The 115,343-nt window shown below is 36.1% G+C and carries 91 protein-coding genes, 1 tRNA gene and 1 pseudogene (2 of these 93 cut by a window edge); 47 read left to right on the plus strand and 46 right to left on the minus strand.

Going from position 1 to position 115,343, the window contains the following annotated elements; genetic code table 11:
• Both V0410_RS11785 and dusB read left to right on the plus strand, forming a co-directional pair.
• A protein-coding gene (locus tag V0410_RS11785) for a hypothetical protein (RefSeq protein WP_330743202.1) crosses the window boundary here: on the plus strand, positions 1 to 637 show its final stretch. Its footprint begins 2,591 nt before the window's first position; only the last 637 of its 3,228 coding nucleotides appear in the window; the start codon falls outside the window, past its left edge; it ends in the stop codon at positions 635 to 637.
• A gap of 146 nt (positions 638 to 783) precedes the next feature.
• Entirely contained in the window at positions 784 to 1,779 is a 996-nt protein-coding gene (gene dusB / locus V0410_RS11790) for a tRNA dihydrouridine synthase DusB (protein WP_110008089.1), read from the plus strand.
• Between the two features lie 52 nt (positions 1,780 to 1,831).
• On the opposite strand, the gene deoC is transcribed toward dusB, so the two are convergent.
• The 5 genes from deoC to V0410_RS11815 form a co-directional block, all read right to left on the minus strand.
• Positions 1,832 to 2,575 (minus strand): deoxyribose-phosphate aldolase, encoded by a 744-nt coding sequence (gene deoC / locus V0410_RS11795; RefSeq protein ID WP_330743206.1) that lies wholly within the window; start codon positions 2,573 to 2,575, stop codon positions 1,832 to 1,834.
• A gap of 4 nt (positions 2,576 to 2,579) precedes the next feature.
• Positions 2,580 to 3,050 carry an Lrp/AsnC ligand binding domain-containing protein gene (locus V0410_RS11800; protein WP_002976659.1) on the minus strand — a complete coding sequence of 157 codons (471 nt, stop codon included), beginning with the start codon at positions 3,048 to 3,050 and terminating at the stop codon, positions 2,580 to 2,582.
• Between the two features lie 27 nt (positions 3,051 to 3,077).
• Positions 3,078 to 3,974, minus strand: a complete 897-nt coding sequence (locus V0410_RS11805) for an endonuclease/exonuclease/phosphatase family protein (RefSeq protein WP_330743222.1) — start codon at positions 3,972 to 3,974, stop codon at positions 3,078 to 3,080.
• Between the two features lie 418 nt (positions 3,975 to 4,392).
• Positions 4,393 to 5,064: a tRNA (guanosine(37)-N1)-methyltransferase TrmD gene (gene trmD, locus V0410_RS11810; protein ID WP_110008092.1), complete on the minus strand. Its 672-nt coding sequence runs from the start codon at positions 5,062 to 5,064 to the stop codon at positions 4,393 to 4,395.
• Positions 5,061 to 6,323 (minus strand): NAD(P)/FAD-dependent oxidoreductase, encoded by a 1,263-nt coding sequence (locus V0410_RS11815; RefSeq protein WP_330743224.1) that lies wholly within the window; start codon positions 6,321 to 6,323, stop codon positions 5,061 to 5,063. The genes trmD and V0410_RS11815 overlap by 4 nt, the downstream gene beginning before the upstream one ends.
• A gap of 66 nt (positions 6,324 to 6,389) precedes the next feature.
• Between V0410_RS11815 and V0410_RS11820 the strand changes: the two genes are divergently transcribed.
• The gene (locus V0410_RS11820; RefSeq protein WP_227942900.1) at positions 6,390 to 7,253 is read left to right on the plus strand and encodes a glycoside hydrolase family 25 protein; all 864 of its coding nucleotides are present in this window, start codon (positions 6,390 to 6,392) and stop codon (positions 7,251 to 7,253) included.
• A gap of 59 nt (positions 7,254 to 7,312) precedes the next feature.
• Here V0410_RS11820 and V0410_RS11825 read toward each other — a convergent pair whose 3' ends face one another.
• Positions 7,313 to 8,170, minus strand: coding sequence for a carboxypeptidase-like regulatory domain-containing protein (locus V0410_RS11825; RefSeq protein ID WP_330743227.1), 858 nt, complete (start codon positions 8,168 to 8,170; stop codon positions 7,313 to 7,315).
• 140 nt (positions 8,171 to 8,310) lie between these two features.
• On the minus strand, positions 8,311 to 8,823 hold the full coding sequence (locus V0410_RS11830) for a 5' nucleotidase, NT5C type (protein ID WP_110008314.1): 513 nt from the start codon (positions 8,821 to 8,823) through the stop codon (positions 8,311 to 8,313).
• A 214-nt stretch (positions 8,824 to 9,037) separates the two neighbouring features.
• Between V0410_RS11830 and V0410_RS11835 the strand changes: the two genes are divergently transcribed.
• Positions 9,038 to 10,930, plus strand: a complete 1,893-nt coding sequence (locus V0410_RS11835; protein ID WP_330743233.1) for an ABC-F family ATP-binding cassette domain-containing protein — start codon at positions 9,038 to 9,040, stop codon at positions 10,928 to 10,930.
• Between the two features lie 166 nt (positions 10,931 to 11,096).
• Here V0410_RS11835 and V0410_RS11840 read toward each other — a convergent pair whose 3' ends face one another.
• Complete coding sequence (locus V0410_RS11840; RefSeq protein ID WP_330743234.1) at positions 11,097 to 12,152, minus strand: Gfo/Idh/MocA family oxidoreductase; 1,056 nt, start codon at positions 12,150 to 12,152, stop codon at positions 11,097 to 11,099.
• Between the two features lie 182 nt (positions 12,153 to 12,334).
• Here V0410_RS11840 and V0410_RS11845 point away from each other — a divergent pair, with 182 nt between their 5' ends.
• The 3 genes from V0410_RS11845 to V0410_RS11855 all read left to right on the plus strand — a co-directional run bounded on the left by V0410_RS11845 (position 12,335) and on the right by V0410_RS11855 (position 16,035).
• Entirely contained in the window at positions 12,335 to 14,572 is a 2,238-nt protein-coding gene (locus tag V0410_RS11845; protein WP_330743235.1) for a TonB-dependent siderophore receptor, read from the plus strand.
• A gap of 94 nt (positions 14,573 to 14,666) precedes the next feature.
• The gene (locus V0410_RS11850) at positions 14,667 to 15,182 is read left to right on the plus strand and encodes a membrane protein (protein ID WP_047435058.1); all 516 of its coding nucleotides are present in this window, start codon (positions 14,667 to 14,669) and stop codon (positions 15,180 to 15,182) included.
• A gap of 262 nt (positions 15,183 to 15,444) precedes the next feature.
• Positions 15,445 to 16,035 (plus strand): hypothetical protein, encoded by a 591-nt coding sequence (locus V0410_RS11855; protein WP_330743240.1) that lies wholly within the window; start codon positions 15,445 to 15,447, stop codon positions 16,033 to 16,035.
• Between the two features lie 78 nt (positions 16,036 to 16,113).
• On the opposite strand, the gene V0410_RS11860 is transcribed toward V0410_RS11855, so the two are convergent.
• Positions 16,114 to 16,767 (minus strand): peroxiredoxin, encoded by a 654-nt coding sequence (locus V0410_RS11860; RefSeq protein ID WP_330743241.1) that lies wholly within the window; start codon positions 16,765 to 16,767, stop codon positions 16,114 to 16,116.
• Positions 16,768 to 16,861: 94 nt separating this feature from the next.
• Here V0410_RS11860 and V0410_RS11865 point away from each other — a divergent pair, with 94 nt between their 5' ends.
• Complete coding sequence (locus tag V0410_RS11865; protein WP_330743244.1) at positions 16,862 to 17,749, plus strand: mechanosensitive ion channel family protein; 888 nt, start codon at positions 16,862 to 16,864, stop codon at positions 17,747 to 17,749.
• Positions 17,750 to 17,959: 210 nt separating this feature from the next.
• On the opposite strand, the gene sucC is transcribed toward V0410_RS11865, so the two are convergent.
• From sucC to V0410_RS11885, 4 genes are all read right to left on the minus strand, one after another.
• Positions 17,960 to 19,150 (minus strand): ADP-forming succinate--CoA ligase subunit beta, encoded by a 1,191-nt coding sequence (gene sucC / locus V0410_RS11870; RefSeq protein WP_062676270.1) that lies wholly within the window; start codon positions 19,148 to 19,150, stop codon positions 17,960 to 17,962.
• 208 nt (positions 19,151 to 19,358) lie between these two features.
• Positions 19,359 to 19,745: a DUF423 domain-containing protein gene (locus V0410_RS11875; RefSeq protein ID WP_202841306.1), complete on the minus strand. Its 387-nt coding sequence runs from the start codon at positions 19,743 to 19,745 to the stop codon at positions 19,359 to 19,361.
• Between the two features lies 1 nt (position 19,746).
• Positions 19,747 to 20,835 carry a hypothetical protein gene (locus tag V0410_RS11880; protein ID WP_330743245.1) on the minus strand — a complete coding sequence of 363 codons (1,089 nt, stop codon included), beginning with the start codon at positions 20,833 to 20,835 and terminating at the stop codon, positions 19,747 to 19,749.
• A gap of 166 nt (positions 20,836 to 21,001) precedes the next feature.
• Positions 21,002 to 22,330, minus strand: coding sequence for a hydroxymethylglutaryl-CoA reductase, degradative (locus V0410_RS11885; protein ID WP_062676276.1), 1,329 nt, complete (start codon positions 22,328 to 22,330; stop codon positions 21,002 to 21,004).
• Positions 22,331 to 22,486: 156 nt separating this feature from the next.
• Between V0410_RS11885 and V0410_RS11890 the strand changes: the two genes are divergently transcribed.
• Together V0410_RS11890 and V0410_RS11895 are read left to right on the plus strand one after the other, a co-directional pair.
• Positions 22,487 to 23,746 (plus strand): putative DNA modification/repair radical SAM protein, encoded by a 1,260-nt coding sequence (locus V0410_RS11890; protein WP_330743246.1) that lies wholly within the window; start codon positions 22,487 to 22,489, stop codon positions 23,744 to 23,746.
• Between the two features lie 194 nt (positions 23,747 to 23,940).
• Positions 23,941 to 24,699 (plus strand): TIGR03915 family putative DNA repair protein, encoded by a 759-nt coding sequence (locus V0410_RS11895; RefSeq protein ID WP_330743248.1) that lies wholly within the window; start codon positions 23,941 to 23,943, stop codon positions 24,697 to 24,699.
• A 323-nt stretch (positions 24,700 to 25,022) separates the two neighbouring features.
• Here V0410_RS11895 and V0410_RS11900 read toward each other — a convergent pair whose 3' ends face one another.
• On the minus strand, positions 25,023 to 25,823 hold the full coding sequence (locus V0410_RS11900; protein ID WP_330743250.1) for a DNA alkylation repair protein: 801 nt from the start codon (positions 25,821 to 25,823) through the stop codon (positions 25,023 to 25,025).
• 94 nt (positions 25,824 to 25,917) lie between these two features.
• Between V0410_RS11900 and V0410_RS11905 the strand changes: the two genes are divergently transcribed.
• The 4 genes from V0410_RS11905 (at position 25,918) to gap (ending at position 29,316) form a co-directional block, all read left to right on the plus strand.
• Positions 25,918 to 26,268, plus strand: a complete 351-nt coding sequence (locus V0410_RS11905) for a winged helix-turn-helix transcriptional regulator (RefSeq protein WP_330743251.1) — start codon at positions 25,918 to 25,920, stop codon at positions 26,266 to 26,268.
• A gap of 62 nt (positions 26,269 to 26,330) precedes the next feature.
• Positions 26,331 to 27,209 (plus strand): DUF4846 domain-containing protein, encoded by an 879-nt coding sequence (locus V0410_RS11910; protein WP_330743254.1) that lies wholly within the window; start codon positions 26,331 to 26,333, stop codon positions 27,207 to 27,209.
• An 83-nt stretch (positions 27,210 to 27,292) separates the two neighbouring features.
• A complete protein-coding gene (gene pfkA / locus V0410_RS11915) occupies positions 27,293 to 28,279 on the plus strand; it encodes a 6-phosphofructokinase (RefSeq protein ID WP_120232866.1) in 987 nt (328 codons plus the stop codon).
• Between the two features lie 32 nt (positions 28,280 to 28,311).
• Positions 28,312 to 29,316, plus strand: coding sequence for a type I glyceraldehyde-3-phosphate dehydrogenase (gap, locus tag V0410_RS11920; protein ID WP_330743256.1), 1,005 nt, complete (start codon positions 28,312 to 28,314; stop codon positions 29,314 to 29,316).
• A gap of 416 nt (positions 29,317 to 29,732) precedes the next feature.
• Here gap and V0410_RS11925 read toward each other — a convergent pair whose 3' ends face one another.
• Positions 29,733 to 31,100, minus strand: coding sequence for a hypothetical protein (locus V0410_RS11925; RefSeq protein ID WP_330743258.1), 1,368 nt, complete (start codon positions 31,098 to 31,100; stop codon positions 29,733 to 29,735).
• A 242-nt stretch (positions 31,101 to 31,342) separates the two neighbouring features.
• Here V0410_RS11925 and V0410_RS11930 point away from each other — a divergent pair, with 242 nt between their 5' ends.
• The 3 genes from V0410_RS11930 (at position 31,343) to recA (ending at position 35,358) form a co-directional block, all read left to right on the plus strand.
• A complete protein-coding gene (locus V0410_RS11930) occupies positions 31,343 to 32,533 on the plus strand; it encodes an oxygenase MpaB family protein (protein ID WP_330743260.1) in 1,191 nt (396 codons plus the stop codon).
• A gap of 454 nt (positions 32,534 to 32,987) precedes the next feature.
• The gene (locus V0410_RS11935; RefSeq protein ID WP_330742961.1) at positions 32,988 to 34,022 is read left to right on the plus strand and encodes an IS110 family transposase; all 1,035 of its coding nucleotides are present in this window, start codon (positions 32,988 to 32,990) and stop codon (positions 34,020 to 34,022) included.
• Between the two features lie 334 nt (positions 34,023 to 34,356).
• Positions 34,357 to 35,358 carry a recombinase RecA gene (recA, locus tag V0410_RS11940; RefSeq protein ID WP_062676286.1) on the plus strand — a complete coding sequence of 334 codons (1,002 nt, stop codon included), beginning with the start codon at positions 34,357 to 34,359 and terminating at the stop codon, positions 35,356 to 35,358.
• Positions 35,359 to 35,626: 268 nt separating this feature from the next.
• Here recA and V0410_RS11945 read toward each other — a convergent pair whose 3' ends face one another.
• Positions 35,627 to 37,060, minus strand: coding sequence for a hypothetical protein (locus V0410_RS11945; RefSeq protein ID WP_330743264.1), 1,434 nt, complete (start codon positions 37,058 to 37,060; stop codon positions 35,627 to 35,629).
• 141 nt (positions 37,061 to 37,201) lie between these two features.
• Positions 37,202 to 40,096, minus strand: coding sequence for an alpha/beta hydrolase family protein (locus V0410_RS11950; RefSeq protein WP_330743265.1), 2,895 nt, complete (start codon positions 40,094 to 40,096; stop codon positions 37,202 to 37,204).
• 152 nt (positions 40,097 to 40,248) lie between these two features.
• On the opposite strand from V0410_RS11950, the gene htpG reads away from it, so the two are divergent.
• Together htpG and V0410_RS11960 are read left to right on the plus strand one after the other, a co-directional pair.
• Positions 40,249 to 42,141 (plus strand): molecular chaperone HtpG, encoded by a 1,893-nt coding sequence (gene htpG / locus V0410_RS11955; protein WP_330747685.1) that lies wholly within the window; start codon positions 40,249 to 40,251, stop codon positions 42,139 to 42,141.
• 292 nt (positions 42,142 to 42,433) lie between these two features.
• Entirely contained in the window at positions 42,434 to 42,826 is a 393-nt protein-coding gene (locus tag V0410_RS11960; RefSeq protein ID WP_330743267.1) for a helix-turn-helix transcriptional regulator, read from the plus strand.
• Between the two features lie 126 nt (positions 42,827 to 42,952).
• Here V0410_RS11960 and V0410_RS11965 read toward each other — a convergent pair whose 3' ends face one another.
• Positions 42,953 to 43,249 carry an MGMT family protein gene (locus V0410_RS11965; RefSeq protein ID WP_110008117.1) on the minus strand — a complete coding sequence of 99 codons (297 nt, stop codon included), beginning with the start codon at positions 43,247 to 43,249 and terminating at the stop codon, positions 42,953 to 42,955.
• Positions 43,250 to 43,338: 89 nt separating this feature from the next.
• Here V0410_RS11965 and V0410_RS11970 point away from each other — a divergent pair, with 89 nt between their 5' ends.
• Positions 43,339 to 43,485: a hypothetical protein gene (locus V0410_RS11970; RefSeq protein ID WP_330743269.1), complete on the plus strand. Its 147-nt coding sequence runs from the start codon at positions 43,339 to 43,341 to the stop codon at positions 43,483 to 43,485.
• 189 nt (positions 43,486 to 43,674) lie between these two features.
• Here the strand turns inward: V0410_RS11970 and V0410_RS11975 are convergent, their stop codons facing one another.
• The 6 genes from V0410_RS11975 to V0410_RS12000 all read right to left on the minus strand — a co-directional run bounded on the left by V0410_RS11975 (position 43,675) and on the right by V0410_RS12000 (position 49,433).
• Complete coding sequence (locus V0410_RS11975) at positions 43,675 to 44,709, minus strand: IS110 family transposase (protein WP_330742961.1); 1,035 nt, start codon at positions 44,707 to 44,709, stop codon at positions 43,675 to 43,677.
• 491 nt (positions 44,710 to 45,200) lie between these two features.
• Positions 45,201 to 46,175 (minus strand): deoxyhypusine synthase family protein, encoded by a 975-nt coding sequence (locus V0410_RS11980; protein WP_002976594.1) that lies wholly within the window; start codon positions 46,173 to 46,175, stop codon positions 45,201 to 45,203.
• A gap of 442 nt (positions 46,176 to 46,617) precedes the next feature.
• Positions 46,618 to 46,998 carry a GreA/GreB family elongation factor gene (locus V0410_RS11985; RefSeq protein ID WP_330743272.1) on the minus strand — a complete coding sequence of 127 codons (381 nt, stop codon included), beginning with the start codon at positions 46,996 to 46,998 and terminating at the stop codon, positions 46,618 to 46,620.
• A gap of 294 nt (positions 46,999 to 47,292) precedes the next feature.
• The gene (locus tag V0410_RS11990) at positions 47,293 to 47,934 is read right to left on the minus strand and encodes a hypothetical protein (RefSeq protein ID WP_330743274.1); all 642 of its coding nucleotides are present in this window, start codon (positions 47,932 to 47,934) and stop codon (positions 47,293 to 47,295) included.
• 48 nt (positions 47,935 to 47,982) lie between these two features.
• A complete protein-coding gene (gene arfB, locus V0410_RS11995; RefSeq protein WP_330743276.1) occupies positions 47,983 to 48,375 on the minus strand; it encodes an alternative ribosome rescue aminoacyl-tRNA hydrolase ArfB in 393 nt (130 codons plus the stop codon).
• Positions 48,376 to 48,404: 29 nt separating this feature from the next.
• Positions 48,405 to 49,433: an AMP-binding protein gene (locus V0410_RS12000; RefSeq protein ID WP_330743278.1), complete on the minus strand. Its 1,029-nt coding sequence runs from the start codon at positions 49,431 to 49,433 to the stop codon at positions 48,405 to 48,407.
• Positions 49,434 to 49,533: 100 nt separating this feature from the next.
• Here V0410_RS12000 and V0410_RS12005 point away from each other — a divergent pair.
• Positions 49,534 to 49,604 (plus strand) — tRNA-Gln (locus V0410_RS12005).
• Between the two features lie 313 nt (positions 49,605 to 49,917).
• On the opposite strand, the gene V0410_RS12010 is transcribed toward V0410_RS12005, so the two are convergent.
• On the minus strand, positions 49,918 to 50,946 hold the full coding sequence (locus tag V0410_RS12010; RefSeq protein WP_330743280.1) for a hypothetical protein: 1,029 nt from the start codon (positions 50,944 to 50,946) through the stop codon (positions 49,918 to 49,920).
• Positions 50,947 to 51,267: 321 nt separating this feature from the next.
• Positions 51,268 to 52,563, minus strand: coding sequence for a hypothetical protein (locus tag V0410_RS12015; RefSeq protein ID WP_330743282.1), 1,296 nt, complete (start codon positions 52,561 to 52,563; stop codon positions 51,268 to 51,270).
• A 586-nt stretch (positions 52,564 to 53,149) separates the two neighbouring features.
• Between V0410_RS12015 and V0410_RS12020 the strand changes: the two genes are divergently transcribed.
• Positions 53,150 to 54,574, plus strand: coding sequence for a tetratricopeptide repeat protein (locus tag V0410_RS12020; protein WP_330743284.1), 1,425 nt, complete (start codon positions 53,150 to 53,152; stop codon positions 54,572 to 54,574).
• 153 nt (positions 54,575 to 54,727) lie between these two features.
• Here the strand turns inward: V0410_RS12020 and V0410_RS12025 are convergent, their stop codons facing one another.
• The 5 genes from V0410_RS12025 to V0410_RS12045 form a co-directional block, all read right to left on the minus strand.
• Positions 54,728 to 56,065 carry an IS1182 family transposase gene (locus V0410_RS12025; protein ID WP_330743286.1) on the minus strand — a complete coding sequence of 446 codons (1,338 nt, stop codon included), beginning with the start codon at positions 56,063 to 56,065 and terminating at the stop codon, positions 54,728 to 54,730.
• A gap of 158 nt (positions 56,066 to 56,223) precedes the next feature.
• Positions 56,224 to 57,561, minus strand: coding sequence for an IS1182 family transposase (locus V0410_RS12030; RefSeq protein WP_330743286.1), 1,338 nt, complete (start codon positions 57,559 to 57,561; stop codon positions 56,224 to 56,226).
• Positions 57,562 to 57,681: 120 nt separating this feature from the next.
• On the minus strand, positions 57,682 to 58,314 hold the full coding sequence (locus V0410_RS12035; RefSeq protein WP_330743288.1) for an HdeD family acid-resistance protein: 633 nt from the start codon (positions 58,312 to 58,314) through the stop codon (positions 57,682 to 57,684).
• 265 nt (positions 58,315 to 58,579) lie between these two features.
• Positions 58,580 to 59,998, minus strand: coding sequence for an amino acid permease (locus tag V0410_RS12040; RefSeq protein WP_110008126.1), 1,419 nt, complete (start codon positions 59,996 to 59,998; stop codon positions 58,580 to 58,582).
• A 268-nt stretch (positions 59,999 to 60,266) separates the two neighbouring features.
• The gene (locus tag V0410_RS12045; protein ID WP_167022761.1) at positions 60,267 to 60,560 is read right to left on the minus strand and encodes a helix-turn-helix domain-containing protein; all 294 of its coding nucleotides are present in this window, start codon (positions 60,558 to 60,560) and stop codon (positions 60,267 to 60,269) included.
• A 184-nt stretch (positions 60,561 to 60,744) separates the two neighbouring features.
• On the opposite strand from V0410_RS12045, the gene ccoN reads away from it, so the two are divergent.
• The 5 genes from ccoN (at position 60,745) to V0410_RS12070 (ending at position 72,519) form a co-directional block, all read left to right on the plus strand.
• On the plus strand, positions 60,745 to 63,024 hold the full coding sequence (gene ccoN, locus V0410_RS12050; RefSeq protein WP_330743295.1) for a cytochrome-c oxidase, cbb3-type subunit I: 2,280 nt from the start codon (positions 60,745 to 60,747) through the stop codon (positions 63,022 to 63,024).
• Between the two features lie 19 nt (positions 63,025 to 63,043).
• Positions 63,044 to 63,931, plus strand: a complete 888-nt coding sequence (locus V0410_RS12055) for a cbb3-type cytochrome c oxidase N-terminal domain-containing protein (protein ID WP_110008128.1) — start codon at positions 63,044 to 63,046, stop codon at positions 63,929 to 63,931.
• A 290-nt stretch (positions 63,932 to 64,221) separates the two neighbouring features.
• Positions 64,222 to 69,249, plus strand: coding sequence for a translocation/assembly module TamB domain-containing protein (locus V0410_RS12060; protein WP_330747687.1), 5,028 nt, complete (start codon positions 64,222 to 64,224; stop codon positions 69,247 to 69,249).
• Positions 69,249 to 71,576, plus strand: coding sequence for a translocation and assembly module lipoprotein TamL (gene tamL, locus V0410_RS12065; protein WP_330743299.1), 2,328 nt, complete (start codon positions 69,249 to 69,251; stop codon positions 71,574 to 71,576). Before V0410_RS12060 ends, tamL begins: the two co-directional genes overlap by 1 nt.
• Position 71,577: 1 nt before the next feature.
• Entirely contained in the window at positions 71,578 to 72,519 is a 942-nt protein-coding gene (locus V0410_RS12070; RefSeq protein WP_330743300.1) for a YihY/virulence factor BrkB family protein, read from the plus strand.
• A gap of 122 nt (positions 72,520 to 72,641) precedes the next feature.
• On the opposite strand, the gene argS is transcribed toward V0410_RS12070, so the two are convergent.
• The 7 genes from argS to V0410_RS12105 all read right to left on the minus strand — a co-directional run bounded on the left by argS (position 72,642) and on the right by V0410_RS12105 (position 84,976).
• Positions 72,642 to 74,402, minus strand: a complete 1,761-nt coding sequence (argS, locus tag V0410_RS12075) for an arginine--tRNA ligase (RefSeq protein ID WP_330743302.1) — start codon at positions 74,400 to 74,402, stop codon at positions 72,642 to 72,644.
• Between the two features lie 157 nt (positions 74,403 to 74,559).
• Positions 74,560 to 74,709, minus strand: coding sequence for a bacteriocin-like protein (locus tag V0410_RS12080; protein WP_330743303.1), 150 nt, complete (start codon positions 74,707 to 74,709; stop codon positions 74,560 to 74,562).
• Between the two features lie 182 nt (positions 74,710 to 74,891).
• On the minus strand, positions 74,892 to 75,344 hold the full coding sequence (locus V0410_RS12085) for a lipocalin family protein (RefSeq protein ID WP_330743306.1): 453 nt from the start codon (positions 75,342 to 75,344) through the stop codon (positions 74,892 to 74,894).
• Positions 75,345 to 75,429: 85 nt separating this feature from the next.
• Positions 75,430 to 76,923 (minus strand): SusD/RagB family nutrient-binding outer membrane lipoprotein, encoded by a 1,494-nt coding sequence (locus V0410_RS12090; RefSeq protein ID WP_330743308.1) that lies wholly within the window; start codon positions 76,921 to 76,923, stop codon positions 75,430 to 75,432.
• Positions 76,924 to 76,930: 7 nt separating this feature from the next.
• The gene (locus tag V0410_RS12095) at positions 76,931 to 79,924 is read right to left on the minus strand and encodes a SusC/RagA family TonB-linked outer membrane protein (protein ID WP_330743310.1); all 2,994 of its coding nucleotides are present in this window, start codon (positions 79,922 to 79,924) and stop codon (positions 76,931 to 76,933) included.
• A 405-nt stretch (positions 79,925 to 80,329) separates the two neighbouring features.
• Positions 80,330 to 81,946, minus strand: a complete 1,617-nt coding sequence (locus tag V0410_RS12100; RefSeq protein WP_330743312.1) for a SusD/RagB family nutrient-binding outer membrane lipoprotein — start codon at positions 81,944 to 81,946, stop codon at positions 80,330 to 80,332.
• 24 nt (positions 81,947 to 81,970) lie between these two features.
• Positions 81,971 to 84,976, minus strand: coding sequence for a SusC/RagA family TonB-linked outer membrane protein (locus tag V0410_RS12105; RefSeq protein WP_330743314.1), 3,006 nt, complete (start codon positions 84,974 to 84,976; stop codon positions 81,971 to 81,973).
• Positions 84,977 to 85,271: 295 nt separating this feature from the next.
• Between V0410_RS12105 and V0410_RS12110 the strand changes: the two genes are divergently transcribed.
• Positions 85,272 to 85,856 carry a ribonuclease HII gene (locus tag V0410_RS12110; RefSeq protein ID WP_227943271.1) on the plus strand — a complete coding sequence of 195 codons (585 nt, stop codon included), beginning with the start codon at positions 85,272 to 85,274 and terminating at the stop codon, positions 85,854 to 85,856.
• Positions 85,857 to 85,987: 131 nt separating this feature from the next.
• On the opposite strand, the gene yidC is transcribed toward V0410_RS12110, so the two are convergent.
• From yidC to V0410_RS12125, 3 genes are all read right to left on the minus strand, one after another.
• Positions 85,988 to 87,787 (minus strand): membrane protein insertase YidC, encoded by a 1,800-nt coding sequence (gene yidC / locus V0410_RS12115; protein ID WP_227943270.1) that lies wholly within the window; start codon positions 87,785 to 87,787, stop codon positions 85,988 to 85,990.
• Between the two features lie 178 nt (positions 87,788 to 87,965).
• Positions 87,966 to 89,573 (minus strand): CTP synthase, encoded by a 1,608-nt coding sequence (locus V0410_RS12120; RefSeq protein WP_110008139.1) that lies wholly within the window; start codon positions 89,571 to 89,573, stop codon positions 87,966 to 87,968.
• Positions 89,574 to 89,799: 226 nt separating this feature from the next.
• A complete protein-coding gene (locus tag V0410_RS12125) occupies positions 89,800 to 90,369 on the minus strand; it encodes a YceI family protein (protein WP_330743321.1) in 570 nt (189 codons plus the stop codon).
• A 140-nt stretch (positions 90,370 to 90,509) separates the two neighbouring features.
• On the opposite strand from V0410_RS12125, the gene radA reads away from it, so the two are divergent.
• Both radA and V0410_RS12135 read left to right on the plus strand, forming a co-directional pair.
• On the plus strand, positions 90,510 to 91,859 hold the full coding sequence (gene radA / locus V0410_RS12130) for a DNA repair protein RadA (RefSeq protein ID WP_110008141.1): 1,350 nt from the start codon (positions 90,510 to 90,512) through the stop codon (positions 91,857 to 91,859).
• A gap of 93 nt (positions 91,860 to 91,952) precedes the next feature.
• Positions 91,953 to 92,546 (plus strand): acyl carrier protein phosphodiesterase, encoded by a 594-nt coding sequence (locus tag V0410_RS12135; protein ID WP_330743325.1) that lies wholly within the window; start codon positions 91,953 to 91,955, stop codon positions 92,544 to 92,546.
• A gap of 5 nt (positions 92,547 to 92,551) precedes the next feature.
• Here V0410_RS12135 and V0410_RS12140 read toward each other — a convergent pair whose 3' ends face one another.
• Positions 92,552 to 93,067, minus strand: a complete 516-nt coding sequence (locus V0410_RS12140) for a DUF6702 family protein (RefSeq protein WP_330743327.1) — start codon at positions 93,065 to 93,067, stop codon at positions 92,552 to 92,554.
• A gap of 77 nt (positions 93,068 to 93,144) precedes the next feature.
• Positions 93,145 to 96,363, minus strand: a complete 3,219-nt coding sequence (locus V0410_RS12145; RefSeq protein ID WP_330743328.1) for a S8/S53 family peptidase — start codon at positions 96,361 to 96,363, stop codon at positions 93,145 to 93,147.
• A 151-nt stretch (positions 96,364 to 96,514) separates the two neighbouring features.
• Between V0410_RS12145 and V0410_RS12150 the strand changes: the two genes are divergently transcribed.
• The 4 genes from V0410_RS12150 (at position 96,515) to V0410_RS12165 (ending at position 100,349) form a co-directional block, all read left to right on the plus strand.
• On the plus strand, positions 96,515 to 97,093 hold the full coding sequence (locus V0410_RS12150; RefSeq protein ID WP_227943265.1) for a HupE/UreJ family protein: 579 nt from the start codon (positions 96,515 to 96,517) through the stop codon (positions 97,091 to 97,093).
• 67 nt (positions 97,094 to 97,160) lie between these two features.
• Complete coding sequence (locus V0410_RS12155; protein WP_330743333.1) at positions 97,161 to 99,548, plus strand: M1 family metallopeptidase; 2,388 nt, start codon at positions 97,161 to 97,163, stop codon at positions 99,546 to 99,548.
• A 280-nt stretch (positions 99,549 to 99,828) separates the two neighbouring features.
• Complete coding sequence (locus tag V0410_RS12160; RefSeq protein WP_330743336.1) at positions 99,829 to 99,966, plus strand: hypothetical protein; 138 nt, start codon at positions 99,829 to 99,831, stop codon at positions 99,964 to 99,966.
• A 248-nt stretch (positions 99,967 to 100,214) separates the two neighbouring features.
• On the plus strand, positions 100,215 to 100,349 hold the full coding sequence (locus V0410_RS12165) for a hypothetical protein (RefSeq protein WP_330743338.1): 135 nt from the start codon (positions 100,215 to 100,217) through the stop codon (positions 100,347 to 100,349).
• Positions 100,350 to 100,506: 157 nt separating this feature from the next.
• Here the strand turns inward: V0410_RS12165 and V0410_RS12170 are convergent, their stop codons facing one another.
• Positions 100,507 to 101,205: a LytR/AlgR family response regulator transcription factor gene (locus V0410_RS12170; protein WP_330743340.1), complete on the minus strand. Its 699-nt coding sequence runs from the start codon at positions 101,203 to 101,205 to the stop codon at positions 100,507 to 100,509.
• Positions 101,198 to 102,166 (minus strand): sensor histidine kinase, encoded by a 969-nt coding sequence (locus tag V0410_RS12175; protein ID WP_330743342.1) that lies wholly within the window; start codon positions 102,164 to 102,166, stop codon positions 101,198 to 101,200. Before V0410_RS12175 ends, V0410_RS12170 begins: the two co-directional genes overlap by 8 nt.
• Positions 102,167 to 102,462: 296 nt before the next feature.
• On the opposite strand from V0410_RS12175, the gene V0410_RS12180 reads away from it, so the two are divergent.
• From V0410_RS12180 to V0410_RS12235, 12 genes and pseudogenes are all read left to right on the plus strand, one after another.
• Complete coding sequence (locus V0410_RS12180; RefSeq protein WP_330743344.1) at positions 102,463 to 103,155, plus strand: DUF2490 domain-containing protein; 693 nt, start codon at positions 102,463 to 102,465, stop codon at positions 103,153 to 103,155.
• A gap of 24 nt (positions 103,156 to 103,179) precedes the next feature.
• Complete coding sequence (locus V0410_RS12185; RefSeq protein ID WP_330743346.1) at positions 103,180 to 104,466, plus strand: CitMHS family transporter; 1,287 nt, start codon at positions 103,180 to 103,182, stop codon at positions 104,464 to 104,466.
• 46 nt (positions 104,467 to 104,512) lie between these two features.
• On the plus strand, positions 104,513 to 105,724 hold the full coding sequence (locus V0410_RS12190; protein WP_330743349.1) for a cation:dicarboxylate symporter family transporter: 1,212 nt from the start codon (positions 104,513 to 104,515) through the stop codon (positions 105,722 to 105,724).
• Complete coding sequence (locus V0410_RS12195; protein ID WP_330743351.1) at positions 105,711 to 106,502, plus strand: TerC family protein; 792 nt, start codon at positions 105,711 to 105,713, stop codon at positions 106,500 to 106,502. Before V0410_RS12190 ends, V0410_RS12195 begins: the two co-directional genes overlap by 14 nt.
• Positions 106,503 to 106,618: 116 nt before the next feature.
• Positions 106,619 to 106,897, plus strand: coding sequence for a co-chaperone GroES (locus V0410_RS12200; RefSeq protein ID WP_002976538.1), 279 nt, complete (start codon positions 106,619 to 106,621; stop codon positions 106,895 to 106,897).
• A gap of 33 nt (positions 106,898 to 106,930) precedes the next feature.
• Positions 106,931 to 107,290, plus strand: coding sequence for a four helix bundle protein (locus V0410_RS12205; RefSeq protein WP_330743363.1), 360 nt, complete (start codon positions 106,931 to 106,933; stop codon positions 107,288 to 107,290).
• Positions 107,291 to 107,345: 55 nt separating this feature from the next.
• On the plus strand, positions 107,346 to 108,971 hold the full coding sequence (gene groL / locus V0410_RS12210) for a chaperonin GroEL (protein ID WP_062675889.1): 1,626 nt from the start codon (positions 107,346 to 107,348) through the stop codon (positions 108,969 to 108,971).
• Positions 108,972 to 109,249: 278 nt separating this feature from the next.
• Positions 109,250 to 111,042, plus strand: a pseudogene (locus tag V0410_RS12215) (ATP-dependent nuclease).
• Between the two features lie 220 nt (positions 111,043 to 111,262).
• Positions 111,263 to 111,670, plus strand: coding sequence for a helix-turn-helix transcriptional regulator (locus tag V0410_RS12220; protein ID WP_110008156.1), 408 nt, complete (start codon positions 111,263 to 111,265; stop codon positions 111,668 to 111,670).
• Between the two features lie 27 nt (positions 111,671 to 111,697).
• Complete coding sequence (locus tag V0410_RS12225; protein ID WP_330743371.1) at positions 111,698 to 112,147, plus strand: hypothetical protein; 450 nt, start codon at positions 111,698 to 111,700, stop codon at positions 112,145 to 112,147.
• 82 nt (positions 112,148 to 112,229) lie between these two features.
• Entirely contained in the window at positions 112,230 to 112,868 is a 639-nt protein-coding gene (locus tag V0410_RS12230) for a hypothetical protein (protein ID WP_330743373.1), read from the plus strand.
• A gap of 101 nt (positions 112,869 to 112,969) precedes the next feature.
• On the plus strand, positions 112,970 to 113,602 hold the full coding sequence (locus V0410_RS12235) for a tetratricopeptide repeat protein (protein ID WP_330743374.1): 633 nt from the start codon (positions 112,970 to 112,972) through the stop codon (positions 113,600 to 113,602).
• Between the two features lie 215 nt (positions 113,603 to 113,817).
• On the opposite strand, the gene V0410_RS12240 is transcribed toward V0410_RS12235, so the two are convergent.
• The gene (locus tag V0410_RS12240) at positions 113,818 to 114,246 is read right to left on the minus strand and encodes a CBS domain-containing protein (protein WP_330743376.1); all 429 of its coding nucleotides are present in this window, start codon (positions 114,244 to 114,246) and stop codon (positions 113,818 to 113,820) included.
• Positions 114,247 to 114,674: 428 nt separating this feature from the next.
• Between V0410_RS12240 and V0410_RS12245 the strand changes: the two genes are divergently transcribed.
• A protein-coding gene (locus V0410_RS12245) for a Kelch repeat-containing protein (RefSeq protein ID WP_330743378.1) crosses the window boundary here: on the plus strand, positions 114,675 to 115,343 show its 5' portion. It continues 507 nt past the right edge of the window; the window shows 669 of its 1,176 coding nt (coding positions 1-669); the start codon lies at positions 114,675 to 114,677; its stop codon lies beyond the right edge, outside the window.

The raw sequence follows: 115,343 nt of genomic DNA on the forward strand, positions 1-115,343 counted from the left end.
AAATCAGAATATTCTGGCTTCCGTACAGTTTAATCCAACCGATAAATCAGGCTGGAACGGAAATTATCGTTTCATCACCAATGACAATCTCATCAATGCCAATTTCAGTAATGAAGAACGTGAGCAGACTTCCCATTTCCTGAACATAGGATATTGGTTCAATAAAGAATTCAGAGTGGATTGGGAAAACTCGGTTCATGATATTCAAAACTCTTCACAGTTATTTAAAACAAGAGATTATCGTCTGAATAATTTTGAAACCAAGCCTAAAGCAACTTACAAATTCACCGATGCTATTCAGGCTGAATTATCTTCTGCTTTCCGTCAGAAACAAAGATTGGATGGCGAAGAACTTCTTAAGGCTTTTGATGTTACAGGAACCATCCAGTGGGAGCGAAGAAAAACGTCTATCCGTGGAAACTTCTCATTTATCAATAACGATTTTACAGGAAACAATTTCAGTATCGTAGGAAACCAGATGCTGGATGGGCTTAAACCCGGAAAAAACCAGGTGTGGAGTGTATTTATCCAGCAGGCTATCAACTCATTCATCCAGCTGAATCTTAATTACGAAGGAAGAAATTCCGGCGACCGTACCATCCATATCGGAAGTATGCAGGTAAAAGCAAGCTTCTAACAATGGAAGACTGGAAGTGGGTAGACAATCAAATCTTTCACCATTTTAATACCTTTTTCTACGCTTCAGATTCTAAACAAAGCAATCATTTATGCTGATAGATAATATCATATTTATGAATGTTCAGAATTTCGTAAATTTGCACCATGATAAAAATAGGCAACATAGAACTGCCGGAATTTCCTCTTTTGCTGGCTCCGATGGAAGACGTAAGTGATCCTCCGTTCAGACGTTTGTGTAAAATGCATGGTGCAGATTTAATGTATTCGGAATTTATTTCTTCCGAAGGGTTGATTCGTGACGCTATCAAGAGTCGTAAAAAGCTGGATATTTTCGATTATGAAAGACCCGTTGGGATACAGATTTTTGGTGGAGACGAAGAAGCTATGGCCATGTCTGCAAGAATTGTTGAAACGGTAAATCCGGATCTGGTAGACATTAATTTCGGATGTCCGGTAAAAAAAGTTGTCTGCAAGGGAGCAGGTGCTGGGGTTTTGAAAGATATCGACCTTATGGTACGTCTTACAAAAGCTGTTGTAAGCTCTACTCATCTTCCAGTTACTGTAAAAACCCGTTTAGGATGGGACAGTACCAGCATTAATATTGATGAAGTAGCAGAACGTCTTCAGGAAACAGGAATTAAAGCCCTTACGATACATGCAAGAACCCGTGCTCAAATGTACAAGGGTGAAGCAGACTGGGAACACATTTCAAGGATTAAACAAAATCCGAATATTGAGATCCCGATTTTTGGAAATGGTGATATAGATTCTGCAGAAAAAGCATTAGAATATAAGCAAAAGTATGCCTGTGACGGTATTATGATCGGGCGTGCTGCTATTGGATATCCATGGATTTTTAATGAGATCAAGCATTTCTTTAAAACAGGAGAGCATTTGCCTGAGCCAACCATTTCAGACCGTTTACTGGCGGTACGTCAGCACGCAGAATGGAGTGCTGAATGGAAAGGAGAAAGACTAGGCCTGGTTGAAATGAGACAGCATTACAGCAACTATTTCAGAGGAATTCCTCATTTCAAGGAGTTCAGAAAAAAATTCCTGGAAGTTTTCACTATGGAAGAAATGGACAGCCTGATCAAAGAAACCCAACAGTTCTACGAAGAATATCAGGCACAGCTATAAAATAAAAACCATCAGCAAAACTGATGGTTTTTTTTATATTAAGAATCTGATATTAATATCCTTCTGATGAAGATTCGTTTTTAATTAATCCCAGAGCTGAAGAAGTGCCAATTCTTTTAACTCCCATTCTGATCATTTTCTCAGCATCTTCGGGAGTTCTTACTCCTCCTGCTGCTTTTACGGGAAGTTTGCCGGCGTTGCTCAGCATAATTGTTATTCCTTCAAAGGTTGCTCCGTTAGGCTTTCCTTCGGCAGTCTGATAAAATCCTGTTGATGATTTGACAAAAATTTTCGGCAACTCATTTTCAGAAAAATTCTCTTCTGCCCAGGTAGAAATCTTTTTAGTAAGATCGGCAATTTGTTCATCAGTTAATGCAGCAATTTCAATAATCCATTTTGCAATTTTATGATGCTCGAGAGACAATGTTGTACATTTTACAAATTCTTGTCTTACCAGTTCTATATTTCCCTGTAGATAAGCGGTATAATTAATAACAAAATCCAGTTCATCTGCTCCGTCTTCTATTGCTTTTGAAGCTTCTGCAAGCTTTTCATCAATGGAATACGTTCCTTCGTGGAAACCTATTACAGTTCCTACTACAACATTTGAATTTCTTTCCTGAATATATTTCTTCACCTCCGATACATAATCCGGACGAATCATCACGGCAAAAATACCATTATCTATTGCTTCCTGAGCAAGTTCTTTATCTTTTTGAAGTGTTTCTTCGTGGGAAATACCTGATTGTTCTGGGGTTTTCAGGTAAGTTGAATCCAAATATTGGGCTATGTTCATGTTGTTATACTTTCAATTGTCTGTAAATACCTTGTTCCAAAGATATAAAAGTTTCTGTTCTGGTTACACCTTTCAGCTTTTGAAGCTTGCTAAGGATCTGCATTAAGTGATCGTTGTCTTTACAAAGAACTTTCAGAAAAATAGTATAATTTCCTGTCGTATAGTGGGCTTCCACTACTTCGTTGATATCATGCAAAGACTTTACCACTTCCGGATAATGGCTTGGCTGATCTAAAAATACACCAATGTAGGAAATTACTTTGTATCCAATTTTCTTAGGATTAAGAAATGATATTGAATTTTCAATAACTCCTGCATGTTCGAGTTTTTTGATTCTTTGATGCACTGCAGTAGTGGAAATTCCTACATTTTTTGAAATGTGGGCTAAAGAAGTTTTAGCATTATCCATCAACATGTAGATGATTTCTTTGTCAATAGAATCTAAATGGTAGCTTGTGTTGCTCGAATTTTTCATTTTCTACTTTTTTATTATTTATGTTTTTTAATGTAAATTTTTAAATTTTACAAAAACCGGAAAGTGATCGCTATATCCTCCTAAATACCGGGTACCGGCATAAGTTCGGAAAGGCCGTCCTTCAAAATTTCTGGTTCTGCTGCGGATTTTTTCAGAATTAAAAATATGGGCATCCTGAAAAGCCAGCATCTTATTATCAAGTAAAGATCTTGACATAATGATCTGATCATACAGCAATCCAGATTTATAATGAAAAGTAGAATAATTTCTTGTAGAAAACAATTGTTGAAAAGGGTTCATTAAGACCTTCTCACGGTCATTGTCATAGAGAATCTGTACTAAATTTTCATCATCCGGGTTTTCGTTAAAATCACCACACAAGATAACATGCTCTTTGTCAGCATTTACAATTTTCATAATCCGTTCCCGGATTTCATTCAATATAAAGGTTCTTTTTGGTTTATTGATATCTTTTTCGCGTTTAGAGGGAAGATGCGCGATAAAGACATTAATAATTTCCCCTTTATATCTGACTTTTGAAAAAAGTACGTCTCTGGTTGTGTCGTAATTTTCTGTGTTTTTATTTACTATTTCAAAAAAGAAAGTAATGGTTTCTGAATCGATTACCTCTACTTTATTTTTATCATATAACATGGCTACATCCACTTTTCTTTCATCCATGGAATTATAATGTACAATTCCATATTCAGAATTAAAGGGTTCCATCCCTACAAGGTCTTCTAAAACTTTCCTTCCGGAAACTTCAGATAATCCTATTAAAAATGGTAATACATCATTTTCCTCCTTCATCAGCTGAAATACGTGTGAGATTTTGAAAAGCTTGTTTCTATATCTCTTTTCATCCCAATTCCTTAATCCTGACCGGGTAGGATCTAATTTGTGGACAGGTTTCGGATCGGGCAAAAATAAATTTTCAACATTATAAAAAGAGAACAGCTCCATCTACACTAATTTCTATACTTTTAATTTATTATGTTCTTTTTACTTTAAGATGTAAATTTATTATTTTTTTTCAATTTTTCGTGATTTACCTCCAAAACAGTAAATCAATTTCCAATAAAAAACAATTCAAATATAGTAAAAAATACTAACGAAATAAATCATTATAAATTAATTTTTCAATTATTTGACAGTTTCAATATATTAACCAAAATTGAGACAATATAAAAAACATGGAATAATAGAAATAAATCTTCAATTTAAAATCACTATCATTAATATTTTTCACACTTTTTTAAATAACAACAAATATTATTCCATTTACCTAAATAAATGGAATTTAAGTGGAAGCAAGAATTATATTCGTTCCTGCAATTTTTGTTTACAGTAAATCGGGACGTTTTTCTTTTGTAATTCTTACAGCTTCATCATGACGCCACTCTTCAATTTTTCCGAAGTTCCCGCTTAACAGGATTTTGGGAACATCCAGACCTTTATAACTTTCTGGCCTTGTATAGATGGGCGGTGAAAGAAGATCATCCTGGAAGCTGTCTGTTAAAGCGCTTTGCTCATCATTCAAAACTCCCGGAAGCAATCTGATAATTGAGTCTGCCAAAACACAGGCAGCGAGTTCTCCTCCTGTAAGGACGTAGTCTCCAATTGAAATTTCTTTTGTAATATGAAGGTCTCTTACTCTTTGGTCTATTCCTTTGTAGTGCCCGCAAAGAAAGATCAGATTTTCTTTGATAGACAATGAATTGGCAATTTTTTGATTCAAAGTAACTCCATCCGGTGTCAGGTAGATCACCTCATCATAATTTCTTTGAGATTTAAGCTCTGAAATGCATTTATCCAGCGGCTCAACCATCATTACCATTCCTGCTCCGCCTCCATAAGGCTCATCATCAATTTGTCTGTGCTTATTGACTGCCCAGTCTCTTAAATGGTGAAAATGTACTTCTACCAGTCCTTTATCCATTGCTCTTTTCAAAATAGAAGTTTTGAAAGGACTTTCCATCAATTCCGGAAGGACGCTTATTATGTCAATTCTCATTGTAATGTTCCGTTTTTCTTAGTAGGTATAATAATTAATCTTAAAGAAGAATCTTTGTTGATATAGCTCCACATCCAGTTGAAGAATATGGCCAGCTTATTACGAACGCTCAAAATTAGCATTAAATGGAGAAACATCCAGAAATACCATGCCAGAAATCCCTGGAATTTTATAAACGGCAGATCAACAACTGCTCTGTGCTTCCCAATGGTCGCTAATGAGCCTTTGTCATCATATTCGTATTCTTTCCATTCTTCCTGACTTTTCTTTAAAAGATTTTTACCTAAATTTTTGGCCTGATTAATGGCTACGTTGGCTACCTGAGGATGTCCCTGCGGATACTTCGGTGTTTCCATATAGGCGATATCCCCGATGGCATAAATATTATCGTAACCCTTTATTTTATTATATCGATCTACAATATATCTGTTTCTTACTAATTTTTCTTCCGGAAACCCTCCTACTACATTTCCTGTAACTCCGGCAGCCCAGATCACATTATTGGATGGTATTTCTTTTCCGCTTCTGAGATGTACTTTGTCCCCATCATAATCTGTTACCACTTCCCCGCTCAAAAAAGTAACACCAAGATCTTTCAGGTATTTCTCAGATTTTTCCTGAGCTTCACTGCTCATGACAGCAAGGGGTTTTTCTGTGGAACTTACCAGAATAATTTTCAGATGGTCGAAATTCATGTAAGGATAATCTCTTGGAAGGATGTCTTTTTTCATTTCAGCAAAAGCTCCGGCCAATTCTACTCCGGTAGGTCCGCTTCCAACGATCACAATATTCCAGTTTCCGTCATCGCTCCTGCTTTTTTCAATAATCAGCTTTTCAAAGGTCATCAGAACATGATTCCTGATACTAATGGCTTCCTGGGTATTTTTCATCCCGAAAGCTTTTCCTTCCAGTTCTTTGTTCCCGAAAAAATTAGTTTTACAGCCCGTTGCTATGATGAGTTTATCATAAGTAAATTCTGCCTCGTCGGTAATGACTTTATGGTTGGCAGGATCTATTTCTTTCACCTCAGTCATACGGAACTGTGTGTTTCTGGATTGCTGAAAAATCTTTCTGAAGGGAAAAGAAATGTTGGAAGGTTCTATCCTTCCCGAGGCTACCTGATAAAAAAGCGGCTGAAACATATGGTGGTTCATCCGGTCGAGAACAATAACCTTTTTGTTCTTGTTATTCAATGTTTTTGCAAGCTGCAGCCCCGCAAATCCTCCTCCAATAATGATGATTTTTTCGCGTGTTTCCATAATACACAAATTTACTGATTTTATTTTAGCATTTCGCAGTGAAAAAAGTTAGTTTTGCAAAACTTTATGACACCAAAAAAGTACACCAAAAAAACTGCCAAAAAAGTCCATAAGTCGAGACGGAAGAAGTATTTTTTCCGAAGATGGGTCATACTGGCAATTTTAATAACGGCATTAGTAGGAACAGGACTTTACTTAAAGCAGTCCGTCAGTTATTACTATGCCTTGTACTTTAATAAATTTAAGCATAAAAAGCTTCATAACAGTGAAAAGGAGGCAGCAAGAATTCAGAGAATATTAGCCAGCAACCTTGATAAAACCTATGGTTTTGATGTTTCCCATTATCAAAACCGGGAAGATATCAGATGGGATAGCCTCAGCATCGGAAATAAAACGATTCCACTGGAATTTGTCGTGATGCGTGCAACGATGGGAAACCGTAGTGCCGACAAGCATTTTGATGAATTTTGGGAAAGTGCCCAAAAACATGAGCTTATCCGTGGCGCCTATCATTTTTACAGAGCCGATGAAGATCCCGTGATCCAGGCCAATAATTTTTTAGACAACGTGAAACTTGAAAGCGGAGATCTTCCTCCGATTCTTGATATTGAAAAAATTCCAAAGCGTAAAACCAACAAAAAACTGGTTGAAGACCTGAAAGTATGGTGTAAAATTGTAGAAGAAGCCTATGGTGAAAAACCTATCATCTACACGTACTACCATTACTATAAAGATTTTCTGAAAGGCGAGTTTGAAGGCTACCCTTTATGGCTTGCCAATTACAACGATGTTCCCTCACCTTCTCCCGATGACGAGTGGGATTTCTGGCAGTTCACAGAAAACGGTATTGTTCACGGCATCAATACAAAAGTGGATCTTGATGTCTACAATGGTAATTCGTGGTCGTTAAAAAGGCTGACACTGGATTAGAACGAAGGGAATGTATGGAACAGTTAATTAATTGTCCAGCTGATCAAACTACATATGTATTAATCATCTTCATTCATATTATTGCTTCCGTTTTTATCCATTTTCACATCAATATTAATGGCTGGTGCGGCAATGGTCATTTTCTGCCAGTCACCATAAAACTCCCTAATAAATCCTGTTCTGAACAAAGCAGCGCTGATTTTAATCCTGCCGTCAAAATCTTTTAAAAACTGTATGCCGATAAAAAATTTTCCCTGCAGCCAGATATTCCGGTCGCTTACATCCAGTGTATACGTTCCGTCTTTGATCATATCTTCAGTGAGCTTTACGGTAATCTCCTCTTCCAGGATATTTTTATCCGGGAAGCCATTTTTTTCACTGTAAATGCTATATCTCATTAAAACCGGCTCGGTAGAAACATAGCTGGCTATATTCAGATTGATATTTTTAAGCTTTGATCTTTTCTTTGCGTTGAATTCTAAAGCTGTTTCTCCAAGAAAACTCTTTTTGTCAAATTCCGGGTTAACAGAATAAATAACACTTTTTGTTTTGGTATTGACCCCCCAGTTTTTATCTACCAGCTTTTTAGGCTTAATTGTAATCTCTTTAATATCTTTAGTTTTCTCCGTTAAAAATATTTTTTGCTGGTCATACTTTTTAAAATCCTGTATTGTTTCCTGATAAAGATCGTATCCCGGGACTCCTATTTTTATTTTCTGCTGGGGATCTGTATTGGAAAGATCAATTGAAAATTTTCCTTTTTCATCTGAAATCGTGCCTGTTGATTTTTTCTCAATCCCGATTTTCACATAAGGAATAGGCTGATGTTCGTTTTTAGAAACAATAGTTCCGGAAACAACCTGCGCATGGAAGGCTGAGGCTGCCACAAGAAAGAATAAAGTAGAATATATTTTCATGTTAAAAGTTTGATGCAAACATATCTAATTTCAATATGCCGGCCTCCCAACATTTTATTAAATTTATTCTCCCTTTAGTTAAATTTATTTAAAAATTTCCGGAATTCTCTGATAGCTCTATCAGGAATTTAAACTCAGGATCAGAGGATATTCATAACCTCTTCCCAGGAATGAACTCTTTCATAGGTATCATTTTCTATCAGTTCATTATGAGGTTGGGTAAAGATCAGTCTTTGTCCTGAAAAATGGTCCAGATTTTTAGGATAATCATCAATCATAACATCTCCGGACACTACTCTTTTACTTCCGCAAAGAACAATCTGTTCCCATGTGATAAAAGGAAAATGTTCTGCCAGCCAGTCATATTTTTCCCGTAGGCTGTTCGGAAATTCCATTCCGGCAGATACAATATAAAGTTCATATTTATTATTAAGGTATTCTATTGCCTCACGGCTTCCTTTCATTACCGGTAAGGTTCTGAAAAAGCCTACTTCATTCACATGCTTTTTTCCGTTGGGAAAAGACTCTATTTCAGGCTTACCAGCCAAATCACTGATTTCAATTTCTCTTCCTGTATCCCTTTTTTCAAATTGCGCCAGCTGATGATATACATCCGCCATTACTCCATCCATGTCGACGATAACTTTTTTCATTACTTCAATCAGATTTTGTATTATGTATTACTTTTACAATTTACATTTCATTGTAGTTGATCAAATTTACTGATTAGTTTTTTCAGATAAGGGGCACAGTTTATTAAAAAATTATAAATATTCATTTTTATAAAAGAGGTTCCGGGAAGTTTTAGGCTACATTTTCGTATTTTTGCGGTTCAATTGAAATTTAAAATCAAACTATTAATTCCCAATGAATTACGTTTCTGCAGAAAATCTTACCAAATCTTACGGCATCAAAGTTTTGTTTAAAAATATTTCTTTCCACATCAATGAAGGAGATAAAATAGCGATTGTTGCCAAAAACGGAAGTGGAAAATCTACACTTCTTAAAATACTAATGGGTAAGGAAATTGCAGACAGCGGAACTGCGATCATCAATAAAGATATCCAGGTGGTATTATTTGATCAGGAGATTGATTATGATCCTAAGCTGAGCATTGAAGAATTTATGATGACCCTGGATTCCGAGCCTATCCTGGCGCTTAAAAACTATCATCGTTCACTTCATTCTACAGATAATGATTTTATTGAGAAAGCACTGGCTGATATGGAAGTTCATAAAGCCTGGGATCTGGAAAATGAAATGAAGCAGATTCTTTCCCAGCTTAAAATTACAGATCTTGAGGCTAAAATGGGCACTCTTTCCGGAGGGCAGATCAAACGTGTCGCGCTGGCTAAACTTTTAACAGAAACAAGAGCCGAGCACAGACATACCCTTCTTATCATGGACGAACCTACCAACCACCTGGATGTGGATATGGTAGAATGGCTTGAAAACTATCTGAACAAAGCAAAAATTACTTTATTGCTTGTCACCCACGACCGATATTTTCTTGACAGTGTTTGTGATATTATCTGGGAAATGGAGGATCAGAATCTGTATGTTCACAATGGTTCGTATGCAACTTACCTTGAGAACAAGATGATTCGTGAGGAGAATCTTAATGCTACGATTGATAAAGCGAATAACCTTTACAAAAAGGAACTGGAATGGATGAGAAGACAGCCAAAAGCCAGAACCACAAAATCTAAAAGCAGAATTGATGCTTTCTACGAAACGGAAAAAGTGGCCAAAACCGACACCAGAAAAGACGGGTTGGAGCTTGATTTTGAAATGAAACGTCTGGGAAATAAAATTCTTGAACTCAAACATATTGATAAAAGCTTTGGATCTAAAGTTTTATTGAAAGATTTCAGCTACCAGTTTCAACGTGGAGAAAAGGTTGGAATCATTGGAAAGAACGGAGCGGGAAAATCTACCCTGCTTAATATTATTCAAGGTTTTGAAAAAGCCGATAAAGGAGAAATTGAAACAGGAGAAACTATTTCTTTCGGTTACTTCTCGCAAAAAGGTCTTACCTATAAGGAGGATGAACGTGTGATTGATTTCATCAAAGAAATTGCAGAATTTTATCCTTTAGCGAATGGTAAAAGTTTATCCGCATCACAGTTCTTAAGATTATTTTTATTTGACGATCAGACACAATATTCTCCTATTTCTAAACTTTCCGGAGGTGAAAAGAGAAGACTTCACCTGATGTACATTTTGTATCAGAATCCTAACTTCCTGATTTTTGATGAACCTACGAATGACTTAGATCTTCCCACGCTAACGGTGCTTGAAAACTTTCTTCAGCAATTCCAGGGATCTTTGATTATCGTTTCCCACGACAGGTATTTCATGGACAGAATTGTAGATCATGTTCTGGCTTTTGAAGGAAACGGAAAAATCAGAGATTTTGTAGGAAATTTCTCAGAATACAGAGAAGCCAGAAGCCGTGAAGAAGCGTTAGAAAAAAATGCTGTGGTAAAACCTGAGCCTGTAAAAGAAATTGTTTCTTCAACAGAAAGTAACCAGTCTTCCAATTCTAAAAGAAAACTCACTTTTAAAGAACAAAGGGAGCTGGAGACGATTGAAAAAGAAATGCCTGAACTGGAGGAACAGCGTGCAAAAATTCTGGATAAGCTCAACAACGAAGCTGATTATGAAAAGATAGCCACTCTTTCTTCCGAGCTGGAAACTGTTTCAGAAAAACTGGAGAACCACGAAATGAGATGGCTTGAGCTTCAGGAGCTACTTTAAAAATTATGAGTTAAAAATTATGAATTATGAATGAGTCGGAGCGTTTGAGTGTTTTAGGGTTTGAGTGTAAATGAGTTGAAAATTTCTAATCACAACTACAATCAACCTGAAACTTTAAACCTTGAACCTGAAATTTTGAATTCATTCATAATTCATAACTCATCATTTATAATTTGATTATTCTTTCTTCTTTTGCACTTTCAATAGAAGCATCAATGATTTTCATATTCTGAATAATTTCTTTTCCCGGAGATGGTAAGGCATATCCAAAAACGATGTGTTCATAAATCTGCTGGTAATAATCCATATAATTTCCGGCTTCGCTGGAGGTAAGAATTCGTTCTGTTTCGGAATGATCATTCAGGAAGTTTAAAATGCCGTCCGGCTCTTTCAAAGGCTGTGTCCATTCTTTACCATATTCAGGAATAGCACCTGCTACCAGTTCATTTTCCTGATTATCGGTTCTTTCCTGCAGGAAAGTTCCTCTGTCTCCATGAATCGTGTAGGCATAATGCCCTTCTTTACTGAATACAGACGATTTCAGTCTTACTCTCAGATTATCTTTATAGAATAAAAGAATTTCAAAGTAATCGTTAGCAAACTCGGCTCCTTTCATAGAAAATACATCAGCAAAAAGTTTTTCGGGGTACCCAAAGTACTGTACCGCCTGATCTACAAGATGTGCTCCCAGATCATGAAGTGATCCTGATCCCTGCTGATCCGGACTTTCTTTATGCTGCTTTCCACTGGCCGTGGTACGGAATCTGTCAAAACGTATTTCAACTTCTTTAATATTCCCTATTTTCTTCTCATTCAGAATTTTTTGAACCTGCAGAAAGTCACGGTCAAATCTTCGGTTTTGGTATACACTCAGAAACAAACCTTTTTCTTCAGCCAATTGCACCAGCTCTTCTGCTTCAGAAACATTTACTGTAAAAGGTTTTTCCACAATAATATTTTTTCCCGCTTCCAGTGCTTTTTTGGCGTACTCATAATGGGTCTGAACCGGAGTATTGATGATCACCAATTCTACATCTGCCTGCTGAAGCATTTCTTCCACGGAACGATAAATTGTTGCCTCGGGATATTTCACCTTCGATTCTTCCTTGCTTCTTTCCACCACAGCAGAGATAAAAAATCCCGGATGCTCCTTTAAAAAGGGAGCATGGAACACTTTCCCACTCATTCCAAAGGCACAAAGCCCTGCTTTAACCAATTGCATATTGTAATTTTTCAACAAATATATTCATAAAAAATTCTCTATCCCTTAGTGTAAAGGAGCTATAGAAATAATCCATCTCATCAGCTGTAAAAATATGATTTAAATCATAAAATTATTTTTATCTATTCTAAACAAATACTTACATTTGCGCCTTATTTAAAACTGTTCTACATAAAAATAAAATGAAAAAACAATTACTTTCTTTAGGTCTTCTATTCATCGCTGTTTCAGCGAGTTCTCAGATGAAAAATGCTGAAGCAGATACCATCAGAACACAGACCATTGAGGATATCAATCTTCATAAAACAGGAAATCCCAACCAGGCAAGACCATTATCAACCAAGTCAAATCTGACGGTAATGGAAACTCCCCAGCCTATTGCTATTGTTACCCACGAAATCATTGAGCAGCAGCAGGCAAAGCAACTGAGTGATGTTCTTCAGAATGTAAACGGATTGTACATCACTTCATCCAGAGGAAATTCTCAGGATAGTTTTGGTGGGCGTGGTTTCATTTTAGGAAATGATAATATTTTTAAAAATGGTTCAAGAGTAAACAGCGGTGTTTTCCCTGAAGTAAGTGGTCTGGAAAGAGTAGAAGTTTTAAAGGGTGCCAATGCCATGCTTTTTGGAAATACAGCAGCTGGTGGTGTTATCAATATGATTACAAAAAAGCCTAAATTCAATTTTGGTGGAAGTATCGGGTTAAACGGCGGAAGCTGGAATTCCTATAAACCAACAGTTGATATTTATGGTCCTTTATCTAAAAATATTGCTTTCAGAGTAAACGGAGCCTATGAGCATGCTGAAAGTTTCAGAGATGTTGTAGAATCGGAGAAATATTACTTCAATCCATCCTTCCTTTTCAATTTAAGTCCAAAATCACAATTGATTGTGGAAGCGGATTACCTTAAAAATAATTTCACTCCTGATTTCGGTCTTGGATCCATCACTAATCCTGATGGAAGTTATAGAATCAATGACATTCTTCCTAAAAATGCTTTCTTAGGTGCTGACTGGCAATATCAAAATGTGGAGCAAGTGTCTACCAACATAACTTTCAATCATCAGTTTACTGACAAATGGTCATTAAATGCTGTTGCTTCTTATCAAAACTATACCAAGGACTACTATTCTACTGAAAGAGTACAGTGGGGATATGAAAAGAACACGAACCGTCTTTTCTGGCTAAGACCTTTAAACAAAACATTTAACGAACAAAATTACACTTCATTACAAGTTAATATTAATGGAGAGTTCAATACAGGAAAAATCAATCACAAGGTTTTAATTGGTACTGATGGAGATTATGGTGTTCAAAATAATTATACCTATACCAATCCAACTGTTTATGGAACTAACGGCAATACTGCAACCATTAATAATAACCTTTATTTAGATGATCCTTCAAGTTGGGCCAGCGGAAAGATGCCTGATGCTTCCTTAAAAGACAGAACAAGAATTCCTACGCAAAGATTTGGTATTTATATTCAAGATTTCATAAGCCTTACCAAGCAACTTAAAGTAATTGCTGGTTTAAGATGGTCTTATTTAGAAACAATGACCAATACTAAAAATACATTTTCAAATGACCTTGGAGATGTTGATCAAAAAAATACAGCAATATCTGACAGAGCATTTTCACCAAAAGCTGGTTTAGTATATATGCCAAACGATAACCTTTCTGTGTTTGCAACCTATACCAACTCTTTTGCTCAAAATACAGGAAAAGATATTTATGAACAAGCATTAAAGCCTACTACTATTGATCAATATGAAGCAGGAGTAAAAAAGAATTATTGGAATAATGCTTTAGCTATAAACCTTACAGTATATCAAATTGTTTATAATAATTATTATCAGACCGCACCTCAATTAGCTAATGGACAGGCGAATTCAGATTCATTTTATAAAGAATTTGCAGGAAAAATGAGAAGTCGCGGAGTTGAGTTGGATATTACTGGAAATCCTACAGAAAATTTATCAATTATTGGTGGATTCTCTTATAACAACTCTGTATACCTTGATACACCAGACGGTTTTGGATATGTTGAGAAACAAAGGTTAGTAAGAACACCAGCTACAACAGCTAACGCTTCTGTATTTTATAAATTTACACGTTATGCGAAAGGACTTAAAGTAGGTGCAGGTGCTTACTTCATCGGTGACAGATTAGCAGGATGGAATGATACAAAAAGTGGTTCTACAGGTTTGGGTGCAAGAAATGGAATCAGCAGATCATTTGCTTTAAAAGATTACACTACAGTAATGGTATCAGTAGGCTACGAGTGGAAAAAATTCTCTATCCAAGGGAAAGTGGGCAACCTGTTCGATGTCGTAAACTACAATGTTCACGAGAATTATTCAGTGAATCCGATTACGCCTAGAAATTACTATTTCACATTGACATACAGACTCTAGAATTCTTTATATAACAATTCTTTCACTAAAAGTGGAAATTGCATTTTTGCAGTTTCCACTTTTGAAATTTTAAACAAAAACAAAAAAATAAGATATGGATAAGATTAAAGACACAAGAAGTTTCATGAGAATTACGCACCGTTACCTGGGATATTTCCTTGCCGGAATTATGGCTGTATATTCATTAAGTGGAATTCTTCTGGTGTACAGAGACACAGATTTCCTGAAAAGTGAAAAGAAATACGAAAAGAATATCGCAGCCAATCTTTCAGAAAAAGAGCTGAAAAAAGAGCTTAAGATGAAAGGCCTGGAAGTGGAAAAAACAGAAGGAAGTGTTCTTTATTTTAAACAGGGAACTTATGACAGTGCAACCGGAAAAGCCAAATATACCAAAAAGGAACTTCCTTTCGTATTGGACAAAATGGTTTCGCTTCACAAATCACAATCGAAAGATGCTATATCTCCTCTAAGCGTATTCTTCGGAGTTTCTCTTTTCTTTTTCGTCATCTCAAGTTTCTGGATGTTTAATCCTAAGACCAAAGCATTCAAACGTGGAATCAAATTTACAATTGCAGGTCTGATCATTTCGGTGATCCTTTTATTTATTTAAATTCCGAACGGGCAAAGAAAAATAAGTGTTTTATATAATTAATGATATAGTATCTAATTTTATCATTTTTTTCTTAAAACAACCATTTTATTTTCTTTATTATCATAACGTATAGAGCCGATAGGTTAAAAAAATAAACTATATCTCATTGAAAATCTTAACGTTTGTTTAGAAAAATTACGTAAAATTAAGAGTCTGGCACATTTATTGTTTTTTCTATAATTCGTGAATAATAAACATTTAATTATTAAAATAATAAATTATGAAAAAACTTATTTTAACAGGAATATTAACCGTAGCAGGCTTAACAGCAACTGCCAACGCTCAGATTCAAAAAGGTAATTGGATGGTAGGAAGTAGCATTGTTGCAAGTAACTTTGGCTTAAATACAGGTGGAGGATATAATATTTCACTACAGCCAAAAGCAGCATATTTTATTCAAGATAATGTAGCAGTTGGGGGGTATGTAGATCTAGGATTCAATAAAGTTACAAATGGATCACCTACCAATTTTGTATATAAAGTGGGTGCACTAGGTAGATATTATGTTTCTCCAGGAGAAAAAGGAGTAGACAACTTATTACACCACGGAAGATGGTTCTTCGAAGGTAATGTAGGTGTTGGAGGTACTTCTACTGAAGGATCTAATTCTACAACTGGTTTAGATTTTGGAGCAGGACCTGGTTATTCATACTTCATTACTCCAAACATTGGTGTTGAAGGGTTAGTAAAATATAATGGTGTTGCAGGATTTGGTAGCGAGGGATTAACTTCTACTTTAACTTTCAATGTAGGATTTAGTATTTATTTACCAACTTCAAAAGGTAAACAAATCATCAACGACGTTAAGTAATCACTGAAATACTTATAAAAAAATGAAAGCGCCCCGGAATTTATTTCCGGGGCGCTTTTCGTACAAATTAAAACTAAACTATAAAAAATCAAATAAATCATGTGTTAGGTTGGGGGTGTATCTCAGATAGGGTTTTATTTCCGTTACCCCTTTCGGGAATAGTTTCCGGGCATCTTCTGTAGAAATTGTTGGAGGGACAATAACATCTTCTCCAACTTCCCAATTCACAGGAGTAGCCACACGGTAATTATCTACCAGCTGTAAAGAATCCAGCACTCTAAGGATCTCGTCAAAATTCCTTCCTGTAGAGGCCGGATAGGTAATAATCAGTCTTACTTTTTTGGAAGGATCAATAATCAGAAGAGAACGTACTGTAGCGGTAGCCGAAGCATTGGGATGAATAAAATCATACAGTTCTGAAACCTTTCTGTCTTTATCGGCAATAATAGGAAACTGCACCCGGGTGTTCTGAGTTTCATTAATATCTTTCACCCAATTTTGATGATCTTCTACCCCATCCACACTCAGGGCAATTACTTTTGTATCTCTGGCATCAAACTCAGACTGCAGTTTTGCAGTATACCCCAATTCTGTAGTGCATACCGGCGTATAATCTGCAGGATGCGAAAACAGAATCCCCCAGGAATCTCCCAGATAATTATAAAAATTGATATCACCTACCGATGATTCTGCCTGAAAGTTGGGTGCTGTATCTCCTAGTTTGATTGACATAATGTTTTTTCTTTATAGTCTACAAATTTAGTAGACTTTTTGGAACTGGCAAATTTTTTGATGAAAATTTATATCTTTAATTAAAATTTTATTCATGGAGAAAACCGGACTCAGGTATGTAGATCTTGTTTACAAGGTATTGGAAAATTGGTATATCACCTTCGCTGAACTTACACCCAAGCTGATTGTTGGAATTTTAGTATTTACCTTTTTCCTGGTTACCAGCAAATATTTAAGCCAGGCAGCGGTAAAATTATTCCATAAATTTTTTCCTAAAAGTCGCAAAGAGAGCTCCTTAGTTACCTTAATCAGTATATTCAGATTTTTGATCATGCTGATGGGAACCTTTATTGCTCTTGAAATAATGGGTTTCAGCGGCTTTCTTTGGAAGTTTATTGGAAGCTTAGGGGTTGCAGGGGTTATTGCCGGGGTTGCTCTAAAAGATCTGGTATCCAGTATTTTCTCAGGAATGCTTATTGGAATTGACAAAGCTTACAAGGTAGGAGATTATATTACCATAGGAGCCCACTCAGGAACAGTACAGGAAATTGGGTTTCTCACTACAAAAATTCTTACTGATGACGGAAAGAAAGCTTATATCCCTAATCAGGTTGTTTTCAATGCTCCGTTTTACAATATTACCGCTTCGCCACAGCGCAGAATTATTTTAAATTTTGAAATTCCGGCTGATGAAGATATTACCAAAGCACAGAAAGGAATTCTTGATGTGGTTAAAAATCTTGATAATGTGGATAAGCTGGACACTCTAGAAGTGATTTTTACAGATTTGAAACAAGGTGCATTTAATCTTCAGGTAAAATTCTGGATAAAAGTGGGGGCTAATCTTGCGCAGGTAAGAAGCCAGGCTTATTTAGGGATTAAAGAACGCTTTGATACGGATAAAATTCAGCTGGTAACGCCAACGAGCATCAGCATTACAAGTGGAGAGACTAACTTGCCGGAAAATCATCAGGATAAGTAAAATTATTTATAAAATAAAAGACCATTTCGAGTATTGAAATGGTCTTTTTTATGATGATTGATAGGAGATATTTAAACCTAACAGGTTTTAGAAACCTGTTAGGTTTACAGTACATTTCCGCTGAAGTTATTACAAAACTGTGCCCTTCACGTTCCAACAAAAAAACCGTTTCAAATGAAACGGTTTCTTTATTTATTCAAAAATTCTAGATTACGCTAAAACTTCTTTTACTTTGTTTGCAGCTTCTTCTAAAGTAATTGCAGAGTGTACCGGAAGACCAGACTCGTCAATTAATTTTTTAGCTTCTACAGCGTTAGTTCCCTGTAATCTTACGATCAATGGAACCGGAAGGCTACCCATAGCTTTGTAAGCATCTACAACCCCCTGAGCAACTCTGTCACATCTTACGATACCCCCGAAGATGTTGATCAAAATAGCTTTTACGTTTGGATCTCTTAAGATGATTCCGAAAGCAGTCTGTACTCTCTGAGCATCTGCAGTACCACCTACGTCAAGGAAGTTTGCAGGGTTACCACCAGATAATTTGATGATATCCATAGTCGCCATTGCAAGACCAGCTCCGTTTACCATACAAGCAACATTACCATCAAGTTTTACGAAGTTAAGACCTGCTTCACCAGCTTCTACATCCATTGGATCTTCTTCTCTTGTATCTCTCAGTTCAGCTAAGTCTTTGTGACGGAACAATGAGTTATCATCTAAAGTTACTTTAGCATCTACAGCGATAATTTTGTTATCGGAAGTTTTTAATACAGGGTTGATTTCGAAAAGAGATGCATCAATACCTGTGTAAGCATTATAAAGAGAACCGATGAATTTTACAAATTCTTTGAAAGCATTTCCTTCAAGACCTAGGTTGAAAGCAATTTTTCTAGCCTGGAATCCCTGAAGACCTAAAGCAGGATCAATGATTTCTTTGTGGATCAAATGAGGAGTTACTTCAGCAACGTGCTCAATATCCATACCACCTTCAGTAGAATATACGATTGTATTTTTACCTTCAGCTCTGTCTAATAGAATAGAAACATAAAATTCTTTAGTTTCTGACTCACCTGGATAATATACATCCTCTGCAACCAAAACAGAATTTACTTTTTTACCTTCAGCAGAAGTTTGTGGAGTAATCAACTGCATTCCGATGATGTTCTGAGCGTTTTCTTTAAGCTTATCCATGTTTGGAGAGAACTTTACACCACCACCTTTACCACGACCACCTGCGTGGATCTGAGCTTTTACTACCCACCCTTGAGCGCCAGTTTCAGCAGTTAGTTTTTCAGCAGCAGCTACAGCTTCATCTACGTTGTTTGCAACGAAACCACGTTGGATAGCTACTCCATACTTTGATAAAATCTCTTTTGATTGATACTCGTGAAGATTCATATTATTTTTATTATTTTATTTTAATATTTAAAGGTTGACAAATTTACTAAAAAGACACGGAAGTCCAAGTTTATTGACTTAAAAATTAAAGTCTGACCGACTTGATTTTTAACATATCTTCCTGTTTTCCCTTATTCTTCCGCTAATTTCTCAGATTGAAGAGGTTGAATGTTCGTATGAGCCGCCTTCTTCTGTTAATTTTTATTCCTTAAATTCTGTTTTTAGCAAAATATAAGATCAGCATTCCCCAGCTTAAGATCATCATCAGACCTCCAAGCGGAGTGATAGGGCCTAAGAATTTAAGATTCATTCCCCAATAATCCTGCATACTTAAGAAATAGATGCTTACAGAGAATAAAAATGTTCCTGCAATCATTAAAATGGAAGTCCATTTTTCAGCGGAAGTTTCAAATTTTAAGATATATCCGATGATCAGCAGGAAAAAAGCTGCATACATCTGGTATCTTACTCCTGTTTCAAAACTTTCCAGTCTTTCCACAGCTAATATTTTCTTTAAAGCGTGTGCTCCAAAAGCACCCAGGATTACAGAAACCATTCCGTAAACTGCTCCAAAAATTAATGTGATTGTTTTCATTTTATAACTCTTCTAATTCTAGGGTTAAATATTTTTTTGTTTTATCATCCTGCCAGGTTCCTGAAATTGTACTTCCTTTCATATCTGCTTCTACAAAAGCTCTTGGAATCCATTTGCCGGCAGCTTCATCATAATGATCATTCTCAGTAATGGAAATATGATTTCCTTTCATTTTACCGTCCCATGGGATTAGTTTTTTATTTTTATCATACCAATACAATGCAGTAAAGGAGCTTGTATCATTTTCACTTTCTGCTTTATATAAACGGCTGATAAAAACTGTAATGGGATATTTCCCATCTATTTTCCCTTTGTACAGCTTATTTCTGAAACTGGTTTTTTCTGTTTTTTCAGAACCTGAAATTAAATTTCTTGCGTAAGGACTCCAGTATTTTTCCAACTCCTTATAAGAAAATTCTATTTCATGACTGTCAAGATCATCCAGAGCTCTCATGGCATGATTGGAACATCTTCCGGCAACAAATGTCAGTTTATCTTTTCCAAAGAAATATCTGATATCTTCCAATGTATGTTCTGTAAAGCAGTCTTCATACATTGCAATCTGATCTTCAGTTTCCTCAGATGGATTTTTTTCTGCTTTCAGCTTGACCAGAAAGTCGGCAATTCTTTTCTTTACTCTTTTCTGAATGATACTTTCAACCATTTTCACGGAATTAGGTTGAAATAAATCTTCAGCATTGATAAAATTTCCTGTTCTCAGATCAAAGTTTTTCCAGATTAAAAAACCTTCCGGATAAGCACCTGAAGCTTCGCCGTCTATGGCAATACTCAGAATATTCTCAGGAGTTTCAATTTTATCCCAACTATAAAAATAAAGATAGTTGGAATAGGAATTGGTTGCTGTAGAAGCCAGTTTAAAAGGATTTCCGCCAGATCCGGGAACATATTCCAGCTGATCCACCTGCAGAAATGTATTGATTTTATTTTCTACCCGTGGATTTTCAGGATAGGAAACAACCGGAAAAACGGTATCTTCAGTTTTAGGCTGCAGATTACTTATTTTCACTTTTTGCTGCTGCGAAAAACTTAATCCGGAAATCAATAAGAAAAATACAATACCCTTTTTCACTATTTTGATTTTAAGTACATTAAAATGAACTTGGCAACCAGTGTAGAAATCCCAAGTATGATAAACATATTGGCGAATTTCTTGGAACTTCTGAAACCTTCATTGTTTGTTTTCTTCAGAAAAAATCCAAAAAGAAGGAATACGATAGGCAAAATGATCTGTAGCATTAGTTTCCTCTCATTCTGTTAAACTCATTGATCACCTCGTGGTGGCTCACCGTCTTATCTTTAAAATACGTTACAAAATGTTGTTTTTCTTCTTCAGTAGCACCCAACTGATTCAGAATATTCAATAAGTGCATTTTCATATGTCCTTTCTGAATTCCTGTAGTTACCAGAGAGCGCAATGCTCCAAAATTCTGAGCAAGACCTGAAACTGCCAGGATGCTCATCAGTTCCTGTGCTGAAGGTTTACCCAGTAGCGCTAAAGAGAATTTTACCAGAGGGTGAAGATTGGTAAGCCCTCCTACTACTCCCACAGAAATAGGAAGATCAATCCAGAATCTGAAAATTCCGTTATCTGTTGTACAGTGAGTCAAAGATCTGTATTGTCCGTCTCTTGCAGCATACGCATGCGCACAGGCTTCTGTAGCTCTGAAATCATTTCCGGTAGCGATTACAACGGCATCTACTCCATTCATTACTCCTTTATTATGAGTAGTCGCACGGTAAGGTTCTATTTCTGCAATGGTAACGGCCTGTTTGAATTTAGAAGCAAATTCTTCAGGAGAAATTCCACTGTCATCTTTTAAATCTTCCATTTTGCACGAAACCTCAGCTCTCACGATACAGTCAGGAGTAAAGTTGGAAAGAATATTCATCACAATCTGTAGTGAATTCTTTTCTTCCTGAGTAAAATCTTCGCTGGTAGCAACTTCCTGTCTCAATGTTTTTCCAAACTGCTCAAGACATGAGTTGATAAAGTTCGCTCCCATTGAATCCACAGTATCAAAGCTTGCTTTCAACTGGTAGTAATTCGGCATTTCTGCTGTTTTATCCACCAGGCTGATATTTAAAATACCTCCGCCGCGTTTTCTCATATTCGCCGTGATATCTTCTGTAGCTTCAAATAATTTTTTCTTCAGGCTGAAATTAAAGAAATGTAATAATTTGTGAGGTTCTACATTAAAAATAAAGTGGGTATGCCCCAGTTTTTCTGTATTGATAATCGTTGTTTTAAAACCTCCTTTATCGATCCAGAATTTGGCAGCCTTGGAAGCAGCCGCCACTACTGAACTTTCTTCAACTGCCATTGGAAGCGCCAACAGTTTTCCGTCGATTAAAAAGTTCGGAGCGATTCCGTACGGCATATAGAAATTGGAGATGGTATTTTCAGAAAATTCTTCGTGAAGCTTCTGAAGATCTGCATCATCATTCCAATATTGTTTTAATATATTTTGATATTCCTGGTTTCCTTCAAGATATTCGTTTACGAGCCATTCGATTTTCCCCTGCTTTGGAAGCTTGGAAAAACCTTCGATTGGTTTATGATTCATGATATAAACTTTAATGAGCCGTAAATATAATGATTTTGAGACTCTTTTTTGTTGATAACTTCTATGAAAAAAGGTTGACTTTTATCAATTTTGGAACTAAATTTGAACAATATTAAATTACAATTCAGATACAAAACATATCAAAGTATTTTAAACATGAATTTTGACCGTCTTAAAGAAAAGCTTGAAATCCTTGCTGACGCAGCGAAATATGATGTTTCCTGTTCATCAAGCGGAGGTACAAGAAAAAATAAAAAAGGAGCATTGGGAGATAGTTCTGCAAGCGGGATCTGTCATACCTATACAGAAGACGGAAGATGTGTTTCTCTGCTTAAAGTTCTGTTGACCAACCACTGTATTTATGATTGTGCTTACTGCGTTTCCAGAAGTTCCAATGATATCAAAAGAGCTGCTTTTACGGTAGAAGAAGTGGTAGATCTTACCATCAATTTTTACCGCAGGAATTATATTGAAGGTTTGTTTCTAAGCTCAGGAATTTTTAAAAATGCTGATACCACAATGGAAAGGCTTGTAAGAGTGGCCAAAAAGCTGCGTCTGGAAGAAAATTTTAACGGATATATTCATTTGAAATCTATTCCGGGAGCAAGTGATGATCTGATGCAGGAAGCTGCGTTGTATGCAGACCGGTTATCGGTAAATATTGAAATTCCTACAGAAAGCGGATTAAAATTGCTGGCCCCTGAAAAAAACAGGCAGGATATGATCAGCCCGATGCGGTATATCCAAAAAGGCATCATTCAATATAAAGATGAAAAGAAAATTCTTAAAAAGGTTCCGAAGTTTGCTCCGGCCGGACAGTCTACACAAATGATTGTGGGAGCAACCAATGAAAACGATTTACAAATCATTAAAGTGGCCGATCATTTTTATAAAAACTTTAATCTGAAAAGAGTTTATTATTCCGGGTATGTTCCGGTTTTGGAAGATCGGAGGCTGCCTTCTTTAACAACGGAAGTTCCTATGCTTCGGGAAAACCGTTTGTATCAGTCGGACTGGCTGATGAGATTTTATGGTTTTAAAGCGGAAGAAATTTTAGATCCCAATATGCCTTTCCTTGACCTGGAAATGGATCCGAAATTAAGCTGGGCATTACGGAATCTGGATCAGTTTCCGGTGAATCTCCAGACTGCCGAATACCGGACGATTTTAAGAATTCCTGGAATTGGTGTTAAAACAGCTCAGAAAATTGTAAGTGCAAGACGTTTTCAGATTTTAACGATGGATCATTTGAAAAAACTGGGTGCGGCTGTCAACCGGGCAAAATACTTTATCGATTTTAATGCTGGGAATGCCTACCTGAAATACTTAACGGATAAAAATTTCAGGAAATTGCTGATAGGCGGAAGTTCATCCAAATTCCATAACCAGTTTTCGCAACAGCTGACTTTGTTTTGATTTTAAATACAAATGACACCAATATTTTCACAAATGGACACTAATTTATAATACAACACGACTGTCATTCTGACGAAGGAAGAATCTCTCCTTTAAAACAGATTCTTCACTTCATTTATGAACTTCGTTCGCAGACTTTCAGTCTGTGTTCAGAATGACACCCCAACTAAACTATAAATTATTAAACTCAACCCATGACAACCCTACTCTACGATGGAAGTTTTGATGGTCTTTTCACAGCAGTATTTGAAGTTTTCGAATATCGTTATAAAGATGTGGAAATCACAAGCAGGGAAAGGTTTCATCAGGAAAATATTTTTGCAGAAATTCATGAAGTTATTACTCAGACAGAAAAGTCTGAGCGGGTTCTCAACAAATTGGAGCAGAATATTGGGAAACAGGGAGTTTACAAACTTTTGAAAGTTTTTTTATCTGAGGATCCGGAGCTGGAAAGCCTTATTTTATCTGCGGTAAAACAGTCGGTAAAGAATCCAGAAAATAATATTCTTGAAAACTTTGCCGATAATGATGTTTTAAAAATTTCAAAAATCTGTAAATCAGTAGACCGGGAAAGACACAGAATGACGGCTTTTGTCCGATTCGAAAAAATGCAGGATGGTGTTTTTTTCTCCAAAATAGATCCCGATTTTAATGTTCTTCCTTTAATCAGAAAACATTTTCACGATCGATACCAGGATCAGAAATGGATGATCTACGATCTCCGGAGAAACTATGGACTTCTGTATGATCTGAACGATTGTGAGTTTTTCTATCCTGATGAAAAAATTAATCTCCATAATTATCAGCAGAAATTTCATGATGAAGAAAAAAGTTATCAGATACTCTGGCAGCGTTATTTCACAAAAACCAATATCGTGGAAAGAAAAAACATGAAACTCCATATTCAGCATGTTCCCAAAAGATACTGGAAATATCTGACTGAAAAATGGTAGCCGGAATTTCATATTGTGGATAACTTTTTAATTGGACGATAAAAGCTGCGATTTCAAATTCTTTTTTGACCCATATTTTTTAATCTGTTCATTTTACGGGAGATAGAATCCACATTAATAGAAAATCCATATTGTGGATAACTTTTTTGAGTTAACATACCGTTAACATTGAAAATAGTTCAACATCAATTTTCTTATAAAAATGGAGTAAATAAAGCCAGTTCCAGGAAGTAAAGGAATATAAAAATATATTATAAACCCATGTAAATCTGTAACCTACAGATTCAAAAACTAAATCAACATTTCCAGTCTGTGGATAACTCTCACTTTCTGATGGTCCGTAACGCTTTTTTTACAATATACTGCGTTTCTTTTGTCGGACTTTCCCGAAGCCATTCATCACAGATTTCCACTACAAATTCGGGTTGTGATTTGCTGGCATCATTCAGCCAGTTGCCTACGCTGTCCTGTACATATCTGGAGAAATCTGATCGTAAAGGTTCCAGAATTTCCAGTCCGAGTCCCGGATTTTGTTTTAAAGCATCGATATGTTCACACCAGACACCTCTCGGTCTTGTAGATTCACTGGCAAAACGTCTTACGTTCTCATTGTCATGTATGGTCCACGTTGATAATATGGATACACTTTCTTCCAGGTTTCTGGAAATATCCGGACGCACTGTCATCCAGCAGATTTCCCTTACCCCAAAATGAGAGTCAGCAGCGAAAGGCTGAATTTTTTCTAATTTTTCTCTGAGTTTTAAATCGTTGTTTCTTCCAATCGTATAAGCTGCCCAGCACCGTACCAAATCTGCGGGATGAACTGACAATTTAAAAAGAAATTCGTCATCCTTATTTTTCAAAGCCAGATTAAGAAGCCCAACACCAATTGTTTCATTAATGGTATTGACAGTCTGCTTTTTCAGCTGATTTACATTTTCTAAAACAGGTATAAGATATCCTGTACGATCATTCTGTAAAAGCAGGTTTTCCAGCAGCAGCCTTTGATCTACGGCCAGCCATTCTGTAAGGTTGGCGGTTTCAATTTCTCCTCTGTTCAGCTGATCCAAAATATCCGGTGGAATCTCTTTGATGGAACGGGCTCCTTTTCTTTTTTCTGTCATACTATTTAATGATTACCTTTACAAAAGTCTGAAAGTGGGCGGAGAAAAACAATACCGCACATTTTTCACCCATAGGGATAAAAAAGTCAATTTTATGGAAACAAAGGGAAGAACTGAAGAAAATAAAATATGTCCGTTGGAAGTTGCTGTCAATACCATCAGTGGAAAATGGAAAATTCCTATTGTCTGGCAGATCAATGAAGGGAAAAAACGTCCCAGTGAGTTTTTACGCGGGATTGCAAAAGTGGACCGCAGGGTTCTCAATCAGCAGCTGAGTGAAATGGTGGAAGACGGTATTTTAACGAAACAGTCTTTCAATGAACTTCCTCCAAGAGTAGAATATACTTTGACAGAACTTGGGGAAAAACTGGTGGAAATCCTCTGGCAGCTGAATGATTGGGGAAAATTATTGATTCCTGAAAAAGAGGAGTCGTTGAACCACTAAATTTTCAAATAAGATATTGGCAGATAGGTGAAAAAAAATGATATTTGTGTTCACTAAAACGCATGAAAAAAGTTATCACAGGAATCATTGTTATTCTCATTTACACCGGCTGTACAAAAGAAAAAATATCAGACCGTTTATTACCTGAACCGGATCAAAATGAGCGTTTAATTGCTGAAAATGCTTTAAAAATCAATAAAGGTAAAAATACTATCAGGGAAAGATTTTCTCCTCCGGAAGGATATGATTGGATAGAAGAAAAACCTGGTTCTTTCGGATATTTTATTGAAAACTTCAAACTCAAACCTTACGGCAGCCAGATTGTAAAATATGACGGAAAACCCATTTCTACCCAGCATCTTCATGAAGCGGTTTTTGATATTGATACCGGAAATAAGGACCTTCAGCAATGTGCTGATGCAGTCATCAGAATGAGAGCTGAATATCTTTATAAGGCTAAAAAATTTAACGAAATTAAATTTCATTTTACAAGCGGTGATCTTTTCAGCTGGAATGATTATAAAAACGGAACAAGAGCTTTTGTCAGCGGAAATTCTGTCAACTTCAGAAAAGCTGCGTCTTTTGATGATTCTTATCAGAGTTTCAGAAATTATCTGGATGTCATTTTTAATTATGCAGGAACGATTTCATTAAATAAAGAAACAAAACCGGTCAATAAAAATTCAGATCTGAAAACCGGAGATATCCTGATCACACCGGGAAGTCCCGGACACATTGTTTTTATTTCCGGTGTCTGCCGGAATAAGGAAGGAAAAAGATTATTCTTATTAAGTGAAGGATTCACCCCGGCGCAATCGGTTCATGTACTTTCAAATCCGTTTAATCCCTATTTTACGCCCTGGTACGACCTTGACATCCATGCTGAGGAGACGAAAACTGCACGGTATTTTTTTAAACCTACAAACTTCAGAAGCTTTTAATAATTTATATTCAAAACTATTGGAAACTTACTACGATAATCTGAACTTGTTTTTGTAAATTTGTTTTCGAAATTTTTTACTTGATGAAAGAGAGTGCTGTAAAAAAAATTGCAGTTCTTACTTCAGGAGGTGACTCTCCGGGTATGAATGCGGCGTTAAGAGCGGTAGTAAGAACCGCCAATTACTATAATATCGAATGCTACGGAGTGAGGGAAGGTTACAACGGCCTTATCAATAATGATTTCCTGAAAATGGGAGCCCGTTCCGTAAAAAATATAATCAACCAGGGCGGAACCATTCTAAAATCTGCCAGATCTGCTGAGTTCAGAACTAAAGAAGGCCGTCAGAAAGCTTACGACAACTGTATAAAGCTGGGAATTGACGGATTGGTATGTATCGGAGGTGACGGAACATTTACCGGTGCCAAAATCTTTAATGAAGAGTTCGGAATCAGGGTAATCGGTATCCCGGGAACGATCGACAACGATATTTTCGGAACTGATAATACGATCGGATACGACACTGCATTGAATACGGCAATGGATGCCATTGACAAAATCCGTGACACGGCAACTTCCCACAACAGGGTTTTCTTTGTGGAAGTAATGGGTCGTGATGCTGGTTTTATTGCTTTAAACAGCGGATTGGCAACTGGAGCTCTGGATATTTTAATTCCTGAGAAAAAAGACAGTATTGATGAGCTTTTCACGAAATTCAGAGATGCGGAAAAAACCGGAAAGGCATCAAGTATTGTGGTTGTTGCAGAGGGTGAAAAACTAGCCAATGTGTACGAACTTGCAGAAAAAACCAAACAGACCTTCCCTGATTATGACATTCGTGTAGCGATTTTGGGACATATGCAGAGAGGTGGTTCTCCAAGCTGTGCAGACAGAGTTTTGGCAAGCCGACTGGGCTATGGAGCCGTAACCGGATTAATGGAAGGACAAACCAATGTAATGGCAGGGATGCGTTCCAACGATCTGACGTATACGCCAATTGAAGAAGCCATTAAAAAACATAATGAAATCAATAAAGATCTTTTACTGATTTCAGAAATTTTAGCAATCTAATTATTTTTATAATCTAATAAAAACAAACTATTATGTCAACAATTAAAGTAGGTATCAACGGTTTTGGTAGAATTGGACGTCTTGTTTTCAGAGCAATGACTGAAAGAGACAACATTGAAGTTGTAGGAATCAATGACCTAATCAATGCAGAATACATGGCTTACATGTTAAAATATGACTCTGTACACGGTATTTTCCCAGGTGAGGTTTCTGTAGAAGGAAATGATCTTGTAGTAAACGGGAAAAAAATCAGAGTAACTGCTGAAAAAGATCCAAGTAACCTAAAATGGAACGAAATCGGTGCAGATTACGTAGTAGAATCTACCGGTTTATTCCTTGATAAAGACAGCGCTGCAAAACACCTTGCTGCAGGTGCTAAGAAAGTAATCCTTTCTGCTCCTTCTAAAGATGACACTCCAATGTTCGTAATGGGAGTAAACCACAAGGAGCTTACTGATGATATCAAAATCTTATCAAATGCTTCTTGTACTACAAACTGTTTAGCTCCTTTAGCTAAAGTAATCCACGATAACTTCGGAATCGTAGAAGGTTTGATGACTACTGTACACGCTACAACAGCTACTCAGAAAACTGTTGACGGTCCTTCAATGAAAGACTGGAGAGGTGGTAGAGCTGCTCTGAATAACATCATCCCTTCTTCTACAGGTGCTGCTAAAGCAGTAGGAAAAGTAATCCCTTCACTAAACGGAAAATTAACAGGTATGTCTTTCAGAGTACCAACTGTTGACGTTTCTGTAGTAGACTTAACAGTGAGAATTGAAAAAGCGGCTTCTTATGAAGAAATCTGTTCAGTTATCAAAGCTGCTTCTGAAGGTGAATTGAAAGGTATCTTAGGATATACTGAAGAGGCTGTAGTATCTCAGGACTTCGTAGGAGATAAGAGAACTTCTATCTTCGACAAAGATGCTGGTATCATGCTTTCTCCTAACTTCGTGAAACTTGTTTCTTGGTATGACAACGAAATGGGTTACTCTAACAAGTTAGTAGATATGCTTGTACACGCGGCTTCTTTATAATCAATAATGAGCGATAAGCAATAAGTAATATAAAACCTTCCCGATGGGAAGGTTTTTTGTTTTGGCTTTGTATTTTTATTTTAAATATAGAATTTCCTCTTTTATTGTATCCTTATCATTTTCTATTTTAGCCTCTTACAAACGTAGAAAGAAAAAATCAGTTAAAACTGATTTTTAATATTTCAAATCATACAATGCTATCAAAATTAGTTATTTCAAATAGGAATGTTGTATAACTTCGATTTCTACGTTATGATTTTCGTTATTAGGTTCACTTTTGTGATGATCCCTATCTTCCTCCGCTTGTATGCGTGTCGTTTTTTTCCCTACATACTTGCGACAATCAAGACAGTCAGCACGATAAAGGATTCTGTCTTTCCGTTTGTTTTTTGTCGTTTTTGCCATAATAAAATATTTTAAAAATTAAGAAATGCTACTGGAATTGATAACCTTAGCCCAATTTCGTTTCGCTTTAAAAAAGCTAACTCTGAATCGTTGGAATTAGTTAGATCAATAAGATTGAAATAAAGTTCTACATGCAGCTTAGATTTATCTTTTTTCAAATCCTTAAATGAGTATAGTAACCCTATTCCTGCATCATATTGTGGTTTACTTTCTTCTTTAAATGTACTTTGTGGATAAATGTGTAATGCCATTGTATTTTCTAAAATAAACCTGTAATAATCAATATACAACTTGCTATATGATAGATTTGTTTTGTATGTTCCTTGATAAGCATTAAATTTTTTGGTTGAGGTTCTTTGTCCTGATGAAGTTTCCCCATAATTGTAAGATTCATTAATTTCAGTTTTAGACAAATCAGAAAAATTATCATCAATCCCTCCTGAAAAGCCTATCAACAAATAATGAGTTGGTTTGCTGTACTGATTCCATTCATAATAATTGTATTCAATTGAACCTTTCCAACCCACATAATTCTTTTTAGTTATTTGATTTTCGTAAGATAAAGATGGGGTAAAATAGTTGAAATTATTATTCTGAAATCCTGCTCCTAAGCTTATCCAATGAAAGAAGATACCAGTATAATTAAAGTTATCAATGGCATTAGCTACACCGTCTTTTTCCTTAGATATACTTAAGGTTTCTATTTCTTTTAAAGACGGAAGTGACTCTTTCTTTAATAAAAGAGAATCGGTCTGCATATTTTTCAAAGCTATTTGATACTCATACCTTGCCTTTGCAGTAGGATCTAAATTGGCTGCTTTCAGTCTTTCCTGAATGTCAGAGATTTCTGACCTTAATAGCTTCAATTTTGAAAATAGTAATATTGAATCTTTTATGTATAATGATTTTGTGACATTAGCTTGTGATGTAGCAATAGATTTTTTCTTAGATAAATTTTTGATTTCTCTTTCATGAAATAAAATAGAAGATGATTTTAATCTCATATTGTATTTGAAATTGACACCGACATTGCTATTTATTTTTGATTGATTAAATATTGCAAAAAAACCATCTGTAACACTTCCACTTGCATTTACTGAAAGCATATCTCCATTTTTAAAATTCTTTGTTGCATTAAAAACCAAACGCCCATCGTTGATATCTGCCGCAGCATAATTCCCAATTGTAGTTTTACCACTACTATTCATAACAGAATTAAATTCTTTATTAACAATTTTTTTAAATTCATCCTTAGATAATAAAGTCTCAATTTCAGGTATTGTCAATTGAGTTGTAATTGAGTCTATTTTGTCTTTTTTTTGTCCAAACGCCATCCCCGCCCAACCGAGCAGAAACAGTAATACAATTTTTGTTTTCATGATTTTTATTTTTGTGGCTAAGTTTTTTTGAATTTGAGAATTAGTTAATCATTGTAGAGAAACGAAATGTTTTTATAATTGAGTTTTCATGGTTATTAGTTTTGTTTTACACAAAGTTTCAAATTATATAAACACAAGTAAATTACCCGTTTGTGGTATTTTTCATAAAAGTTTTTCCTGGATAGCTGACAAATCTCACCAGAATATTTCAGCATAAAACTTGTACTTTTATAGGTAAAGGAATGAACATGATACAACCCCGTTTTAAAGACGCTCCCCATTTCAGGAACTTTTGGGAACATGGCAACGGAAAACAGCTTATTGAATTTTCCGGAGCTGAAGTGAGTTTTAAAAACTTTGAAAAATTTGCTCCCTATTTCCATCATACGGATGAGATCGGTGACGAGGTGGTAAAAGATGTTTATTTCACTAAAAAATTCCATGAAGCTTCCAGGGAAATTGAACATTACATCAGAAACGGAGTTTCAGAAACTGATGATGTTCCTGAAAGTGTAAAAAAAATGTTCAGCCAAACTCAAAAAGTTCCGGACTGGCTGGATTATAATCTGCTCAAAAGCGGTGCTGAACTCTGCATGAGAAGCAATCTTGATTCATTAATTTCATTAAGGGATTACTGTCTGATTGGCGGTTATGATTATGCCTACCTCAACAAACCTTTAATCGTTACAGAAGCTTTGAAGAAAGGAGCTGTAAAAAGGCTTTCGGAAACATTGGATTTCTGGGTAAATGCTACCCGATACAACGCATTGGAAATTCATGCAAAAGGATATGAATTTGCCATAAAAACCCGTTTGATCCACTCCTATGCAAGACTTTCCATTAAAAAACATTATAAAGACTGGGATACCGAAAACTGGGGAGAACCCATCAATTCATGGGATATGATGGCCACGTATATCGGGTTCAGTCTGGTATTTCTCCATAGCCTTAAAAAGCTGGGAAATCGTTTTTCTGTTGAAGAAGAACAGGGAATTTTCCATCTTTGGAAATACGTGGGTTACCTTTTGGGAATTCCGGAGCAGCTTCTTCCTGATGATAAGAAACAGGCAACGGAATATTTTTATTTATGGACTTCCGTTCAGCCCCCTTCGGATAAAGATTCTGTTCTTCTGGCTCATTCTCTTTTGGATGAATCATTGGAAAATCCTATTTTAAAATTTGAATTTCAGAGAAAAAATTTAAAATATCTACACGTCTGCTGTACGTGGTTTCTTCTGGATGACGAAGTGTGTAAAAGATTACAAATTCCGGAAGTTCCTTTCAGAAATCTGTTCCCAAAATCGAAAATATTTTTCAACACAATTTATGACAGCCTTGTAAGCCGCAATGCCAGAATAAAAAGAGGAAACAAAGATCAGATGAAAGTACTGGAAGATTATCTTGCCATTACCAAAGGTTCAAATTTTCATTAAAGTCTTATTGGGTTGTAAAGCGCAAAGGCGCAAGAACATTTCGACTCGCTCAATATTAGATTTTCAGGAAGAATGGAGCCTCATTTTTATTAAAATATTCCCACAGATCACACGAATTGCACAGATTTTTATGATCGGTGCTATCTGTAAAATCAGCGCGAGGTAAAAAATACATGCACTACTCAATATTATCGGAGATAAAATCTCCTATGTTTGTATAAGTTATAATTTTCCTTATCTCAATTATTATCTTAGCAATAAAGTGAATAAGGATGAGAGTTGAATAAAAATCCAATAGTTCAAAGAAACATATTCGGCGCAAGAAATCACCTCATCCTTTTTTATCTTTTAGAGTCAGAACAGAATGTAAGGAATTAAAAACAACTTTTAATATCCAGAATATCCAATTAGGAGAAAAGACGAAGGAAGATTCCTCACTTAAACAGAATAAAATATGAGAGTATTAAAACAAGTGGCAGGTATAGATGTAGCTCAACAAGAATTAGTAGTTACTTTAGGTTTTCTATATGAAGATCAGACTATAAAATTTATAGCTTATAAGGTATTTACAAATACAGATACAGGAATCCAATTATTGATTAATTGGGTTGAAAAACAAATTGTTGAAGGGCTGGAAATTCACTATATTATGGAAGCCACAGGGATTTATCATCAAAAATTTGCTTATTATCTGGCTGACAATAACAAAAATGTCTATATCGTTTTGCCTAATAAAATAAGCAGTTATATAAGAACTCTTGATATTAAAACGATAACTGATAAGAGTTGTTCTCAGGCTATTACTCAGTTCGGTCTTGAAAGAAAATTAAGTGTCTGGAAAAAGCCTGATCAGACTTATAATGAGCTGCAACAGCTGACCAGAGAGCGAGATCAAATTGTTCAGGAGCGGAGTGTAATAAAAAATCAACTCCATGCGGAAACTGTTCAAGCTCGTCCTCATTTAAAAAGTATAGAAAGAATGCAAGCTCGCCTGAATTTACTCAACGCTCAAGAAAAAGAAATAAAGAAAGATATCGATACTATTATCAATACTAATGCTGTAGTAAAACAATCGATAGAACGACTTACAACGATACCTGGAGTTGGTGTTTTAACTGCCGCTACTGTTTTGGGAGAGACCAATGGTTTTGAACTGATTAGAAATAAGTCTCAATTATCAAGTTATGCGGGTTTAGACGTTAGGGAAAAGCAATCTGGAACATCAGTAAAAGGTAAATCACGAATATCCAAAAAAGGAAATAGAAGCTTAAGAAAATGTTTGTTTTTACCTGCTCTAACAATTGTGAAGTGGGATGATAATTTTAAAGAAATTTACATAAGGCTGACCTCAAAACATGGAATAAAAATGAAGGCTCTAGTAGCGATCCAAAGAAAAATATTAGAATTGATCTATATTCTTTTTAAAAATGAAACGGTCTATGACAGTAAGTATAAATCAAAAAATAGCGTGAAAACTGAGATAGTATAGCACGCTACAGAGTCTAGCTCTGGGCCGACTTAAGAAACAAATTTACAAAAAAATAAATTTTATTTGCAGGTTAACACAGAATCTTGCGCCTTAAACCATAATCTATATTAAAAGAATGGCGCCTTTGCGATTTCAAACAAAAAAACAACTCATCTTACTAAAGTAAAAAACATTAAAAAATACTTTAGATACCACATTCCGCATGTGCTTCGTAATGAATGAGATCAGCTGTAAAATTTTATCATTTTTTAACTTTAAAAATAGCTTTCAGAGACAAATAATATTAGCTTTTGATCTATAAATTATGTATTTTTGAGAAATTATTTTAATAGAGATGAGTAACATTGATGATAAGAAAAAAGCACTCGCTTTAGTGCTTGACAAGCTAGATAAAACATATGGAAAGGGAACGGTAATGACTTTAGGTGATGAATCTATAGACAATACCATAGAAGTAATTCCTTCCGGTTCTTTAGGTTTGGATATTGCCCTAGGTATAGGCGGATATCCAAAAGGAAGAATCATTGAAATATATGGTCCTGAATCTTCAGGTAAAACAACATTGACCCTTCACGCTATCGCTGAAGCTCAAAAAGCAGGTGGTATTGCAGCATTCATTGATGCAGAGCACGCTTTCGACAGAACGTATGCTGCTAAATTAGGAATTGATCTTGAAAACCTGATCATTTCTCAGCCGGACAACGGTGAGCAGGCTTTAGAAATTGCAGATAATTTGATCCGTTCAGGAGCAATTGATATCGTAGTAATTGACTCTGTAGCGGCTCTTACACCAAAAGCAGAAATCGAAGGTGAAATGGGAGATTCCAAAATGGGTCTTCATGCAAGATTAATGTCTCAAGCATTAAGAAAGCTTACCGCTACGATATCAAGAACAAAATGTACCGTGATTTTCATCAACCAGTTGAGAGAAAAGATCGGTGTCATGTTCGGGAATCCTGAAACCACTACCGGAGGTAATGCACTGAAGTTTTACGCTTCTGTAAGAATTGATATCAGAAAAGCAAGTGCTCCTATCAAACAAGGTGATGAAGCAATCGGTAGCCGTGTGAAAGTGAAGATTGTGAAAAACAAAGTAGCACCTCCATTCAAGCAGGCAGAATTTGATATCATGTATGGTGAAGGTGTTTCTAAAGTAGGAGAAATTCTTGATACTGCTGTAGATATGGGAATTGTGAAGAAAAGTGGTTCTTGGTTCAGCTACGAAGAGACTAAATTGGGTCAGGGGCGTGATGCTGTAAAAGATGTTTTAAGAGATAACCCGGATCTTGCTGAAGAATTGGAAGCTAAGATTAAGGAAGAAATGAAAAACAAATAATTTTTCAGAAAATATAGAAAAGGCAGTCTTCGGATTGCCTTTTTCTGTTTTTAAAATAAAGATTTTTCTAACGCAAAGGTTTCATCTGTATGCTGTAATATTTTTAAGGGAGCAGAGAGCTGAATCAATTCCATTGATTCTTACTAAGCAAATGCATCATTTACCACAAAGCTTCATCAACGATGCGTTTAAATAAATGAAGGATCAGAAAATAAAAAAGAGGTCATTCCGTAGAACAACCTCTTTGAGATTTTATATTTTTTTAAAATTATTCAGCAATTTTACCCTGCAGCTGAAGTGCTCCGGTCACTTTCATTCCTTTTGTAAGTGTTTCCATTCTCATATTCTCTTTGTTCACAAAAGCATCAATGGTAAAGAAATCTTCATTCTCTTCATTCGTGATCAATTTCAGTTTCAGAATATACCCTTTAACACTTCCGTCTTCAAGTAATTCTGTTTCTTTAAAGTCGACTACCTGACCAATAAAATCGAAACATGCATAATTAGGCAGGTCCTGACTTGGTGCATAGGTAGTGAAATCCTCACTCATTTTGGTTCCATCCGGTAAATCAGTATTGGTTTGAACATCAAGGATGAAAACAATTCCACTGACATTCACCTTCAGATGAGGCTGAGTCATGTAGGTATTTCTGTTTTCAGCATAATCTGTTGCAAAAAACCAAACACCAAAAGTATCTCTGGCAGGTCCTGCTACAATTGCCTGTAAATTCAATGCATTTTCCCATTCCCTGATTGATCTTGTTTCAAAGTCCAGGGTATAATTCGTTTTTACTTCCGGAATTATGGTACTCAACTCATCTGTAACAATGGTTTTGAATCTCACATCTTCAAATTCGGTTTTATTTCTGGCCTCTCCTGTCGGATCAGAAACGGTGGACTGCATTAAAACTGTGCTAAGATACTGCCCGTAATCTTTAGTCTGAAAGTTCTGATGTCCAAAAACGCCACTCCATGTATTCACAAGGTTATGAACATTGGATTTTCTGATAATTATCCCAGCTTCATTAGTGGTTTCAGGAGCCGTGATTCCTACTGTATTCTGGAAATAATTTTGTCCCTCAATCAACTGATGATTCATAATCGCATTATTTTCTTCATGAGAAAACTCTGCAAAACCTTTATACGTAATATTCTGGTTTTCGAAAATATAAGGCAATCCTGTTTTCTTCTTTTCGTCACCGGCAAAGTGATAAGCAAGTGAAATTCCCTTAAATTCCCCTTCCTGAATAGCCGGAGTGTGATTACCGTTATGATCAAACTGAGAATGATATAGTATCATATAAGATTTAATCTTACCTTCCTGAAGCTCACTTTCAAACTTTTCTTCCATCTGTGCAATCGCCTGTTGTGGAGAAAGCGCATAAGCATCTTCAGTAACCATATACGCAAAACCCTCTACCTCACCATTTTCTTTTTCAAAAGCAGAAAGCGGTGTATACTCACCTCTTAGCTGAAGGGCTATAGAATACACGATATAATCATTATAAATCCTGATTTTTTCATATTCTTCATTTACTTTCGGCTCTTCTGCCGGCTGCGAAGGAACTTCCGGTATTGTTTCCACAACTTCTTCCACCACTTCCTCTACTATTTTTTCCTCTGGCATTTCCATTTCCTGAACCGGAGTACTTACATTTTCCTGACTGTTATTTTTCTTCTTAAAAAAATCAAAGATTCCCATACTGTTATTTATAATTGGCGGTAAATATAATAAAAGTGCTCAACAGACCCATCATAAAAAAAATGCCATTGTGTCAGTGTGCTCTTTATTGCTTTTATAATAAAAAATTCCGGCGGAGCCTTTGGCTCCGCCGGAATTCTGTTAATTAGGTTTATCATCTGTCAGTTCAAATCCCCAATCCTTTCCTTTTTGGGTTGCCGGGATTCCTTTTGTCATCCAGACCGGAGCTTTAGCACCTTTAAGATAATAATCAAAAAACTGCTGTTCGCGGATTTGAATATCTTTTCTGTTCTGACGTTTCATAAGGTTATGGTCATCACCATTATAATTCAGAAGCCATACCGGTTTCCCGAGACGGCGTAGTGCGGTAAACATTTCAATCCCCTGATACCATGGCACAGCTCCATCTTTATCATTACTCATAATAACTACCGGAGTCTGTACTTTATCAATGGTAAAAAGCGGTGAATTTTTAATATAAAGATCCGGTGCTTCCCACAAGTTTTTGCCCAATCTGCTTTGTGATTTTTCATACTGGAACTGTCTGTTCATTCCTGAAGTCCATCGAATTCCTCCATAGGCAGAGGTCATGTTGACAACAGGAGCTCCACTCCATGCAGCTGCATACATGTTGGTATGAGCGATAAGATAAGCAACCTGATAACCGCCCCAGCTTTGTCCCTGAATTCCTATCTTAGTACCGTCTACCCATGCATTTTGCTTTAACTTTTCAACTCCGGAATTAATATATTCCATGGCAGATTCTCCCGGGAAACCATCTGTATAAGAAATATCAGGAGTGAAAACAAGATATCCGTTGCTCACAAAATAAGAAATATTTAATCTTGAAGGTGTTGGAGCTGGTGCAACATACCGGTTTAAATTATCCGAAAGTTTTTCGTAGAAATAAACAATCATCGGATATTTTTTATTCGAATCGAAGTTTTCCGGCTTGTATAACACTCCTGTAGAAGTATTTCCTTTTGGTGTCGTCCAGTTTACCAATTCGTTTGTTCCCCAGTTATATTGATTTTGCTGCGGATTGGTATTGCTCAGTTTTTGTTGTTCTGAAAAATCTGATGTTGCAAAAATATTGGGAGAATCCTTGTATGATTCTTTTATCAGAATATACTGTTCAGCATTTTTTGCTTTTTGAAGGGTTCTGTATCCCCATACATTTTCCATCTGAATTTTTACCGGATCAGCGTTTGACTGCACAGATGTTTTAAAAATTCCGTTGGCTTTGGATGTATTGTCAAATGCGGATAAATAAATAGTTGATTTTCTGTTTAAGCTTTTAATATCCTTATCCAGATCATAGGTATCAAATGTTATTTTATGCTTACGTCCATATCCATTGGTTATATTTCTTGGCTTTTTTGAACTGTTCAGGAAAAATTCCCAAAGATCGTAACGGTCTCTGATAATTACAGATTCATCATTATCTGTCCAGGATGCAATACCATAAGAATTTGGAAAATCCGGCATATCAAATTCTTCATCAACGAAGGAAACAGCTAAGCCTGTATTCAATGGCAGGGTTTGTTTTGTTTTCACATTATAGCTCAGCCACTTTCCTTTTTCTCTGTCAAAGATCACAACAAATTTTCCCAGCGGAGATACAGCCGCTGCTCCATTGAGGTTTTTAATAATTTCGGTTCTCTCTCCCGTTTTATTGTCAATCAGAAAATAGGTTTTCTTTGTTGCCCCTTCCCATTGTGAAGAAATACGGTTATTGATACTGGTAATTCCCAGCGCAAATCCTGCATTTCCTTCATTCACCAGTCGTAAAGTATCCAAATCTTCTCCGTCAATATTGGTGAAGAAATCCGGTTTTTCCGTTTGCATAACTACAGCGTAGGATTTTTTCAGATCATTTTTCAACTCTTTTAGCTGTACCGTTTGCAGATAATCGTCCTTATAATTCCAGATATCCACAACGGCATGATCATTTGCAATCATGGCAGTATCTTTTGCAATTGGCTTCGGAGCAACACCGAAATACAACTGTTTCCCATTTTTACTGAACAGCGGCAACCGGTTTTCGGAAATTACCCAGTTTCTCTTCATCTGTGCATTCTCATTGGTAACAATTGCTTTTTTGTTTCCTTTAAAATTAAAGTAATATAGCTGATACAATTTCACCAGATCATTCTGTGCAGAAGAAGTTCCTACATAAGCCAGCTGATTTCCTTCTTCGTCAAAAGACAATTGTGAAAAGTCTCCTTCCATTTCAGAAATTGTATTGACGGTTCCTTTTTGCAGATCAACTACCTGCACGGTTTGAAATGCATATTTCTTAGGTTTTGACTTGTCTGTATCTTTTTTATCCGAAGATTTTTCATCTGTTGAATCCTTTCCTTCTTTTTTATCTTTCTTTTCATCCGGCTTCTTGGTTACAAAAACAAGCTGCTTCCCGTTTTTACTGAACTCGTAGCGTATGACATTATCATATGTTGTACTTTTTCCATCCAAAAGGTTTTTCACCACCAGCTGTAATGGTTTTACATTTTTTTCTTCCTCTTTATTTTCTTCCCCGTCTTCTTTGTCGGAAGCATCATCAGAAGATTTATCTTTTATATTTTCCAGAAGATAAGCAACGTAAGAACCTGCTTTTTCGGGAATTTTAAACGATTTTACATTCGGAATTTTCTCTGTTTTATCATTAAAAAAATCAACAATGGCAAGACTGTCTTTTGTTAATTTATTTTTCTTCAGTTTTTTATCTTTTACCGCTTTTATATCTTTATATTGCGGGCGGATTTGAAAAACAGCAAACCTGGAATCATTGGTAAAATCCACTTTTGCCGCTCTTGCAAACTTCTTTGTTGTCTTATTTTTAACGGAATATAAAGAAAGGTCAGAATTTCCTTCCTGAGCATCTACCGAATAGGCAATCCACTTTCCATCATTTGAAATTTTTCTTGATCCTATATTTTGCCAGCTGTCGTAAACAGAATGGTCTAAAGGCTTCCTCTGCCCATATACCCAGAAGGTCATGATGAGCAGCATAAAAACTGTACATTTCAACTTCATTTTTAAAAATATTTTAAGATTTAAAAGTAAGGCATTTCTTTGACAAATCCATATAACAAGACCTTTTCAATTTGAAAAAATGACATTCTGTCACTTTCTCCTGCATGGTATTTTTTTTGAGAAAGAATTTTAAATTAAAAATCTAAAATATGATGACTAAAGGAAATATTAATGTATCTGTGGAAAACATTTTCCCGCTTATTAAAAAATTTCTTTACAGTGACCACGAAATATTCCTGAGAGAATTGATCTCCAATGCAACGGATGCTACTTTAAAATTAAAACACCTGACAAGCATTGGTGAGGCAAAAGTGGAATATGGAAATCCCAAACTTGAAGTTAAAATTGATAAGGACCAGAAAACGTTACGCATCATCGACCAGGGAATTGGTATGACCGGTGAAGAAGTTGAAAAATATATCAACCAGGTAGCTTTTTCAGGTGCTGAAGAGTTTTTGGAAAAATACAAGGATTCTGCAAAAGATTCCGGCATTATCGGACATTTCGGTCTTGGATTCTACTCTGCTTTCATGGTGGCTGAAAAGGTGGAAATCCTTACAAAATCTTATAAAGATGAGCCGGCAGTACGTTGGATCTGTGACGGCAGCCCGGAATTCACCCTTGAAGAAACTACTGATAAAACAGACAGAGGAACGGAAATCATCCTTCATATTGCTGAAGATTCTGTAGAATTTTTAGAAGAAGCAAAAATCCGTGAACTGCTATTAAAGTATAACAAATTTATGCCTGTTCCGATCAAATTCGGAACGAAAACCCATACACTTCCTTTACCGGAAGACGCTCCTGAAGATGCTGTGGCTGAAACAGAAGAAGTAGACAATATTATCAATAATCCGGTCCCGGCATGGACGATTGCTCCAAGCGAACTGACCAATGAGGATTATATGAAGTTCTATCATGAACTGTACCCAATGCAGTTTGAAGAACCGTTATTCAACATCCACCTGAATGTTGATTATCCTTTCAACCTTACCGGAATTTTATTTTTCCCGAAATTGAGCAATAATCTGAATATCGACAAAGATAAAATTCAGTTATATCAAAACCAGGTATTTGTAACGGATGAAGTAAAAGGGATTGTTCCTGACTTCCTGATGTTGCTAAGAGGGGTAATTGATTCTCCGGATATTCCATTGAACGTGTCCCGTTCTTATCTTCAGGCAGACGGTGCTGTAAAGAAAATTTCATCGTATATCACGAAAAAAGTTGCCGACAAAATGGCTTCTTTAATTAACGAAAACCGTGAAGATTATGAGAAAAAGTGGAACGATATCAAGGTTGTAATCGAATACGGAATTATTACAGAAGAAAAATTTGCTGAAAAAGCAGACAAATTCACTTTATATCCTACAACAGACGGTAAATATTTCCTTTGGGATGAATTGGTAGAGAAAGTCAAGCCAATACAAACTGATAAAGACAACAAACTGGTTATCCTGTATGCTACCAATGCTGATGAGCAGCACAGTTACATCCAGTCTGCCAAAGATAAAGGATATGAAGTTCTGTTATTGGATTCTCCTATCATTTCACACGTGATCCAGAAACTGGAAACTTCAAAAGAAAATATTTCATTTGCGAGAGTAGATGCCGATCATGTTAATAACCTTATCAAAAAAGATGAACCGGTAATTTCAAAACTGAATGAAACCGAAAAAGAATCTTTGAAAAAGAATGTAGAAGAGGCGATAAAGGATTCTAAATTTACAGTACAGCTTGAAGATCTTGACAGCAATGACGCTCCGTTCACGATTACCCAGCCTGAATTCATGAGAAGAATGAAGGAAATGCAGGCTACAGGCGGAGGCGGTATGTTCGGAATGGGAGGTTTCCCGGAGATGTATAATCTTGTGGTGAACTCCAACAGTGAGCTTTCCAGTCAGATCTTAAAGACTGAGAATACTGAAGAAAAAGAAAGCTTAATCAAATATGCGCTTGATCTTGCCAAGCTTTCACAAAACTTACTGAAAGGAAAAGACCTGACAGATTTTATACAGAGAAGCTATAAGCAGCTTGAAAAGTAATTTACAAGAGACTGTTTCAATTTTGAAGCAGTCTTTTTTTTGTTTAAAAAAGTATAAAAATTGTAAATAGCTCATCTAAACTTTATAGGTTTTAGAAACCTGTAAGGTTTAAATCTTTTCTCTTATCAGAAATTATTCTGAAAGAAAATTTTCAACAATTAAATCAGATAATACTTCTGTTTTTAAAGTTTAGATTCATTTTATCTTTAATCTTATTCTTTAGCACCTACTTTTTTCTACTTTTTATTGTATAGCTTCTCCTTTTTTGCCATTTTTGTATAAAATGTCGGTCATGCAAAAAGAAAAATTACGCGTCATCAGAAAGCAAAAAGGCTATACCCAACAACAGGTAGCTGACTTTATCGCGACGGATGTATCCAATTACAGCAGAAAAGAAAGCGGTGATGTAAGGATCGTAAAAGATGAGTGGGATAAACTTGCCCGTTTTCTCGACGTGCCGGTAGAGGACATTTATGAAGAAGATGAAGCCACAGTAGTTATTAATAATGATCATCCTGTATTTAATGACAGATCTTCTTCTGCGGGAGTCATTACCAACCAGAATAATTATGATAATATTCCGGGAGCTATTATTGAAAATCTTCAAGGTTATATTGCTCTATTAAAAGAGGAAAACGAAAGGCTGAAAGAAGAACTGAAAGGTCTCCCAAGAGGAAGAAAATAATACGGTTTGAAACTGTAAAAAATATTGATGTCGCTTCATATTAATGTATGGAGTGACTTTTTTTTTACGGAGGTCTTTGAGGTGAGCGCTTTTTTAACGTTCTATGTTAAAAGAATTCTTTGAAATTTACAATTCCTCCAACGGATCCCAGAACAGTTTTTTGAAATTCTTTATTCTGAGGTTTTCAACAATGATTCCTTCTGCTTCCAGCTTTGGCTGAAATTCGGGGACAGATAATACTCCAGAGCTTGAAATCACGCGGTGCGCAGGAACATCTTTCGGACATCCTCCCATCGCTTTTCCTACATGTCTGGAATGATTTGGATAACCAACAGCTTTTGCTATGGCGCCGTACGTTGATACCCTCCCTTTAGGAATAAGTCTTGCCACTTCGTATACCTGTTGTTTGAAAATTTCGTCCATATCAAAATGATTATTTTAAGTCGGTCCTCTTTTTTGCATCATTTTTGAACTCTTCTCATCTCAATGATGTTTCATTAAAAGATAAAGATATGAAAAAATCATTTTTCAGGCTGTTGAATGCCGTTAATAAAAAAGTTCTTCCGAAATTGAGTAAGAAAGATCCTAATCGTCTTACTAAGATAGAAAAGGGAATTCTGGCCTACAGATACTTTGTGCTGGTGAATTCTTTGGATTGATTTTATTTTCCCACAGATCGCGCAGATTTTCACAAATGTTTATGTGTATTTTTGGGAAAACGCAAAGGCGCAGGATTATTTTAATACTATGTGTGGTAAGGCGCAAGATTCTGTGTTAACCTGCAAATAAAATTTATTTTTTTGTAAATTTGTTTCTTAAGTCGGCCCAGAGCTAGACTCTGTAGCGTGCTATACTATCTCAGTTTTCACGCTATTTTTTGATTTATACTTACTGTCATAGACCGTTTCATTTTTAAAAAGAATATAGATCAATTCTAATATTTTTCTTTGGATCGCTACTAGAGCCTTCATTTTTATTCCATGTTTTGAGGTCAGCCTTATGTAAATTTCTTTAAAATTATCATCCCACTTCACAATTGTTAGAGCAGGTAAAAACAAACATTTTCTTAAGCTTCTATTTCCTTTTTTGGATATTCGTGATTTACCTTTTACTGATGTTCCAGATTGCTTTTCCCTAACGTCTAAACCCGCATAACTTGATAATTGAGACTTATTTCTAATCAGTTCAAAACCATTGGTCTCTCCCAAAACAGTAGCGGCAGTTAAAACACCAACTCCAGGTATCGTTGTAAGTCGTTCTATCGATTGTTTTACTACAGCATTAGTATTGATAATAGTATCGATATCTTTCTTTATTTCTTTTTCTTGAGCGTTGAGTAAATTCAGGCGAGCTTGCATTCTTTCTATACTTTTTAAATGAGGACGAGCTTGAACAGTTTCCGCATGGAGTTGATTTTTTATTACACTCCGCTCCTGAACAATTTGATCTCGCTCTCTGGTCAGCTGTTGCAGCTCATTATAAGTCTGATCAGGCTTTTTCCAGACACTTAATTTTCTTTCAAGACCGAACTGAGTAATAGCCTGAGAACAACTCTTATCAGTTATCGTTTTAATATCAAGAGTTCTTATATAACTGCTTATTTTATTAGGCAAAACGATATAGACATTTTTGTTATTGTCAGCCAGATAATAAGCAAATTTTTGATGATAAATCCCTGTGGCTTCCATAATATAGTGAATTTCCAGCCCTTCAACAATTTGTTTTTCAACCCAATTAATCAATAATTGGATTCCTGTATCTGTATTTGTAAATACCTTATAAGCTATAAATTTTATAGTCTGATCTTCATATAGAAAACCTAAAGTAACTACTAATTCTTGTTGAGCTACATCTATACCTGCCACTTGTTTTAATACTCTCATATTTTATTCTGTTTAAGTGAGGAATCTTCCTTCGTCTTTTCTCCTAATTGGATATTCTGGATATTAAAAGTTGTTTTTAATTCCTTACATTCTGTTCTGACTCTAAAAGATAAAAAAGGATGAGGTGATTTCTTGCGCCGAATATGTTTCTTTGAACTATTGGATTTTTATTCAACTCTCATCCTTATTCACTTTATTGCTAAGATAATAATTGAGATAAGGAAAATTATAACTTATACAAACATAGGAGAGTTTTATCTCCGATAAAATTTCATACGACATAGCTTATTTTTTCTCTCGCTGATGATGCAAATTACGCAGATCGTAAAAATCTGTGCAATTCGTGTGATCTGTGGGAATAATGTATACCACTTTAAATCGTTAAGAAAATAAAAGTAAAGCCTACCACAAATCTATTTAAAATCTTATAATAAAAAAGCGCTCCAAATGAATTGAAGCGCTAATATTTTAATCTCCGATGAGATGTTTTCTTAAGCGTTTTCTAAGATATAAGAGAACATCAATGGCGCACAGATCGTCGCATCACTTTCAACGATAAATTTCGGTGTAGTGATATCCAGTTTACCCCAAGTGATCTTCTCATTTGGAACTGCTCCCGAATATGACCCGTAAGATGTAGTAGAGTCAGAAATCTGGCAGAAATAAGACCAGAAAGGAATGTCATGCATTTCCATATCCTGATATAACATTGGTACTACACAAATAGGGAAATCTCCTGCGATACCGCCACCAATCTGGAAGAACCCAACTCCTTTTCCTCCTGAGTTTTTAGTATACCAGTCAGCAAGGTAAGTCATATATTCGATTCCAGATTTCATTGTAGTAGGCTTAAGCTCTCCTTTGATGCAGTAAGAAGCGAAGATGTTACCCATTGTAGAATCTTCCCATCCCGGAACTACGATTGGTAGGTTAGCTTCTGCAGCAGCAATCATCCAGGAATTTTCTCTAGGAATTTCATAATACTGTTCCAATACTCCTGAAAGGATCATTTTGTACATGAATTCGTGAGGGAAATATCTTTCTCCTTTAGCTTCTGCGTCTTTCCAGATCTCTACGATATGTTTTTGTAATCTTCTGAAAGCTTCTTCTTCAGGGATACAAGTATCTGTAACTCTGTTCAGACCTCTTTCCAAAAGATCCCACTCATCCTGAGCCGTTAAATCTCTATAATGAGGAACTCTTTCATAGTGAGAGTGTGCTACAAGGTTCATTAAATCTTCTTCAAGGTTAGCCCCTGTACAAGAGATAAAATCTACTTTTCCCTGACGGATCATTTCAGCAAGAATCTTCCCTAATTCAGCAGTAGACATTGCTCCCGCCAAAGTAATCATCATTTTTCCGCCATCTTTAAGATGTGCAACATATCCTTTAGAAGCATCCACCAATGCAGCTGCGTTGAAGTGCAGGTAATACTTTTCTATGAATTCAGTTATCGGTTTGCTCATTTTTTTAATTTTTGCAAAGATAAAACTTAAAAACGGAATGCAGCGAAAGCACTTGAAGAAAGTATAAGAGAGGCGTCTTTTTTTATCATTTGTTAAATAGAAGCGTCTCAGTTGTTGAAAACGCAAGGGTACAAAAGATTTTAAAGCTTTATGAATATTTTAAGGCGCAAGAAAATCGAAGATTTTCAGCAAGGGAAAGCATCATTTTTGCACAAATTGCACAGATTTTTATTTTATATTATCCGAAAAATCAGCATGTGATAAAAAATAAATTGTACAGTAAAAATTTTATCGAAGATAAAACCCTTATGCCTTAAAGTAGGAGCCATGTCAAAAAATTTGCGGCTTTGCATTTTCCAACATTAAAAGTTTATAAAAAAGCGCGACCCAAAATGAGCCACGCTTTCATTAACAATCAACTTAAATAATATTTAGCAGAAATTTATCCTTCCCAGGCTTCCACTTTCAGGATTTCTATTTTTCTTTCTCCGTCTCTGAAAGGCCAGCTGATAACATCTCCTACCTTATACCCTACTACTGCAAGAGCAATATCAGACAGAATGGAGTGTTTGTTCTTTGTAAGCTTTTGTTTCGTGGAGGGTACGAAAATGTATTCATGTTCAAAATCCAGGGTATGGTCTTTTAATGTTACTTTTCTATCAACTGTAACAACATCAGCAGGCAGATCTCTTCTCAGGACCTGTTTTGCTTTTCTGAGTTCTTCGGTCAATCTTTTTTCTTCTTCGATGCTCACTTTTTTTCTTCTCAGTGTATCTTTTATAGCATCATAAATTCCGGTGGTTACAATAATATGATTAGACATTTTCTTCAATTTTTTAATTTAAAATACAGTTGTTCTCTGACGATCCAATGTAGAAGCCAGGCGTACAACAGCCTTCTTCTATAGAAAACTGCAAAAAACAATATATAAAATCCGAAATGAGTCCCTGCCTTGGATCCTGACAGGGCTTAGATAATGAAGTCCTTGGAACTTTTCAGAAAAGAATCTGTATGAAGATAAAGTAAAGACAGCAGCAATCCTGGCCGGCGGTGTTCTGCAGATAAAAAGATTGTTGCTGTCATTATCAATTATTATTAATTCAAACAAAGATACGGCTTAAAAACGGAATGTAGCGGCTGCACTTAAAGAAACTCTGTGCAAACCTTCTTTTTGATCATCATCAAATTTATAAGTCACTCCGTTATACTTCATTTTATTCAGGGTTCCGCCACTTAATCCTACTTTTGGCCCTATCATAAAATTCTTGCTTACCTGATATTGATATCCAAGATCAACTTCTGCCCCAAAAGTACTTCCAGTACCTTTTACAGATCCTGTTTTTGTAGTATAAGACAGTACTCCCAACGCCACGTCTGCAAATACCTTATGTCTCGTATCCAGATGATTATTTGAAATAAGTCCGGAGAAACCGAAAAATGTAATATGATCCTTTGTCGTTACAGGAACAGATACTGGCATTCCATCTACATAACCAAGCAGAAATCCGTCGCTTGATGCACTGTAGTTAGAATATTTTACTCCGAATCCAAGCCCGTTTTTTACTTCATAATGGGCTGCAATATCAAAGTTCAGTCCATTTTTCAGGTCTTTTACATATTCTTTTTCTTCTTTGCTAAGTCCGGGAATTGTCTTTGCAGTTCTCCATGCATATCCTATGGAAGGTCTGATAGAAAATTTCTGAGCGAAAGACATGATGGAGATTGAGAACACTCCAGCTAAAATTAATTTTTTTATCATCGTTTTAAAGTTTCCGGCATAAATAAAATTTTCTACCGGAGAAACCAATTAAAACCTGAAACGTCTGCTTTCTTTTTTATCCGAAAGCTTTTTCTTATTATCCAGTCTTTTTTGTTTCTGACCTTTTGAAGGCTTGGTTGCTGTTCTTTTTTTCGGAACAATGAGTGCTTTGTTTACCATTTCAAGTATTTTTTCAATGGCTTTATTTTTATTCATCAGTTGTGTTCTGCTTTCAGAAACTGAGAGGAATAAAAAACCGTCTGCATTGATCCTGTTTTTCAGTTTAAGCTGAATCAATACTTTTTCGTCTTCATTAAAAAACTCTGATGTATCTACTTTCCAAAGTACAGTGACTGCAGTCTCCACTTTATTGACATTTTGTCCTCCTGCACCGCTGCTGCGGGAAGTTTTAAAGCTGAGTTCTTTTGAAAAGTCTTTCATTTTTTAAGATTTTGAGATACCGGAATCAACTAGAGATCTCCAGTTAAATTTTTATACAATTCCAATCTGTTTACCTTCCCGTTGGGAGTTCTCGGAATTTCTCTGATGAAAACAATGTCTTTCGGCCTGTGGAAATTTTTCTCAAATAGTATTTCTGAAACTTTCCTTTTTACCTCATCAGATTCATTTCCTTCTATAATCAATATCAATTTCTGGCCCAAACTTTCATCCGGCAACCCCGCAAATATGGCCTCATTTGGGAGTTCTTTTTTTACCAGGGCTTCCAGGGCTTCCGGAAAAATTTTTGCACCTCCGGAATTAATCACATTATCAATTCTTCCGAGAAATTTAAACTGTTTTTTATTCTTAATCTCAACTAAATCATTAGTTTGCAATTCTGAAGCATTTACATTGGGAGCAAAGATCTTCAGACAACCTCTGTCATCTAAAGAGATCGCTACATTTTCAAAAACGGTGAAATACTCTTCCTGTTCCGGCATTAATTGTTTTAATCCGATATGGGAAAGGGTTTCAGACATTCCATAGGTTTCAAAAATCCGGTTGGAAGGACTAAGGTTCATATGCCGGATTTTATTTTTCAGGCTTTCTGAAACAGCAGCACCACCAATGATCAGGTTTTTAATCAGATGAAGTTTTTCCAGTGAGTTTTCTACCTGGAGAGGTGTCATCGCACAAAAATCTATTTCTTCATTCAGATTTTCAAGAGGCTTTAAAGAAGGATCAGTAACTTTTAATTGTAATTTTCTTTCTAGAGAACGGACAATCATCATTTTACCGGAAATGTATTCTACAGGCAGGCAAAGCAATGCCGTATCACCTCCTTTTAATCCTAAAAAATTACAGGTCATTACTGCTGAATTGACCATTTTCTTTTTTTCAATTTCAAAAATTTTCGGCACTCCGGTAGAACCTGAAGTCTGGACATTTACTCCTGTTTTTTGTGAAAACCATTCTTCCAGAAAATCTTTTACTTTCTTTTCAAATTCTGTAGAGAATGATAATTGATTAATAGTGAGATTATTGAAGTCTATCAGCATGTTTTCCGTGAATAAATTCTACAGTAAATTTAAAAAAAATTTCAAAAAGTTCTTGTATATAAAGAAAAAAGCTGTAAATTTGCACCACTAAAACAAACAGAGACTCATGGTGTAGCGGTAACACTACTGATTTTGGTTCAGTCATCTGGGGTTCGAATCCCTGTGAGTCTACAAACCATCCTTTTTTAAGGGTGGTTTTTGTTTTTTTATTCTTATTCAATCTAATTTCCTATTTGCAATACAATAAATAGCCACTGTAAATTACAATGGTCATTATTCATAAAATATAATTTCTTACAGTTTACCTTGCATTTAAAAGATTTATTTTCAAACTCTTTTTTTTACAAATAATGTTTTTTTGAGACTAATCATCTTCGCTATAGCAAGCTAATTGATACATATATTTGTCAAAATCTTCATTGAAATCATTTTCAACAAAAGGTTTTAATTTAAAAAACTGTTCTTTTGTTATGTTCTGTAACAACTAAAAAAGTCTTGTAAGTATCACTTTATACTGTAAGCTTGCATCTCCATTGTTAGTAAGATCTATTGTTCCGGCTGTGGGCATTGTTAATGTATAATTAAATGCAATATTAGTACCTCCTGCAGCACAATTTGGAATGCCTGACCAAACAACTGATGTTGTATATCTGTTTACTTCAGTAAAAGCAGGCGCTTTATCGGTGGTGTCTGTGTTTAAAATTCCATCCATTCCTTTAATAGAGAAAGAATTGTTAATAGCATTATTAGTGACGTAATACTCTGCAATACCAATACGCCCACAACTATTACTGACATTGACCACAGCTTTATATACCGCATTATTGGCAAGTCCAGCAATCAAAGTATTTGTAGCACCTGGTGTTATGGTAACAGTGTTATTAATAACCGTTCCATAAATGTTATCAACAGCTTTATTCAAAACCCCATTTGCATCTGAATATACCGGCGTAATAAGGGTAGCGCCTGCTGCTACATCCATGGTTCTTACTCTGGTACTACCGGCAACATCCAAGGTATTGGTAGGAGTATTGGTAGCGACACCTATATTACCAAGGGTTAGATCCATTGCCCAATCACTTCCACCAGGAATACGGGAAATAATAAATACCCCGTTATTCCCGTTGAAATTAGGATTTATACCCATTACTGCCTGTTTCACTCCCGTAGTTCCCGTAGTTCTTAAGATCGATAATATGGAGTTATTGGTAATAGGATTTTCTATCAGTAATCCCGTATTGGTAGCTTCACCTCCTCCAATACCTGTGGCTGTTCCCCTATTTTTTATATGGAGATTCGATAATGGTGTTAGGTTACCGATACCTACATTTCCTTCAGAAGTTACTGTGAAGTCATTGGCTTGCTGGACGTCAGTTGGAACACCGGTTGCAGGATTGTCTTTTGCCCCATCTACATGGAGCATACCTTGAGGGTTTGATGTATTTATCCCTACCTGTGAAAACGCAATGATAGAAAACAATATCATTGCCAAAGAGATTAAATTTTTTTTCATTTTTTAAGATTTAAAATGGTGTAATTTGAGTATTTAATTCAATACATTTATTTATGATTGTTATTCAAATAAACATATATAAAAATCAAATTTACACTTTTAAAACGATCACAATATTAAATTAACATAAATAACTCATAATAAAAATAATATTCTCAACACAATAATTGTAATTTTTATTATATACCACGCCCTCTCAGGAAATAGTAAGATAAAAAAAGTACTTTTTTCAAAAACATCTTGAAAAAAGTGGTCTTAAGGAATTAATTGACTCTATTTCATCTGATAAATATTACAATCCTGAACCTGATGACTTTTTTATTAATTTACTGCAACCGCATAAATCGCATTTTCAGACCATACTCCTCCCACTTTACCCAATCCGGCGCCTGTCACAGTACCACTAGCCTGAGTATTCCCTACAATATATCGATACGTTTTGGTTGTCCCGGATGTATTATTAATTTGTACTGTACCCGTAGCAACACTATATTTTTGTCCACCATTAAACGGTCCTTCCAATTGAAAACTCATTAAAGTAGGTCTTATGACATCTGCTGACTGAGTGCCGGTTTGTCCAATGGTTGTAAGATTTGCATCTGAAAAAGTACTTCTTACAAACATCCAGTCACTTGCTGTAATTGTTCCCTGCGGTATTAATAGTAATGAAATGGTAACCATCCATCTTCCCGGAGGTAAAGTAATGGAAGAACCAGTATATCTAAAATCAGAAAATTGGGAAAATGGGACATCATATCCTCCGCCCAATGTTCCTACAGCAACATTTGACGCGGCTCTCTGCCATGTTGCCACGCCATTGGCATCAGAAGTTAATATCTTATTGGCCCCTTGTGTACCATCTACAATTTTTAATGCGCCATTCGTTGAGGAACGTACATCCAATACATTTGTGGGCGCCGTTGTGCCAATACCTACTCTGCCATTTTTATTCAGAGTCATTAAGGGGTCTCCTGCAGCCGGAGCTCCTGCAAACAATTGTAGTACATTGGCAGCGTTTCCCAATCCATAAAAATCATCTCCTGCAGCACTGTTCCATAATGCCAGTTTTTTTCCGTTACCGCTTCCCAAATCCAACATATTCTTAGGAGTTGTTGTTCCTATACCCACTCTGTTGGTAACTGCATCTACCGAAAATGTACTTCCATCCACTGAAAAGTGACTGGTTCCTGCGGTAGCAGTACTTGTAAAGGCTAAAGAACCGGTTCCCTGAGCTACTGTACGGGATCCTGTAAGTGTTCCGTTTGAATTGTAAATATTAGTATTTGCAGGAAGGTCCTTCCATGTTGCAACACCATTCGCGTCTGATGTTAAAACTTTGGCATTTCCCTGTGTTCCATCGACAATTTTTAGAGCTCCATTGGCTGTAGAGCGGATATCCAGTTTATTGGTAGGGTTTACTGTTCCTACTCCGACATTTCCGTTATTAAGCACTGTAAAATCATTAGACTGTTGAGCTGTAGTTGGAACTCCTGTTGAAACATTATCTTTGGCACCATCCACATGAAAAGAGCCTTGAGGATTTGGAGTATTTATCCCTACCTGAGAGAAGAATAAATTTGAGAAAAGCATTCCTGATGAAATGATTATTTTTTTCATTTGTTTAGGTTTAAAAAATGTTTGATGTTTATTTTTTTTCTTGTGTGTATTTAGAATCGTACTGAAAAACATGACCGGTCTGAAATTTCTCTGTGTCCGAATTAGATGATGCAAACTTATTGACTCTAAATAAAAAAAAATCTACATCAAAGACACTTCAAAAAATAAAACATTGATAAACAATCAATTAAAACCAAAAAGAAGTAACTTTGAAGTAAGTGAAAAAAGTGAATTATTGGCTCTCCATAAGCAAAATTCTGTGATAAAGATGGAAATTATAAAGCTCTGCAACTTCAAAAGCTTTATCATTAAAAAAGGCAGGGACGTTACTATCCCCGCCCATAAACACAAACACTTAAGAATGAAAAAAATTTTCGTAGTAAATGTATCAATATTATGCAGCCTGGCTACTACTTTAAAAATACTTCACTTAATAATGAATTAAAAGACAATATTTTATATATTCGAGGGTGTATTTTTGAAGTGTATTTTTTATGATATATTTATGTAAAAGTTTCTACTATTACTTAATTTTTTAAAACATATTCATAAAAAAGTTATTTTTGTTTTAATAATTTTAAAAAATATGTTCCCCAATTTTAGAATTAAAACATTATACCTGATTTTCTTTTCTTTCTCTGCATTTTTTGATGCTCAAGACTTTTCTTTTCAGCCCGAACCCATAAAAACCACATTAGAATACAGAAAGAAATTAGATGCCAAAGGAGCTTTGCAGTTTAATATTAGTGCTCTTAAAAAGTATGAAGAAAATAATAATACTAAAGGTATAATTATGGCCTATACCAATATAGGAAGTCTATTAAACGGACTTGGCAGAAACAAGGAAAGTTTGCAGTATCTTGACAAGGCTAAAAAAGAATTGTTTCATAGTAATGATCCTTTTCTAAAGGCTAATTTGTATAATGAATACGGAAGAACCTATACAAGTCTTGGGCTTTACGAGCAATCCAATGCAGCCTTTGACCAAGCAAAATCTTTTATAAAGAAAATTCCTGACCTTAAACAGAGAGAATTTGCTGAGGCCTACAACTATTCGTGGAAACAGCAAAACTTACCAAAGGATAAAAACCTTGACTCTTTACAGACCCTAAAAAAGAAAATAATGGGTGTAAAGCCTACTATAACTTCTTATACCAGAACAGCAGATCAATTTATTGCTAAAAAAAATCATTTGGATTCTGCTGAATATTATATGAATAAAGCCATCGCTCTTTCAGGAAATGCATCTGATATTGAAAAAGCAACGGCCTGGTTCAGCTATGGAGATCTCTTTAATGTGAAAGGAGATAAAGAAAAGGCACTTCAATATTATCTGAAATCACTCGATATATTTCAAAAAACGGAAAATACTCCAACCTCCCTGCTGACGGTTTATGATACGCTTTCGAGTGTTTATAAGTCTTTAAATGAAATTGATAAATCCAATGAATATCTGAGAAAATATACTGTTCTTAATGATGAGATCAACAAAAATGAAAAAGAAGCCATCAATCTTGCTGTTAATAAACTCATTGAATTAAAGCATGAGGAGAAGGAAAAAGAAAGAAAAACATTTTATGCAATAGCGCTGGTTATTATCGTTATATTTTTAATAGTATTCTATTTTATCCGAAAAATCTATATTCAAAAGGAACTTAAGAAAGATAAAATTATTGAAAAGAAGATTCTTGAAACGGATGTTCTAAAATTAAAAGTAAATGATTCATTTGACGAAATTATCCAGCTGATGGAGAGTAGAAGTCCCTTATTTCTCACGCGTTTTAAAGAAGTATATCCTGAATTTTACGAAAAATTAATTACCCATACCCCCGAACTTACAGAACATGATGTAAAATTCAGTGCATATATCAGATTAAATCTTACGAATAAAGAAATCTGCCAATATGAAAACATTAGTTTGCGGGGAATAGAGACAAAAAGATACAGACTTAAGAAAAAACTGAAGCTGCCATCAAGCACTGAACTTCAGAAGTGGATTCTGGAGCTTTAAGATATTTTGCTTGATTTAAAAAAAGAGGCTGTCTCAAAAGGACAGCCTTTTTTATGGTCGTATTTTTTTGTAACTTATATTTTTCAATGAATTTATTTTTTTTAGATCATATTTTTGAGTTATTATGGTAGAATAAAACAAAGGAAGGTTTTTTTACCCTGCCAGAGCCAATTTTCTAAGATTATGCGCAATAGCAATCAAGCCGGTTTCTATTTCGACTTTATTTTGTCCTCTGAGAAAAAATCTTTTAAATCCTTTGTTATGTTTGATTTGAGCAAACACAGGTTCTACATCGTGACACCTTTGTTTTCTAAGCATTATGCCCCGTTTTGTATTGAGAAGCTTATGAACCTTATGCCGGAGCTTTGAAAGTTTTGGGTTAGAGGGCGAAGATGTTATAATTTTGGTTTTCTGATCTTTATCAAAATAATTATACTTGATATAGGCTTTGACTTTTCTCTTTTGGAGAAAAATATAGTTCTCTTCTGAGCCATATCCTGCATCAGCCACTATTTCGTTGGGAGGTTTATGATAAAGGTGTTCAAAATTCTTAATATGAGCAAGAAGGGTTTTAGTGTCACCAGGATTAGGATGCAGAGTATAATTAATGATAAACTGATTCTCGGTACTCAACTGAAGATTGTAAGCCGCTTTGAGCTGCCCATTACGCATATGATCCTCTTTCATGCGCATAAAAGTAGCATCAGGGTCTGTTTTTGAATAGCTGTTCCTATTCCCAAGAATAGCCTCTTGGTTCTCATATTTTTCAAGATTTTCAGGCCAGTTCTTTTTTGCGTAATTAATCTTCTGACGAACTTTAGAGCAAATTTTCTTCTTTTTTAAAGTAGAATCTATCGTTTCTATAACAGATTTTATTTTTTCTTTGTCCATAGACTTAAAGGTTACCTCCGAAGTATCTTTCATTTCTTCCCTGGCTATTTCCTGAGTGTAGTTCCACAAATCCTCAAGTTGGGACTCTATACGTTCTTTATTCTTTTTGATAGCCTTTCCCCATACAAATGTGTAACGATTGGCATTGGCTTCTATTTTAGTCCCATCTGTAAAGATGGTTTGCAGGCTTACCAGACCTTCTTTCTCCAGATATAATACAATTTGTGCGAAGATCTCTTTGAGTTCTCCTTTTAACCTCTCACTTCTGAAACGGTTCAAAGTATTATGATCGGGACGGTTCATGGCGCTTAGCCACATAAAATGAACATTCTCTTTGAGTGCCTGCTCCAGCTTTCTACTCGAATAAATATTACACAAATAGCCATAAACCAATACTTTCAAAAGCATTTTGGGATGATACGCCGATGTGCCGCCGGGTTTATAATTACGGAGTAAATTAGTGATGTCCAGACCATCTATAACAGCTGAAACAGTTCGTACAGGATGATTATTTTCTATCAGCTCCGACAAATCAGGAGGAAAAAGAAAATTTTGCTTGGGATTATAATCTTTAAAGACTACCTTTGATTTACTTAACACACAGCAAATTAATCAATTTGCAACTATTAGAGGCTGTCTCAAAAGGACAGCCTTTTTTATGGTCGTATTTTTTTGTAACTTATATTTTTCAATGAATTTATTTTTTTTAGATCATATTTTTGAGTTATTATGGTAGAATAAAACAAAGGAAGGTTTTTTTACCCTGCCAGAGCCAATTTTCTAAGATTATGCGCAATAGCAATCAAGCCGGTTTCTATTTCGACTTTATTTTGTCCTCTGAGAAAAAATCTTTTAAATCCTTTGTTATGTTTGATTTGAGCAAACACAGGTTCTACATCGTGACACCTTTGTTTTCTAAGCATTATGCCCCGTTTTGTATTGAGAAGCTTATGAACCTTATGCCGGAGCTTTGAAAGTTTTGGGTTAGAGGGCGAAGATGTTATAATTTTGGTTTTCTGATCTTTATCAAAATAATTATACTTGATATAGGCTTTGACTTTTCTCTTTTGGAGAAAAATATAGTTCTCTTCTGAGCCATATCCTGCATCAGCCACTATTTCGTTGGGAGGTTTATGATAAAGGTGTTCAAAATTCTTAATATGAGCAAGAAGGGTTTTAGTGTCACCAGGATTAGGATGCAGAGTATAATTAATGATAAACTGATTCTCGGTACTCAACTGAAGATTGTAAGCCGCTTTGAGCTGCCCATTACGCATATGATCCTCTTTCATGCGCATAAAAGTAGCATCAGGGTCTGTTTTTGAATAGCTGTTCCTATTCCCAAGAATAGCCTCTTGGTTCTCATATTTTTCAAGATTTTCAGGCCAGTTCTTTTTTGCGTAATTAATCTTCTGACGAACTTTAGAGCAAATTTTCTTCTTTTTTAAAGTAGAATCTATCGTTTCTATAACAGATTTTATTTTTTCTTTGTCCATAGACTTAAAGGTTACCTCCGAAGTATCTTTCATTTCTTCCCTGGCTATTTCCTGAGTGTAGTTCCACAAATCCTCAAGTTGGGACTCTATACGTTCTTTATTCTTTTTGATAGCCTTTCCCCATACAAATGTGTAACGATTGGCATTGGCTTCTATTTTAGTCCCATCTGTAAAGATGGTTTGCAGGCTTACCAGACCTTCTTTCTCCAGATATAATACAATTTGTGCGAAGATCTCTTTGAGTTCTCCTTTTAACCTCTCACTTCTGAAACGGTTCAAAGTATTATGATCGGGACGGTTCATGGCGCTTAGCCACATAAAATGAACATTCTCTTTGAGTGCCTGCTCCAGCTTTCTACTCGAATAAATATTACACAAATAGCCATAAACCAATACTTTCAAAAGCATTTTGGGATGATACGCCGATGTGCCGCCGGGTTTATAATTACGGAGTAAATTAGTGATGTCCAGACCATCTATAACAGCTGAAACAGTTCGTACAGGATGATTATTTTCTATCAGCTCCGACAAATCAGGAGGAAAAAGAAAATTTTGCTTGGGATTATAATCTTTAAAGACTACCTTTGATTTACTTAACACACAGCAAATTAATCAATTTGCAACTATTAGGAAAGCAAAAGCTTTCCTTTTTTTATGCTCAAAAAAAAGACTGTCTCACTTTTGAGACAGCCTCTTCTTTTGTTTATATGTAAATATGTATTATTTTTTGAGCTCATCAATTTCTTCCTGTATCGATTTGATTCTATCCCTTAATTCCTGGCTTACTTTCCCCGGAATCTTTTTTATCTTTCTTAAATCCAGAGCCAGCATAATGGAAGCTATTCCCATAAAAATAAAGGAAACACCGGTAAGGGTAACTAATGAAATTCCCGTAAATACCGGATTAAAAATCAGCAGCAGGGAAAATATAATGCCTCCCACACTGGCAAGAGCAACATTTCCCCAGCTCATTATCTTCATGCTTTTCAGGTCAAATGCAAAGCCCAGTAATTGAAATGAACGGAACAGCAAGGTAAATCCGATGACAAAAGGAAGTACTGCCATAGAAATCTGAGGATTTGCGATAAGATAAATTCCTATTGCAGTGGTTAATAATCCACTCACTAGAAACCAGCCCCAACCCTGCAGGGATTTGCTGTTCTGTAAGGAAAAGAATATTTCAGTAATACCCGAAAATAAGAATGAAACACTGAAAAAGATAGAAAGTGTCACATACGTTGCAAGCGGTACACTGAAAACATAAAAACCGCAGATAAGGAAAAGAATTCCGAAGATTAAAGGGATGTACCAGTGCTTTACGGTATTGGTAAAAGTTTGAAATAAATTGGCCATAAGAGTGTTTTTTGGTCATGCCTACTTTTTTGTAACGGTTTTCGGCTTCTCCGCAGGTATCACAAACAGATTATAATTTTCACCTGAATTTGAAATATAACGTCTTACTAATATATGAAAAATAAGCGGAAATACGAAGTACTCACTCAATGAATGTTGCATTTCTCCTCCACTTAGAAAGTATCTCTAAAAATTTTCAGAAACAAAAAAGGTGAAAATCTTTTAATTTTCACCTTTCCAAAAACATGTTTAAATGTGTTTATTTTTAATTCGGTTTGTACAATTTGTACATTACGAACAAAAAGCCAATCCATATCGGGATCAGAATTACCTGAATTTCCATACCTGTAATACTCATTAATCCTAAAATCAGAATTAAAAATGCAATGCAGATATAGTTGGATACCGGATAAAATATAGATGGGAATTTTGAATGTATTCCCTCTGCATTTATTGATTTTTTGAACTTTAAATGGGTGTAGCATATCATAAGCCAGTTGATGATCAGTGTAGATACAACCAAAGCCATCAAATATTCAAAGGCTTTCTCCGGTACCAGTTTATTGATTATAATACAGATTCCTGCGAAGCATGAAGATATAATGATCGCATTGGTAGGAACTGAGTTTTTGTTCAGTTTTTTCAGGAATTTCGGAGCATTTCCCTGCTGAGCCAATCCGAAAAGCATTCTGCTGTTACTGTAAACACTGCTGTTGTACACTGACAACGCAGCTGTTAAAACAATCAGGTTAAGAACATTCGCTATTAATGTATTGAACTGAATCACTTTTCCAAAAAGGCTGAATTCGAGACCATTCAGATTTTGAAATACCATTACAAACGGGCTGGATCCTTCTGTAATATCTCTCCAGGGACTTAAAGAAAATAAAATAACCAACGCTCCCACATAGAAAATAAGGATTCTATAGATCACCTGATTGGTTGCCTGCGGAATCGTTTTCTCCGGGTTTTTGGCTTCTGCAGCCGTAATTCCGATAAGCTCAAGCCCTCCGAATGAGAACATGATCATTGCCATAGCTGCAAATAGTCCTGAATATCCGTTTTCTGTTTTGTTAAATAATCCTTTGGGAAAAAAACCTCCGTCATTCCACAGATTGGTAATTGTCGCTTTTTCTCCTCCTGTCCCGCTTATTAAAAGATAGACTCCGAAAATAATCATCGCAATAATAGCCACTACCTTGATAATGGAAAACCAGAATTCTGTTTCTCCGTAAACTTTTACGGATGCCAGATTAAGCGCATTAATGACCACAAAGAAGAATAAACTGGAAACCCAGAGTGGTATTTCCGGCCACCAAAAATGGATATAGTGCCCAATTGCCGTAAGTTCTGCCATACTCACCAGAATATAGAGAATCCAGTAGTTCCATCCGGAAGCAAATCCCGGAAAATTTCCCCAATATTTGTAGGCAAAGTAGCTAAAACTTCCAGAAACGGGTTCCTGAACTACCATTTCACCCAGCTGACGCATAATAAAAAAGGCAATAATACCTGCTAAAGCATAGCCTAAAATTACGGACGGTCCAGCCAGTACCGCTGCCGGTCCGATTCCCAGAAATAACCCTGTTCCGATGGCTCCACCAAGGGCAATTAATTGTATGTGTCGGTTTGTTAATCCTCTAACTAAAGTCTCGTTTTGTCCTGTTTTATTTTCGTTGCTCATTGAATGAATTATTCGGTCGCTAAATATATAAAAACTTTTCAGAGAAATTCACATTCCATGGGGTAAATTGAGAATTCAGCCTCATCCGTATATTTTCTTTTTACATCATTATAAATAAAGTTCAGAATACAGTTACAAAAATAGTTTTAATAATTGTAGTTAAGATTCTATCCTACCTTGTTTTCCATCTCATTCAGAGCAAAAAAAATGATCACTTTCTATTGTTGGAAAGAGATCATTTTTAATACATTATCTAAGCAATTAAGGTTTATAAAAATTCTTTGGGAACTGAAATATTATTCTTTTTCATGTATTCCAAAAGATTTTGATATTTATCTTCATATTCATCGTTTCCGCACTTATGCGAAATACTGCAGATGTCAGATGGCTTGATGTCTAAAATATCAGATATTTTAGTCAGTATCTCCAGGTTGATCTTCACCTTGGAATTCTCAATATCGGAATATGCCTTTTGGGAAATGCCCATTTCAAAGGCCATGTACTCCTGCGTAAGATCTTTGCTCCTACGTATTTTCCTGATATTTTGTCCACATACTTTCATCGCTTTTGTTTTAGTAGTTTTCGGTATATTTTAGAAGATTAGCTATTAGCCTCTAACAAAGTTAATAAATACCTTTGGCAAAACATTACACACGTTACATGATATTTATTTTCAGCATAAAAAAGACTTAAAAATACGCCTTTTTTCAGAGAAAATATCACTTCGGTAAACACTATTGGAATTTATGGAGACGCAAAAATTTAATTATGACAATAATATTGTCAGAGCATTCCTCTATGCGACTATCGCATTCGGACTTGTAGGATTTCTGCTGGGGCTTACAGCTGCATTGATGCTTTTTTATCCTGAATTGCCTGAATTTTTATTCGGTACGGATGATACAACTATTAAAAGCTTGGCTTCAGGTAATATTCAGGGGCTGATCAATACACAGGGAGCCATGGGCTTCGGAAGGATCAGAATGCTTCATACCAGTGCTGTAATTTTTGCTTTTGTATGTAATTCCTTTTTCTGCGGTGCTTATTACAGTATGCAGAGGCTTCTTAAAACCAGAATGTACAGTGACACCCTTTCATGGATTCACTTCTGGTCATGGCAGCTGATGATCGTCAGTGTGGTTATTACATTCCTTATGGGAATCAATACTTCTAAAGAATATGCCGAACATGAATGGCCCATCGATATCTTAATTGCATTCTCATGGATCATTTTCGGAATCAATATGTTCGGAACTATTGCCAAAAGAAGAGTAAGACATTTGTACGTAGCCATCTGGTTCTATATGGCAACCTGGCTTGCAGTAGCAATGCTTCACATCTTCAATAACCTGGAAGTTCCGTTATCTTTCACAAGCTGGAAATCTTATTCTGTATATGCAGGTGTAAAAGATGCATTAGTACAATGGTGGTATGGCCACAATGCGGTTGCATTCGTATTAACCACCCCTGTATTAGGTCTTATGTATTACTTTATGCCAAAAGCAGCTCAGCGACCGGTATTCTCATACAAACTATCCATTATTCACTTCTGGTCGCTGATCTTCGTATATCTTTGGGCCGGGCCTCACCACCTGCAATATACAGCTTTACCGGCATGGGCTCAGGCGGTAGGAACAGGGTTCTCTATTATGCTTATTGCTCCGTCATGGGGAGGAATGCTGAATGGCCTTCTTACCTTAAGAGGAGCCTGGGATAAGGTAAGAGAAAATCCGATTCTTAAATTCTTTGTAGTAGCGGTTACATGCTATGGTATGGCTACTTTCGAAGGACCTTTACTCGCTACAAAATCATTAAATAAAATTGGTCACTATACAGACTGGGTTATCGGACACGTACACATTGGTGCACTCGGATGGAATGGTTTTATGGCATTCGGAATTGTTTATTACCTGGTTCCTATTATGTGGAGAACATCTCTTTGGTCTAAAAAACTGGCCAACTGGCACTTCTGGCTGGGAACTTTAGGAATTATCTTCTATGCAGTTCCAATGTATATATCTGGATTTACGCAAGGATTGATGTGGAAACAGTTCAACCCGGACGGAACCTTATTATGGAAAAACTGGCTGGATACTGTAACAGCTGTCATTCCTTACTATAAAATGAGATTCTTAGGAGGACTATTTTATCTTTCAGGAGCTATCCTGATGGTTATAAATGTTATTAAAACAATCAAAGCCGGTTCATTCCAGAAAGAAGTTCCTGCAGAAGCTCCTGCCTTAGCCAATATCGGAAGTTCAAGAAAAGAAGGTGAAGGCTTACACCTTTGGCTGGAAAGAACGCCTACTCTTCTTTCTGTATTAGCTTTCATTACAGTAGCAATTGGTGGATTGGTGGAGATTGTTCCTACACTGTCACTGAAGCAAAGTGTTCCGACAATTACTGCCGTAAAACCATACACGCCACTGGAACTGGAAGGTAGAGACTTATATATCCGTGAAGGATGTAACTCATGCCACTCACAAATGATCAGACCTTTCCGTGATGAAGTCGTAAGATTTGAAGGGAAAAACGGACAGTACTCCAAAGCAGGAGAATTCGTATACGACAGACCATTCTTATGGGGATCAAAAAGAACAGGACCGGATCTTCACAGAGAAGGAGGAAGAAACCCGGATTCATGGCACTTCAAACACATGTACAACCCAAGAATTACTTCTGCCGGTTCCATTATGCCACGTTTCCCATGGTTAATCAGTAATAAACTGGACAGAACACAAATGGTGGATAAAATGAAACTGATGAAAAATGTCTTCGATGTTCCTTATACAAAAGCCCAGATAGATTCTGCCAGCCAATGGGCGGACAACCAGTCCAAAGCAATTGTACAGAGAATTTATTCTGAAGCAACGGATGTAAAAGATCAGATGGCCAAAGAAAAAACAGCAAAAGGATCTGCCTATGTACCACTTGAACAAAGAGAAATTGTAGCCATGATTGCTTACCTCCAGAGGTTAGGTACAGACATCAAAACGACACAGGTACAAACCGCAAGCGTAAAGTAACATTTAAAATTAAACTGCAATGAAAACGAGAACCCCCATTTCAATATATATCGCAACAACGATAGGTTTAACGATCATGGCCTTTGAAATGTTCGCCGGAGATTCAGGATATTTTTCTTCTCCTTTTTTCTGGGCGCTGATACTAATTGCCATTATCCTGCTGCTGATCATGAATTCGATTGGTGACCTGGTAGAAAATGAAAGTTTCAACAGATTATCCGAGGAAGAAAAAAAACAATATCTGGAAGAAAAAAAGATTCCTTATTACCAGAAATTATGGAACTCTGCGTTCAAAAAGCAAAGCGCTACAGAAGAAAAAGATATTCTTATCGACCATGGTTTTGATGGAATTACAGAGCTGGACAACTCGCTTCCGAAATGGTGGATTGGCTTATTCTGGTTCGGATGTATTTTCTGTGCCGTATATCTGGTAGCCTTCTCTTTTACAGATTATGCCCATCCTGATGCAGAATACACGAAGGAAACAAAAACCATGCTGGCTTCCATAGAAGAGTATGAGAAAACGGCACCTCAGATCAATCTGGAATCTGCAAAATACAGTGCTGATAATATTGCCGAAGGACAGGAACTTTTTAAAACGAATTGTGTTACCTGCCACGGAGACGGAGGAAAAGGAGGTATAGGTCCGAACCTTACCGATACCCACTGGATCAATATTAAAGAAAAAAGCTTATTTAAAAATGTTTTCTGGATGCTTGAAAACGGCTCTCCGAACAATCCTACCATGAGACCTTTCATTAAAGAAGGAACCATTACCGGAAGAGATGCAGAGAAAATTGCCGCTTATATTTATCACATCAATCAGGAAACCGCTCCTATCACTACGGCACAAGGTGGTGCAGCTCCTCAGGGAGAAGAAGTGAAATGGGAGAACGGAAACAACTAAAATTATTATTATCTATCAATAAACCATGCCACGCCCCCTTCACAACTACTAACATTTGAATTTCATTTTTGCTAACTAACCTTTTCAACATTAAAAAATGATAAAAGGGGGCGTTTTTTAAACATAATAATCCCTGCCTTGACTCGTCTTACTCAACTATTCACTTGACAACTACAAACTAAAAATTCCATAATAAGACAGCCAAGGCAGGATTTTTGCATTCGCAAAGGGTACCACAACAAAGACCAAATAAAATAGTATTGTTATCTTTGTTAGAAACCTCATCGCATTTGAAACTGAAAATCAACACCACAAAACTCTTAAGGCGTATTGTAATAACCTTTATTTCAATATTGGTTCTTCTTACCCTGTTGATACTAAGCTTAAGGCTTCCAGCCGTTCAAAATTTCATCAAAGACAAACTCATTGTTTACCTTGAGAAAAAAATCAAAACTCCCGTAAGCCTGGAAAGAGTCTATATAGGATTCCCGAACAGCCTTGTCATGGAGAACCTTTATCTCAAAGGACAGGACGTAGATACTCTTCTGGCAGTGAAGAAACTGGATGTAGGTTTACATATGCTGAAGCTTCTTAATTCTACGGCAGATATTACTTCTGTTGAAATGGAAGGAGCACGTGCCAATGTAGTGAGGAAACCGGATGGCAAATTCAATTTTGATTATATCATTGATGCTTTTGCTTCCAGTGATAAAGAAGAAAGCCCATCCAAACCCTTTATTATTTCCCTTGATAAAATCAATTTAAAAGATGTTGGGGTAACATTTAACGACCAGCAATCGAAGAATGATATTCAGCTCTATTTTAAGTCATTCGATACCAGAGTTAAAACTTTTGATCTCAGCAAAAATAAGTATGCTGTTAATGATATCAATCTCGACGGATTAAAATTAAAGTTAAAGCAGGGACTTGTAGAAGAAGTTGCCAACAAGGTGGAGAAAAAAGTAGATTCTCTTAATGAAAAAAAGCCTATGAATATTGGCTTAAGAGGAATCAAGCTTACTCATTTCGACATTGATTACGGCGATGAAAACACCAAAACATTTGCAAAAGTTATATTCAAAGAACTTAGCACTAAGGTCAACAAACTGGATCTTGAAAACAACGCTTTCAACGTAGCGAATGTTTTTCTTTCGGGAGCAGACATTAATGCCAATCTTTATCTTCCCGCTCAGAATGCCAATCCTAAAACAACCAAAGAACCTGAAGTTTCCAAAGCCTCTGATCAGGATAAAGCTATGAAACTCCTCTTAGGAAAACTTGTTTTGAACGATGTAAAGGTCAATTATAACAATACCGCTATCGCTCCTACTAAACAGGGAATGGACTTCAACCACCTTAATTTTTCAAAGATGAACGTGGAGGTGAGAAGCTTCAAAATGGAGAACAACACCTTTGCAGGAACAGTAAACTCAGCAGAAATCAAAGAAGGCAGAGGGCTGGATATTCAAAAGTTCAATACCGATTTTGTGTATGCTGAAAAGGAGGCTTATCTTAAAGATCTTTATCTGCAGACTCCAAAAACAATACTGCGTGATGAGGTTGTTTTAAACTATAATTCTATCGACCAGCTTAGCTCAAACTTAGGTGCTGTAAAGATTTCGGCCAATATCAAAGATTCAAAAATAGGGTTTTCCGACATTCTGAATCTGGTTCCGACATTGAGAAATACGGTTCCGTTCAATAAATATCCGAATGCTATCCTAAACGTAAATGCGAATGTAAAAGGAAGCGTGAATGATCTTTTAATTCAGGATCTCAAAGTTTCAGGGCTGGATCAGCTAAGGGTAATGGCTTCCGGAAGGATCAAAAATGCGATGAATCCGGATCAGTTGTATTATGACCTGAGAATAGGGGAATTTTCATCCAATGCTAAGACGATATTCAATCTTGTCCCTAAAAATACAATCCCTTCGAATATTTCGCTTCCTTCCCATTTCAGCATCAAAGGAAATGCAAAAGGAACAACGAAAGCGATAAATACAGATCTCAACCTCTACTCTACTTTGGGAAACGCTGCCATCATCGCACAGGTAGACATGCGAAGAAAAAATCATGAATTGTATGATGTGAAAGCCAATCTTCAGGGTATACAGGTTGGGAAAATCATTCAGAATAAAGATATTGGTCCTATCACTGCACAAATTGCAGCCAAAGGGGAAAGTTTTGATTTTAAAAATGCCAATGCAGATTTAAAAGGTCACGTTGCTTCCGCAGTCTACAAAGGATATCGTTACCAAAACATGAACCTTACCGGAAAGATCAATAAAGGAGCTTATCATGTTATTTTAGATTCAAAAGACCCGAATGCCAGTTTGCAGCTGACCGCTTCCGGGGTTTATGACGAAAAAAATCCTACGGTAAAAGTGAACGGAGAAGTCATCAAACTGGATGTCAACAAACTTGGCTTCTATGAAAAACCAATGATTATTGCCGGAAAAATTGATGGAGATTTCACCAGCTTAGATCCCAATAATTTAAATGGATATCTCAACCTTAAAGATTTCGCGTTCTCGGATACCAAAGAGGTTTATCCTGTACAGGAAGTCAATCTGAAGGCTTCTTCCACAACAGATTCTACTCAGATTATTTTCAATTCCCAGATCGCAGATGTGGAACTGAAAGGTAAATATAAATTGACTCAGATTTTTGGTGCTTTAACGAAAACTGTGAATCAGTATTACCAGTTCCAGAAGCCGGATAACAAACAGAAAATTGATCCAGGACAACATTTTACTTTTACGGCTAAAATCAAAAATGATGATCTGATCAGAAAGTTTGCGCCGGATCTGAAAGATTTTGAAACCATCAATCTTGTTGGAAATTATGATGCAGATTCTCAGAAAATTGAAATTGACGGCCAAATACCAAGATTATTATATGGTGAAAATACCATTGAAAAAGGTGCTTTAAAAGTCACCAATGAAAATCAGGCATTGCAGTACAGTCTGAATGTAGCGGCTTTAAAAAGCTCAAGCTTTTCTTTAAATAAAATCAGTATTGATGGGGATGTTGCGGACAATACCATCCGATACAATGTTACCACAAAAGATGAGAAAGACGCCACTCAGTTCCTGATTGCAGGAAATGCAAAATCGTTGAATGATATTACCGAAATATCTCTGAACCCGAACGGGTTGAAACTGAATTATACGGACTGGAATGTTGCTGAAAACAATAAAATTCAGATCAGCAATAAAGGAATTCTGGCGGATAACTTCATCTTGTCTAATGGCAGCAGTGAAATTGCTGTACAGTCTGAAAGCAGCAGCCCAAGCAGCCCTTTGAATATTTCGTTGAAAGATTTTAAAATTGAAACCATTACGGAACTTATTAAAAAAGATACGGTTCTGGCAAGAGGAACGATCAATGGTACGGCGCAGCTTCGTGATGTGACTAAAAATATGACATTCACTTCCGACCTGAATATTTCAGACTTAATTGTCTATGGAAGTCCTGTCGGAAACCTTGCTGTAAAAGTGAATAATGCCTCACCGAAGGTTTTAAATGCTGATATTGCCCTTTCGGGAAATAACAATGACGTAAAAATCCTTGGGGATTATAATACCTCTTCCAGTACTTTTGATCTGAATATGGCGATCAACCAGCTTCAGATGAAGAGTATTCAGGGATTCTCTATGAATGCTATTACCAATACAGAAGGTTATCTATCAGGAAACTTAAAGATCAGCGGAACTACAGATAAACCGAATATTTTAGGAAAAGTGAAATTCAATGATGCCGGATTGGAAATTGCCAAAACGGGAAGTGATTTCAGACACCTTAGTGATGAAATAGATTTTACCAGCCGCGGAATTGAGTTTGATCAGTTCAAAATCAAAGACAAGGACGGAAATGCTCTTGTGGTGGACGGGCAGGTTCTTACCCAAACCTACAGAGATTTTGCCTTTAATCTGGATGTGAATGCAAAAGACTTCAAAGTTGTCAATTCAGAGAAATCAAATGATGCGATGATGTATGGTATTCTGGCCATTGATGCCGGACTTCATATTCGTGGAAACCTTGATCTTCCAAAAGTAGACGGAAGACTGAGCGTGGCAGACAACACTGATTTCACGTTTGTTCTTCCTCAATCCAGCCCTACTTTACAGGAGAGAGATGGTATTGTAGAATTTGTGGATCAGGATCAGGTGGTTTTAAACAAAACAATCAAAGCAGATTCTCTTAATGCGCAGAGCCGCATCAAAGGAATGGATGTAAGTGTTAATATTGAAGTCAGCAAAGAGGCAAAACTGTCGCTGATCATTGATAAAGCCAATGGTGATTTTGTACAGCTTCAGGGTGAAGCTGAATTAACCGGAGGAATAGATCCGTCAGGAAAAACTACGCTGGTAGGAGTATATGAAGTGGAAAAAGGAAGTTATGATCTTTCGGTGAGTTTCCTGAAACGTAAATTTGACATTCAGAAAGGCAGTACCATTACCTGGACAGGTGAACCTACTATGGCTCAAATGGATATTACTGCCGTATATAAAACAGAAGCACCACCTATTGACCTTGTGGAGCAGCAGATCAGTGGAGAGAGTGCCTCAACCATGAATCAGTTTAAGCAGAGGGTTCCTTTCAATGCTTTATTGAAAATGAAAGGAGAATTATTGAAACCTCAGCTTACTTTCGATATTACTACAGATGAGAAAAATAATTCTGTATCTACGAATGTAAAAGATGTTGTAGATCAGAAACTTGCCCAGATAAGAACTCAGGAGTCTGAGCTGAACAAACAGGTATTTGCCTTATTGCTTCTGAACCGTTTTATAGGAGAAAATCCGTTTGAAAGCGGTGCCGGAATGTCTGCAGAAACCATGGCAAGACAGAGTGTGAGTAAAATCCTTTCCCAGCAGCTGAATAATCTTGCAGCAGGCCTGATTAAAGGAGTAGATCTTAATTTTGGACTTGATTCTTCAGAAGATTATTCCACCGGAGAGAAAAATACCCGCACCGACCTGAATGTAGATATCAGTAAAAAATTATTGAATGACCGACTAAAAGTAACGGTAGGAAGTAACTTCGGACTGGAAGGCCAGGCACGCCAGAATGAAAACATGACCAATATTGCGGGGAATGTATCCGTAGATTACAGCCTTTCCAAAGATGGAAGGTATATGCTTCGTGCTTATCGTAAGGATGAATATCAGGTAGCTCTTCAGGGACAGATCATAGAAACCGGCGTCGGATTTATTATTACATTGGATTATGACAAGTTCCGGGAGATTTTCCAGAAATCTAAAGAGAAAAAGCAGAAAAAAAATCAAAATAACCAAGTGGTAGAATTTAAATAATGAATAATAAGTTCCATATATATTGTAAGTATCTGTTGGTTTCCGGGATGGCATCCACGGTAATCTCGTGCGGCAACACCAGGTTTTTGAAAGAGGGCCAGATGCTCTATACGGGAGCCAAAGTAAAGATTGAAAATGATACGATTTCCAAAAAAGAAAAAAAAGATCTTGAGTCTGCACTGGAAGCGAATCTCACTCCAAAGCCTAATTCCACATTTTTAGGACTACGTCCCAAGCTGTATTTTTATAATATTGCCAAGGAGCCTAAAAAAGACAAAGGCTTTAATTACTGGCTTAAATATAAAGTGGGTGAAAAACCAGTATTATTGGGAGATGTAGATCGTGAGTTCAATAAAGATATCATTGAAAATTATTCTGAAAACAAAGGATATTTCAATGCCAGAGCTACTTATGACACTGTTTCAAAGAACAAAAAAGCTCAGGTTATTTATACAGTAAGGCCTGGTTCAAGATACCTGATAGAAGGTGTAAAATTCCAGAAAGATTCTACACTGGTCAATCATGAAATTCAAAACCTTACGGAGAAAACTCTTCTTAAAAACGGAAGACCATTTGACCTGGATGTCATCAAAGCAGAAAGAGAAAGAATTGACAACAGGCTAAAGGAACGAGGTTTTTATTATTTCCATCCTGATAATATTATCGTGCAGGCGGACAGTACGGTGAGTAAAAATCATAAAGTTGAACTTAACGTAAAACTAAAAGATAACACTCCTGATTTGGCAACGCAGCAGTTCAGTATTGATAATGTTATCGTATTTCCCAATTACAATATTCAGGATGTAAAAGATGGTAAATACAGTATCCCGATGGATAAAGATTCTCTTTCCAAATATCGTTTTGATGACATTTACGTCATTGATCCGCAGCATAAATTTAAACCGAAGATTTTTGACAGAGCCTTATATTTCAAAAAAGGAGATCTTTACAACCGTTCCAACCACAATCTTACCCTGAACCGATTGATCAGTCTGGGAGTATTCAAATTTGTAAAGAACGACTTTATTGTATCTGATTCTTTAAGCCATAAATTTGATGCCTATTATTTATTGACTCCAAGACAGGTACAATCGCTTCGTCTGGAAGCATTGGGAAGGACCAATTCCGCCAACTATGCGGGTAGTGAGCTGAACCTGAACTGGACCCACAGAAATTTCTTCAGAGGTGCAGAACAATTTAAAGCTGCCATCTATGGAGCTTTTGATTTCCAGATGGGAGGGGCTCAAAATGCCAATAATATTTTCCGTGCAGGAACAAACGTACAACTTTCAATCCCAAGAATTGTAGCACCATTCCGTTTTCATTCTTCCAGTGAATTTGTTCCCAGAACAAATATCACATTGGGATATGAATTCCAGAACAGAACACAATATTATACCCTAAATAATTTCACCGGATCATTCGGATATGTGTGGAAAGAAAACGCAAGAAAAGAACATGATCTGAAAGTGATTGATATTACTTTGGTGTCCCCGGCAAAGGTTACCGCAGAATATGATTCAATATCAAAGAAGAATCCAGCAATGGCAAGAGTTGTGGCAAAGCAGCTTATTTTCGGCCCTACCTATTCTTATACCTATACCAATACCATGCTGCCAAAGACCAATACTGTTTATTATAAAGGAACGCTGGATCTGGCAGGAAATATTACGGGATTGGTTACCGGAGCCGATGTAAAGAAAGATAAGGAAAAGAAAATATTCGGAATTCCTTTCAGCCAATATGTAAAGATTGAAAACGATTTCAGATTCTATCATAAGTTCAGTGAAAAGTCTTCACTGGCTACGAGATTTATAGGAGGGATTGCCTATCCTTACGGAAACTCAGAGTATATTCCTTTCTCTAAACAGTTTTTCTCAGGAGGAAGTAACAGTATCAGAGCATTCCGTGCAAGAACATTAGGACCGGGAAGTTTTGACCCGAGAACGATAGATCCTGGGACTTACTTTGACCAGTCCGGAGATATCAAACTGGAATTAAATGCGGAGTACCGTGCCAATCTTTATAAGTTCTTAAATGCTGCCGTTTTTGTAGATGCCGGAAACATCTGGCTTCTTCACGACGATGAAAACAGACCCGGGGCTAAGTTTTCAAAAGATTTTTTAAATGAAATTGCGGTGGGAGCCGGAGTAGGTCTAAGACTGGATTTTTCTATCCTGATTTTAAGACTGGATCTTGCCATGCCACTGAGAGTTCCTTACTATCAGAAAGGGGACAGATGGGCCTTCGATAAAATTAATTTCGGAGACTCAAGCTGGAGAAAAGACAATCTTGTTTTAAATATTGCCATCGGATATCCTTTTTAATATGATCAAAACCGCTAAATTTTTCTGGGAAGTTTTAAAAGATACATTCACTGAATGGAACAATTCTACTGCATCAAAAGATTCAGCAAGTCTTGCGTATTATGCCATTTTTTCTATTCCGGGTTTATTGATCATTATTATCTGGGTACTTGGAAATTTCTTTGGGGAAGAAGCCATTCGCGGGCAGATCAGCACCCAGATCAGTGGTATTATGGGACCGGATGTGGCTAAAAGTATTGAAGGTATGCTCGCTGGTGCTTTGATTGACAAAAAGAATATTTTTATGAAGGCAGTTGGAGTTGGATCATTGGTTTTCGGTTCTACTACGCTTTTCTTTCAGCTGCAACATTCATTAAATACACTTTGGGAAGTAGAAGCTGCTCCCAAAAAGGCATTAGTCAAATTTTTACTGGACAGGGCGAATTCTTTGGGAATGATCCTTATTCTGGGATTTCTTCTGATGATCACCATGATTTTATCTTCTCTGATCAGCCTTTTTAATACGATTATCACCCAATATTTTGGTTTTGAAACGTATATGCTGGTAGAGTTTGTCAACTTCGCCGTCGGCTTTGGTCTTGTGATGCTGTTATTTGCTTTGATGTTTAAAGTACTGCCCGATGTTTTAGTCAGCTGGAAACCGGTATGGAAAGGAGCATTTCTGACGACTGTTTTATTTACCCTCGGAAAATTTTTGTTAAGTCTTTATTTTAACCAGGTAAAACCTACTTCAGCCTTTGGCGCTGCGGGAACAGTCATTCTGATTATGATGTGGATCAATTATTCCTGTATGCTGATATTCTTCGGCGCAGAATTTACTAAAGTATATACTTACAAAAAGGGATATAAAGTAGTTCTTTCCAAACATGCACGATGGACTCCTGCTAAGTTGTATGCGGATAGTCTGAAACAGATGCAAGGTGAAAGTAGTGATAAAACGTAGATTTGGGTTGCGAGGTTCGGGTTGCGAGATTTTGAGATCCGGGATATTTCTGATGCTAGATTATTGATATATAAAAAAGAAAAAAGCCTCCTGAAAAATTTCAGGAGGCTTTCTTTCTATTTTTACATTCTGTTTACGGTTCCGATTCCCAAGAGTTCCAACGATTTTTTAATTGTCTTTGCTGTGAGATCTGAAATATTCAAACGGAATTGTTTTACATTTTCATCTTCCTGATTCAGAATCGGATTATTCTGATAGAAAGAGTTGTATGCTTTCACAAGATCGTATACATAGTTTGCCACCAAAGCCGGGCTTAAAGTTTCCGCTGATTTAGCGACTACAGTTTTAAAGTTGGCCAACTGCATGATCAATTCTTTTTCAGACTGATTTAATTCAATATCCGCTGTTTCTGTCTGCAAAGTACCTGCTTTAGACAATAATGACTGAATTCGCGCATAGGTATATTGAATAAACGGCCCTGTATTTCCATTGAAATCAATACTTTCTGCAGGGTTGAAAAGCATCTTTTTCTTTGGATCTACTTTCAGCATAAAATATTTTAAAGCTCCCAATCCTACTGTTTCATAAGATGCTTCTTTATCTTCTTCAGAAAGGTTCTCCAGTTTTCCTAATTCCTGAGCTTTGGATTTTGCTGTTTCATACATTTCCTGCATCAGATCATCCGCATCTACTACAGTTCCTTCACGGGATTTCATTTTACCTTCAGGAAGCTCTACCATCCCGTAAGAAAGGTGGAATAACTGATCTGCCCATTCATATCCTAATTTTTTCAGGATTTTAAATAAAACCTGGAAGTGATAATCCTGTTCGTTTCCTACAGTATAGATCAGTTTCTGGATATTATTTTGCTTAAAACGCTCCACTGCCGTTCCAAGATCCTGAGTCATATAGACTGAAGTACCGTCTGAACGAAGTAACAGCTTCTGATCAAGTCCTTCATCGGTAAGGTCACACCAAACAGAACCGTCTTCTTTCTGATACAAAACGCCTTTATCCAATCCTGCCTGAATAAGATCTTTTCCTAAAATATAGGTATTGCTTTCATACTGAACCTGGTCAAAGTCAACGCCTAATCTCTTATACGTTTCATTGAATCCTTTGTAAACCCATGAATTCATTTCCGCCCAAAGCGCTCTCGCTGTTTCATCTCCATTTTCCCAATCCAACAGCATTTTCTGAGCTTCCTTCATTACCGGAGCATCTTTTTTAGCCTGCTCTTCTCCTACCCCTTGTTCTACAAGCTCTGCAATTTCTTTTTTATAATTTTTGTCAAATTCTACATAATAGTTTCCAACAAATTTGTCTCCTTTGGTATTGGTTGTTTCAGGAGTTGCTCCGTTTCCGAATTTCTCCCATGCCAGCATAGATTTACAGATGTGAATACCTCTGTCATTGATGATCTGAGTTTTGATTACATCATATCCGGCTTCTTTTAAAATCTGAGCGACCGAGAATCCTAACAAATTATTTCTGATATGCCCTAAATGCAATGGTTTATTGGTATTCGGTGAAGAATATTCTACCATTACCGTGGCATTTTTCTTTTCTATAGTGGAAAAATTCTTGCTTACAGATCTGAAGTTATCCACAAACAGCTGGTTTTTCACTTTAACATTCAGGAAACCTTTTACTACATTAAAGCTTTCGAAAAGTTCCGTCTGTTCTGTTAACGCTTCACCTAATTCAACCCCGATACTTTCAGGATTTTTCTTCAATTGTTTTACCAACGGAAAAGTGACAATGGTGAAATCACCTTCAAATTCTGTTTTATTCTCCTGAACTTCCAGTTTGATGTCTTTTAACTGATATACATTTAAAATGACCTCCGAAAGTTTTTCTTCTATAATATCTTTAATATTCATGTGTTCATACTTATTTTTTCATAGGCCACATGTCATTAGCCCGTATTTCATTTCAAAATTTTGAAGTACAAATATACGGAAAGAGTTCGGTAACAATTACCGAACTCTTTTATTAATTCATAAACGTTATTCCTTTAGCTTTTAAGCTATAGAGTTATTAATAACATTTGTCCGGATTGTAAATTCTACAAGGTCCATTTTCTGTATACTGACAAGTTCCTTCCGGACAACTCTGTCCTGGCTGGGGAACCCATCCACCTGCAATTTTTTTTAATTCTGATTTCGATAATTTTTTTAGATTTTTCATAATAATATTTTTTAATTTAGTTTGTAAAGGCTGTAAAAGTCTCATTAGACTAAGATAATAAATTAATATGAAATAAAAAATCAATTTAAAAATAATCTCACATATCTATCCAACCGATATCATTGACCTTACGTTATAATTACAAATAAAAAAACCGCCCGAAGGCGGTTTCTTAAGTATTTTTATTCTTTTATATAAACTAATACAGCATCATCATTACCTGTGATTCCATCTACATTTTTAGAACCGTCAGCAATTTTAAGCTCAGTAGCTGAAAAATCTTCCACTGTTTTTTGTGAGGTTTTACTCACTCCCGCTTCCGTATAAGTAAGTGTTAATTTACCATACATCTTATCGTAGGCCCATTTCCCTGAATAGGACTCAGGCTTTATACACTCTTCTGATCCAACACCAGCTTCATATCTTTCATACACTCCCGAAAAGTCGGTATTAATAAGTATCTGTCCCTTTTTTTCACAAGTGGATACAGGATAGCTTTTCCCTTTAAACTCATATCGGGATGGCTTCCATGTACCATTAATACCTACTTCTTCTGTTATAGAATTACTTCTGTCATCACCACTGCTGCATGAAATAATTCCCATTATGGCAATAAGCCCGATCAAAAACTTCATATTGTATTGTATATTTTTTTTAAACAAGATATTCCTGTATTGCTACAGGAATACCATTTATTATTAACTTCAAAGGACAATTACACTAATTTACGTCCCAGAAAATTTTTGTTGATACTTTATCTCCTCCAATTTTTGCAGCAGCTTTCTCAACATTAGTTTTGTTAAGCAAATATTCCTGATCAGAATACTTCATTCTTACCGGAACAGATTCTACTGCAGAATCTTCTGGATTTTCAAACACAGGGTAGTTTAATCTTCTCGCAAAATTCCATGCCTGGAATCCTTTATTAAACATTGCAACCCAAGCCTGGAAACCAATTGATTTTCTCCAGTTTGAAGCATCGTAAGGATTGGTGGCAATAAATGTAGCTGCAACTGTAGGAGAAATTCCATATTCTGTCATGGAGGCTGTGATTGCTTGTCCATAAAGGCCTGCTGCTGTTCCTCCTACACTAAATCCGCGTGCTGCTGCTTCAGCTCTTAAGAATGAAATTTCTGAGTAATCTAATAAAAACCCTTGAGCATTCTCTGCAATAAGCATATATCCATCTTCTCCTGCATCATTAGGTTTTGAAGAAGTCATATGGGAGTATGCACCAAATGAGTTACCAGATCCATAAACACCTCCTACATAACTTCCTCCTACTTTAGTAAACCATTTTCCTCTTCTAGGATCTGAAGTAGAATTCATATAGTTTACTAACATTTCTGATGGAATAAAGTCATTTCTACCAGATTGCACTACCTCTTGATAAACAGGATTAGCAAATAATCCCGAAGGGAAAGCAGTTAATCCAAAGTTATCCTCTTTACCCTCAAATAATCCCGCAGCATAAGCAGCTTCTGCATGGGTTTTAGCTAATGTCGGATCAACGTCTGCTAATGTTACTGCTAATCTGAATTTTAAGGAATTACCCATTTTTTTCCAATTTGTCATATTTCCCTTATAGAACAAATCGTCTGTATAACCACTTTCACTAGTATTGATCATGGCTGTAGCAGCATCTATTCTTTTGATCAAATCTATGTAAATTGTTTTTGCATCGTCATAAGGAATTTCTGAAGCCCCTGGATTTCCAGGAACAGCTTTTAAAGCTCCAAAATAAGGAACATCTCCATAGGTATCAACCAGATTTGCCCACGCGTATACGCTAATAAGTTCAATTATTGCTTCATTATTGGCTTTCTTTGCAGCACTCATTCCTTCATTTTGAAGAAATTGTTTTGCATCTCTAAGGGCAGAAAGAACCCCTGGCGAATGAACAACAGCAGAACTAGTAGCCATTAATCTGTTATAATGATTTCGTGGTATAGGTCGTGTAACCATGTCATAGTTGGATTCATCAATATAGGTTGTTTGTGCCCACTGCTGAGTAAATAACCTTGCTATATTATTATTAACGTTTGGTGTTAATAATTGTGATATTAATTCCTGCTCTGCACTTGCCACCAATAATCCTGAAGGAACAATTGACGGGTGTTTTGGGTCTTCATTCAAAGATGTGATATCACGTTCACAAGAAGTGGTGGCCACAGTTAAAGAAATTAGACTTAATATTAAAATTATCTTTTTCATGTTTTTGTTAGAATTTTAATGTTACATTGATACCGATGTCACGTGTTGTAGGAAGCACTCCAATAGAGTTTCCTTTTGAAGCCAACCCGTTTCCAGTTCCTGCTTCAGGATCTGCATAAGGTAAATTTTTGTGGATGATCCAAAGGTTTCTTCCAACTAAAGAAATTTTAGCTTCCTGTATAGAAGTATTAGCAAGAATTGATTTTGGAAGACTGTAACCAATACTAGCTTCTCGCAACTTCACGTAAGAAGCATCATACACGAATCTGCTATTCGGCATTCTTCTATATCCATCTACGTTACCAAAAGTATCAGGTGAACTTGTAGGAGTTGTATTTACCTGTCCGTTAGGATTTACACCAGGATGAACAACACCTGCAGTTCTGTAGTCACCTACAGCTGTTTCTTCATATAATCCGGTAGCAAGACCATAATACATATCTGTAGAGAATACATCTCCACCATGCTTGATATCAATTAGGAAACTAACAGAAATTCCTTTATAAGTAAAGCTGTTTCTGATACCTCCAATCCAATCCGGAGTAATATTACCAATTACCTGATTTGGATTTCTTAAATATCTACCGTTAGCTGGATCTATTACGCGTTCTCCATTAGCATTATAGACATAATCTGAACCAACCAAGGCTCCAAATGCCTGCCCTACTCTCGCGTTTAGAGAAACTCCTCCCTGATATTGTGCTAACAAATAGTTTTGAGAATCACCATAAAGGGATACCACTTCATTTTCGTTTTTAGACCAGTTGACATCAATATCCCAGCTAAAGTTAGAATTTTTAATTGGCGTACCATTTAACTGAACTTCAATACCTTTATTATTAATCTGCCCTGCATTTACAAGGAAGGTTCTATACCCAGTAGCTGAAGAAACCGGAAGATTGATGATTTGATCAAGAGTACGCGTTTTATAAACAGCAATATCAAAACCTAATCTATTTTTTAAGAATTGAGCTTCCATACCGAATTCTACTTCTTTTGATCTCTGTGGCTTAAGATCTGGATTTGCTAAGAAATACGACTGATTAACCAATCCTGTGCTTCCAAATCCTCCTCTTACTCTATAAGTATTATTTAATTGATAATTCACAGTGGATGAACCTACTTCTGCATAATTAGCTCTTACTTTCCAGAAACTTAACCAGTTTTGCTTCCATAATTCTGAAAGAATTAAAGACCCTGTTGCTGAATAGTAATCATAAGTATTATTAGCTTTTGGAAGATTTGAACTTCTGTCTACTCTATACGTTCCGTCTACAAATAATAAATTTTTATATCCGAAAGAAGCCGTTGCATATAAACTCGATGTAAGCCATTTTGCATAGTTTTCATCTGGCGGAATGATTGGACTTGCAGAGTTAGAAATTGCAAATAACCCCGGCGTTGCAAGACCACCTTCTGTACTTACATACACAGCATCACTTAGGTTCCTCCTTACGTTTCCTCCTACGATACCGCTAACATTTAAGTCTTCTATAATATCGAATTTATAATTAGCGAATAAATCAAAATTGGTTTCAGAAGTTCTTACATCCTGACGGGAATATCCTGAAGTCACATTATTTCCTGAAGCTCCAAATGCCTGTGGTAATGAGCCATTAGCCAACCTCTCTTCAATCAGCATTTGCATGTTGTCGTAAGATAATTTCCCAGTAATTCCAAAGTTCTTTGAGATATCATACTTCAACTGTGCATAACTGAATGTTCTTGTTCTGGAGTCAGTTTGATAGTTATTATATCTCTGGAAATATGGGTTATTCCAATAAGCAGGTGTTCCATCTGCTCCAGAAGTTCTGTTCCATGTATTGTTACTGTTATTTGTTCTGGCATAAGCGTCTCTTAACTCATAAATGTCAACGTTTGTCTGCCACCATTGCCTGAACCCAGTTACAATATTATCGGAATATCCTGTTTCATTTCTACCTTTCGTATCCTGAATTGTTAAAGTTGAAAATACTGTAGCATGAAGTTTATCTGTAAAGTCATAGCTGAACTTTGCCGTTAAGTTATTTTTTCTCAAATCTGAATTTGGTAATAAACCATTGGAAAGCATATTTGAATATGACAAAGATATGTTTGATGATTTATTTCCTTTCTCTAATGAAATTGAGTTAACATAAGTTACCGGAGTCTCAAAGAATTTAATTGGGCCATTTTTAGCGGCAACCCAAGGTGTTGCCTTCCCATAATAAGGAGAGGTCGGATCGTAGGAATACCATTGACGAACTAACAAATTAGGATTAAACTCGGCTCCATAAGAAGCATCTTCGGTAAATGGCACCTGAAGTTCTCCAGTATTAGGATCATGGTTGAAATATTCATTACCATTGTCTCCGTATAATGGGCCATAACCGGCTCCATATCTTGATTGATATTTAGGGAAAGTAGATTTATCAATAAAACCTACATTGATGTTTGAGTTCAATGTTACTCCCCAACTTCCGTCTTGTTTTCCACGACCACTTTTGGTAACAATCAAAATTACACCATCACTTCCTCTTTCGCCGTATAAAGCAGAAGCAGCAGCTCCTTTCAAAACATTTATACTTTCAATATCATTCTGATTGATATCAGACAAGAAGTTTCCGTAATCAAAAACACTTCCCTTAACACTTCCGTTATTCACGGGAGATCCATCAAGTACGATAAGCGGAGATCCTCCTGACAAAGATTTATATCCTCTGATCAATAAGTTTGATGATCCACCAAAGTTGTTGTTTGTGTTAACCTGAAGACCGGCTACTTTACCTGAAAGTAGTCCTGCGACGTTCCCCGTATTTGTTGTTCCACCTGTTAGTGCTTCCGCTTTTACTTCTTCAGAAGCATACCCCAGAGATTTTTTCTCTCTCTTAATTCCGAGTGCGGTTACAACCACGCCCTCGATCTCTTTTGTTTTAATAGTATCATTCTTTTGCTGGGCATTTGCAACAGCTATAGAAGAAGATAATACTAAAACAAGAAGACTTGCTGTTAGTTTCTTCATATCAAATTAATTTTGTACCCTACAAATTTGTAAAACTTTCTTAATACCACAAAGCAAAAATTAAAAAAAATACACATATTTCAAAATTCAAAAACAAAAACAACAAATAACGCACTAAAATTAGTTAAAAACTAAATATTTAACAAAAACAAGTTGTTTAATCATTATTTTTTTTTAAGAAATAATAACAATCATTTAAATTGATATTATCTATATTAACAAGAATCAAATAGAAATAAAACAACCTGAATATCAATAATTTGAAAAAAATAAATAAGAAAACAGCGTATATCCCACCAATCATACTATGCTTAGCATATTTATATACAGGAAGAGAAATTAGATCTAAAAAATAAAAAAACCGCCCGAAGGCGGTAAAATATATTAAAATTGTTTTTATAAGAATTAGTTCTGATTCCAGAATGGAGTTGTTTGGTTCTTAGTAAAACATTGAGCGTTTGAAATCTGAGGAACGTTCGCTGAGTTAGCAACATATTCAGATGAAGGATACATTAATCTGTACGGCTTATTAGGCTTCGCTGAAGTTGTTGCCATAGGAGTAATCGGGAAACCAGTTCTGTTATAATCAATGAAAGATTCTGTAGGGTTAATTCCAGCAGTAGCTAACCATTTCTGAGTCATGATTGCTTCAATCTTATTATCATTAGTTCCAATCCATCCTAAACCTACTTTAGTTTGAATTGCTGCTTTGTATGCAATATAATCATTATTAGCAGCATAAAGATAGTCAAAAGATGCTTTAATACCTTTTTCGAAGCTTTCCTGACCGTTAATTGCAAAAATACCCGGATATCTCACTGCTGCTTCAGCCTGAAGAAACTCACTTTCTGAACGGGTCATTAATACCCCTGATTTAGCAGAACCTACTGAAGTCAGTTGAGCAGTAGTACTAGGACTACCTTGACCAAATATCCAACCATTTCCAAATCTTGAAACCGTTGTAAGATCTGTCGGAGCCCCTGGCTGACCAGGTGTAGCACCTTGTCTAACTCCTTTTACAACTGACTGACCATTATAATTAACCATTGAGAACATTCTTCCTCTTCTACCATCTTTGATACCGTTAAATTTCTGATAAACATTATCAGTCATATTATAAGGGTTACCATTAAGGCAAGTAGCAATATGCTCAGATGCCGTAAATAATGTATTATTCTGCAACTGAGAGTTTGAACTGTTTCTTACATAGTATCCATAAAATGGATTCTGTTGATCATCATTAGCAGCACTGTATCCAGGGTTTACTAAAACATCTGCTTCTACGAATTTTGCTCCTGATAAAGTCTGAAGTTGCTGATCTCTAAAAGCAGCCATTGATCCTGTTACTTTAGACATTCTTATCAACATTCTTAACTTCACAGTATTCGCAAGACGCTTCCAGCTATCCATTGTTCCCTGAAAAACAATATCAGTAGCACCTAGTTCAAGTGCAGCGGCATTTCCATTATCTATAAGAGTGATAGCATCATTCAGACCAAGAATTAATGATTTGTAGATTTCTTCATCATTATCATATTTTGGAGTTGCATTAGCCTGACCCATAAATGCTTGAGAATATGGAGCATCGCCATATAAATCTACGATAGTTTGCATGTAAAAAGCTTTCATCACTTTTGCAGCAGCTACATAGTTATCATATTTGTGAGTAGAGTTATCATATTTCTCAATAGCAACGAAGTTACTTACGTTTCTGTATAATCCATCCCAAATCTGTGGATAAAAAGAACTATCTACATTCAAAGTATATTCATTCCCAAACGGAGCTCCAAAAGAATAAGAGTTACCTGCATAGGAATTCATCATAAGACCACCAAATCTATTCATCCATGTAGCTTGTGTTCTATAAGTCTGAGCAACAGCACCAGGGAACAATAAAGTTGGCGTAATAGCTTCTGCATGGATACTATTTGGATTTTCATTAATATCCAGATAATGATCACATGAAGTCAACGTCATAGAGGCAACAATTAAACCTAGTATTGTATATTTAAATTTTTTCATTTTCAAGTAATAATTAATTAAAGTTTAGAAAGATGCTTTAAGATTCACCCCAAAGCTTCTAGTTGATGGATACTGTGTTGTATAAGCAAAACCAGCAGCATTTCCTGTTGTACTTGCAGTTTCGGGATCCGCGTAGTTTCTATTGTTATCCGCATACTTAAAGAATGGGTTCCTTGAGTAAACACCTACTGTCAATGAATTCAAGAATGTAGAACTTAAGACTGATTTTGGTATATCATAGCTTAATGCAATTTCTCTAATCTTTAACGCGGTAGCATCAACTACTAAGTTTTCTCCAACAGCTCTATACGCACTACTTGAGAAGTAGTTGGTAACGTTAGTATAAGTTCCTGCTCCACCTACTGGTGTATTGTTAGGAGTGTATATCGGATTTGCTGCAGTACCCGTGTTTTGTACTGAGTTAGGAACAACATATCCTTGAGTTCTATCAAATTCAGCTGATTCTTCTAACCCTCCTGTAAAGGCAAGTAGGTTTTTCGTAAACGAAACAAATTTACCTCCTTTTCTAAAGTCTCCCATTGCAGATAATGTGAATCCTTTATACTTAATATTAGTTGAGAACCCAAGAATATAATCAGGAGTAGCTCTTCCTAAAACCTGAAGATTACTTGTTGTTAAAGGATTTCCTTTAGAGTCAACAATAATTCTTCCTTGATCGTCTCTCTGGAATGCACTTCCTTTGATAACAGGAAAATCAGATCCTTTCACAGCGAAAATACCTACTGCTGCTGAACTACTGCTTAATAAAGATACTTCATCAGCACCATCAGCCAATTCCAATACTTTAGATCTGTAAGTAGAATATGACACTTTCATATCCCAGGTAAAATCACTTGTTTTGATTGGCGTTAACCCTAAATCAAGCTCAAGCCCTCTTAATCTCATTTTACCCACATTATCAAGAATACTTGTTAATCCAGATGCACTTGATGCAGTTCTTGCAGTAATTAAGTCATCAGTTGTAGATTGATAAACAGAAGCATCTAATCTGATTCTGTCTTTTAGGAATCCTAGAGATAATCCAAAATCTAAAGTATTAACAAATTCAGGTTTAATATTTACTGATGTAGGTGTTTGATTATTAATATATGAACTTAAACCATTAAATGGAAAACCTGTTGGGAACACTCCGATTTCATCTGTTCTGTAAGGATCTACTGCAGTTGTATTACCTACTCTTGTAAATGAACCTGTAATTTTTGCGTAGTTAAGAATATCTCCTTTTAAGCTCTGAAATGCTTTAGTTGGTACAAAAGACAAACCTACTGAATAATAAGGATAAACAGGATTTGTTCTTTTCCCAGAGCTATATGGTCTTGTTGACAATACAGAAGACTGCTCAATTCTAAATGTAGAGTTTAAGAATAAATAATCATTATAGCTTAAATCCAAGTTAGCAAATCCAGCAATAATTCTACTGTTTGTCTGATAGTTATCTAAATTAGCACTTGAATAAGGATCTGGATTAAGTACATTTTTGATATGATACCATCCTGCAATATCTAAATTATTACCTCCTACAGATGTTACATTAAATGTTCTGTCCTGAATGTTATTCCCGATGTTAAACTTTAATCCGATTTTATCTGTTAGCTCGTAATTAAAGTTCACCATTAAGTCACCATAGTAATTTCTCTCCTTAGATGTACTTTCATAGAACCAAGACGTTATATCACCATTTCCTAAATCACCGAAAGTAATTCCATCAATAGATGTTCCAGGAAGATTATATGTTTTAGTAAAAATTGCACCATCATTATGTCTCGTATAAGTCATACCTCTAGTTGTAACGTTTCCGTTATACGTAATATTGATATTCTTATTCAATTCATAATCTAAACCAAGAATGGCACTAAAGTAATCACTATGTCTGTCATATCTTTCATGATCGATAGTCCAGTATGGATTTACAGCATATCCAGTGTAGTAGCCTTCAATTCCACTATTTCTATAAAGCTTAATGTTATTATTAGTAGGAGTTTGAAGAATATCATCATATAAAGATGAGTTGGTAGTGGATACTATTCTATTAATATAGTTGATATTACCATCAATTTTCAGTTTTCCAATTTTTTTACCAGCTTTAAATATAAAACTATTTTGTCTCAGTTTATCACCCTCAACTACAAAATTATTTTCTGTTCTATTCGCAGAGAATGACACATAAGAATCAGCTCCACCAGCAGTTGCTGTAATTCCATTTTGAGTTAATACTCCTGTTGAAAAGAATTTACTCATGAAATTTTTAACCGGAGCATATTTTTCATAAATAAATGATCCATCAGCCTGCGGAAGACCTGAAGGCATCATAGTCCCTCCGATAGCGGGATTATCATAAGCAGCTCCCCAAGACATGTTTTCCCATGGCACATAGTTTGTACCACCATAACTTACATCACTCCATCCTTCATCCTGAACTCCTTTACCGTATTTTTGCTGAACCTTTGGAAGCATGAAAACATTAGAAATATCAATAGATGAATTGAATGTCATCTGAAGTTTTTCAGATTTCGTACCTCTTTTTGTTGTTACGATAATTACCCCGTTAACCCCTTGTTGCCCATAAAGAGCCGCTCCCTGTAAACCTTTAATTACGTTAATATTTTCAATTGCTTCAGGTGGTATCTGCTGTAAAATATCAGCAGATGAAATTACGTTATCAATTACAATTAATGCTTGGTTATTACCTGTAATAGACTTAGCACCTCTTAAGACAACTCTATAGCTAGGATCTACACCATTATTTGTCAAATTGATTTGTAAACCTGAAACCTTACCTGTCAGCGCCTGTACAGCAGTTGGTGCAGACGCCTGATTCAATTCTTTTGTCGTTACGACTTGCTGTGTATTTGTTATCGCATCCGCCTTCCTTTTAATACCTAAGGCTCCGGTAACAACTATCTCCTCAATATTTTTGGTTTTTAGAGTATCCTTGGTGTTTTGGGCTGATACCATCATAAATGATGACGATAGTACAACCGCGAAAACACTCGCAGTTAATTTCTTCATATCAAATTCAATTATTTTTACAGATTACAAATATGTGAAAGTTTCACAAAACAACCAAAAAAAATGTTAACGTTTTATAATTTTTTAAAACCCCTATCTTAAAAACATAGCAAAACTAGTAAGTTATTAAAAAAATCGACATTATTTAATCAATATAAAAAAAACAACTAATTAGCAAACTCAATACAAATACTTAAAAACAATATTACTATACTTGTTATACTACAAAAACAATAATAATCACATAAAATATTTTCCTGCAAAATTTTATATTTTTGCAGTATAGATACAATTCATGGAGCTAATAAAAAACTGGTCAAACCTTTACATTGAGGCGGGATGTGATGAAGTAGGAAGAGGATGTTTAAGTGGTCCGGTGGTAGCGGCAGCAGTAATTTTGGATGATGATTTTAAACAAAATCTGGTTAATGATTCAAAGAAATTAACGTTCAAAACCCGTATGGAACTGGATAGTTATATTAAAGATAATGTGAAAAACTACGCCATTGCAGAGCTTCCACCGTCCTTCATTGACGAACATAATATTCTCAATGCAAGTATCCATGCAATGCATCGTGCGCTGGACAAACTAACGATAACTCCTGAGCTTATTCTGGTGGACGGGAATAAATTTCATCCTTATAACTACATCCCTCATCAATGTATTATCAAGGGAGATTCTAAAGTATTATCGATTGCTGCAGCGTCTATTCTTGCCAAAAATTATAGAGACAAGTTAATGATTCAGCTTCATGAAGAACATCCTGAATATGGGTGGGATACCAATTTTGGCTATGCTACTAAAAAACATCAGGATGCACTTATTAAACATGGACCGACCCGATATCACAGACAGTCTTTCAGACTTAAATACGATTAAAAGTTACTGATTTTCAATTATTAAATTTTCATCCACTGATTGGAAATTTAAAATTATTCTAAATAAATTACACATAAAAAAAGAGAAGCAATTGAACAATTGCTTCTCTTTTTTAACGTATTATTAAGAATTTATTTCTTTTTATTTCTTTGTTGTTCCTGAGCTTTTTGCTGCTCCTGAGCCTTCTCCATCATTTCTCTCATTCTCTTCTGGAACTTGCCTTCCGCTTTCGGTTTTTCCTTATTAGACTGAATCTGGGCATGGATTTTCTTTTCATCCAGGATCAAATACTTAATAACAAGGATGATCAGGATGTTAATCGCATTCGATACAAAATAATACCATGAAAGACCTGAAGCCGAAGTATTAAGGAAGAACAGGAATGTAATCGGGAAGATATACATTAACACCTTCATATTTGGCATTCCTTCCTGCTGAGGCTGCTGCATATTTCCTGAAGTCATAACAGTATAGATTAAAATAACAACTGTACAGGCTAAAGCGAAAATACTTAAATGGTCTCCAAGGAAAGGAACTTTAAACGGAAGCTTGATCAAATCATCATACGCTGTCAAATCTTTGGCAAACCAGAACCCTTGGCCTCTAAGATCAATAAAGTTCGGGAAGAAACGGAACAAAGCATAGAAGATAGGAATCTGAACTAATGCCGGTAAACATCCCGCCATCTGATTCACTCCAGCTTTTCTGTACACTTCCATCGTTGCCTGCTGCTTCTTCATCGGATCTGCATCCTTGAACTTCGCGTTCACCTCATCAATTTCAGGACGGATCACCTTCATCATAGCACTTAGTTTGTGCTGCTTATACATAATTGGCGACAGGATCAGCTTTACGATGATCGTCATTACAAAAATCACCCAACCTGCTGATAATCCCCACGCAGCGATAATACTGTATAACCACATGAAGAAATAACGGTTCATTGCCCCGATGAATGACCAGCCTAACGGAAGGATTTCATCAAAATTCTTATCGTAAGATTTAAGCAATGGCAAATCCAATGGCATAAAATACCATGTGAAATCCTGGTTCAGCTCGCTTCCTGTCATTTGAACGAAACCTTCGTAATTGAATTTCTTCAGATACTCTCCTTCTTCAACATTCTCCTGATTACCTTTACTTTGTGTAAATCCGTTTTTAGCTTCAATGACTGAAGAGAAAAACTGCTGTTTTACACCAATCCAGTTAAGAGTTTCTTTTTCCTCTTCCATTGTGGTTCTTCCATCATAATCATAGTCTTTATAATTATTGAAGGCATAAGAAAATTCTGAGTGAGACTGCTCCTGAGCTCTACCTTTTTCAAGGTTTCTTACATTATAATCCCAGATAAAATCTGCTTTGTTATCAGAAGTAATTTTAGAAAGTCCTTGAGTTCTTACTTTAAAATCAAGGGTATATTTTGGTAATAGTGTGTAAATGAATTGAATGACAGCACCATTGTAATCTGCAGTTAAGGTTACAGCATTTCCATTAACAGCTGGTGAGAAAACTAAATCTTTAGTATTAACGATTTTCCCTGTTTTATCTTTAAACTGAAAACCGTAGTTTGAGTTATTCTTAGTAATAAGATAAAGCGGCTGATCTGCATTATCTGTTTTGTGGTTGTAGGCTTTATATTTTAAAAGTTCTACTTTGGAAACCTGTCCTCCTAAGCTTGAAAATTCAAGTTTCAATTCATTATTCCCAAGACTTGCTGTCTGAATGGCGTTAGGAGTTACATTTGGATTGATATTGCTTGCCTGAGTTTGCTTTACGGCATTTTTTGCCTGTTCCGTTTTCTGCTCCTGAGCTTTCAACTCCGCTTCTTTCGTTTGTTTGTTCTGGAAATAGAACATAAAACCGAAGAGAACAAGGCATAAAACCGCGAAACTAATCATTTGCTTCTTATCGATTCCGTTGTTTTGTTGCATTTTATTTTATATTAAAATTTTAAATTTAAAATGTACATACTGGTGTACGTAATTTGAGCTGACAAAAATACTGTTTTTTTATCAAAACTCTATGCTTTACGTTGTTACTATATAATAAACTCAAGCTGAGAATAATCAGCCTGAGTTTATGGGTAGACGTTTATGATAAAATTTTACCTTATTTCTTTTCGCAAGCTTTGATGAAAGCTCTGAATAGCGGATGCGGTGTTGCTACCGTACTCTTATATTCCGGGTGATACTGAACTCCTACATAGAAAGGGTGATCAGGAAGTTCCAGGGCTTCTACCAAACCGGTTTCAGGGTTGGTACCTGTAGCAAGGAAACCATTCTTTTCAAATTCCTGAAGATAATCACTGTTGAATTCATAACGGTGACGGTGTCTTTCAGAGATATTTTTGTTTCCGTAGATATCGTATAATTTAGAACCGTTTTTCAATGAGCACTTCCATGCTCCAAGACGCATTGTTCCTCCTTTATCTACAACATTTTTCTGTTCTTCCATCAAAGAAATTACAGGATCAGGAGTAGCGGTATCAAATTCCATAGAGTTTGCTTTGGTATGTCCTAAAACATTTCTTGCAAATTCAATCGTCATAATCTGCATTCCTAAACAGATTCCCAACATTGGAATTTTATTTTCTCTTGCATATTTTGCGGTAAGAACTTTTCCTTCAATTCCTCTGTCTCCAAAACCTGGAGCTACAAGGATACCATTCACACCTTTCAGTGTATCTTTGATATTTTCTTCCGTAATATCTCCACTGTATACCCATCTTACTTTTACTTCAGTTTCAAGGTCAGCACCTGCATGTTTGAATGCTTCAGCAATAGAGATATAAGAATCCTGAAGGGAAACATATTTTCCAACCAATGCAATTTCAACAGTTTTCTTAGGGTTCTGGAATTTTTTAAGGAAACTCTTCCAGTCTTTAAGATCAGCATCTTTATCACTTTTCAGATCCAGCTCTTTCAGAACTACATCATCGAAATTCTGCTTCTGAAGATACATTGGAACTTCATAGATGGTTTCAAGATCTTTACATTCGATAACGTTATCTAAAGGAACATTACAGAACTGAGCTAATTTTGCTCTCTGATCTTTAGGAATCTTATGTTCTGTTCTGCACACCAAAACATCTGCCATAATTCCGCTTTCCATCAACTGACGAACGGAGTGCTGGGATGGTTTTGTTTTCAATTCTCCACTTGAAGCCAGATAAGGCAATAAAGTAAGGTGAATCACCATAGAATTGCTCTCTCCCAATTCCCATTTCAACTGGCGAACAGTTTCAATGTAGGGTAAAGATTCAATATCCCCTACAGTTCCTCCAATCTCAGTAATGATGATATCGTAGTTCTGTTTTGAAAGAATTTTAATTCTACGTTTGATTTCGTTAGTAATATGAGGAATCACCTGAACTGTTTTTCCAAGGAAGTCTCCTTTTCTTTCTTTTTCAATTACAGTCTGGTAGATTTTTCCTGTAGTAACGTTGTTGTTTTGGGATGTAGGAGCATCAAGATAACGCTCGTAGTGGCCTAAATCCAGATCCGTCTCTGCACCATCTTCAGTCACATAACACTCTCCGTGCTCATAAGGATTCAAAGTTCCTGGGTCGATATTGATATAAGGATCTAATTTTTGGATCGTTACATTAAAGCCGCGTGATTTTAGTAGAAGTCCCAGAGAAGCAGAAACGATTCCCTTTCCCAAAGATGAAGTTACACCTCCTGTCACAAAGATGTACTTTGTATTCTTTTTACTCATTAGATTAGGTTTGTGCAAAGTTAGGGGAAAAAGAAATACAAAGCAATCTTTTACATTTTGAAAATGATAAAACACCCTTCAAACAACTATAAAACCGGATAAAAATTTTTATTATTATTAATCTAAACAAATGAAACAAAGCTGCAACCAAAAGGATTTTCGCCTATCAACAAAAAAGATTTTCCATTTGAACGGAAAACCTTTTTTATATTTTATATTCTGAATATTATTGCTTAGTCAGTTCAAAGTAAGCTGTTACTTCAACATCTTTCGCGATTCCGGCTCCTGACGGGTCATATTTGATTCCATAATCCAGACGATTCACGGTAAATTTAGTCTGAATTCCCATAATTTCTTTTCCGTCCTTATTTTTTGTAATTCCTCCAAACGTAACCGGAGCAGTGATTTCTTTTTCCACGCCCTTCATCGTCAGTTTCCCTTTTACGATGTAATTATTGTTCTTATCTTTTGTAACGGAAGAACTCTTAAATTCAATCGTAGGATATTTGGTAACTTCGAAAAACTCTTCGCTGATAAGATGTCTGTCTCTCATGTCCACTCCTGTATTAATGGAAGGGACACTGATAGAAAAGCTCAAATCGGCATTATCCAGATTAGCACCACCAGTGGCTGCTTTTCCGTCAAATTTATCAAACCTTCCCTGCACAAAACTGATGCCCATGTGCTTGATATTAAAGTTGATTGATGAATGCATCTGGTCCACCTGCCAGCTTCCCTGTCCAAAAGCAACAATACTTAACAACCCAAATACGAAAGATAAAAATACTTTTTTCATTGTAATGATATTTTACATTAATATATTTTAATTGAATAAAGCTAAGATATGAAAGATATTCCTATCGCAGACGTATTAGTTTTTTTATATTAACCCCATTTACATTCTGAAAAAAAAATGCTTTTTTATAACTTCGCAGTATGGCAAAACTGAAAACAGCATATTTCTGTCAAAACTGCGGAACCCAGTATCCTCAATGGCTGGGGCAATGTAAAAACTGTGGAGAGTGGAATACATTAGTGGAAGAGGTTGTAGAAAAACCTTCTCACAAAACGCCTCCCTTTTCGAAAACCAAACAACATGTTATCAATATTGTTGAAGTGGAAACGAGCGAAGAGCCGAGAATAAAAACACCTTCCGAAGAGCTGAACCGTGTTTTAGGAGGCGGCATCGTTTTAGGTTCTGTAACTCTGATTGGTGGTGAACCGGGAATCGGGAAATCTACCCTTCTGCTTCAGCTTGCTTTAAAAATGAAGAAAAAAATCTTCTATGTTTCCGGGGAAGAAAGTGCTTCTCAGATCAAAATGAGAGCAGACAGGCTTACGGATATTCAGAATCCGAACTGTTTTCTTTTTACGGAAACTTCACTGGAAAAAATCCTTCATGAGGCTAAAAAGCTGGAGCCGGATTTCATGATTATCGATTCTATACAGACCCTTCAGTCTCAATTGATAGAAAGTTCTCCGGGAACAGTATCCCAAATCCGCGAATGCTCCAATGAGATCATCAAATATGCCAAAGAAAACAATACTCCGGTATTTCTTGTAGGCCACATCACCAAAGACGGACAGATTGCCGGACCAAAGGTTCTTGAGCACATGGTGGATGTCGTCCTGAATTTTGACGGAGACCGGAATCACCTGTTCAGATTACTAAGAGCCAATAAAAACCGTTTCGGATCCACTTCAGAAATCGGAATTTATGAAATGATCTCACAGGGATTGAAAGAGATTAAAAACCCTTCGGAAATTCTGATTACCAAAAAGTTTGAGGAACTTTCAGGGAACTCCGTTGCAGTAACTCTGGAAGGAAACCGACCGATGCTTCTTGAAATACAGGCATTGGTAAGTACCGCCGTTTATGGTACTCCTCAAAGAAGCAGCACCGGTTTTGATTCCAAAAGACTGAATATGCTTTTGGCCGTACTGGAAAAAAGAGCAGGTTTTCAGTTGGGAGCAAAAGACGTCTTCCTTAATATTACCGGAGGAATAAAGACAGACGATCCGGCACTGGATCTGGCAGTGATCGCTTCTGTTCTTTCATCCAATGAGGATATCGCTATTTCCGAACATTACTGCTTTGCCGGAGAAATTGGTCTGAGTGGAGAAATACGTCCGGTAGCCCAGATTGAACAGAGAATTACTGAAGCGGAAAAATTGGGTTATGAAAAAATATTTGTTTCCAACCTTAATAAAATCCCGAAAAGAAAATTTGGAATCAAGATTGAAGAAGTGAGTAAAATTGAGGATTTTCACGAGAGGCTTTTCTAAGGTGAATGGTTAATTGATATTTGGATAAAAAATTCACAAGCGAAGCGGATTCACTATTATCAAACATTCACATTTAATTCATACCTTTAATTTATGAATTATCTGGCTCATTCATTTCTTTCTTTTACCGACGGGCAGATCGTGGGGCAATTTCTCGAGGATTTCATCCGCAACAGAGATCGTTTTTCTTTCCCGAAGGAAATTCAGGACGGAATTACCCTGCACAGAGCGATTGATACATTTACAGATTCTCATCCTGCTATTCACGAAGCCAAAAAAGTATTTGCTCCTTTGGTAAGACTGTACGCCGGTGCATTTGTGGATGTATCAATGGACCATTTTGTAGCCAGAGATCTTTCCCTGAATTCCCTGGCAGAATGGAAAGCACATTCTCTGCATGTTTACAGTGTTTTGAATGCCCACGAACAGTGGCTCCCTGAAAATTTTAAAAAGATGCTGGCTAAAATGGAACAGGATGACTGGCTTTATAATTACCGTGAAGACTGGGGAATTAAATTCAGTATTCAGAATGTACTGAATAAAGCAAAATATCTGGATAAAGATATTCCTGTTTTTGAAGCTTTTTTAAAGAATAAAGATCATCTTCAGCAGTGTTATGACGATTTTTTTCCTGATCTTCTTGTTCATGCAAAAGGGATCAGCACATTACTCCAGCTGGAAAACTGATATTCTTAAAACTGTTTATAGAGATAACGGTTGGGATAGGTAAGTTTTTCACTGTTTCTTTGCCCGTTTACAATGATATGAACAATATTGATCTGATCATCAAAAAGGTTATATAAAAAACTGACAGCTGCTTCTACTTTTTTCGGAACGGGCACCGGTTCTGACTCAAGAAAGATATCTACAGATTCCTGATCTTCTTCATAACCAATATAATTTACTTTTAAAAATTTGTTATCAGCCTTTAACCTGAAATATTCTGAACAATATTTTTGCAGGGCATCATTCAGTTTCGCTTTATATTTTTCGTCATTAAAATGGAAAGCACTTCCATATTTTTTCCCCAGCCCATTTTCCATGTCATCAAGAAAGAATCTTCCGGTCACTTCAAAGGTTCTGGATTTTGAATTATAATTAATTTCAACAGATCCTACATGGTATGGATGAACCACATCACTGCTCACAAAGCTCTGAAAAACAATCGTCATCAAAAAAAGAAATCCCCAAAAAAACTTACCCGACATGAATTTTATTTTACAGCAAATATAAAAAAAGCAGCAGTTATACAACCGCTGCTTTTGATTATAATGGATTGATGAATTTATTGCTTCATTACTTTTTTCGTAATTTTTGTGTTATCATCCAATGCAATGGTAAACAGATACGTTCCTCTTACCAGTTCTGAAACATCAATTTTACCGGAATTTTTATCTACATTGACCGTTTTAATCAATTTTCCTGAAGCATCATAAATAGTTACTGCTCCTTTAGAATATCTGCCTAACGATACATTTACAAAATCTTTTGCAGGATTCGGGGTGATGTTCACTTCTGAATTTATTTTCACATCCGCTGTTCCCAATGTTGTTCCTGTTTTTACAAAATATCCGCCAAAGCCTGTCGTCTGGAAGCTCACTTCCCAATATTGGTAAGTATCATTCCAGATAATATCTGCAATATTTGGGGTAATAATTGTGGCAGTCCCTCCAAAAGAAGCTACGGTACCTGTAGTACTGGTTCCTGTATATTTTTCGATAAGAAGATTTGCTTTATTCGCAACATCAGTAGGTGAAGTAGGTAATTTTACTCCATTGGTCAGATTATAGGCATCGAAATCACTCTGTTTGAAATATAAGGTTACTTTACCGGTAGCTGTGGTAGTGTTTGCATCCGAATTGATTTCATATCTTCTTGCCACATAGTTGGGCTGTGCATTATCAACCCACACTTTGGATGTTACATTTCCTGTTACGGTACTGGCTGTTTCTTTTTCTATTCTTGAGATAAGCTGGCAGGAATTTGTAAAATAATTGTAACCATTTGTCACCGTACTGGCTTTCGTCTGGTTGGATGTTGCTAAATTCTTTACTTCAGCAACATTTTCGTAGACCACGGCTCTCATTTTAAGATCAAATGTTCTTGAAGTCCAGGTAGTACCGTCTGTAGAAGTCTTAGATCTGTTATTCACTACTGCATTTTCAGCTTTCATGGCAATCCTTCCTCCTAATCCGTTTACGACAATATAAAATTCTTTTCCGGTTACCATTTGAATATTCAGATCTGAAAGGTTCACATAATTCCAGGTAAATCTTTGAACGTTATTAAGCCATGAAGTAATGGTTTTAGTTGCTATAATATCTCCGGGGTTTCCATTGGCATCCACTTTTCTGATTTGGATATCAACCGGAATATCCGAAGGAAGAGAAGTACCTGTTAAGAATGAAAAACCGCCCAGTTTTCCTGTCAATGTCGGCGTATATCTTACTGCCAGGGCAATATTATCAAAGTAATAATTTGATTCTGTATTGGCAATAATATAAGGTTCATCGTATCCTACAGTTTCAAAATTAGACTTTACACATCCTAATTCATCCGTAACAGCTTTGTAAATATCTAATTTCCCATATCCCCATCTCATATTGGGAACAGTTCCTGTTGCCCCATCCATTCTTGCATTGGAAGTAAGACGTGCTTTCACCTGGGCGGCTGTTAATGAAGGATTAGCCTGAAGCAGTAAGCCTACAGCTCCTGCTACCCCCGGTGAAGACATACTTGTTCCCTGGTTTTTTACATAATAATTGGTTCCGGCAATGATATCTGTTGAGCCAGGAGCGGAATCGGCTGATCGGGAAGAAATCACGTTCTGTCCTGAGCCTGCAATATCCGGTTTCTGGACACCATCTACTCTTGGCCCCTGGGCACTGAATGAAGAGATGGATTCTTGCGGAGTAAGTGTAAAGTAGCCGCTTGCTCCACTGTACCAACTGGCTCTTCCCATATAAGAAGCTACCGTAATGGCGTTGGAAGCATTCCCCGGTGATCCTACAATATATTCATTATCCCCGTTTTGTAAGGTGGTTTGCACTCCCTGACTATACAGCCAGCCGTGGGCTGTGATCTGCTGGGTTCCGTTGTTGGTAATTTCCAATGAATAATTCCCCTGAACATTGGTGGTTCCGGAGGTTCTGGTCACTACCAACTGTACATATCTTTTATTGTTGTCGTTACTCCAATAGTTGTACATGGTTGCGGTAAGACCTCCTCCTAATATAGTATGAGCGGTGTTTGTACTGATATTCTGCGTATACTGCTGTCCGTCCGGAGTGGTTAATTTTGCAGTAACGGGAGTATTGTCATTGGCATACATAATGAATGAGAATACTGAAGCTGCGGAAGTGTTGCTTGCTACGGTAAAGTTATATGTTTGTGCCGCACCGGCTGCAATATCTACTTTTCTGTGAAGATTAGCTCCGTAATCATTTCCTGCAGAAATCACAACAACTCTTCCCGCTCCTGAAGTGGTAAAACTATTCACTGCTACTTCATGGCTGGAAGTTCCGTCGTGGGCACTGCTCTGACCACCGATACTCATATTAACAACAATGGGCTTATTAAGAGCCGTTGCTACGTTCTTGAAATACGTTAAAGCATTAATGGTATTGGTTGTGGGGAAAGACCCGTTTCCACCTTTTACAAAAACAATATCTGCATCAGATGAGAATCCCTTATGTCTTTTATCGGCAAAGGCTGCACCATTCCCGGCTGCTGTACCCGAAACGTGGGTTCCGTGACCATTAATATCATTTTCACGAACAAAACCTGTTGGTGTTCCGTCCAGTTCATCTTCAATCTGCGCTCTGGTATATTCTACACCAGTAGAAAACCCTACCGGAGCAGTTTCCCCCGCCTGTGCAGTTAATGTCTGATCCCAAATAGAAACAATTCTGCTTTTGGTCTGATCATCGGCTTTTCTGAAATCCGGGTGTTTCCAGTCTATTCCGCTGTCATAAATTCCTACAAGAACACCTGTTCCGTTATAAGCGGTGTTATTGAAAACTCCCTCCTGCAAAAGACTTGCTCCGGACTGAGCTCTGCTCACATCATTATGAAGTTCATCAAATTCCGGCGCCATTACAGAGGTTACATAAGGAAGCTGCATCAGTCTTTCAATATCTTCAATGGTAACCAAAGCTGTGGAGAAAGCCGGCAGCTGGCTCTGAATAATAAAACCGTCTGCTTTCAGTTTTTCCGGTTCTTTGGTATAAATAATACATGAATACATGGTTTGTGCTCCCTTTGAAGTCACTACCAGATGCTTATCAAGTTTCATATCAGGACGTTCCAAATCTTTAACAGATCTTCCATTGGCAATATTTTCCTTATTTTTCAATAAAATATCAAACCGGGAGTCAAGTTTTTGTACCTGTCCGTAAAATGCATAGGAATATAATCCTAAAAACGCTGCTGCAGCATTTCTGAGAAGCTTCGCTCCTCCGGGTGAAATGTTTACATTTGTAGAAAATAATTTTTTAATATCCATAATTCATTTTTAAGCAATACAATTATACAATTTTTATTCAATATATCAATAAGCCAAGATATTAACAACAATCAAGCTTAAAAATTAAACCAGATAATAAAATCAACCATATTTTAACAATATATTCAAAATATAAAATTTTTTAACCAAAATGCAGGATTTTCTTTTTTATTTAAACCTTGGATGGGAACACATTATTTCACTGGATGCCCTTGATCATCAGCTTTTTGTTCTGGCTTTAATTGCTGTTTATTCTTACAGTGACTGGAAAAAAATTCTGATTCTTGTTACGGCATTCACCATTGGACATTCCATTACATTAGCACTGAGTATTCTGGATATTTTCAGAGTTCCTTCTGACTGGGTGGAATTTTTAATTCCTTTAACCATTGTTCTGACCTCTCTGGATAATATTATCATGAAAAACCAGAAACAAACTCTGATGCGGGCCAACTATTATCTTGCACTGATCTTCGGCCTTGTTCATGGGATGGGATTTGCCAACACCGCAAGAGTAATGATTGCCAAAAGCCAGAGTATAGCCTTACCTCTGCTTGGCTTCAATATCGGGCTGGAACTTGGCCAGATTGTAATTGTTTTTGCTATTTTGATCGTCCTTTTCATTCTGCTCAATCTTTTTAAAGTGAATAAAAAAGACTGGATTTTATTTGTCTCTTCAGGTGTATTTGCTTTATCCCTAAAAATGACTTTGGAAAGAATTCCTTTTTAAAATTTAAATATTCATATTAATTCAACAGGTAATTACTATCTTTGATCATTAAAAAATCATTTCGGTTATGAAACTAAAAGTTGTTATACTTTCACTTTCTGTATTTGCATATACAGGTTTCACCGCACAAAATATTCAGAATAACCCTGGCAGCAATCATGGCAACAAGTTTGAGCAGCTGGGCACTATTCTGCCAACACCCAACATTTACAGAACGGCATCAGGAGCTCCCGGTCACGGATACTGGCAGAACAGGGCCGACTACAACATTACCGCTTATCTGGATGAGGATAAAAGAAATCTGAAAGGTTCAGAAACGGTGACTTATTACAACAATTCTCCTGATGATCTGGATTATATCTGGCTTCAGCTTGATGAAAATGAACATTCCAGCATTAGAAACGCCGGGTATGATACATCATCTGTTCTTCACCCTTCAACAACAGACCAGCAGCTTAAAGTAACGGAACTTCCTGTTAAGGATAACGGGTATGGTGTAAGTCTTGAGAAAGTGACTGATGCTTCAGGTAGTCCTTTGAAATATACAGTCAACAAGACTATGATGCGTATTGATCTTCCCAAGGTTTTGAAAAAGGGCGAGAAATTCGTTTTCAAAGTAGACTGGAACTACAATATTCCCAACAGAATCAAAATGGGCGGCCGCGGCGGTTATGAAAATTTCCCAGAAGACGGCAACGACCTGTATACCATGGCACAATGGTACCCAAGAATGTGCGTGTATAGTGATTTCCAGGGCTGGCAGAACCATCAGTTTACCGGAAGAGGTGAATTTGCGCTGGTTTTCGGAGACTTTAAAGTGTCAATGAATGTTCCTTCCGATCATATTGTTGGCGGGACCGGAGAGTGTAAAAATTATGACCAGGTATTAACACCTGATCAGCTGTCAAGATACAGAAAAGCTGAAAATGCTTCTGAACCTATTGAAATTGTCACTTTGGACGAAGCTAAAAAAGCAGAAAAAAATCATTCAAAACAAAGAAAAACATGGGTTTTTGAAGCTAAGGATGTTCGTGACTTTGCCTGGACTTCTTCCCGAAAATTTGTCTGGGACGGAATGCGTGTAACCATTCCTGAAAACAATAATAAAGTAATGGCCATGAGCTTTTATCCAAAGGAATCTTACGGTCTTTACAGAAAGTTTTCCACAAAAGCGGTTGCTCATACCATTAAAACCTACTCAGAATTTACCATTCCTTATCCATACCCGGTAGCCCAATCTGTAGAAGCGGCCAGCGGAATGGAATATCCGATGATCTGTTTCAACTTCGGAAGAACCGAGAAAGACGGAACCTATTCTGAAGGAACCAAAAACGGAATGCTTGGAGTGATTATTCATGAAGTAGGACACAACTTCTTCCCAATGATCATCAATTCTGATGAAAGACAGTGGGCATGGATGGATGAAGGTCTGAACACCTTTACAGAATACCTTACAGAAGAAAAATGGGATAATAAGTTCCCTTCCAAAAGAGGACCGGCATGGACCATCGTAGATTATATGAAACTGCCGAAAGATCAGCTGGAACCTATCATGAGCAACTCTGAAAATATTGTTCAGTATGGACCGAACGCGTATTCAAAACCTGCGACAGGACTGAATATTCTTCGTGAAACAATCATGGGAAGAGAGCTTTTCGACAAAGCTTTCAAAACGTATGCTAAAAGATGGGCTTTCAAACACCCTGAACCTGCAGATTTATTCCGTACCATGGAAGATGCCAGCGGTGAAGACCTTGACTGGTTCTGGAGAGGATGGTTTTACGGTACAGACCCTGTAGATATCGCTATTGATAAAGTAACGGTAGCCGTTCCTAATCTTGAGAGTGATCCTAAAGCTGCTGCTGAAATAAAATATCAGGTAGAAAAACCATTGGTCAACAATTTTGAAGATCTTTCAAAAATCAGAAACAGAGAAGATAAGAATATTAAATTCTATGTAGACGGCGATAAGGAGGTTCAGGATTTCTATTACAAATATGACAGAGGCCAGGAAAAGGTAGATAATAATAAGCAATACAGCATCAAAACCGAAGCTGGTCTTCCTTTAGATGCTAAGGATAAAGAGAAATTCAAAAATATTACAGGATATCAGATCGATTTTGTCAACAAGGGCGGATTGGTAATGCCTATCATTCTTGAGTTCACATTTGAAGACGGTTCAAAAGTGTATGATAAATCTGCTGCACAGATCTGGAGGCTGAATGAACAAAAAGTTTCCAAGACCTATTATTTTGATAAGAAAGTGAAATCTATTCAGCTTGATCCCATGAGAGAAACGGCTGATATTGATACCAGCAATAATTTCTGGAGCAGTACCGGAACGGGTACTGAAACTTCTAAATTCCAGCTTTTCAAACAAAAACAGGAAGGCGGAAATGTAAGAGGAGGCTCAACCGGAAAGGTTAATCCAATGCAGGCTGCAGGAAAAAGTTAAAACCAAGAAGTTGTAAACTTTAACAAATATAACACTACTTCGTATGAAAGATGATAGAATTATTGTTTTTAATATGAGGTAGTGTTTTTTTGCTTAAATCTGCCTAACCAAAAGTTCAGGAATCAATTGAACTTCTATACAATACCAACACCTGTTTTCCGTCTATAAAAAAATATAACAACCTGACTTAAAAAGTTTTATATTTGAATAAACATCAACATCAATGTCAAAAACCTGATTGACAATAAATGTTCAGGATAAAAAAAACAAAATATTACTTATGAAAAATGCCAAATTACTAAGCAGAGATGCTCAGAAATCGATCAATGGCGGACTTGCTGCCAGACTTGTATGCTGCGAACGCGATGAAAACGGAAAATGTACTTTATGGATCGGACCGGGACAAAATTGTCCTTAATCTGCAACCTGATAACAATTAAAATAAAGCCGGAGTTTTCCGGCTTTTCTGTTTTATATTCTCAAGCTCCGGATTTCGGATAAAAACCTTTAATAACTGATAATCAAAATTTTATTAAAAAATCACGAACAAAAATATATCACATTACAAGGAAAAACAGTATCTTTGATATACTTCTTTTACACCAAATGTCAAAATCCTGATTGACTTTAAATGCTCAGGATGTACAAACCAAAATATTTTTAACTATGAAAAATGCCAAAGTATTAAGCAGAGATGCTCAGAAATCTATCAATGGCGGAGCAGCAGGACGTATTTGCTGTGAGTACAATTACAAAGGACAATGTATCCTGTGGATCGGACCTGGACAATATTGCCCATAGTTCAATCCTTAGATAACAACTAAAAAAAGAGGCTGTCTCAAAGGTTAAATAATTTGACTTTTGTCATTCTGACGAAGGAAGAATCTTGCTTCTAACCATATAAGATTCTTCACTTCATTTTATTTCGTTCAGAATGACACTTTGGAACAACCTCTTTTTAACTTAAATGTTCTTTTACATTCTTTTTATAGGTTCTTCCCAAAGGAAGTTCATCACCATTTTTCAAAAAAACATGGCTGGAATTATACGAATTAATATGTTCTGATAATACAATATAAGACTTATGGATCCGGATAAATCCCAAATGCTGAAATTTCTCTTCAAAATTGGACATTCTCTCCAGAATCATATATTTTTTCAAAGGCGTCATCAAAACAATATATTCACCGAATCCCTGTATCCACAGAATATCTTTAAGGAAAACCTTGTTCATCACATAATTGGATTTGAACATAATAAAATCTTCCTGCTGCCGGCTGCCGGCCGAACTTTTAAACTGAACAAAATCCCTTGCTTTATGGACTGCTTTTTTAAAGGTATCAAAATCCACAGGCTTGATAAGATAATGAACGACATCCAGCTCAAAGGCTTTCACGGCATACTTTGTTTCCAGGGTAAGAAAAATACACAACGGCGGATCAGGAAGCTGCTGCAAAAGCTCTACTCCATTGATTCCAGGCATATTGATATCAAAAACAACCAGATCTACTTTATGGGCCTTCAGAAATGCAAGCGCTTCCTCCGGTTTCTGAAATGAAGCCAGCAGATCAACTCCTTCAAGCTGATCACAATATTGTTTTACAAGCTGTAATGCAGGATATTCATCATCTACATTAACGATAGTCAGGTTAGCCATTGATAATAATTGTTAAAGCAATTTTATACTGATCATTTTCTTTCGGGCCGGAATAAAATTCATACTGATCAGGATAAAATTTTTCCAATATATGAATTATGGCTTCATTTCCCAACCCGTGATAATCAGATTCAGCGACAAGAGTTCTATCTTTCCCGACAGAATTTATAATTTCAAAATACAGTTCAGAACGCTCGATATTACAGAATAATCTGATAAAACCATGAGCATCTTCCCCTATTGCTGAATGTTTTAAAGCATTTTCAAATAATGTAAGGAGTATTGCAGACGGAATTTCAGCAATGTCAAATTCTTCCTGATCTTCGATATCCATGACAATATCCAGCTGATCATTATATTTAAGCTGATACAAAGCAGCAAGTGCCTTCAGGGAAAAAAATTCCTGGGAAACGGTTACTTTTTCTTTTCCGCTGTCATAAATAATATATTTCAAAAGCTTGATCAACTGCAAAATAGAATCCGATGTCTTCTCCGAATGGGTGACACTGTTGGCATAGATATTATTAAGGGTATTCAGCAAAAAATGAGGGTTCAGTTTAGACTTCAGCAAATCAAGATAAAGCTGATCTTTTTCTTCTCCAAGGCTGATCACATCCTGTTCTATTAAAAATTTGTCTTTGGTAATTCCCAAAAAAGAACCCACCAGAATGATGATTCCCTGTGAGATGTACACGTTATACAAAAACCCGACGTGGTAGCCTTTACCACTGAAATCCATTTGAAAAACGGCAGGTTCCCAAAGAATTCTGAAAAGACTGGACCCCAGAAAGAGGATCAGAGCATAGAGGATAAACTCCGGGTATTTATTGGACAAATAGAACCGGGGAACCAGATAATAGTACACCAGATAGTAAATTCCCACATTGAAAATGGTGTTCAAAATAATGCTTATTACCAACTGAGTTGAGTCCAGGAAGTAGTTTTCGGTGAAATAAGTCATCAAAATGAAGATAAAAAGGAAAAAAATGTGCTGAAACCTCAACAAAAATTTCCAACGGTATTTCATAAGGCTTTCCAGAATTTTACCACTAAATAAAATTCTGATAATCAATAATATAAAAATAAAATTAATGATTAAAAACATAGTCCATACCTTATTTTGAAACGCCTCAAATATAAATATCTTTTTGTCTCAAAATGCAGTTCGTTGAGAAAAACTGTCATTGATTGAAAAATTCCAGAGCCGCTCTTTCTAATAAATATATTTGAAAAAGTACAATATTAACCCAATATTCTATGAAAATCAATATAAAATTAACCCTTATTTTATCATTATGCTTATTCAACGGACTTTACAGCCAGAGTAAAGATAATTACAATATGTGGTTTCAGTACCTGATGTCGGCAAAACTTACCGATAAAAGTACTTTAACTGCACTTACCCAGTACCGTTCCTTCGATCTGGCTTATGACACAAGACTTTTTCTGGTAAATGCTTATGTAGATTATGAAGTGGCTGAAAATATAAGACCTGCTGCAGGAGCTATGTTTCTGATCCTCGAATCTTACAATGCTGACGATTCTAAAAAAATACGGTATGAAAAGAGACCATTCCAACAGGTAACTGCTGATTATTATATCGGAAGGACATCAGTTTCCAACCGCCTTAGGGTGGAAGAGCGTTTTCTCAGCAACCCCGATGAATTCGAGGTAAGACTCCGGTATCTGATCTCTGTCCGCATTCCTTTCAACAAAAAAGGAGAAAAAGAAAAACTCTACGGTATTCTTAAAAATGAAATAAGAATGAATATGGATAAAGCAGAACCTTTCGACAGCAATCGTATTACCGCAGGCCTTGGAATAAAAGTGGGCAAAAATTCTGCTCTGGAACTGGCCTTTATCAATCAGATGGAAACCGGAAAAACAAGCAATTACGGATTTATAGGCTTCAGAAACAGTTTTGACTGGAGAAAAAAGAAACAACAATAACCTCATTAATATTTATAGATAACTATGCTTACATTTCTTGGTTTTTTAATGATTTTCATCTTCATGATCCTGATCATGAACAAAAAGATGACCCCGCTTACGGCTTTGGTCATTGTGCCGGTAACTATAGCCCTTTTTGCAGGCTTTGGTCCTCAGTTGGGAGACATGATGAAAAACGGTGTCAAAGAAATAGCTCTGACCGGTGTTATGCTGATCTTTGCCATCCTTTATTTCAGTTTAATGATAGACACGGGGCTTTTTGAACCGTTAGTGAATATAATTTTAAAAGCAGTTGGCGACAATCCCATCAAAACAACAATAGGAACTGCTGTTCTTACTGCGTTGGTTTCATTGGATGGTGATGGTTCATCCACCTATTTAATTGTCGTGGCCGCTATGCTTCCGTTGTATAAAAAACAAGGAATGAATCCGCTGATTCTTACATGTATTATTATGCTTGCCGGGCAGATTATGAATATTCTTCCCTGGGGAGGACCAACAGCAAGGGTAATGAGTTCCCTGAAGCTTGGCCACACTGAAATATTTGTGCCTATGATTCCTATTATGGCTATAGGTATCCTGTGGGTTATATTTGTTGCCTATATTTTGGGCAGAAGGGAAAAAATACGAATTGCAAAACATGGTAAATTTACACGCTACAACAGCAATGATATTATTGGCGAAGCAGATCCTGCACTTCGCCGCCCGAAACTGATTCTGATCAATCTTGCCCTTACCATTACCCTTTTGGTAGTCATGATTCTTGATATTGTTCCTTTAGGAATTGCCTTTATGATTGCTTTCTGTATCGCTTCCATCATCAATTATCCAAAATTAAAAGACCAACAGAAAATCATTTCCAAACATGCAGGAAATGCCCTATCAGTGGCCGGAATGATCTTTGGAGCCGGAATTTTTACGGGAATTCTGAACGGATCGGGTATTATGCAGGCAATGGGAAACAGTATGATAGAAATAGTTCCTAAGAGCTGGGGCGGTTATATGAATATTGTGACAGCCTTATTCAGTATACCGTTTACTTTTTTCCTATCCAATGATGCCTACTACTTTGGGATATTGCCCATTATCGTTGCTACCGGTCATCAATTGGGAATTTCACCGGAAATATTGGGAAGAGCAAGTCTTATCGGGCAGGGTTCTCACCTTCTCAGTCCATTGGTTCCGTCTACTTATCTGTTGGTATCGCTGGCGGGTGTGGAGTTTTCAGATCATTTGAAATATACATTAAAGTGGGCCTTAGGATCATCAGTCATCATGTTGCTGAGTGCATTGATTCTTGGTATTATATAAGGTTATATCTTTGAATTTCGTAATCTTATTATCTATAAAAAAGTGAATGATGAAAACTGTTAAGCAAAAAACATTTACAGACTCCTATTTAAGAAACCTTACCCTGTATGTTTTCACGGCTATTATCTGTGGCGCATTAACGGGTTATTATTTTCCGGAAGTCGGTAAACAGCTGGAAAAGGTAAGCAGTTACTTTTTTATGCTTCTTGAGGTGCTGATCATTCCTGTTATTTTCATTGCGGTGACCTATGGCGTAAGCTATATTTTCAGTACTAAAAATGCTTTTAAAATTGTAATCCAGATGGTTCTGTATTTTTTAATCATCACTTCCATAAGCATTGTATTGGGAATCGGGTCCGGTCTTCTTTTAAAGCCGGGAGCCAACACAGGAATTATTATTTCTTCGCACAAGGCACTTCCGGAAAGATTTTTAACAACGGCCAGCAACCCACTGCATATCAGCAACTATGTACTTTTTCTTTTCATATCCATATCTGCGGGAATTGTGATTGGTGTTTCGAAGAAGAGAAATAACATCTTTAAAGCTTTAGACGCAGGAAGAAATCTGTTTTTCAGGCTCATCAAATATGTGTATCTGTTTCTGCCGATAGTCATTTTCTGTAATATCGCTTATGGCATTTCTGTATATGGAATCAATACTTTGCTGCCCTTAAGTAAAATTGTGGCCACCGTATATCTTACCAGTGTATTTTTTATTTTCGGAATATTAGGGATTGTAACGGCTTACTTTAAGATCAATCTCTGGGATTTTTTAATCAGCATCAAAGAGGAAATTATTCTGGTAGTAGCTACTTCTTCTTCCAAGATGGCATTCCCTATGATTTTTGATAAAATGGAATCTCAGGGCTATGACCGGAAAATTCTTCGTCTTATAATTCCTCTCGGATACAATTTTAATCTGGCGGGCGCCTGCATTTATCTTTCAATATCGTGTATTTTCCTGGTCCAGTTATATAATATTCCTCTTACGTTACAGGATTATTTCTGGCTTTTTATCACCATTTCCATTGCTTCCAAAACGGCTTCGGGAGTACCGGGATCAGGTTTTCTTGCGCTGATGTTTACCCTAAGCAGGTTTGGAAAAATTCCCACCACAGATCTTGCATTGCTGTACAGTGTAGACCGCTTTATGAATGAAGCCAGATCTGTCACCAATTTCATCGGCATTTCGGTTTCCGCTGCCATTATTTCAAAACTTAATCAAAATTCTATTCCTTTAAAAAATGATGTTTCCTGATTTTACCCACCTTCTCAATGACATATTACAAAACCCTGCAAAATCGATAGCCATTATCGGCAATCTGATCCTTATCGAAAGCCTTCTCTCCGTAGACAATGCTGCCGTATTGGCGACCATCGTCATGGACCTGCCCGAACATCAAAGAAAAAAAGCCCTGAAATATGGAATTCTTGGAGCTTATATATTTCGAGGGCTTGCTCTTATTTTCGCCTCCGTACTCATTTCCGTCTGGTGGCTGAAACCACTGGGAGGGTTGTACCTGATCTATATTTCCTTTGACTGGTTTGTCAAAAAAATAAAAAACACAAATGATGAAGAAAATCCGGAGGAAAACCCGGACAAAGAATCCAGCTGGCTGTATAAAAATTCGATCGGGCTGCTGGGGCAGTTCTGGGCAACGGTTGCTATTGTGGAGGTAATGGATCTTGCTTTCTCCATAGATAATGTCTTTGCGGCAGTCGCTTTTTCAGATAATTTACTTCTGATTACGTTGGGGGTTTTTATTGGAATTTTAGCCATGAGATTTATTGCGCAGTGGTTTGTCCGTTTGATGCAGGTATTTCCTTTCCTGGAAACGGCAGCTTTTATTGTCATTGCTATTTTAGGAATTAAATTAAGCCTGTCCTTATACGAGCACTTCTACCCTGCTACGGCATTCGCTCATTTCTTAGGCAGCCATACCATGGAAATTTTAGTTTCCGCCATTACCGTCCTGTTGTTTGTAGTACCGGTAACAACCAGTTATCTTTTCGGATTTCCGGCCCGCAAAAAATAATTTTTCTGCCAAATTTTCACATTCGGAAATAAAAATCTGCCATTTCAGCCATCAGCGTCTCATGGCATACATTTAGAGAATTACAACACAGAAATAATTAAAAAATTAAATATATTATGTCAGTAAACTTTAAACCATTGGCAGACAGAGTTCTGGTAGAGCCAATCGCAGCAGAAACTAAAACAGCTTCAGGAATCATTATCCCGGACACTGCAAAGGAAAAGCCGCAAGAAGGTACTGTAGTAGCAGTAGGTCCTGGTAAAAAAGACGAGCCTACAACGGTTCAGGTAGGTGACAAAGTACTTTATGGTAAATATTCAGGTTCTGAATTGAAGTTGGAAGGTAAAGATTATTTGATCGTAAGAGAAGCTGATTTATTGGGAATCATTGGGTAAAAGCAGCAGGCATTAAGCTATAAGCAGTAGGCAATGAGAGACTACAAAAAATATGATACCTGGAAAATTTCTCATGAATTGGTAAAAGAAATTTATATTATTTCTGAAAGTTTTCCTAAATCTGAGTTTTTTGGTCTTACTTCTCAAATAAGAAGGGCCGCTGTTTCTATTCCTACCAATATCGCAGAAGGCTGTGGCAGATCCACAGATAAAGAATTTGCAAGATTTATAGAAATAAGTATAGGTTCTACAAACGAAACCGAATATCTTCTTTTTCTTTCTTGTGATTTAGGATTTACTTCTGAAGATAAAATAGCAGCACTTAATGCAACGCTCAATTTAACCCGGCAAAAACTTATACAACTTAGAAAAAAATTATTAAATAATAATTAATTGCTAAAGGTAAAAAGCTTATCGCTTAAAGCCTATAGCCCAAAGCTTAAAAATTATGGCAAAAGAAATAAAATTCGATATTGAATCAAGAGACGCTCTAAAAAGAGGGGTTGATGCATTAGCAAATGCAGTAAAAGTAACTTTAGGTCCTAAAGGGAGAAACGTAGTAATCGAAAAATCTTTCGGTGCTCCACACGTAACTAAGGATGGTGTTTCTGTAGCAAAAGAAATCGAACTTGAAGATAAGGTAGAAAACATGGGAGCTCAGATGGTAAAAGAAGTGGCTTCCAAAACCAATGATATCGCAGGAGACGGTACTACTACCGCTACTGTATTGGCACAGGCTATCGTAAGAGAAGGTCTTAAGAACGTAGCGGCTGGTGCTAACCCGATGGATCTTAAAAGAGGAATCGACAAAGCGGTAACTGCTGTTGTGGAAAACCTTAAATCTCAATCTCAGGAGGTTGGAGATTCTTCAGAAAAAATCAAGCAGGTTGCTTCTATTTCTGCCAACAACGATGATACCATCGGTTCTTTAATCGCTGAAGCGTTCGGAAAAGTAGGTAAAGAAGGAGTAATCACTGTAGAAGAGGCTAAAGGTACTGATACAACCGTAGACGTTGTAGAAGGTATGCAGTTCGACAGAGGATACCAGTCACCTTACTTCGTGACCAACCCTGAGAAAATGTTAGCTGAACTTGAAAACCCATATATCCTTTTAGTAGAGAAGAAAATCTCTTCAATGAAAGAATTGCTACCGGTTCTTGAACCAATTGCACAAGGTGGTAAGTCTCTATTAATCATCTCTGAAGAAGTTGAAGGAGAAGCTTTAGCTACTCTGGTAGTCAACAAACTAAGAGGTTCTCTTAAAATTGCTGCTGTAAAAGCTCCAGGATTCGGAGACAGAAGAAAAGCAATGTTAGAAGATATCGCGATCCTTACAGGTGGACAGGTGATTTCTGAAGAGCAAGGTTTCACTATGGAGAACATCTCTTTAGATATGCTTGGAACTGCTGAGAAAGTAACGATCGACAAAGACAACACTACAGTTGTAAACGGTGGTGGTGACGAAGCGAAAATCAAAGGAAGAGTTGCTCAGATCAAAGCTCAGATGGAAACTACAACTTCTGACTACGACAGAGAAAAACTTCAGGAAAGATTAGCTAAGTTAGCTGGTGGTGTTGCTGTACTTTACGTAGGAGCTGCTTCTGAAGTAGAAATGAAAGAGAAAAAAGACAGAGTAGATGATGCCCTACACGCTACAAGAGCTGCTGTTGAAGAAGGTATCGTTGCCGGTGGTGGTGTTGCTTTAGTAAGAGCCATCTCTGCACTTGACAATCTTTCAGGATCTAACGCTGACGAAACTACAGGGATCAAAATCGTTAAGAGAGCTATCGAAGAGCCATTAAGACAAATCGTTGCCAATGCAGGTGGTGAAGGTTCTGTAATCGTTGCTAAAGTAGCAGAAGGATCAGGAGACTTCGGGTACAACGCGAAAACTGACGAGTATGTTCACATGCTTGAAGCAGGAATCATTGACCCAACTAAAGTAACAAGAGTTGCCCTTGAAAACGCAGCTTCTGTATCTGGAATGCTTTTAACAACTGAATGTGTTATCACTGAAGTGAAGAGCGCTGAACCAGCTATGCCAATGGGTGGTGGAATGCCAGGAATGATGTAATAGCGTGTCGCTGAGACAAATTTAATATACTAACCGTTCTGCTTTTTGTAGGGCGGTTTTTTGTTTTATGGTTTCCCATAATAATATATTAAGTCAATCGTTTATATTAGCAAATTGAATTGACAATAGTCTCACTTTTAATATACAAAAACATTAATTAAGATTAATATTTACACATAAATATTTAAATAGTTTAGAAAATTTAAGCATATAACACAATAACAATATCATTACAATGCTTAAATTAGACATTAATTATAACCATCAAAACTACACTAATGAAATTTACTTTTTTTAGATTCAAGAACTTTAAAGGAATAGAGGACGAAACATTGGATTTGTCCAAAAACCCAGAAAGTAACATTTTCACATTAGTTGGTCTCAATGAAAGCGGTAAAACTACAATCTTAGAAGCAATAAATTTTTTTAAATATAAATCTGAATCATTAGATGTTTTAGAGCTAAAAGAATATGAAGTAAAAGATATTCATAGTCTAATTCCTATAAATAAAAGAGATAATTTTAATGGAACAATTTGGATCGAAGCGGGTCTCGAATTGGATGAAGACGATGTAATAAACATAAAAAAAGAATTCCTAAAAAAAGGAATACTAGTATCTACAATTGATAAAAAATCACGTACACACAAAAATATCATTTTGAAAATTCAAAACATAATAAATCTAAGGATCAATTTTTATGGAATAATAATATTATTGGAAGAGCTAAAACCGCCAGAAAAGATAAAAAGCTTGCAAATACAGATGCTTTAATTGCCAATAATTATATAATTAAATATATTCCAAGCATATTGTACTTTCCTAATTTTCTTTTTGACTTTCCTGAAAAAATATATCTCAATGATAATTCAGAGGATGAAAAACATTTATTTTATCAAAAAATCATTCAAGACACATTAGATTCATTAAATAATGATCTAAATATAAATGATCATTTAATTACAAGAATAAATTCTAGTGAAGACAATGATAAAAGAAATTTAAATAGTTTAATAGGTAAATTACAAAAAAAACTAACAGCCGTCATTTTTCAAAAATGGAATCAAATATTTAATAAAGAACTTTCTGAGAAAGAAATTATTTTGCTAACAGGTAAAGATGACATTGGCACATTCTTAGAGTTTAATATAAAAGATGACGTTGATACATATAGGATCTCAGAGCGATCCCTTGGCTTTAGATGGTTTTTTGTATATATTTTACTTACTCAGTTTAGAACATATAGAAAAGAAAATAAAAATGCACTTTTTCTATTTGATGAACCAGCATCAAATTTACATCCATCAGCTCAGTCCGAACTTTTAAAAAGCTTTGAAAAACTTCCAAAAGTTATATATACAACGCATAGTCAGTATTTGATAAACCCAAAATGGCTAGAAAGTACATTTGTAATTAAAAATGAAGCAATCGATTATGAAAACGAAGAAGATTTTAATTCAAAAAACACTAATATAAAAATTAATAAATATCGGGAATTTGCAGTAAAACATCCTAATCAAAGTAATTATTTCCAACCAATTTTAGAAGTTCTTGATTATAAGCCCTCAACATTAGAACTTGTACCAATGGTTGCGATTACAGAAGGGAAAAATGATTTTTACACATTGAATTACTTTCAAAAAGTCTTAAAGATTAAAAATACCATAAATATTATACCAGGGACAAGTGCCAGCAATTTAGAAACTTTAATCAGTTTATATTTAGGTTGGGGTTCAAAATTTATAGTTATTCTCGATGATGACAAGCAAGGTAATATTCAAAAAACTAGATATATAGATATTTTTGGTGATATTATTGTAAATTCAATATTTACGCTTAAAGATATTAATATACAATGGGAAAAATGGGAATTAGAAAAATTAATTAATATAAAAGATCAAGAGAAAATTATTGAAAAAATATATAATAATGCCCAAGTCAATAAAACCATATTAAATAGAAGTTTACAGGAGTTATATATTAAAAATATTATTTTAAACTTCTCTAAAGAGACTGAAAATAATTTTACAAATCTGTTTAATTTCTTGAAACAAGAATTAGAAAAACTATAATTACAGTAAACTAGTTATATTTATCAAGATCCGCTCCGCTACCTCACGATTGCATCATGTAGCATAAACTTTTAGATTATACTATTAGAATATTTAAATAAAAACAAAATCCGAAGTCTCCCACTTCGGATTCTTTATATCCCATCATCTAAAATACCCTCACTCCCCATTTCCTATCCCCCAACTTTTACTTATATTTGTTTCTATAACGTACACAAATATGCAAAACAAAAAAATACATCAGGGGAGAAATATCAAGCGTTTTCGGGAGATGTTGGGCATCAAGCAGGAGGCTTTGGCTTTTGATCTTGGGGAAGACTGGAACCAGAAGAAGATTTCGCTTTTGGAGCAGAAAGAAACCATTGAAGATCCTTTGCTGAAAAGGATTTCTGAGGTATTGAAAATTCCTGTGGAAGCATTTCAGAATTTTGATGAAGAACAGGCTATCAATATTATTTCTAATACTTTCGATAATTGTCAGCAACCAGCTTCTATTTTCTATAATTCTACACTTAATCCTGTAGATCAATTAATCAAAGTACACGAAGAAAAAATTGCGCTGTACGAAAGAATGCTGAAAGAAAAAGATGAAATGATGGCCAGACTGGAGCAGCTGATTCAGAAATAAAAAAACAAAACTAATAACCAACCCTTCATGAAACTCTATACTTTCATAGCAGTATTATTCTTGCTGTCCTTCAGCTGTGCAAGAAAAGACCAATACCGTGTCGGCCAGCAATGGAACTACAAAACCCGTCCTACCGAAAAAAGTTCTACCCTTACCATATTAAAGATTGAAGAATATCCTGAAACCGGAAAAGTGATTCATATTTCTGTCAGCGGTTTGAAGATGAAAAACCCTGCCAGTCCTACTGGGTATGCAGAAAACCTCAGCCATCTTCCCCTATCAGAAGAAGCTTTGAACAAAAGTGTCATCAGCCTGAAAAAAGAGGCCTACAAAAAACCAGACTCCCTTGAAATGGATGGATATTCTTACTGGAAAAAAGAATTTGATAAAGGAAATGCCGGGATATTTACGATTCCTGTTTCTGAGATCGTAAGTACAATGGAAAAATCTATTGTTGCAGGGGATTATATTAAGTAAAATAATAATATTACCAGCTCTACAAAGTCACCGATTTTGCACAATAAAATATCAGAAGTAACCAACTCAAGTATTATAATCAATGAGTATAAATAACTACAAATTGAAACTTAAGTATATTTTTCCAGTATTTTTAACTATCTATTTATATAGCCACAATTCATGTTCTTCTGGTTCTTCAAAGGAAAATAATATTGAAGCTATCCAAAAAAAAGAAATGGAAGCAACCAATAAAATGTATCAAAATACCGGAAAATTAATTAGTGGATTTGAATTCAAATTAAAAGCAACTAAAGAACAGGAAAAAGAATGGAGTGATGGATATATTCCCTGGATCAGCTTAAGTAATCCTGAATCTCAAATTAAACAATTAGTTGATGCAGATGAAAAAATTATAAAATATCAAACTATTAATATTATTTTTGATTATCCACTAAATAACCCTGCTATTTTTGAATTTAAAAATTCAAATTATTTCAGTAGAAAAGATTTGATTCTTGCTATAAGTAAAAAATATCATGAGATATACAATGAAGAAGAAAAGTCTTCAAAAATCAAAACAATTCCATTAGATGAGAGAACTGGAATAATAAACAGAAATGAAACTCAAGGAAAATATGGGATTTGGGGTCATGACTTATCCGATTTAGATTTAAGCAGTATTGAAGTCTACGAAACAGATGAAGGAAAAATTAATATTCTTTTAATTATTGAATCTTAATATTTAAAGCCCAGATCCGCAAGTCTCAGATACGACTGACAATTTATTGTGATTAAGAATATTGTCATGAACAGAAGAACATTAATAAAATAAAGCTATACATGAAAAAAAAATTACTATTAGGAATCTTGTTCTCTGTTTCAATTTCTTTTCACATTAAAGCTCAGGATTTTCCACAAAAATTTGAAAAGGAATTTTGCACTTGTTTATCTGGTAAAACAAATTATACTGATGAAACATTTAAAACTTGTTCCTATGAAGTAATGTCAAAACTTCAGAAAGATTTTGAAAACTTCCATAACAGCACAGCTAACAAAAACAGAGATGATTTCATGAAAGATTTTATGATCAGATTAATAAATAATTGTGATCCTTTCTATATTCATATGGCTGATGTAAAGAAAACAGGAATGGACAAGTTTAGAAATGATTACAAAGAAATAAGTATCGATTCTCTAAAAAATAAATTTACTGAAACAAAGCTTTTATCTGATTATTGGGAAATAGCGAACTGGTATTTTGCTCATAATGAAAATGAACAGGCTGAAAGGATGTATAAAGAAATTTTAAAAAATGAACCTGATCAAATAGAAGCTGCTTATATGTTAGGGGCACTCTATGATGAATTGGGAAAATACAAAGAAGCAAAAGTATTATACGACAAAGTATATAAAAGTACTGGAAATATACAGTATAGATTATATTCGGAAATGGATTTGAAAAAGATAGAATAATGATTACATGATTCAGAAATAAAAATTGGCCATAATTATCAAAACGACGAAAGGATTCTTGCAGCAACGTGGACATTCAGCAGCCTCTAAAAAAATAAAGAAACCCGAAGTCTGGACTTCGGGTTTCTTATACGTATATAATCTCCAATTAGTCTGAATATGGAAAATGTAAGGTATTCACTATAAATAGGCATTTAAAGTGAATATTGGGCCGTTTAATACTGCTGCAATAAATACTTTAAAATATCTGTAGTAGTCACAATACCTTTTAGCTGGTCATTTTCTACCACTGGGACAGAATGAAAACTATGTTCGGATAAAATCTCTGCTACCTCTTTTATGGTAGTCTCAGGATTTACAGTGAGAGGAGCTTTTGTCATCACCTGCGAAATAGTAAATACGTCGTATACCACTGCTGACACTGGAATATCTTCCGCATCATCCGATTGTTCTACATCCGCATAGCTGATTTTTAATAAATCACTATAACTTAATACGCCTAATAACTTTTGATTTTCGACAACCGGAATATGCCTGATTTTATTTTTTTTAAATAAGTTTTCAGCCTCATACAATGATTGTGTAAGATTGAGTGTAATCAGGTCTTTCGTCATAATTTGGGAAATTGGAACTCTTTGTTTCATAGCATTTTTGTTTAGATTATTGTGAAAATTAACAATGAAAAACGAACCATAAATCCCTTTTTCATACTCAAAGTTAGCGAAGAAACACCTGCCTCATCATACCATTGCAGCTGATATTTATCAATTTTCCCCGCTGTATGATATGTTAAATATCATGGTTTCATTTTTGTAATTTTTCGAAGAAGCCCGCAACTTTAGTATTTAATTTTCAACAACTTACAAAAACAACCCACTCCGCAAAGTCTCCCGACTTTGTGGAAAAAAATAAAGCATCTCTACCCTGCTTGTCTGAATAAAGTAATTTTAAAATTCTCTTCAACTTTTTCCTATCTTTAAACCATGATTATTCTCTTAAAGTCCGGTACTAAAATAAATCCGGACTTCTATAAAGAAAATCTGATAAAACAAACACACTAAACCTTATACCATTGAAAACAAAATTATTATTCCTTTCATTTTTGGGCTCACTGCTCGCCCATGCACAAACACTTCAATTTAAAACGCTCGCCAATATGTCTGCAGGCAGAGGAGCCATATCCAGTGTCATCGTAGACGATAATATCTATGTGAGCAACGGATATCAGGAAAGCGGAGGTATGGCCAATTATATTGAAAAATACAATATTACAGACAACAAATGGAGTGTTCTCAATGCAACTATAAGTCCTAAAAAATTTGCTAATTCGGAGACTTACAATAATAAAATTTATATTTTCAATGGTTGGGGAAACAGCCATCTTGAAATTGTAGATCTTGAAACCCAAAAAGTAACAAAGGGAGCTGTGAACCGTTCGTATACAGGAAATTCAGGTTCTGCCATCCATAACGGGAAAATATATGTGTTCGGCGGAAGCGGACTGAACGGCGCTGCAACCACTGCATTTTCCAACAGATTCCAATATTATGATATTGCTTCAGATACCTGGCATCCATTGCCGGATATGCCCACCGCCAGAGAAGCAAAGGGCAAAATTGTGAATGATAAATTGTATGTCATTGGCGGTTTCAACGGTACTTCATCCCGCCTGATCAATATCTACGACATCAATACCAATCGCTGGACCGATCAGATTACGATGCCAGCCGGGATATCAGGA

Source organism: Chryseobacterium sp. CP-77, assembly GCF_036362765.1.
GTDB classification, from domain to species: Bacteria; Bacteroidota; Bacteroidia; order Flavobacteriales; family Weeksellaceae; genus Chryseobacterium; species Chryseobacterium cupriresistens.

Coding starts and splice junctions, on each gene's coding strand:
- dusB (WP_110008089.1), top strand. CDS start 784: ATGATAAAAATAGGCAACATAGAACTGCCGGAATTTCCTCTTTTGCTG.
- deoC (WP_330743206.1), bottom strand. CDS start 2,575: ATGAACATAGCCCAATATTTGGATTCAACTTACCTGAAAACCCCAGAA.
- V0410_RS11800 (WP_002976659.1), bottom strand. CDS start 3,050: ATGAAAAATTCGAGCAACACAAGCTACCATTTAGATTCTATTGACAAA.
- trmD (WP_110008092.1), bottom strand. CDS start 5,064: ATGAGAATTGACATAATAAGCGTCCTTCCGGAATTGATGGAAAGTCCT.
- V0410_RS11815 (WP_330743224.1), bottom strand. CDS start 6,323: ATGGAAACACGCGAAAAAATCATCATTATTGGAGGAGGATTTGCGGGG.
- V0410_RS11820 (WP_227942900.1), top strand. CDS start 6,390: ATGACACCAAAAAAGTACACCAAAAAAACTGCCAAAAAAGTCCATAAG.
- V0410_RS11825 (WP_330743227.1), bottom strand. CDS start 8,170: ATGAAAATATATTCTACTTTATTCTTTCTTGTGGCAGCCTCAGCCTTC.
- V0410_RS11830 (WP_110008314.1), bottom strand. CDS start 8,823: ATGAAAAAAGTTATCGTCGACATGGATGGAGTAATGGCGGATGTATAT.
- V0410_RS11835 (WP_330743233.1), top strand. CDS start 9,038: ATGAATTACGTTTCTGCAGAAAATCTTACCAAATCTTACGGCATCAAA.
- V0410_RS11840 (WP_330743234.1), bottom strand. CDS start 12,152: ATGCAATTGGTTAAAGCAGGGCTTTGTGCCTTTGGAATGAGTGGGAAA.
- V0410_RS11845 (WP_330743235.1), top strand. CDS start 12,335: ATGAAAAAACAATTACTTTCTTTAGGTCTTCTATTCATCGCTGTTTCA.
- V0410_RS11850 (WP_047435058.1), top strand. CDS start 14,667: ATGGATAAGATTAAAGACACAAGAAGTTTCATGAGAATTACGCACCGT.
- V0410_RS11855 (WP_330743240.1), top strand. CDS start 15,445: ATGAAAAAACTTATTTTAACAGGAATATTAACCGTAGCAGGCTTAACA.
- V0410_RS11860 (WP_330743241.1), bottom strand. CDS start 16,767: ATGTCAATCAAACTAGGAGATACAGCACCCAACTTTCAGGCAGAATCA.
- V0410_RS11865 (WP_330743244.1), top strand. CDS start 16,862: ATGGAGAAAACCGGACTCAGGTATGTAGATCTTGTTTACAAGGTATTG.
- sucC (WP_062676270.1), bottom strand. CDS start 19,150: ATGAATCTTCACGAGTATCAATCAAAAGAGATTTTATCAAAGTATGGA.
- V0410_RS11875 (WP_202841306.1), bottom strand. CDS start 19,745: ATGAAAACAATCACATTAATTTTTGGAGCAGTTTACGGAATGGTTTCT.
- V0410_RS11885 (WP_062676276.1), bottom strand. CDS start 22,330: ATGAATCATAAACCAATCGAAGGTTTTTCCAAGCTTCCAAAGCAGGGG.
- V0410_RS11890 (WP_330743246.1), top strand. CDS start 22,487: ATGAATTTTGACCGTCTTAAAGAAAAGCTTGAAATCCTTGCTGACGCA.
- V0410_RS11895 (WP_330743248.1), top strand. CDS start 23,941: ATGACAACCCTACTCTACGATGGAAGTTTTGATGGTCTTTTCACAGCA.
- V0410_RS11900 (WP_330743250.1), bottom strand. CDS start 25,823: ATGACAGAAAAAAGAAAAGGAGCCCGTTCCATCAAAGAGATTCCACCG.
- V0410_RS11905 (WP_330743251.1), top strand. CDS start 25,918: ATGGAAACAAAGGGAAGAACTGAAGAAAATAAAATATGTCCGTTGGAA.
- V0410_RS11910 (WP_330743254.1), top strand. CDS start 26,331: ATGAAAAAAGTTATCACAGGAATCATTGTTATTCTCATTTACACCGGC.
- pfkA (WP_120232866.1), top strand. CDS start 27,293: ATGAAAGAGAGTGCTGTAAAAAAAATTGCAGTTCTTACTTCAGGAGGT.
- gap (WP_330743256.1), top strand. CDS start 28,312: ATGTCAACAATTAAAGTAGGTATCAACGGTTTTGGTAGAATTGGACGT.
- V0410_RS11925 (WP_330743258.1), bottom strand. CDS start 31,100: ATGAAAACAAAAATTGTATTACTGTTTCTGCTCGGTTGGGCGGGGATG.
- V0410_RS11930 (WP_330743260.1), top strand. CDS start 31,343: ATGAACATGATACAACCCCGTTTTAAAGACGCTCCCCATTTCAGGAAC.
- V0410_RS11935 (WP_330742961.1), top strand. CDS start 32,988: ATGAGAGTATTAAAACAAGTGGCAGGTATAGATGTAGCTCAACAAGAA.
- recA (WP_062676286.1), top strand. CDS start 34,357: ATGAGTAACATTGATGATAAGAAAAAAGCACTCGCTTTAGTGCTTGAC.
- V0410_RS11945 (WP_330743264.1), bottom strand. CDS start 37,060: ATGGGAATCTTTGATTTTTTTAAGAAGAAAAATAACAGTCAGGAAAAT.
- V0410_RS11950 (WP_330743265.1), bottom strand. CDS start 40,096: ATGAAGTTGAAATGTACAGTTTTTATGCTGCTCATCATGACCTTCTGG.
- htpG (WP_330747685.1), top strand. CDS start 40,249: ATGACTAAAGGAAATATTAATGTATCTGTGGAAAACATTTTCCCGCTT.
- V0410_RS11960 (WP_330743267.1), top strand. CDS start 42,434: ATGCAAAAAGAAAAATTACGCGTCATCAGAAAGCAAAAAGGCTATACC.
- V0410_RS11965 (WP_110008117.1), bottom strand. CDS start 43,249: ATGGACGAAATTTTCAAACAACAGGTATACGAAGTGGCAAGACTTATT.
- V0410_RS11970 (WP_330743269.1), top strand. CDS start 43,339: ATGAAAAAATCATTTTTCAGGCTGTTGAATGCCGTTAATAAAAAAGTT.
- V0410_RS11975 (WP_330742961.1), bottom strand. CDS start 44,709: ATGAGAGTATTAAAACAAGTGGCAGGTATAGATGTAGCTCAACAAGAA.
- V0410_RS11980 (WP_002976594.1), bottom strand. CDS start 46,175: ATGAGCAAACCGATAACTGAATTCATAGAAAAGTATTACCTGCACTTC.
- V0410_RS11985 (WP_330743272.1), bottom strand. CDS start 46,998: ATGTCTAATCATATTATTGTAACCACCGGAATTTATGATGCTATAAAA.
- V0410_RS11990 (WP_330743274.1), bottom strand. CDS start 47,934: ATGATAAAAAAATTAATTTTAGCTGGAGTGTTCTCAATCTCCATCATG.
- arfB (WP_330743276.1), bottom strand. CDS start 48,375: ATGAAAGACTTTTCAAAAGAACTCAGCTTTAAAACTTCCCGCAGCAGC.
- V0410_RS12000 (WP_330743278.1), bottom strand. CDS start 49,433: ATGCTGATAGACTTCAATAATCTCACTATTAATCAATTATCATTCTCT.
- V0410_RS12010 (WP_330743280.1), bottom strand. CDS start 50,946: ATGAAAAAAAATTTAATCTCTTTGGCAATGATATTGTTTTCTATCATT.
- V0410_RS12015 (WP_330743282.1), bottom strand. CDS start 52,563: ATGAAAAAAATAATCATTTCATCAGGAATGCTTTTCTCAAATTTATTC.
- V0410_RS12020 (WP_330743284.1), top strand. CDS start 53,150: ATGTTCCCCAATTTTAGAATTAAAACATTATACCTGATTTTCTTTTCT.
- V0410_RS12035 (WP_330743288.1), bottom strand. CDS start 58,314: ATGGCCAATTTATTTCAAACTTTTACCAATACCGTAAAGCACTGGTAC.
- V0410_RS12040 (WP_110008126.1), bottom strand. CDS start 59,998: ATGAGCAACGAAAATAAAACAGGACAAAACGAGACTTTAGTTAGAGGA.
- V0410_RS12045 (WP_167022761.1), bottom strand. CDS start 60,560: ATGAAAGTATGTGGACAAAATATCAGGAAAATACGTAGGAGCAAAGAT.
- ccoN (WP_330743295.1), top strand. CDS start 60,745: ATGGAGACGCAAAAATTTAATTATGACAATAATATTGTCAGAGCATTC.
- V0410_RS12055 (WP_110008128.1), top strand. CDS start 63,044: ATGAAAACGAGAACCCCCATTTCAATATATATCGCAACAACGATAGGT.
- tamL (WP_330743299.1), top strand. CDS start 69,249: ATGAATAATAAGTTCCATATATATTGTAAGTATCTGTTGGTTTCCGGG.
- V0410_RS12070 (WP_330743300.1), top strand. CDS start 71,578: ATGATCAAAACCGCTAAATTTTTCTGGGAAGTTTTAAAAGATACATTC.
- argS (WP_330743302.1), bottom strand. CDS start 74,402: ATGAATATTAAAGATATTATAGAAGAAAAACTTTCGGAGGTCATTTTA.
- V0410_RS12080 (WP_330743303.1), bottom strand. CDS start 74,709: ATGAAAAATCTAAAAAAATTATCGAAATCAGAATTAAAAAAAATTGCA.
- V0410_RS12085 (WP_330743306.1), bottom strand. CDS start 75,344: ATGAAGTTTTTGATCGGGCTTATTGCCATAATGGGAATTATTTCATGC.
- V0410_RS12090 (WP_330743308.1), bottom strand. CDS start 76,923: ATGAAAAAGATAATTTTAATATTAAGTCTAATTTCTTTAACTGTGGCC.
- V0410_RS12095 (WP_330743310.1), bottom strand. CDS start 79,924: ATGAAGAAACTAACAGCAAGTCTTCTTGTTTTAGTATTATCTTCTTCT.
- V0410_RS12100 (WP_330743312.1), bottom strand. CDS start 81,946: ATGAAAAAATTTAAATATACAATACTAGGTTTAATTGTTGCCTCTATG.
- V0410_RS12105 (WP_330743314.1), bottom strand. CDS start 84,976: ATGAAGAAATTAACTGCGAGTGTTTTCGCGGTTGTACTATCGTCATCA.
- V0410_RS12110 (WP_227943271.1), top strand. CDS start 85,272: ATGGAGCTAATAAAAAACTGGTCAAACCTTTACATTGAGGCGGGATGT.
- yidC (WP_227943270.1), bottom strand. CDS start 87,787: ATGCAACAAAACAACGGAATCGATAAGAAGCAAATGATTAGTTTCGCG.
- V0410_RS12120 (WP_110008139.1), bottom strand. CDS start 89,573: ATGAGTAAAAAGAATACAAAGTACATCTTTGTGACAGGAGGTGTAACT.
- V0410_RS12125 (WP_330743321.1), bottom strand. CDS start 90,369: ATGAAAAAAGTATTTTTATCTTTCGTATTTGGGTTGTTAAGTATTGTT.
- radA (WP_110008141.1), top strand. CDS start 90,510: ATGGCAAAACTGAAAACAGCATATTTCTGTCAAAACTGCGGAACCCAG.
- V0410_RS12135 (WP_330743325.1), top strand. CDS start 91,953: ATGAATTATCTGGCTCATTCATTTCTTTCTTTTACCGACGGGCAGATC.
- V0410_RS12140 (WP_330743327.1), bottom strand. CDS start 93,067: ATGTCGGGTAAGTTTTTTTGGGGATTTCTTTTTTTGATGACGATTGTT.
- V0410_RS12145 (WP_330743328.1), bottom strand. CDS start 96,363: ATGGATATTAAAAAATTATTTTCTACAAATGTAAACATTTCACCCGGA.
- V0410_RS12150 (WP_227943265.1), top strand. CDS start 96,515: ATGCAGGATTTTCTTTTTTATTTAAACCTTGGATGGGAACACATTATT.
- V0410_RS12155 (WP_330743333.1), top strand. CDS start 97,161: ATGAAACTAAAAGTTGTTATACTTTCACTTTCTGTATTTGCATATACA.
- V0410_RS12160 (WP_330743336.1), top strand. CDS start 99,829: ATGAAAAATGCCAAATTACTAAGCAGAGATGCTCAGAAATCGATCAAT.
- V0410_RS12165 (WP_330743338.1), top strand. CDS start 100,215: ATGAAAAATGCCAAAGTATTAAGCAGAGATGCTCAGAAATCTATCAAT.
- V0410_RS12170 (WP_330743340.1), bottom strand. CDS start 101,205: ATGGCTAACCTGACTATCGTTAATGTAGATGATGAATATCCTGCATTA.
- V0410_RS12175 (WP_330743342.1), bottom strand. CDS start 102,166: ATGACTTATTTCACCGAAAACTACTTCCTGGACTCAACTCAGTTGGTA.
- V0410_RS12180 (WP_330743344.1), top strand. CDS start 102,463: ATGAAAATCAATATAAAATTAACCCTTATTTTATCATTATGCTTATTC.
- V0410_RS12185 (WP_330743346.1), top strand. CDS start 103,180: ATGCTTACATTTCTTGGTTTTTTAATGATTTTCATCTTCATGATCCTG.
- V0410_RS12190 (WP_330743349.1), top strand. CDS start 104,513: ATGATGAAAACTGTTAAGCAAAAAACATTTACAGACTCCTATTTAAGA.
- V0410_RS12195 (WP_330743351.1), top strand. CDS start 105,711: ATGATGTTTCCTGATTTTACCCACCTTCTCAATGACATATTACAAAAC.
- V0410_RS12200 (WP_002976538.1), top strand. CDS start 106,619: ATGTCAGTAAACTTTAAACCATTGGCAGACAGAGTTCTGGTAGAGCCA.
- V0410_RS12205 (WP_330743363.1), top strand. CDS start 106,931: ATGAGAGACTACAAAAAATATGATACCTGGAAAATTTCTCATGAATTG.
- groL (WP_062675889.1), top strand. CDS start 107,346: ATGGCAAAAGAAATAAAATTCGATATTGAATCAAGAGACGCTCTAAAA.
- V0410_RS12220 (WP_110008156.1), top strand. CDS start 111,263: ATGCAAAACAAAAAAATACATCAGGGGAGAAATATCAAGCGTTTTCGG.
- V0410_RS12225 (WP_330743371.1), top strand. CDS start 111,698: ATGAAACTCTATACTTTCATAGCAGTATTATTCTTGCTGTCCTTCAGC.
- V0410_RS12230 (WP_330743373.1), top strand. CDS start 112,230: ATGAGTATAAATAACTACAAATTGAAACTTAAGTATATTTTTCCAGTA.
- V0410_RS12235 (WP_330743374.1), top strand. CDS start 112,970: ATGAAAAAAAAATTACTATTAGGAATCTTGTTCTCTGTTTCAATTTCT.
- V0410_RS12240 (WP_330743376.1), bottom strand. CDS start 114,246: ATGAAACAAAGAGTTCCAATTTCCCAAATTATGACGAAAGACCTGATT.